A 110208-nucleotide genomic window follows, 5' to 3' on the forward strand; every position below is an offset into this window, starting at 1 on the left:
GGCCGCGGGACGAGCGCCTAGTGGACGCCACGCCGCACGGCCACTGGAAGACCACCACCTTCGTCGCCGGCTTGCGCCGCACGGGCTTCGTCGCACCGCTGGTGCTGGACGGGCCGATGACCGGCGAGGCCTTCCGCGCCTATGTCGAACAGTTCCTCGTGCCCACGCTGGCGCCTGGCGACGTGGTGGTGATGGACAACTTCGCGGCTCACAAGGTGGCCGGCGTACGTGAGGCCATCCAAAGGGCACGTGCCCACGTCATGCTGCTGCCGGCCTACTCCCCCAACCTGAACCCAATCGAGCAGGCCTTTGCCAAGCTCAAGGCCAGCCTACGCAAGGCCGGTGCACGAACGCGCGAAGCGCTGTGGGACATCATCGGCCAACTGCTCGACACCTTCAGCCCCAGCGAGTGCCGAAACTACCTCACCAACTCTGGGTACGCGTTCGACTAAACCTGAAATGCTCTAGTAGAACAGTTTGGCGAGCGCGGCCTGAACAGCGCTGAAGAAGCCAAGGAAATAAACGGAGGCGGCCACGGCCACTAGGATGCCGCGAACATTCTCGCGGGCGACAAGGAATAGGCGAGCCATCGTCGCCTCCGTTGGGTAATCTTCGTCGGATCGTCGGCCGGCGTCCTGGCACGAACCGCTCAGCGCGGCTGCGCGTAGACCAGGGCGGCGTTGTCGCCGCCGCCGACCAGCCATGCCTCGCGGCTGGGGTTGGCGGGCGCCATGGTCAGGTATTCCACTGCCGGCCCGTCGCCGAGGCTGCCTGCAAAGCGCGCGAACAGGGGAGGCTGCGACGGCATGCCGCCACCGCTGCCGGCACCGTAGGTGCTGTAGCTGATGGTCATGTTGTCGCCGCCGCCCTCGATGGTGGCGCCGCCGCCGCCGACAAGGGACCCGCCCGTTGCCGTGTGGCCGGTGCCGTCCACCGGGGCCTGCGCCTGGGCCGCACCGGCGGCCAGGGTGACGGCAATGACGGACGCGAATGCGATGTGCTTCATGATCGTGGCTCCTCTGCTCGCCTCATCGGGCGACGGCAGGAGGATGCCGGGGCGACGTGTGACGGGCCGTGAGTGCGCCCGTGGGAAAACCATGCGGCACCGTGGTATCGGCCGGATGTGAGTCCTGCAGCGCGGCGAGCATGCCACCGCACGAATGTGTTCACAGGTGGAAAGTGCGCCGCGACAAGTAACCGCACGGCGCCTCCGTTGCGATACGGATCGACGGGCCGCGTCCCATGTTGCTAGGCTCGCATCGCCTTCCAAGGCGGCTGATGGGACATCGGATGACGCGGCGGGAGTTCATCGCCCTGCTTGGCACGGCGGCGGCACTGCCTGGTGCCGGACGCGCGCAGCCGCTCGCGCTGCCCGTTGTCGGCTATCTTGGCCCCGAATCGCCCGAGCCCTTCGCCAGCCGCGTGCTTGCCTTCCGCGACGGGCTCGCCAGCACGGGATACGTGGCAGGTCGCAACGTCGTGATCGATTTCCGCTGGGCGGAAGGTCGCTACGACAGGCTGCCGGCGCTCGCGGCCGAGCTCGCCGGCCGGCAGGTCGCCGTCATCGCCGCGCCTGGGGGTGCACCCGCTGCGCTCGCCGCCAAGTCGGCGACGACGACGATCCCGATCGTGTTCGAGATGGGTGGAGATCCCATCGCGCTCGGCGTAGTCGGTAGCCTGAGCAGGCCCGAGGGCAACCTCACCGGCGTGTCGAGCCTCAGTGTCGAGGCGAGCCCCAAGCGGCTGGAGATCCTGCACGAGGTGGTTCGCGCTGGGCACGACGCCGGCGCCGCGCCGCTGCTGCTCGGCGTCGTGGCGAACCCGACCAGCCCGACCGCCTTGTCGCAGGTCGGCAGCCTGCAGACTGCCGCCGAGGCGCTCGGGGTGCGGATCCACGTCCTGCAGGCCAGCGTCGAGGCGCAGTTCGGCCCTGTGTTCGAAACGCTGTCCGGGATCAGCGCGCGCGGCGTCGTCTTCACTTCCGATCCCTTCTTCGCCTTCCGTGGCCAGCAGCTTGCGGCGCTCGCGACCCGGCACGCCATGCCAGCGATCACCCAGACCCGGGATTTCACCATCGCCGGCGGCCTCATGAGCTACGGCGGCGACTTCGTGCAATCCCACCGGCAGGCGGGGATCTATGCCGGGCTCATCCTCAAGGGCGCGAAGCCGGCCGAACTGCCGGTGCAGCGGGTCACGAAGCTCGAGCTGTTCATCAACCTGGACACGGCCAGGCGCTTCGGCCTCACCCTGCCCCTGACGCTGCTCGCACGGGCGGACGAGGTGATCGAATGACCGGGCGTGTCGCGGTGCCGCCGTGGCCTTGAACCTCTCCGGCACGCCAGGGGGCCGGGTGAGGCCGCTGGCCGCAGCCGCCGCGGCGGATCGGGCGCCCCGTCGCAGGCATCCGGTCCTCGGCTGGCTGTCGCGCGCCGCCGCCGCCGCGTTCCTGCCATCCGGCCTGGCGCGCCGCTTCGCCCGCACCCTGATCGGCCTCGTCGTCGTCACGCTCCTCGCCAACGGCGCGGTCAACATGGTACTGTCCTACAACGAGGCCACGGCATCGGCCGTGCACGTGCAGCGGGAGAAGGCGCTCGCGGCGGCTGAGCGCGTGGCGCAGTTCATCGGCGAAATCGAGAACCAGATCGGCTGGACGACCCGGGCCGAATGGGCCCGGTTGGACCCCGACCAGCGCCGCTACGACCTGATCCGCCTGCTGCGCCAGACGCCGGCCATCATGGACGTGCTCTACATCGACGCCGATGGGCGCGAGCAGCTGCGGCTCTCACGGCTCGAGCCGGACGTGGCCGGCGGCGGCGCCGACCTTTCCGCCGACCCGCGCTTCACGCAGGCCGTCGCCAACCGCGTCTGGTATGGCCCGGTCTACTACGAGCGCGGGTCCGAGCCATACATGACGCTGGCCATTGCCCATGCCGGACGCCGGCCGGGCGTCACCGCGGTCAGCGTGAACCTGAAGCTGATCTGGGACGTGATCACCGGGATCCGGGTCGGCGAGGCAGGCTATGCCTATGTTACCGACGCCACCGGCCGGCTCGTCGCGCATCCCGACATGAGCCTCGTCCTGCGCGGGACGGACCTGTCGCACCTGCCGCAGGTCGCCCGCGCGGTGCGAGACGCGCAGGGCGACGACGCCGCGCCCGGGAAGTCGGTCCGCCCGGACTGGGGCATGGTGCTCTCGGCCCATGCTGCCATCCCTCGGCTCGGCTGGCTCGTCTTCGTCGAGCTGCCGCGGCGCGAGGTGCTGGCGCCGGTGCTCGTCACGCTCTACCAGACGCTGGTCCTACTGGGCGTCAGCGTTCTCCTCGCCCTGCTGCTGGGCGGCTGGCTCGCGCGGCGCATGGTCGTCCCCATCCGCCAGCTGCAGGCCGGTGCGCAGCGTCTCGGCGAAGGCGACCTGCGCCAGCGCATTGCGGTCACCTCGGCGGACGAGATCGGCGCGCTGGCGCACCGCTTCAACGTCATGGCGGCGCGGGTGCAGGAGGCGCAGGAGACGCTGGAGGCCAAGGTCGCGCACCGGACCGAGGAGCTGGCGCAATCGCTGGACGACCTGCGTGCGGCGCAGGACCGTCTGATCCAGACCGAGAAGCTCGCCTCGCTTGGTCAACTCACGGCTGGCATCGCGCACGAGATCCGGAACCCTCTGAACTTCGTGAACAACTTCGCCGACCTCTCGGCCGACTTGCTGCAGGAGCTCGAGGAGGCGCTCGCCGTGGCCGGGCCTTCGCTCGATGCAGCGCTGCGCGAGGAGATTGCGGAGCTCGTCGCAATGTTGCAGGACAATCTGGGCCGGGTGGTACAGCACGGAAGGCGCGCCGACAGCATCATCCGGAACATGCTGGCCCATTCCCGCGAGAGCGGCGGAGAGCGGCGCCCGGTGGACCTCAACGCCTTCGTCGAGGAAGCGCTCAACCTGGCCTACCACGGCGCACGGGCGGAGAAGCCGGGCTTCAACATCACGCTCGAGAAGCACCTGGACCCTGCAGTCGGGCAGGTCGAGCTCTACCCGCAGGAGTTCACCCGCGTGCTGCTGAACCTGTTCGGCAACGGCTTCCATGCGGCGCATGCGAAGCGCACCAGGGACGCGACGGCCGGGTTCCAGCCGACGCTTTCCGTCACGACGCGGTCGCTGCCGGGCCAAGTCGAGATCCGCGTGCGCGACAACGGGGCCGGCATTCCGGACGCGGTCAAGGCGCGGATCTTCGAGCCCTTCTTCACCACCAAACCCACCGGGGAAGGCACCGGCCTCGGCCTCTCGCTCTCGCACGACATCGTCGTGAAGCAGCACCGCGGGACGATCGACGTCGTGACGGAGGCGGGCAGCTTCACCGAATTCATCGTCACCCTGCCCTGGACCGGGACGCTGCCGGAAGGAAGGGACACATGAACGCGCTCATTCTCGTCGCCGACGATGAGGCGGATATGGAGCCGCTGTTCCGACAACAATTCCGGCGCGACATCAAGGCCGGTCGCTTCGACTTGGTGTTCACGACCTCGGCCCGGCAGGCGCTGCGGATCATCGGCGACGCAGGGCAGCACGATATCCTCCTGTTACTGTCAGACATCAACATGCCAGAGATGAGCGGGCTCGACCTGCTGGCACGCGCGAAGGCGGCGCGCCCCAACCTTCCGATCATCATGGTCACCGCCTATGGCGACGCCGACACGCGCCGCCGCGCGCTGGCAGGTGGCGCCGATGGCCTGCTGCCGAAGCCCATCGACTTCCCCGCTTTACGGGTCGAGATCAACCGCTGCCTCGCCCAGTGGGGAGCGGGGCCGTGACGACGATCCTCGTGGTCGACGACGAGCCAGACCTCGAGGCGCTGATCCTGCAGCGATTCCGACGGCGGATCCGCGCACGCGAATTGGCGTTCCTCTTCGCCCGCGACGGCATCGAGGCGCTCGACTTCGTCGCGCACCATGCGGATATCGGCCTCGTTCTCGCCGACATCAACATGCCCCGTATGGATGGGCTGACGCTGCTCGGCGAGTTGCAGAAGACGGTGGAGCCGCTCGCCACCGTGGTTATCTCCGCCTATGGCGACATGGGCAACATCCGGACCGCCATGAACCGCGGTGCCTTCGACTTCCTCACCAAGCCGATCGATTTCGCCGACCTTGAGACGACGATCGCCAAGACGCAGCGCCACGTCGCGGCCCTGCGGGAGGCGCGCGCGGCTGCGGCCGAACTCCAGCACCAGCGCGAGGCGCTGTTGCAGGCGGAGAAGATGGCAACCTTCGGCTCCCTCCTCGCCGGCGTCGCGCACGAGTTGAACAACCCGCTCTCCATCGTGCTCGCCGGCGCTCTGATGCTGGAGGAGGAAGCGGCGGAGATCAGCGCGCCAGGCCTTGCCAGGAGCGCGGAGCGGATTCGCGTGGCGGCCGAGCGCTGCGCGCGAATCGTCCGCAGCTTCCTCGCCATGGCGCGCCAGCAGGAGGTCCAGCGGCGCCCGATCGTCGCGGCCGTCCTGGTCGACGGCGCGTTGGAACTGCTCGCCTACGGCCTGCGGAGCGACGGCATCGAGGTGACACGGGACGTTCCAGCCGACCTGCCGCCGCTATTGGGCGACGCGGACCAGCTTCACCAGGTCCTGGCGAACCTCATCACCAACGCCAAGCAGGCGCTGGAGCACCAGCCCGGGCCGCGCCACCTGCGCATCGCGGCGCGGGCGGGCTACGACGCGGTCGAGATCTCGGTCGCCGACAACGGACCCGGCATCGCGGCCGAGTTGCGGGGCCGGATCTTCGACCCGTTCTTCACGACGAAGCCGGTCGGCACGGGGATCGGCCTTGCGGTGTCGCGCCGGATCGCGGACGCGCACGGGGGCTCGCTGACGCTGGCGGAAGGGGATGGCGGCGCACGCTTCATCCTGCGGCTGCCGCGCGCCGGGCTGGATGCGGCCGCGCCAGCCATGGCCGACCCACCTCCGGACGCCGCGCCGCCGGCCGTCCCGCGGACGGCGCTCGTCATCGACGACGAGGCGGAACTCGCCGGCGTGCTCGTGCGCATGCTTGCCGTGCACGGCTTCCGCTGCGACTTCGCGGTGACGGGGCGGGAGGCCCGGGACCTTTTGTCCCGCAGCGAGTACGACGCCATCCTCTGCGACCTGCGCATGCCCGACATGGACGGGCAGGCCCTCTACTGCTGGCTGGAACGGCAGCGGCCGCATCTGTGCCGGCGCACCGCCTTCGTCACCGGCGATGCGCTGAGCCGGGTCGCGGCCGAATTCCTCGCCCGCTCGGGCCGCCCCGTCCTGGAGAAGCCCTTCCTGCCCGAGGAGGTGCGCCGGCTGGTCGCCACCCTGGATGCCGACAGCGGCTAGTCCGCGGGCGCATCCGCCGTGAAGGTCATCAGGAAGCGCCGCGGCTCGCCGCCGACGAGGTGCAGGGCGCGGCCATCGGACAGCACCGGGTTGCAGCCGTCATCCGAGGTGCAGAGCGTGTCGCCATCGATCCACCAGCGCTGCGTCGCGACGCGCCGGTCCGGGTGCGCCGGGTGGAACTGGTACTGGTCGCCATCGGCGCTCCAGAAGGTGGACAGGGTGGCCCGCATGCCCCAGCGGTTCCAGTCCACCCCGGCCAGCCGGCGCCCGGCGAAGGCGGCGCGGATCGCGTCGCCGTCCAGCCTCCGTCCCTCCGGCCTCAGGATGCGCTCGCCGCCGAGAAGCGCCTGCCGCAGCCGTTCGGGCGGCCAGCCCGTGGCGCAGCCATAAGCCGCTTCCAGGCTGCGGCCGCTGGTGATGTGATAGGTTCGCGCGGGCCCGAGTTCGGGCCGGTCGAGGCCCCTGGTCTCGGCCTCGTGCACCCGCAGGCCCTGGCGCCGCGCCGCGGCCGACCACCCGATCCAGGCGGCGTGCGGCACGCTCCGGTCGCGCCGGTCGCCGATGACGAAGATCTCGGCATGCGACCGGGTGGCCGCGACGGAGCGCATGGGGTCGGCCAGATCGCCCTCCCGCAGGGCGAAGTCGTCCGCGACGATGCCGTCGGGCCTGCGGCGAAACTGCGCCAGGTCGAGCGGCGCCGAGGCGATGACGGCGCAGCGGATGTCGCTGCGCCTGGCCAGGAGGTTGGCCACCAGCAACCCGCCCGAGGAGAAGCCCGAAAGCACGACGTCGCGGAAGCCATAGCGGCGCTTCAGCGCGTCCACGGCCCCGTTGACGAGTTCCAGCTCGTCGAGCGTGTGGCGATCCTGTGCGTGGTTGCCGGACGAGCCATGCATGCCGGGCCGCGCGATCAGGAACACCGGCATGCCTTGCATGGTGCTGGCCAGGATCCCGGCAGCGAGGCGCCGTGACCCGGCATCCTGCTCGTAGAACTCGCTGACGCGATCGATCTGCACCCGGCCGGCCGCAGCGCGATAGACGATGCCCGGCGGGTCACCGGGAAGGTGCAGCAACGCGACTGGCGACACTCCGGCCGCGCCGCCGGCGGCGTAGCGCAGGCATTCGCGGCGGCGGTTGGTTTCGACCCAGAATGCATCGGGGAGGGCGCGGCACCCTGCCTCGGTCGCCGTCGCGCCGCTGACCAGCCCCTCGCGGGTGAAAGTGTCGGCGGAGAAGCCAGCCGGCACCGGAGGTGCCTGCGGCCCGGGACCTGCGGCGCATCCCGCAGCGAGCAACGCCGATGCCAGTGCGATGCGGACCGGGAGCAGCTTGGGGCAGAGTGCGATCACGCCGCACCTGTGGATCGGAACCGCTGGCAGATGGGCCCTGCCCGACCGCCGCATAGTGGCCAGTGCGGAAAAAACCGGCTCGGCAGCGCGGACAGGACTCCGAATACCACGCTCCGCATCCGCCTTTCCTCGCCCCCGTAAACGGTGGCTCCCACGCCGCCCCGCCAGGCTGCGCCCGTCATCGACAGACCGAGGAGAAGGCGCAGTGCACACCATCATCGCCAGCGGGCGGCCTCTTCAGTTCGAATTGTGGTGGTCGCCTCTCCGGGCCATCCACCGTTGGTACCGCGAGCAACGCACGGCCGCAATCCTGGGCCGCATGGACGACAGGATGCTCAAGGATATCGGCATCGACCGGTCCACCATCCCGTACGAGGCGCGCCGGCACTCGATCGGGCCGGGCGGCTGCTGACATGGTGCCGCATGCACAGGCCGAGGCGGTGCGCGTCGAGACCGACGCTCGCCGCCGGGCGGAATCCGGCCCGCCCCTCCGCATCCGGCGGCTCGGCGAGGAGGATCTGCCGGCCATCGAACAGCACCTGCTGGAGTTCGGCCGGCTCGACCGCCAGGCCCGCTTCGGCGCGGGCATGAGCGACCCGGCGATCGCCGCCTATGTCCTGCGGATGAACCCGTCCCGCGCGGTCCTCTTCGGCGCCGTCCCAGCCCTCGCGCCGCGCCACATGGAGATGGCGGTCACGGTCCATCCGGACCATCGCTGTTGCGGCCTGGGACGGCGCCTGCTCCGACAGGCACTCTCTGGCGCCGCCGCGCAGGGGCAGGAGGTCGCGGACTCCTTCTCCCCCGAGAACCGACCGATCCTTGCACTGGTCCGAAGCCTCGGCGCGCGCGTCGCCGCCAGCTTCGACCGCGCGGAACTCCGGCTGGGCGCCTTGGGGCCGCCAATGCCGCCATCTTTCCCATCGTTGCTCCGCCAGGCTGTCACGGCAGCGTGAGACGCGTGGCCGCGCATTCGGGGATATGCAAAACTTTGGCCGCGCAATCGGGACGATGCAGCGGTGACGACGGTCCACCAACCTGCACCCAGCCTGGGGATCGGCGAGGCGCGGCGTCGCGCCGTCCCTGACGCGACGCCGGCGCGGATGGTCGGCCTCGCCAGGGCCGTGTCGCCGCCGGCCGAGCCGACCTCATGCACACCATAGCGGCTTCCGCAGCAACGCCTGAACTTCGGACGGACCGAGGCCGACATCGCGCTGCATCCGTCCATCGAGCGCGTCGAGTTCGCGCCGTTCCACCGCACGCCGGTGCGCCAGGCGCACGGCGCGTTGCGCCGCGCCCGTACCCTGCCGCAACGCGATCCAGGCCATGTGCGCAAGATGGCGCAGGTCCTGGCCGCAGATCATGGTCTGGATGGCCGATTGCAACATTATCATGGTCCTCGATGCCTCGGCGGGCCGGAGCGCCGCGCCGCGTCAAGCCTCGTCGGACGGCGTGGCATTCGGCATGGGCATGGGCGTGGAATCGGCCGCGAACTGCGCGGGGGCGGCCATGCTGACCATTCGCATGCTCGGCGCCCTGGCGGTGCTGCGCGACGGCGTGGAGCAGCCGCTGCCGCCCTCGAAGAAGACCCGTGCGCTGCTCGGCTATCTCGTCGCGACGGGGCGGCCGCAGCGGCGGGAACGGCTGTGCACCCTGCTCTGGGATGTTCCTGACGACCCGCGCGGCGCCCTGCGCTGGAGCCTGAGCAAGCTGCGCGGCCTCGTCGACGAACCGAATGGCCCGGCGCGAATCCTCGCCGAGCGCGACACCGTCGGCTATGCGCCCGAGGGGGCGCAGAGTGACCTTTTCGTGCTGCGCCAAGTCTGCGCACAGCCGCTCGCTAGGGCCGCGACTGGGACGCTGACCAACATCGCGGCGAGCATCGGCGGCGAGTTCCTGGCGGGCCTCGACCTGCCGGCGCAGCCGGACTTCCAGGCCTGGTGCCTGGCCGAGCGCGAGGATACCCGCCGGCAGCACGCGGCGGTGCTGGAGGAGCTGGTTAACCGCTTTTCGGCCGCGGCGCCGGAGGAGGCGGTGGGGCATGCCCGCCGCTGGGTGGAGCTGGATGGCTTCGAGGCGAAGTCACGCGCCGCGCTGGTCGGATTGCTGGTGCGGCTCGGCCGGCGCGCGGAGGCCGAGCAGCATTGCGAGACGGGCCTGAGGCTGCTGCAGGAAGGGGGCATGCCGCCCGGCCCCCTGATGGCCGCGGCGCGGGAGCTCCGTCGCCGGCCTTCGCCCGCAGCACCGGTCCAGGCCGTCGCCGGACCGGCGCCGACGGGTACCGCTGCGCCGGCCGGAGGTGCCAGGCGCCTGATCATCGTCGACGATGAACCCGAGATCGGCTGGATGGTGGCGGAGTATCTCGGCCGGCACGGCTTCGCGGTACGCACCGCGACCAACGGGCGGGCACTGCGGCAATTGCTGGCCGAGGAGCCGGCCGATCTGGTGATCCTCGACGTGAACATGCCAGGGGAGGACGGCTTCGCCGTCGCGCGCAGCCTCGGCGTCGGCGCGGATGGCCCGCGCATCCTGTTCCTCACCGCGGCCATCGACGTCGTCGACCGCGTGGTCGGGCTGGAACTCGGGGCCGAGGACTACATCACGAAGCCGTTCGACCTGCGCGAATTGCGCGCGCGGGTCCGCAACGTGCTGCGCCGGGTGGAGGAGGCGGCCGGCGAATCCAAGTCGAGCCCGGCGCCGCACGAACCCGAGGTGGAGCCGACGCCGGTGCTCCGGCAGGAGATCCGCTTTTGCCTCGCCGCGGATCGCGTGCGGATCGCCTATGCGACCAGCGGCGAGGGACCGCCGCTCCTCAAGCCGTCGAACTGGCTGACGCATCTCGAATTCGACTGGGAAAGCCCGGTCTGGCGCCACTGGATGCGCGAGTTGTCGCGTGGCCGGCGTCTGATCCGCTACGATGCTCGCGGTAACGGCCTGTCCGACTGGCAGGTCGAGGACCTCTCGCTGACCGCCTCCAGGCGCGACATGGAGGCGGTGGTCGAGGCCGCAGGCCTCGAGCGCTTCGCGGTGCTCGGCATCTCGCAGGGATGCGCCACCGCTATCGCCTACGCCGCGGAACATCCCGGGCGCGTCAGCCACCTGGTGCTCTATGGCGGCTATGCCCGGGGCTGGGCACAGCGCGACAACCCCGCCGAACTGGCGACCCGGCAAGCGCTGGTCACCCTGATGCGGCATGGCTGGGGTGCCGACAACCCGGCCTTCCGCCAGTCCTTCACCAGCCTCTTCATCCCCGACGGCACCCAGGAGCAGGCGCGCTGGTTCAACGAGTTGCAGCGGATGACGACGTCGCCGGAGAATGCGGTCCGGCTCCAGGAGGTGTTCGGATCCGTGCAGGTCGAGGCGCTGCTGCCGCAGGTCCGCGTTCCTACCCTCGTGCTCCATTGCACAGGCGACGAGGTCGTGCCCTTCGAGGAAGGATGCCGCCTCGCCATGGGCATCCGGAACGCGCGCTTCGTGCCGCTCGAGGGACGAAACCACATCCTGCTTGAGGACGAGCCGGCCTGGACCCGCTTCCTGGCCGAGATGCACGCCTTCCTCGATGGAGCCGACGGCGCCTAGACCTGTGCGAGAAGTCGCCCGTGGCGCATATGAGCGCCTGCAGTGGAAGCCGGCTCCCATGCGGCTCATGGCTATAGCTGCTCGTCCCGAAGGTGCTGCTCATACCTGCTGGTCCAACATCCGATGTTGCTGGGCGAGCGGACGCTGCAGGTCAGCATTCGGGATCGTCGGCTGTGCGCCCATGTCGGCTGTTCAGCGCGTGCTCATGGCCACTCAGAAGCGGACAAGACGGCGGAGGACTGCCTCAACCGATGCAGGCGTAGGATAGAGTTCAAAATCACTCATACCGAATCCTGCTGATCAGAATCCGTACAGCAAAGCGGTTCCGCAGAGGCCAAGGCGGGTTGCGGCGGGGCGCCCCCCCGCCGCTGATAGGTTGGGATCAATGGGACTCGGTATAAGCGCACACGAACCACATCGTACTGTACCGAGCACCAGTGCCTGGCATGGAGATCACGCTCGATCGTACCACCGTCCACATCGCCGCCGCGGTGCATTGCACACCCGACTTACGGAACGCCCCATGCCTCCGGCCGCCTTGATCATCCAATCGGGCCGCCAATAAAGAACATGAGGACCACCGCTGCTGGCCAGCCGGTGTCGACAAAAAACTCCGATAGTGGTCAGTCCAGTTTCCCGGCTGCTGAGAGTGCCACTGGAACCGCCATCAGGTCCTCGCCAAATACCAGCTCACCGTCGAACCACGCGCAGCATCGTCCCGACCCCGGCCGGTGACGTCATGCTTCGGCACGCCCGGTTGATGCTGGGTCAGCTCGACCTGGTGGACCGGCAGGTCGAGGCGGTAGAGCGGGGGTTGGTCGGCGTGAGGCGCCTCGGCCTGCATCCCTAGGCGCATCCGAAGCTCCTACCGCACCTAGTGCAGCGGCTCGCGGACCGTGCGCCGCAGCTGCGCATCGCGGTGGTGGAGGCCGACACGGATGCGCTCATCGGGATGCTCTCGGATGGGCGGGTCGACATGGCCGTGGCCCGGATGTCCACCCGCTTCTCGGCCACCCTGCTACGGCAGATCACGCTGCATGCCGAACAGGGGATGGTGGTGGCGAGCCCTGGCCATGTGCTGGCCCAGAACGCCGCGCTCACCCTGGGGGATTGCCTGCAAGCCGCATGGGCCCTTCCGGCCGAAGGAAGTCCGACCCGAATGGCCATCGACACCATGTTCGCCGCGGCTGGCCTGCCGAACCCTGAGCCGCTGCTGGAGATCATGTCGGTCGGCAGCCTCCTGGCCGCTCTCGATGGTGGCAATCTGCTGACCGTGCTCCCCGAAGTGCTCAGCCGGCGCCTCGCCGCGCACGGGAATGTAGCGCTACTGCCGCTCATCGAGCGCTGCGACCTGCCGCCTGTCTCACTCTATCTCCTGAAGGACGGGTTTCAGGACCCTGCCGCGACGCTGCTGGCAGCCGAGCTTCAGGACCTGGTCCGGATCCTAGGAGGTGCGGGACCCAGTGGACTTGCTCACGTCACCTCTACTTCCCCGGCGAGCGAGCGACTGCCGGACGAAGCCGGCTGAGCTGGCACCGCATCAGCGACGCTCGCGCCGGCCAATGCGCCTTTCCGAATGCATGCTCCCCAGAGCGCCCGGGGGAGCAACAGCCGCATCGCACTCAGCCGAGCGCCATGAGGCTCGCATTGCCGCCGGCCGCTGCTGAACGGGTGCTGGTGCTGCGCTCCAGCAGCAACATGTCAAGGCGATAGATGCCCGGCTCGTCGGGCAGGAGCAGCGGGACGATCGGGCCACGACGCGCCGCCAGCCAGCCGTCTGACTTTCGAGACCGCTTCGACGCGACCGGCGAGGTCGCTGAAAAGCGCCCCGCCGATTTTCCGACGTCCACCCAAGCCGGGAGAATCGAATCTGGACCTCGGCGGCTGCGCTTCCTACATGCCCGGCGTCCCGGTCAACAGATCAGGAGTCGTAAGCGACGCGGAACCCGGTATGCCCGGCCGATGTGTCGGGAGGGTGCCCGACCCGTGCCGCAATGCGGTAGCGATAGCAGTAGGAGCGGTGACACAGGTACGACCCTCCCTTCATCACCCGCTCCCTCCCCTCCGATGCTGTCAGGTTGCGGGTTTTCGCCGTGCGGGAGAGGGAGCGTATCCGAAAGGTGTCGGCACACCACTCCCAGACATTGCCGCACATCTGGTACAGCCCGTAGCCATTGGGCATGAAGCCCCCGACAGGTGCCGTGCCGACGAAGCCATCCGCGCCCGTATTGCAGTGCGGGAAATCGCCCTGCCAGATATTGCAGGGCAGGGTGCCGGTGTCGTCGGGCTCTGCCGTGCCCCAGGGGAATGGCGCGGCTGGCTTGCCGCCGCGGGCGGCATGCTCCCATTCCGCCTCGGTAGGCAGGCGGCCGCCGGCCCAGGCGGCAAAGGTCGCCGCATCTGACCAGGCGATGTGGATGGCGGGATGGTCCAGGCGGTCCGCCACGCTGGACCCCGGCCCCTCCGGTGCCGACCAGCAGGCACCATCGACGCGGCGCCACCAAGGCGTCTGCTCCGGCGCAGGTGTGTCGAGGCCCTGCGGGACGAAGGCATGGAAGACGAAAGACCAGCCGTGGCGTTCCGCCTCGGTACGATAGCCCGTGGCATCGACGAAGGCGGCGAACCGGCCATTGGTCACGGCATGGGCATCGAGTCGATACGGGCGAAGCATGACGCGGCGCGCCGGAGCTTCGCCGTCGGCGGGGAAGACCGGCGCATCCGTGCCGATCGTGGCGGGTCCGCCGGGAATGGGCACGCCCCAGTCGCCTGCCGCGGTCCCCGCCGTGGCCGGGCGGATGTCCGGGGCTCGCGTCACCGCCGTGTCCCGCTGCGGCACGCAGCACCCCTTGACCGGCATCGCATCGGGACGCGTCATGCCCGTACTCCTTCCATATGCCGCGCCACGACTTCCACCTGGCGCATCAGCCGCTCTGCGGTTGGGCTGAGATAGCCCTTGCCACGCCAGATCAGGCCCACGACGCGGTCGAAGCCCTCTTCGGATTCCTCAAGCGCGAGGCGACGATAGCGCCGGCCCTCCGCATTGCCGAGCAGGGAGCGCGCGAGCAGCCGGCAGGCGCCGAGCTCAGCGCTGAGGTCGAGCGACAGCGAGATGTCGCGGAGCGCCAGCAATGTCCTGGGGAGTGCGATACCCCGGTCATAGAATTGCTGGTCGAACCAGGCCCGCGCCTCCGACCCGGTGGGTGGGACCAGCCAAGCCTGTTCGGCAAGCTCGGGCCAGGACACGCGCGGCTTGCGCGCCAGCGGATGTCCCACTGGCGCTGCGACGAGCAGGGGGTCACGGAACAGCGGCTTCCACCTCAGCTGGCCCGCGCCGCCGAAGCCCGAACCCGCGACGGCGAAATCGATCTCGCCGTTCAGCAGCAGCGTAGCGAAGGTCACGGGCGTCCCGCCGATGATCTCTACCGTCACGCCCTGCTGCATCAGAGGCCGGAAGGTCGCCGCCATGAGGGCCTGCGGGATGCCGATGCCCAGGCCGATGCGGACCGCGCCGGCGCGCCCGCCACGCAGGTCTCGCATGGCCGCCGAGGCATCCTCCAGCCGGGCATGGATGTCGCGTGCATGGCCGGCGAAGACGCGGCCACCTTCGGTCAGCGCCATGCCGCTGGCGGTGCGCTCGAACAACCTCGTGCCGAGCGCGCGCTCCAGTCGAGCAATGGACTTGGTCAGGGTCGGCTGGGCGATTCGGAGTTGCTGCGCCGCGGCGCTGAGCGTGCGGCTATCGGCTACTGCAAGGAAATGCTCGATATCCTGCGTGTTCACGGCCCCTCCTTGTCATGCCGGATTGGAATGGGTTCCTCAATTGACGTTATGGCCGGGGCAGCACGTGCTCCGCTAGCGTCTCGGCATGAGAGGAGCCAGACATTGAAACCAACGAACATGCTGGTCATCATGTCGGATGAGCACAACCCGCGCGTGCTCGGCGCAAGCGGCCATCCGATCATCCGCACGCCGAATCTCGATGCGCTGGCGGCCCGGGGGACGCGCTTCAGCGACGCGGCCTGCAACTCGCCGATCTGCGTCCCTTCCCGCGCCAGCTTCGCCACCGGCCGCTATGTCCATCAGATCCGCTTCTGGGACAATGCCATGCCCTATGACGGCTCCGTGCCGAGCTGGGGTCACCGGCTGCAACAGGCCGGGCATGCCGTGACCTCGATCGGCAAGCTGCACTTCCGCAGCGCCGAGGACGACAACGGCTTTGACGAGGAAATCCTGCCGATGCATGTGATCGGCGGCGTCGGCATGTTGCCACACCTGCTGCGGAAGGAGGTCCGTCCGAGCAAGGCGACGCTGAAGCTGGCGGCGGAGGCCGGCCCTGGCCAGTCCTCATACCAGGACTACGACGAGAAGATCACCGATGCGGCGGTCGAATGGATCAAAGCCCGTGCCGGGCAGCGTGGCGGCAAGCCATGGACCCTTTTCGTCTCGCTGGTCTGCCCACATTTCCCACTGATCTCGCGGCCCGAATTCTACAACCTCTACCCTGAAGACCAAGTGCCGCTGCCCATGCTTTATGGCGCGGACGAGCGGCCCAGTCACCCGTTCATCGATGCCATGCGGATCGTGCAGTGCTACGATGAGGGTTTCGACAGCGAGACCAAGATCCGCCGTGCCATTGCCGCGTATTTCGGCATGGTCAGCTTCCTCGACCACAATATCGGCCGGCTGATGCGCGCGCTGGAGGAGGCCGGGCTGATGGACAGCACGCGCGTCCTCTACACCTCCGACCACGGCGACAATCTCGGCTGCCGCGGGCTCTGGGGGAAGTCGAACATGTACCAGGATTCGGTGGCGGTGCCGCTGATCATGGCCGGGCCCGACATCCCGGCCGGCCATGTCTGCCACGAACCCGTGACGCTGGTGGATGCCTTCCCGACCATCCTGCATGCCGTCGGCGCGCCGCAGCACCCGGACGATGCCGACCTGCCGGGCAGTTCGCTCTTCGACGTCATGCGCGGGCTGACCCATCCGCGCGACGTGCTGAGCGAATACCATGCCGTGGGGTCAGTGACCGGCGCCTTCATGCTGCGGCGCGGGTCGCTGAAGTTCATCCACTACGCCGGCATGGAGCCGCAGCTTTTTGATCTCCGCACTGATCCATGGGAAACCCGCAACTTGGCCGCGGATCCGGACTGGGCCGGGCCGCGCCGCGACTGCGAGGCCGCGCTGCGCGCGATTTGCGACCCCGACGTGATGGACGCGCTGGCCTTCGCCGACCAGGCAGCACGCATCGAGGCGGTCGGCGGGCGTGAGGCGATCTTCGCCCAGGCTATGCACGGCTATACGCCGGCGCCAACGGCGGCATGACCATGCGTCGCCGTACCCTCCTCGGGCTTGCCACGACGGTGCTCGCTCATCCTGCCGTGGCAGCGGCCTATCCTGACCGTCCGGTCCGCCTCGTCGTGCCCTTCGCGCCCGGTGGCGGCACGGATCTAATGGCTCGCGCAGTAGCGCAGGCCATGAGCGGCATGCTCGGGCAGCAGATCATAATCGACAACCGCAGCGGCGGTAACGGCACGATTGGCACGCAGCATGTCGCGCAGGCGAAGCCGGATGGCTACACCGGCTTGATTGCGACCGGCAGCGAACTTTCCCTGAAGCCGCTGCTGGAAGCCAATCTGCCCTATGACGTGGACCGCGACTTCGCGCCGGCAGTGCTGCTCGGCATCACGCCCGTGGTGATCGCGGTGCATCCCTCCCTGCCGGTAACCAACATCCAGGGGCTGATCGCCTTCGCCAAGGCGCAGCCTCGCGGCATTGATGTCGCCAACCCTGGCAATGGCGGGGCCATGCATGTCGCCGTTGCCTTGCTAGCCCTGCGCGCCGGCATCACCGTCCAGCACGTGCCCTATCGCGGTGCGGGACCGGCGGTGGCCGACACGGTGGCGGGCAATGTGAAGATCGTTGCCTCCGGCCTGCCGCCAGTCCTGGCGCAGGCGCGGCAGGGACGGCTACGCATGATCGCCGTCACCACGCCTCGGCGTACGCCCGCGGCGCCTGAGGTGCCGACGCTGGAGGAGGCCGGCATTGCCGGCTTCGACATGTCCAATGCTGTTGGCCTGGTGGTGCCGCGCGGCACGCCTGCCGAGGCAGTCGAGCGCCTGAACGCGGCCGCCAATGCCGCAGTCAGGGAAGCCGAGGTTCGGCGCGTCTTTTTGGAAAATGGCGTGGAGCCACTGGGTTCCACTGTGGAAGAGTACGGCACTTATGTGCGCGCAGAGCGCGAGCACTACCGTGAATGGATTCGCCTGACCGGCATCGTGATGGACTGATTCGCTCGAATGGGTGGGCATGCTGGACGGAAAACAAAGCTTCCTGGCGCCAGCAAAGGGATGGCAGACAATTTTTCCTTCGCCGCCACTTCGCTTTTGCTTGAATTTCACAGGAAAAGGGGCTGTCCGGGTCTGATTGGTCCCGGAAGCAAAGCGGCTACAAGGGGAGTGGCGCTTCTGACTTGACCTCCTCCATCACGGCATAGGTACGTGTTTCCCGTACGCCTGGCAGGGCGAGCAGCACCTTGCCCAGGAAGTCCCGGTAGGCAGCCATGTCGCGCACCCGCGTCTTCAGCAGGTAGTCGAATCCGCCAGCCACCATGTGGCACTCCAGCACCTCAGGGGCGCGGCTCACCGCCGCCGCGAAACGGTCAAAGACATCCGGCGTGGTCTTGTCGAGCAGCACCTCCACGAAGACCAGCAGGCCGAGACCGAGCCGGTGGGGATCCAGGCGGGCCCCGAAGCCGGTGATCAACCTGTCCTTGAGCAACCTCCGCATCCGCTCGCTGGTGGCTGCCGGAGACAGCCCGATGCGGTCGGCCAGTTCCAGGTTGGTGATCCGTCCCTCGCGCTGGAGGATGGCCAGGATCATCCGGTCCGTTCGGTCAATCTCCTGCATGATTGCTTCCAAAATCGCCCCAACTCCGAGAAATCTACGGCGCCGATCCAAAGGATCCCATATTGATTCGGCGAAAGGCCGCCTAGAATTCCCGCGTTACCGCCGGGATTGCCGCGACCATGACCACCGCCACCCTGTCCGACGCCGTGCCGTGCCCCTTCGCGGCCGTCATCGAGGACCTGCATCCGCAAGCCCCGCTGCGCGCCGCCGTCACCGCAGCCTATCGCCGGCCGGAGACGGACTGCCTGCCCCCGCTGCTGGCCGCCGCCACGCCGACCCCGGAGGAGGATGCCGCGGCCACCGCCCTCGCCCACCGCCTCGTCACCGCCCTGCGGGCCAAGCGCCGCGGCGGCGGGGTGGAGGCGTTGGTGCAGGAATTCTCCCTCTCCAGCCAGGAGGGCGTGGCGCTGATGTGCCTGGCCGAGGCGCTGCTGCGCATCCCCGACACCGCCACGCGGGATGCCCTGATCCGCGACAAGATCGGCGGCGGCGACTGGCGCGCCCATCTCGGCCATTCGCCCTCGCTCTTCGTCAACGCCGCCACCTGGGGGCTGGTGGTGACCGGCCGGCTCTCCTCGACCAACAGCGAGGCGGGGCTGGGCGCGGCGCTCACCCGCCTCATCGCCCGGGCCGGCGAGCCGGTGATCCGCCGCGGCGTCGATCTCGCCATGCGCATGATGGGCGAGCAATTCGTCACCGGCCAGACGATCGAGGAGGCGCTGGCGCGCAGCCGGGCGATGGAGGCCAAGGGCTTCCGCTACTCCTACGACATGCTCGGCGAGGCCGCGACCACGGCCGCGGATGCCGCGCGCTATCTGCGCGACTACGAGGACGCCATCCACGCCATCGGCCAGGCCTCGGCGGGGCGCGGGATCATCGAGGGGCCAGGCATCTCCATCAAGCTCTCCGCCCTGCATCCCCGCTACGCCCGCGCGCAGCGGGCCCGGGTGATGGGAGAATTGCTGCCGCGCCTGGCGGGGCTCGCCGTCCTGGCGCGCCGCTACGACATCGGCCTCAACATCGACGCGGAGGAGGCGGACCGACTGGAACTCTCGCTCGACCTGCTGGAGGCGCTCTGCGACGACAAGCGCCTGGCCGGTTGGGACGGCGTCGGCTTCGTCATCCAGGCCTACCAGCGCCGCGCGCCTTTCGTGATCGAGGACGTCATCGACCTTGCCCGCCGCACGGGGCGGCGGATGATGGTGCGGCTGGTCAAGGGCGCCTATTGGGACAGCGAGATCAAGCGCGCCCAGCTCGACGGGTTGGAGGACTTCCCGGTCTTCACCCGCAAGATCCACACCGACGTCTCCTACCTTGCCTGCGCGCGTCGGCTGCTGGCGGCGCCGGATGCGGTCTTCCCGCAATTCGCCACCCACAATGCGCGCACCCTCGCGGCCATCCACGCCATGGCAGGCCCCACGTCATGGCGGCCCGGCCAGTATGAGTTCCAGTGCCTGCACGGCATGGGCGAGCCGCTCTACGAGGAGGTGGTCGGGCCGGACAGGCTCAACCGTCCCTGCCGGATCTACGCCCCGGTTGGCACCCATGAGACCCTGCTGGCCTATCTCGTCCGCCGCCTGCTCGAGAACGGCGCCAACTCCTCCTTCGTCAACCGCATCAACGACCCTGGCGTGCCCGTGGCAGCTCTGGTGGCGGATCCGGTGGCGGAGGCGCAGGCCCTCGTGCCGCCTGGGCGCCCGCATGACGGCATCGCCCGGCCGCATGCCCTGTTCGGCGATGCGCGCCGGAACTCGGCGGGGCTGGACCTGACGGACGAGGATCGCCTCGCCGCCCTGGCGTCGACGCTGCGCGGCGGCACCGCCCTCCTGCGCGCCGAGCCGCTGCTGGGCGACGGCCCCGCCCAGGGCGAGGCGCGGGAGGTCCGCAACCCCGCCGACCGCCGCGACCTGGTCGGCCATGTGGTGGAAGCCGGCGATGCCGTCGTGGATGCCGCCCTGGCCCAGGCCGAGGCCGCAGCACCCGGCTGGGCCGCCACGCCACTCGCCGAACGCGCGGCGGTGCTGGAGCGCGCGGCCGATCTGATGGAAGCCCGCCTGGACGCGCTGCTCGGCCCTATCGTGCGGGAAGCCGGCAAGTCCCTGCCCAACGCCGTCGGCGAGGTGCGCGAGGCGGTGGACTTCCTGCGCTACTACGCTGCCCAGGCGCGGGGCTTCGGGCCGGAGCACCGCCCGCTCGGGCCCGTCGCCTGCATCTCGCCCTGGAACTTCCCGCTGGCCATCTTCACCGGCCAGGTGGCGGCCGCGCTGGCGGCGGGCAACCCCGTCCTCGCCAAGCCGGCGGAGGAGGTGCCGCTGATCGCCGCCCTCGCCGTGGCGCTGCTGCGCGAGGCCGGGGCGCCGCCCGCCATCCTCCAGCTCCTGCCGGGCGACGGCCGGGTGGGCGCCCGCCTGGTGGCCGATCCGCGCGTCCAGGGCGTGATGTTCACCGGCTCCACCGCCGTCGCGCGGCTGATCCAGCGCCAGCTGGCCGATCGCCTCGGCCCCGCGGGCGCACCCGTCCCGTTTATCGCCGAGACGGGCGGGCAGAATGCCCTGGTCGTGGACAGCTCCGCCTTGGCGGAGCAGGTGGTGGCGGACGTCATCGCCTCGGCCTTCGACAGCGCCGGCCAGCGCTGCTCCGCCCTCCGCCTGCTCTGCCTGCAGGAAGATGTGGCGGACCGCGTGCTTGCCATGCTGCGGGGCGCGTTGGCGGAACTCGCCATCGGCCGCCCCGACCGTCTCGAGACGGATATCGGCCCAGTCATCACGGAGGACGCCCGGGCGGGCATCCAGGCCCATGTGGAGGCCATGCGCAGGGCCGGCCGGCCGGTGCACGCCCTGCCCCTGCCGGAGGCGTGCCGCCGCGGCAGCTTCGTCGCGCCGACCATCATCGAGATCGCCGGCGTCGCGGAGCTGGAGCGGGAGGTGTTCGGCCCGGTGCTGCACGTCCTGCGCTTCCGGCGCGAGGCGATGGACGCCCTGATGCGCGACATCAACGCCACCGGCTACGGCCTGACCTTCGGCGTGCATTCCCGCATCGACGAGACCATCGCGCGCCTCACCGACGGAGCCGCGGCGGGCAACATCTACGTCAACCGCAACCTTATCGGCGCCGTGGTGGGGGTGCAGCCCTTCGGCGGGCATGGCCTGTCCGGCACCGGGCCAAAGGCGGGCGGGCCGCTCTACCTGCGCCGCCTCCTCGCCGCCGCGCCGGCCGAGCCGCCGCTGCCCGCCACCCGGCCGCTCCCGGCGCTGGAGGCTTTCACCGAATGGCTGCGGGGCCAGGGCAGGACGGAGCTGGCGGAGCGCTGCACGCGGCAGGGCATGGTCGCACGGCCGGGGCTGGAGATGGAGCTGCCCGGCCCGGTCGGCGAACGGAACCTCTACGCCCTGCATCCCCGTGGTACGGTGCTGTGTCGCGCGGCGACGGAAGATGGCGTGATGCTGCAGGTCGCGGCCTGCCTCGCCACAGGCAATCTGGCCCGGGTGGAGGCCCTGCCGGGGAACCTGCCGCCAGCCCTCGCCAGGCGGGTTCTGCCCGCCCAGGGCGATGGGATCGAGGGTTGCCAGGCCGTCCTGTTCGAGGGTGAGGCGGCCGCCTTGCGCCGCCTGGCGCTGGCCGTCGCCGCCGCGGAGGGGCCGATCCGCCCCATCCTCACGCCAGAGGACGGCTTCTATCGCCTGGACATGCTGATGGCGGAGCGCTCCGTCAGCACCAACACCGCGGCCGCCGGGGGAAACGCCAGCCTGATGAGTCTCTGACGCGGCCGATGGCATGGGCCGGGACGAGACCCACAGGCCCACCGGCACCCAGGCCCGCCGGGCCCCGCAGGCTCAGCCGGACCTGACCCGGCCGAGCCGCCGGGACAGGGCCGCCACCTGCCGGCGCCCGGACGAGGCCACCAGCGCGGCGAAGGCCGCCACCGTGCGCGACCTCGGCTGCCAGACCGGGAAGAGCAGGCCGTAGGGCAGGGCGATGGACGGGCGGAACCGCCGCATCGCAAGGCCGGCCGCCCCGCTGGACAAGGCGACGAAAGGGTCGGCCACGGCGAGGCCCAGCCCCATCGCCGCCAGCTGGCAGGCCACGGCCCCGCTGCCGGTCTCCAACCGAACCCGGGGCGTCATCCCCGCATCGCGGAAAAGCTGATCCACCTGCTGGCGGATCAGCGAGCGGGGATGGGTCATCACCAGGTCCTGCCCGGCCAGGTCGGCCAGGGACAGGCTGGCCCGCCGGCTCAGCGGATGCCCTTGCCGCATGACCACCACGGCCTCGGCGCGGCAGAACTCCTCCACCTCCACTGCCGGATGCGCCAGCGGCAACACGGTGAGGCCGAGGTCGAAGGCCTCCTGGCCCAGCCAGCTCTCGATGTCGAGCCGCACCCGGGTCTCGATCGTCGCGGTGAAGCCCGGCATCTCCGCGACCATGCGCGCCAGCGGATCGCCCAGCAGGGCGCCGATGCTCTGCGGCGCGACCAGCACGCGGAGATGGCTGTCCTGCCGCCCGGCGCGGATGTCGCCGGCCAGGCGCTCCAGCCCGGCATGCCCGGCCAGGATCCGCTCCACCTGGGCGTAGAAGCGGGCGCCCTCGGCAGTGAGGGCGAGGCGGCGGTTGCGGCGGTCGAACAGCGGGAAGCCCAGCTCCGCCTCCAGCGCCGCCAGCAACCGGCCGACCTGCGGCTGGGTCCGGCCGAGCCGTGCCGCCGCCTCCGACACTGAGCCGCCCTCGACGAAGGCACGCAGCGCCTCGAGTGACCTTGGATTCAGCAATGCCCGCCTCCGACCTTATGCGGGAACCGCATGAAATGCCGCAGATAAGGCATTTGACGCAGTATGGCGCCCTCCTTCAACTGGACTCGAATTCGTCACGCAAGCCGCGCCAGCCTCCCGGCGCCGGCCGGAGGACCAGGCGCAGCATGTCGGACAGCGATCGGAACAGCCCGGCCTGGCAGGTGACGCCGGGCGACTACCTGGCGCGGCGCGAGGCCGGCTTCGCCCTGCCCGCCGCCCCGCAATCCCGCTACCTGACGATGCGCGACGGCTGCCGCATCGCCGTGGACCTCTGGCTGCCGCACGGGCCGGACGGAGCGCCGGCCGAGGGGCAGGTGCCGACGATCCTGATCCTCACGCCCTATTACCGGCGCTTCCGCCTGCGGCCGGGCGGCACCGGCGACGTCACGCCGAATGCGGGCAAGTTCATCAACCTCTTCGTCCCGCGCGGCTATGCGGTGCTGGTGGTGGATGTGCGCGGCACCGGCGCCAGCTTCGGCACCCGCGACAGCTTCCGCTCGCCGAAGGAGCGGGAGGACAGCCGCGAGATCGCCGACTGGGTCGTCGCCCAGCCCTGGTCGGACGGCCGCATCGGCGCGACCGGCATCTCCTACCCCGGCGCCGCATCGGACTTCCTGGCCGGCACCGGCCACCCTGCCGTGCGGGCCATCGCGCCGCTCTTCGCCGTGTGGGACACCTATGCGGACAACTACTACCCGGGCGGCATCCTGCTGAAGCAGCTGGCCCGGAGCTATGACGAGCTGATGGTCGCCATGGACCATGACCGCCGCGACCTGCTGCGCAACTACGTCTACTACGCCAATCCCGACCTCGCCGGGCCGCATCCGGTGGACGAGGATCCGGACGGGACGCTGCTGCGCGAGGCCCTGCACGAGCACCTGGCGAATTTCCGCCAGCCCGACTTCATGGGCGAGTTCCGCTTCCGCGAGGATCCGCTCCCCTACGACCCGGATTTCAGCTCGGCCTCCTTCAGCCCCTATTCGGTGCGCGACGGCATTCAGCCGGAGGTGGCGGTGCTGGCCGTCTCCGGCTGGATGGACGGCGCGGGCTACGCCAACGGTGCCATCTCCCGCTTCCTGACGCTGCGGGAGAACCCGGTGCACCTGCTCCTCGGTCCCTGGGACCACGGGGCGCGCTGCAACGTCTCGCCCTGGCGCAACCGGGTCGAGCCGGAATTCGCCCTGCTCGGCGAGGTGCTGCGCTTCTTCGACCACTACCTGCTGGGGCAGGACACCGGCCTCGCGGCCGAGGCGCGCATCCACTACTTCAGCATGCATGCCGAGGAATGGCGCTCCGCCGCCGCCTGGCCGCCCGTGGAAGAACGGCACCGGCTCCACCTCGATGCCGGCCATGCGCTCTCGCCCGAGCCGCCTGCCGCCGCGGGCGAGGACAGGGTTCGGGCGGACTTCGCCGCCGGCAGCGGCAGCGGCACGCGCTACGAGCGCATCGCCGGCATCAACAGCACCATCTACTACGCCGACTGGAGCGAGCGGCAGGCGCGGCTTGCCGGCTGGACTTCGACGCCGCTGCCCGAGGCGATGGAGCTGACCGGACACGCCATCGCCGAGCTGTGGCTCGCGGCCAGCGAGCCCGATGCCGCGCTCTTCGCCTATCTTTCGGAAGTCGAGGCAGACGGCACGGTGCGCTACGTGACCGAGGGGCTGCTGCGCGCGCTGCACCGCAAGGAAAGCCCGGCGCCGGAAGCCTGCCGCACCAGCTGGCCGTTCCGCAGCTTCCGCCGGGCGGATGCCGCGCCGCTGGTGCCGGGCCAGGCCGAGCGCATCCGCATCCCGCTGCTGCCGACCTCCTGGGTCTTCGCCGCGGGCAGCCGCATCCGGCTGTCGGTCGCCGGAGCGGATGCCGACCACTGCGTGCAGGTGCCGCATGGCCGGCCGCCGCTGCTCACCCTGCTGCGCGGCGGCGACCGGGCCTCGGCGCTGGATCTGCCGCTGCGGCCGCGGCGATGACCGGGCTGGTGCTCGACCACCTCGCCGCCATGGCCGCCGCGCTCGCCGACCCGCAGCAGCCGTCAGCCAGCTTCGCCGCACTGGACGCCGCGCTCGGCCGGGCCGTGGGCCACCGCTTCCTCACCATGCTGGCCTATCGCTGGGAGGAGGGCGTGGCCGAGCGGCTCTACAGCAGCCGGCCGGACCTCTACCCCGCGCGCGGCCGCAAGGCCTTCGCCGCTGCGCCCACGCAGCGCCGCGTGGCGGAGGGCATGCAGCCCTATATCGGCCGTGACGCCGCCGACATCCGCCGCGACTTCCCGGACCACGAGACGATCTTCGCCCTGGGCTGCGAGAGCATCCTGAACATGCCGGTGGTCTGGCGCGGCCGCGCGCTCGGCCAGGTCAACCTGCTGCACGAGGCCCGGCACTACGTGCCGGACCAGCTGCCGCTGGTCCGCGCGCTGGTGCAGATGGCCATCCCCGCTTTCCTCGCGGCCACCGCGACCGGCCAGGAGGACAATCCATGAGCCCGCACCGCACCGGCCGCCGTCCGCTGCTTGCCGCCGGCCTCGCCCTGCTCTCCGCGCCCCGCCTGCAGGCGGCCGAGACAGGCTGGCCGCGCCAGGGGCCGATCCGCCTCATCGTCCCCTTCGGCACCGGCGGCGCCACCGACATCGTCGCCCGCGTCTTCGCCGAGGCGATGTCCCGCCATCTCGGACAGACGATCGTCGTCGAGAACCGCCCCGGCGCCGGCGCCACTATCGGCACCACCGTCGCGGCGCGCGCCCCGGCGGATGGCTACACCCTGGTCATCTCCACCATCAGCGGCATGGCGGTGGGGCAGACGCTCTACCGTGACCGCATCCATTGGGATGCCGACCGCGACTTCGCCCATATCGGCATGATCCTGCAGACGCCCTGGATCCTCTGCGTGAAGCCGGGCAGCGCCGTCCGCACCCTGGCGGACTGGCTGGCGGCGGCGAAGCGGCAAGGCGGCCTCGCCTTTGGCACCACCGGCGTCGGCTCGGTGGCGCACTTGTTGGGCGTGCAGCTCGCGCGGGCGGCGGGGGTGACGATGGAGCACGTGCCCTATCGCAGCCTGACGCAATCCAGCGCCGACCTGTTGAGCGGAACCATCCCCGGCATCGTCGAGAGCCTGACCGCGACCAGCAGCTTCATCCGCAGCGGCAGCATGTTGCCGCTGGCGAGTTCCGCCTCCGAACGCTCGCCGCTGTTCCCGGACATCCCGAGCTTCCGCGACCTCGGCTTCCCGCAGGTGGTCGCCGATGGTTGGGCCGGGCTCGCGGCGCCGGCGGGCACGCCCGCGCCCGTCCTCGACGCGCTCGCCCTGGCGCTGCGGGCGGCGCAGGCGGAGCCTGGCGTGCGCCAGCGCCTCGCGGAGATGTCCAGCACGCCGGGCCAGGTCTACCGCGAGGAGGCCCAGGCCTTCGTGCGGCAGCAGGTGGCCGCCTGGGCACCGGTGGTGCGCGCCTCCGGCGCCACGCCGGATTGAGCCGCCCCGCACCCTCCCGACCGCCTTCACCCCCTTGGAATGACCGACATGACCCGACCCCTCCTCGGCCGCCGCGCGGCCACCCTGCTGGCGCTGAACCTCGCGGCGCTCGGGGCCGGCCAGGCGCGCGGCGAGAGCGACTTCCCGAACCAGCCGGTCCGGCTGGTGGTGCCGCAATCGGCCGGCTCGGGCGGCGACGTGGTCGCGCGCCTGCTGGTGGAGTCGATGGGCCGGGCGCTCGGCCAGCCGGTGATCGTCGACAATCGGCCCGGCGCCAACGGGGTGACCGCGACCAGCTACCTGAAGCAGCAGCGCGCGGATGGCACCACGCTGATGCTGGCAGGCGTCTCGATGATGAGCTTCAACCCGCACCTCTACCGCAGCCTGCCCTATGACCCGCTGCGCGACTTCACCTATGTCGCGCCGGTGGTGGACACGCCCTTCGTGCTGGTGGCGAGCCGCAAGAGCGGCATCACCAACCTCGGCCAGCTGATCGAGCGGGCCAAGGCGGCGCCCGGCGAGATCACCTTTGCCAGCGCGGGCATCGGCAACTCCACCCATCTGTCGACCGAGATGATGGCAGACCGCGCCGGCATCCGCCTGCTGCATGTGCCCTACAACGGATCCGGCCCCGCGCTGACCAGCGTGGTGTCGGGCGAGACGGAGCTCATGACCAGCGTGCTCGGCCCGGCGCTGCCGCTGATCCGCGACGGCCAGGTGACGGCTCTGGCCGTGGTGCGGCGCCAGCGGACGTCCCAGATACCCGACGTACCGACCTTGCAGGAACTGGGGGTGGATGCGCCCATCATGCCGGGCTGGTTCGCCCTGGTGGGGCCAGCGGCCATGCCGGCGGGCCCGGTGGCGCGCCTTAACGCGGCCGTGCGCTCGGCCCTTGGGGAGGCTGCCGTACAGCGTCGGCTCGCCGAGATGGACCTTGAGGCCATGGAGGGTAGCCCGGACAGCATCCGGCAGAGGGTGGAAAGCGATAGCGCAATCTGGGGCCGCTTTATCCGGGAACACGGTCTGCGTATCGACTGATCGGCGACCTGCAGGGGGGCGCCCGCAGCGGGCGCTCGTACGGCTCATGGCTACAACTGCACAGCCGGAAGCTGCTCCTTATACCCGATGTCCCATGTTGATGGGTGAGCGCCGTCCCGATTACCCGGCTGACCGCGGATCTGGCGAACAACCTCTATTCGGTCGGCAGCGAGCAGCGCGTCCGCGACCTGGAGCTGACATCCTCCGGCGAAATCACGCCCTCGCTCGCGCGCTCTAATTCCATGGCGCCATCGGCGAGAGGCGGCCATGGCGCGGCGACGGATTAGGCAGGAGGACCTCATTGCACGGCCGGAGCCGCAACCGGCATCGTCGCTGGCGGAAATCGCCGGGTTACTCGACTGGGCCGAGATCGACCGCTACCTGGTCGGCGTCTCGGTCGTGGCTCGGAGCCTGTGCGCGGATGACCGGACACATAACAGCCGGTATCTGAATGCCCGTCACAGCCGCCACAGCGTGTGGTTGATTGCGAGTTCGCGCAGGTCTCCTGGTCGTGCCCGGCCGCACGAAGTGCACGACAGCGCACCACCACCGCTTCAAGCAGATTCCGAAGTACAGGATGGGTAAGTCCAGAGGGTGCCGCCACGCTCCACCAGTGCCACAACCGGGCGGTGATCGGCGGGGCCGGTGCGGTTCCTCAGCGCCTTCTTGCGCTCCGGCGGCATCTCAACTTGGTCGTGGTGGGTTTCATCGACCTCAAGCACCTTGCCCTCGCCGCCGAGCGGTGCCGGGTTCTTATCGATCATCGCCTCGCGGATGCGGTGCGCCATGAACCAGGCGGTCTTGTAGGTAACCTTGAGCATGCGATGGAGCTGGTGCGCGCTCATGCCCTTCTTGCTGGAGGCGAGGAGGTGCACCGCCAGCACCCACTTGTGCAGCGGCACATGGCTGCGCTCGAACACGGTCCCGACCGTCACCGAGAACTGCCTGCGGCAGGCGCGGCGCTCAAGGAGGCCGGGGCGGTGCGCCTCGCCGCAGAGCCGCGTCGCGTTATCCACCGTCCCGCACTTCGGGCAGACGGGGCCTTTCGGCCGGCGCTGCGCCTCAAGGTGCGCGCGGGCGGCGGCTTCGTCGTGGTAGATCGCGTCGGTCAGATCGGCAGACATTGGGGCTCGGCTCCTATGCCGAGGATCACAGGCCTTCATTCTCCTTTGCCAAAGGGATAATGAGGAAAATTCGCCTATTGCGTCCCGCCCCAATACCTAGGATGTTATGCCCATGACCTACCCCATATCTGGCGCGGCGCCACGGCCGTGACGCATGAGGAGATCTGGCGCGCGCTGGATGCGCTCGCGGCCGAGAACGGCCTGTCCGCCTCCGGCCTCGCCCGCAAGGCCGGGCTGGACGCCACTGCCTTCAACCCGTCGAAGCGCATCGGCGCCGATGGCCGGGCTCGCTGGCCCTCCACCGAAAGCGTCGCCAAGGTCCTGGCCGCGACCAGCACGGGGATGAGCGAATTCGCCGCCCTCATCACCGGCATGCCTGTCCTGCCCCGCAGCCGCAGTGGCGCCGGCCGCCGCATCCCGCTCATCGGCCTCGCCCAGGCCGGCGGCGAGGGGTATTTCGACGATGGCGGCTACCCCGTCGGCGGCGGCTGGGACGAGATCGCGGTGCCCGAGGTCGGTGACCCCAATGCCTATGCGCTGGAAATCTCCGGCGAGAGCATGGAGCCGGTCTTCCGCGACGGCGACATCATCATCGTCTCACCCGGCGCGCCGATCCGCCGCGGCGACCGCGTGGTGGTCCGCACCCAGAAGGGCGAGGTGATGGCGAAGGAGCTGAAGCGGCAATCGGCGCGGCGGATCGACCTGCGCAGCCTCAACCCGGCGCATCCCGACTATGCCTTCGACCTGGCCGAGATCAATTGGATGCACCGCATCGTCTGGGGCAGCCAGTAACTCCCCACGACACCGCTGCGCGGCGCCGCGGGGGCCCCGGTTTTCACTCAGGACCCAGGATCTCGCACAGCCTTCCGCGGCAAAGCCGCGGAAGGGCACCAAGAAGCCCCTACCCCTCCCGCGGCAGCAGTTCCCGCAGCGTCGCCAGGTCGCGCTCCGCCCGGAGCGCGAGGTAGAGCGGCCCCTCGCCGAGCGAGACGGCGGTCAGGCCGATATCGCCATAGACCCGCAGCAGGTCCGGCCCGACGCGCCAGAAGGCCGGGTCCACCCCCGCCCGCTCGCAAAGGTCGCGGAAGCGCCAGATGGCGGAGATCGCATCCCGCCGGTCCCCCGCCGGATCGCCCAGCGCCAGCCAGACGCCATCCCGCTTGAGGAAGGCGAAGCCGGCCCGCTCCGCCTCGCCCAGCACCGCGCCATCGGCCTCGGCGGGGGCGAGGGCGCCGAGCGAGGCCAGCCGCGCCCGCGTCTCCGCCCCCCAGGCCAGCGGCCGGAAGCGCGCCGGCCGCAGCAGCCTCACCATGGCGAACAGCAGCAGGATGCCGGTGATGCCGACCGTGAAGCGCAGGCTGTCGGGCGCCAGCGGCGAGACCACCACGGTCCACCAGCTCTCATCCGCGACCTTGCCGCCATAGGCGACCAGCGCCAGGGTGATCCCGCAGGCCGCCACCGCCAGCAACGGCACCAGCGCCTGGGGCGAAAGCGGTTCCCGCGCCAGCCGGCTGTCGCGGTAGAAGGCCGTGCGCAGCGCCGCCACCAGCAGGCCGAGCAGCAGGAAGGGCCCCCAGAGCCACCAGGCCTCACCCCGCACCCAGGCGATGCCGGCGCCGTTCACCAGCAGCACCAGCGTCAGCGCCCAGGCCATGGTCAGCCGCCGCAGCAGCCCATAGGCCATGACCAGCAGCAGCGATCCGACGACCGAGGCGGCGAAATGCGAGGCCAGCGCCACGATATGCCCCGCCCATTCCTCCACGATGGTGTCCCGCGTCGGCAGCGCGCCGAGGAAGATCAGCAGCGCCCCCGCCAGCGCGACGAGCGAGGCAATGGCCGGCACCTCCAGCGCATCGGTCCCCTGCCCGAAGGCCGAGAGCCGCTGCAGCACCGCCCGCCTCTGGCCGAGCTCGAAGGAGACGAAGAGCCCGCCGGCGATGAAGAGCGGGACGATGTAGTAGTACAGCCGGAAGACCAGCAGCGCGCCGATCACCTCCGGCGCCGGCATATAGGGCTGGAGCCCGAGCAGGATCGCGCCGTCGAAGACGCCGAGGCCCCCCGGCACGGTGGCCGCGATGCCGACCGCATAGGCCGCGAGGTAGATGCCGACGAAGCGGAGGAAGGTGAGCCCCTCGGCCTCGGGCAGCAGGGCGTAGAAGATCGCCGCCGTCACCGCGACATCGACCGTCGCCAGCATGGTCTGGGCCAGCGCCATGCGCGGGCTGGGCAGGTCGATCTCGTATTTCAGGATGCGCACATGCCGCTTGAAGCGGCTGAGCACGACATAGGTGCCGACGATACCCCAGAGCGGCAGGGCCAGCAATTGCAGCGCCCAATGCGGCAGGTGGCTGCCGAACCAGGGCAGCACCTCCGGCTCCACCACCAGCACCAGCCCGCCGAGCGCCATGCCGCCAAGGCCAAAGGTGAGGCTGGTGAAGCCCACCACCTTGGCGATCTCGAGCGGCGTCAGCCCCCAGGCGGAATAGAGCCGGTAGCGCACCGCCGCACCCGAGACCGCGGCGAAGCCGAGGTTGTGCGCCAGCGAATAGCCGCAGAAGGAGGCGAGCAGGGATTTTGGCCAGGAAACCGGCCGTCCGGCATAGGCCGAGCCGAGCTTGTCATAGACCGCGAGCACCATATAGGCCGCCACGGTGAGCCCGCCCGCCAGCCAGAGTGCCGAGACCGGCAGCGCCGCCATGGCGCGGCGGATATCCGCAACCGAGAGATCGCGGAATTCCCGCTGCACGACATAGAGCGCGCCCACCAGCAGGACGAGGCCGAAGACCGTCGGCCCGTGCCGGCGCAGCGAGGAGACCAAGCCGGGCACTAGGCCGTCGCCTCGCGCGCCAATGCCGATTCGATCAGCCCGATCGTGCCGGGGATGCCGTAGAGCGCGACGAAGCCGCCGAAACGCGGCCCCTCCTGCTGGCCGAGCAGCACCTGGTAGAGGCAGGAGAACCAGTCGCGCAGATTGGCGAATTCATGCCGCTTGCCGACCTCGTAGAGCAGGGTCTGGATCGCCTCGGCATCGCTCTCGGCCGGCAGGGCGCGCAGCGCGGCCAGCAGGTCCTCCAGCGCGCCGCGCTCCACCGCGCTCGGCGCCCGGTGGCGCTTCTGCGGCGCGACGAAGTCCCGGTAATAGGCGACGGCATACCCCGCCAGCCGGGCCAGCATCGGATGGCTCTCGGCGGTGACGCCCGGGGCATATCTGCCGATGAAGCCCCAGAGGATCTCCGGCCCCTCGGCATTCACCACGCTGGCGAGGTTCAGCAGCATGGCGAAGGCGATGGGCGAGCCGGGATCGTTGCTGCTGCCATTATGGATGTGCCAGGCGGGGTTGGTACCCTCCGGTGCCGCCTTCAGCTTTTCCAAATTGGTCAGGTAGTCGTCCACCGCGCGGGGGATGACGTCGAAGAACAGCCGCTTGGCCCGCTGCGGCTGGCCGTACATGAACTGCGCCAGGCTCTCGGGCGGGGCGTAGCGCAGCCATTCATCGATGGTCAGGCCATTGCCCTTGGACTTGCTGATCTTCCCGCCATGCTCGTCGAGGAAGAGCTCATAGGTGAAGCCCGCCGGCGGCTGGCCGCCGAGGATGCGGCAGATCTGGCCGGAGAGGCGGACGCTGTCGATCAGGTCCTTGCCCGACATCTCGTAATCGACGCCGAGCGCGTACCAGCGCAGCGCCCAATCGGCCTTCCATTGCGCCTTGCAATGCCCACCGGTGATGCGCGTGCCGTGGCGCTTGCCGGTATCCGGGTCGGTCCAGACCAGCAGGTCCTCGGCCGGGCGGACCTCCTCCATCGGCACCTGCATGACGATGCCGGTCTCGGGATGGATCGGCAGGAAGGGGGAATAGGTGGCGCGGCGGTCGGGGCCGAGGGTCGGCAGGATCACCCCCCGCACCTCCTCATGCCGCTCCGCCATCCGCAGCAGGGCCGCGTCGAACCGGCCGGACCGGTAGTAGTCGGTCGAGGAGGCGAATTCGTAGTCGAAGCCGAAGGTATCCAGGAAGGCCTGCAGCCGGGCGTTGTTGTGCTCCCCGAAACTGTCATGCGTGCCGAAGGGGTCGGGGATGGCGGTCAGCGGCCGGCCGAGATAGCCCGCCAGCATCTCCCGGTTCGGGACGTTGTCCGGCACCTTCCGGAGCCCGTCCATATCGTCCGAGAAGGCGATGAGCCGGGCGGGCAGGCCCGTCATCCGCTCGAAGGCGCGGCGGACCCAGGTGGTGCGCGCCACCTCCCCGAAGGTGCCGATATGCGGCAGGCCGGAGGGGCCGTAGCCCGTCTCGAACAGCGCCCCGCCCTTGCCGGAGGCCTTCAGGCGGTCCTCGACCTTGGCAGCCTCCTCGAAGGGCCAGGCCTTGACGGTGCGGAGGGATGGATCGGCGTTCATGATAGGGCAGATGGCAGGGGGCAGCGGCGCGGTCAACGCGGGACGCTGCTTCAGATGCATGGCTGCCCGGCGCCATGGGGCTCAAAGGCATTGTGGCAATGCCCGGCCGGCTGGGCTAATGCCCGGATGTTGCACAGGAGAATGGGGTGTCATGCGTGTTGGCGTGATCGGAGCCACGGGCGCGGTCGGCAAGGAACTGGTGGAGGTGCTCGCCAAGCGGCGCTTCCCGGTGACGGAGCTGCGCCTCTTCGCCTCGACCCGGAGCGCCGGCACCAAACAGAAAACCCCCTGGGGCGAGGTCCAGATCGAGGCCTATAGCCTCGAGGCCGCCCGCGGCCTGGATCTCGCCCTGCTCGCCGTCTCGGGCGACTTCGCCAAGGCCCATGCCCGGGCGCTGGCCGCGGCCGGGGTCGCGGTGGTGGACAATTCCTCCGCCCTCCGGCTGGAGGAGGACGTGCCGCTGGTGGTGCCGGAGGTGAATGCCGCGGCGATCGGCCGCAGCCGCCTCATCGCCAATCCCAATTGCACCACCGCCATCCTGGTGGTGGCGCTGGAGCCGCTGCGGCGTGCCTTCGGGTTGAAGCGCGTCATCGTCTCCACCTACCAGGCGGCCAGCGGCGCCGGCGCCGAGGGCATGGCGGAGCTGGAGCGGGAGACGCGCCGGGTGCTGCTGGAAGGCGGCCCGGCCGGGCATGAGGTCTTTGCCCATCCCCTGGCCTTCAACGTCATCCCGCAGATCGACAGCTTCCAGCCCAATGGCTACACGCGGGAGGAGATGAAGGTCGCCTGGGAGAGCCGGAAGATCATGGGCGCGCCCGATCTTCTCATCTCCTGCACCGCCGTCCGCATCCCGACCTTCCGCGTCCATGCCGAGGCGGTGACGATCGAGACCGAGCGGCCGGTGACGCCCGAGGCGGCGCGCGAGGCGCTGGCCGGGGCGCCAGGGGTGAAGCTGGTCGACGACCCGGCCACCCAGCTCTACCCGATGCCGATCACCGCGACCGGCCAGGACGATGTCGAGGCCGGCCGCATCCGGGCCAACCCGGTCTTCGGGGATTGCGGCCTCGACCTCTTCCTCTGCGGCGACCAGCTCCTGAAGGGCGCGGCGCTCAACGCGGTGCAGATCGCGGAGCGGATGCGGCTGCAATAATCAGGTTATAGGCGCACAGTAACTGCGCCTATAATCCTATCCGGTCAGAAACATAGTTTGTTATTAAACTTACGTTAATTTGCGTCCTTTCTACAAAACAGGAGAGGGGAAATTATGCCAATAGACCTTAAAAAGAAAATTAGCACAATCGAAACTCGCTTACGAACCGACCTCGAAGAAGCTCGCGCTTCCCTAGAACATGCTGGAAATAAAGACACTGTACTTGAAAAATCTTTTCGTAAATATCTAAGAGAACATCTTCCTCGAAATTTAGACGTGGGCGAGGGAGAAATTATAGACACGCATGGCCACTGCGTGGGTGAAACAAAAGACCTGGGCCAAATAGATGTAATCATAGTAGATGAAGCGCACCCCGCAATATACTCTCGTGATCAACCTGCTACATTCCTTATTGAAGGTGTTGTTGCAGCAGGTGAAGTAAAAAGTGTGCTCACCTCGAGCGAATTCAAAAATGTGCTAAAAAAATCCCAAGCATTTAAGCGCCTTTTCCCGAAAATTGCCAACGGGACACAGGTTTTTGGAAACGAAAATGACATCCAAAGGTTTGTCGATAAAAGGCCATATTTTCTTTTTGCTTACGAATCCCAGATAACTTTAGAGTATATAACTCAAACCATTCAAGAATACTGCGCAAGCGAGGGCATTGGAAACCGAGAAGTTTTAGATGCGGTGTTTTGTCTAGACCGCGGGTCAATAATTGATTTCGACGATGGCAACGGGGCTTTCCAATTTTTGAGCGCAGATGGGGTCAAATGCAAAGGATGGCAGTGCCCATCCAGCGACAGCATTATGGTTAACATGCTAGGGTGGATTTCATGCGTAATGCCTAAAATACAGCGCTTTGATGCCATTCTGCCTTACTACATAGTTAAGCATAAATAGCTTGCGCTGCTCTTATTTTTAGTAATAAGCGCAGATATCAAAAAAAGGAACGCCCGCCATGAACCTCGCCCGCTTCCCGCGCATCCGTCTCGGCCACATGCCGACGCCGCTGGAGCCGATGGAGCAGCTCTCGCGCCATCTCGGCGGCCCGAATCTCTGGATCAAGCGGGACGACTGCACCGGGCTGTCCACCGGCGGCAACAAGACGCGGAAGCTGGAATTCCTCTGCGCCGACGCGCAGGCCCAGGGCGCCGACATGCTCATCACCCAGGGCGCCACCCAGTCCAACCATGCCCGCCAGACCGCCGCCGCCGCGGCGAAGCTCGGCCTCGACTGCCTGATCCTGCTGGAGGACCGGACCGGCTTCGCCGATGCGGCCTATACCCAGTCCGGCAATGTGCTGATGGACAAGCTGCACGGCGCCCAGGTCTCGCGCCGCCCCGGCGGGGCCGACATGCAGGCCGAGATGGAGACGGTCGCCGCCGATCTCCGCGCCAAGGGGCGCAAGCCCTATGTCATCCCGGGCGGCGGCTCCAACCCGGTCGGCGCGCTCGGTTATGTCAATGCGGCGCTGGAACTGGTGGCGCAGGCCGCCGAGATGGGGCTGCGCATCGACCATCTCGTCCATGCCACCGGCTCGGCCGGCACCCAGGCGGGCCTCGTCGCCGGCCTGGTCGCGCTGAACAGCGGCATCCCGGTGCTGGGCATCGGCGTCCGCGCCCCGAAGCCGAAGCAGGAAGCCAATGTCCTGGCCCTGGCCGAGCGCACCGCCGCGCATCTCGGCCTGCCCGGGATCATCAAGCCGGAGCATGTCGTCGCCAATTGCGACTATGTCGGCCAGGGCTACGGCCTGCCGACCGAGGGCATGGTCGAGGCGGTGAAGCTGGTGGCGCAGAAGGAGGGCATCCTCCTCGACCCCGTCTATTCGGGCAAAGGGATGGCCGGGCTGATCGACCTGATCCAGCGGGGCCAGTTCACCAAAGGTCAGAACGTGGTCTTCCTGCATACCGGCGGCCAGGCCGGCCTGTTCGGCTATCCGGAGGCCTTCGGCCTGCCCGGCGACATCGCCGCCTGATCCATCACGCCGGCGACCGAAACCGGCCCCTGCCCGGTGTCCTTCCGCGGCTTCGCCGCGGAAGGCTGTGCGAAGCCCCAGGCGCTGGGCGACAATCCGGGGCCCCCGCAAAGCCGCGCAGCGGTTTTGTGGGGAGTTCTAAAGACCCGGCGCGGGTTCTGGGGTAAAGCGCGAACATATGCCCCAGCCCCCGCGCCTTCTCCTGCCCGATGCCCCGGCCCTGGTCGCCGGTCTCGGCCGCGCCACGCTCCTCACCCCGGATGGCGAGCTGCTGGCGGTGCCCGCCTCCGGCCTCGCCGAGGCGCTGGGCGGCGCCGCGCCGCTGCTGGTCCATGCCCCCGCCGCCGCCCGCCGCCTCGACCTGCCGCGCTTCGATGCGGCCTTCGACCTGCTGGAGCTGTTCGCCTTCTGCATGCCGGCGCGGCCGGCCGCGCCGACGCCGCGCGGCCTGGCCATGGCGCTCGACCTGGACGTGCCCACGGATGACGCGGCCGCCGCCGCCCTGCTGCCGCAGATGGCGACCATCCTTCTGCGCCACCTCGCCGCCGGCCGCCATCTGCCGCTGAACCGCGACGCCGCCATCCTCGCCGCGCATCTGAAGAAGGTGGCCGACTGGCCCTGGGCGGATTCCGTCCTCGCCGCCCTCGGCGCCGATCGGGAGAAGCCCTCCCTCGACCCCTACAAGGTCTGGCGCCGCCTGCCGGACTGGGAGGATCCGGGGCCGGCCCAGCCCCCCGGCAGCTTCGATGTCTCGCCCGCCGAGGCGCGCACCCGCCTTGCCCATATCCTCGGCGAGGAATCCGAGCAGCGGCCGCAGCAGGCCGACTACGCCTCTGCCGCCAGCGCCGCCTTCGCCCCGCGCGAGGATCGCGGCACCCCGCATCTGGTCCTCGCCGAGGCCGGCACGGGGACCGGCAAGACCCTCGGCTATATCGCCCCGGCCAGCCTCTGGGCCGAGCGCAACGGCGCCCCGGTCTGGATCAGCACCTTCACCCGCAACCTGCAGCGCCAGATCGACCAGGAACTCGCCCGGCTCTACCCTGAGCCGGAGGAGCGCCGCCGCCGCGTCGTCGTGCGCAAGGGGCGGGAGAACTACCTCTGCCTGCTGAACCTCGAGGAGATGGTGGGCCAGGCCGGCCATGCCGACCTCGCCCTGCCGCTGGCCCTCGTCGCCCGCTGGGCCCTGGCGACCCGCGACGGCGACCTGATGGCCGGCGACTTCCCCGGCTGGGTGGCCGAGCTGCACGGCCCGGCCGCCATCTGGCCGCTGGCCGACCGGCGGGGCGAATGCATCCGCTCCGCCTGCCCCCGCTACAAGCAATGCTATGTCGAGCATTCCATCCGCCGCGCCCGCACCGCGACGCTGGTCGTCGCCAACCATGCGCTGGTGATGGTCCAGGCGGCGCAGGGCGGGGCGGAGGATGCCCGGCCGCTGCGCTACGTCTTCGACGAGGGGCATCACCTGTTCGACGCCGCCGATGCCGCCTTCTCCGCGGCATTGTGCGGCGGCGAGACGGCGGAGCTGCGCCGCTGGCTGCTCGGCGCCGAGGGCGGCCGCAGCCGCGCGCGCGGCCTGCGCCGCCGGATCGAGGAGTTGGCCGGCGACCTGCCCGACCTGCTGCCGCCGATGGAGGCTGCCCTCCACGCCGCCCGCGCCCTGCCCGGCCTCGGCTGGGTGACGCGCCTCTCGGAGGAGCCGCGCGAGCCCGCCTCGGAGGCCGCGGCGGAGCGGCAGTCCAACCCGACCGAGATCTTCCTCCGCGCCGTCCGCCGCCAGGTCCTGGCCCGGGCACCGGAGGAGGACGGGCTCTATGACGTGCAATGCGACCTCCACCCGCTCGGCGAGGACCTGCCCGAGGCCGGGGAGGCGCTGGAACGCGCCCTGAAGCGGATCGAGGAGCCGCTGACCCGGCTGCGCGACCGCTTGATGGAGCGGCTGGAAGATGAAGTCGAGGAGCTGGAGACCACCGACCGCATCCGGCTGGAAACCGCCGCCAAGGGGATCGAGCGCCGCGCCCTGATGCCGCTCGCCGCCTGGCAGGGCATGCTCCGCGCCCTGCGGGAGCCGCCGCCCTCCCCTGGTGAGCGCCGCACCTATGTCGATTGGCTGGCGCTCACCCGGCGCGAGGGGCGGGAGGTGGATGCCGGGCTGCACCGCCACTGGCTGGACCCGACCACGCCCTTCGCCCTGACCGTCGCCGCCCCGGCGCATGGGCTGCTCGTCACCTCCGCGACGCTGCGCGATGCCGGTCTCGGCACCGACCAGGAGGCCGACTGGATCGCCGCCGAGGCCCGGACCGGCGCCAGCCACCTGGCGGCGCCGGCCATCCGGGCTGCCTTCCCCTCACCCTTCGACTATGCCGCCCGCACCCGCGCCTTCGTGGTGACGGATGTGGACAAGACCCGCTCGGCCCAGGTCTCGGCGGCGATGGGGGCGCTGTTCCTGGCGGCCGGCGGCGGGGGCCTCGGCCTCTTCACCGCCATCCGCCGGCTGCGCGACGGCTTCCGCCATATGGCGCCCCGGCTGGAGGCGGCGGGCATCCCGCTCTATGCCCAGCACATGGACGCGATGGACAATGCGACGCTGGTCGATGTCTTCCGCGCCGAGGAGAATGCCTGCCTGCTGGGGACGGATGCGATGCGCGATGGCGTCGATGTTCCCGGCCGCAGCCTGCGCCTGCTGGTCTTCGACCGGGTGCCCTGGCCTCGCCCCTCCATCCTGCACCGGGAGAGGCGCATCCATCTCTCGGGCGGCGACCCCAAGGGTTATGACGATGCGCTGGCTCGGCACCGGCTGCGCCAGGCCTTCGGCCGGCTGATCCGCCGGGCGGATGACCGCGGCGTCTTCGTCCTGCTCGACCGCTCCTGCCCCACCCGCCTGCTGGCCGGCCTGCCGGAGGGGGTGCCGCTGCGCCGCGCCGGCCTCGCCACGGTGGTGGCGGAAACCCGGGCTTTCCTGGCAGAAGGATGACGGAGAGGCGAGTTGACGCCGGCGCCCCATCGCGCGACCACCGGGGCGGAAAGCGAGGCCCCATGCCCAATACCCGTTTCAACCCGCAGGAGGCGCTGGTCTGCGCCATGGTGCTGATGGCGGCCTCCGACCGCATGATGTCGGATGCGGAGCTCGCCATGATGTCCCGGCTGGTGCAGACCCTGCCGGCCTTCAGCGACTTCCACCCGAGCGGCATCTCGAGCGTGACCGAGACCTGCCTGACCCTGCTCGACCGGGCCGACGGGCTGGACCGCGCCTGCACCCTGATCCGCGAGGCCCTGCCGCCGCGGCTGCGCGAAACGGCCTATCTGCTGGCCTGCGAGGTGGCGGCGGCCGATGGCGACCTGACGCAGGAGGAGCTGCAATTCCTCCAGGACTTCCGCATCGCCATGGATATCGACCGGCTGGTCGCCGGCGCGATCGAGCGGGCGGCGCGGGCGCGGTACCAGGTGATCTGAAAAAAAAGTCCCCGGCATGCCGCGGCACGCCGGGGTCAGCAGGCAAGCTCAGTCGATTTTCGAGCTGCTGTGCTTCGAGCTCTTGGTCGCGGTGTCATGGGTATGCGCCACATCGCGCTCCCCACCGCCGCCCGAGACGCGGGAGCGGTCGGGATTGGTTGAGGTGCCCGGCTCCCGCGTCGTGTCGCTGTTCGACTTGTCCTGCGACCGTGTGGCGTGGCCGTGCGAGCCGCCCTGATGGCTGCTGCCCGGGCCGCCGCCGGTGTTGTCGTCGTTCTTCTCGGTGGTGCGGGGCTTGCTCATGGTCGCGGCTCCTGTGCTGTCATGCGGGCGCTAGCCGGGTCAGAACGGCCCGGCCGGCGGTGGGTTTGATCCGCTACCGCGACCCCGCCGGCGCCGGCCAGCGCAGCGCGTCGGGCGTGCGGAAATCCGCCGGCACCACGAAGTCGCTCGCCGCGCCACGCATCGCCCCCGGCGGCCTCGGCAGGCCGCTGCGGCGCCGATAGGCGGAGAGCGGCAGCGGCGGCTTCCGCGAGGGCCGCAGCGCCAGCGCACAGGCGAGGTCGAGCGCCGTGACGCCGAGCACTGCCAGCAGCGCCATGCCGGAGCGATCCCGCTCCGGATTGCCGGGCCGCAGCCCGGCCGCCAGCGTGCCGACATCCAGCACATCGCCGCTGACCCGGCCCCAGAGCCAGGGCTGGGGATCGCGCGTCGTCAGCAGCCCGATCCCGGTGGCAATCTCCCGCAGGCCATAGCTGGCGACCAGCCGTTCATGCCCCTCGAGCCCGGTCGCGCGGGTGACGCGGTGCGGCGCCAGCACTTCCACCAGGCCGAGGCCGATGCTGAACCAGCCCAGGCCCTGGGCGAGGCCGCGCGCCTGGCGCGGCTGCAAGGGGCCGCTCATGGCTTCAGCACCACCTTGATGCAGCCATCCAGCTTGTCGCGGAAGGTCTTGTACATGTTCGGCCCCTCCTCCAGCCCGACCTTGTGGGTGATGACGAAGGACGGGTCGATCTGCCCCTGCTCGATCCGCCGCAGCAGGTCGTCGGTCCAGCGGTTCACATGGGTCTGGCCCATGCGGAAGGTCAGGCCCTTGTTCATGGCCATGCCGAAGGGGACCTTGTCGAGCAGCCCGCCATAGACGCCGGGGATGGAGAGAGTGCCGGCGGGGCGGCAGACATACATCATCTCCCGCAGCACATGCGGCCGGTCGGTCTCCAGCATCACCGCCTGTTTGGCGCGGTCATACATGCTGTCGATCGTCGCCGTCGCATGCGCCTCGAGCCCGACGCAGTCGATGCACTTCTCCGGGCCCTTGCCGCGCGTCAGCTCGTTCAGCCGCTCGACCACGCTGTCCTTCGAGAAGTCGATGACGGTGGCGCCACCCGCCTCGGCCATCGCCAGCCGCTCCGGCACGCGGTCGATGGCGATCACCTGCTTCGCGCCCAGCAGCAGGGCGGAGCGGATGGCGAATTGCCCGACCGGCCCGCAGCCCCAGATGGCGACGGTGTCGTCGCGCTGGATGTCGCACTGCACCGCGGCCTGCCAGCCGGTCGGGAAGATGTCGCTGAGGAAGAGCAGCGTCTCGTCCGGGATGCCGCCCGGCACCTTGATATGCGTCTTGTCGGCGAAGGGCACGCGCAGATATTCCGCCTGCCCGCCGGGATAGCCGCCGGTCAGGTGCGTGTAGCCGAACAGCCCCGCCGTGGTGTGGCCGAAGACCTTGTCGGCCACCGACTTGTTGCGGTTGCTCCGCTCGCAGACCGAGAAATTGCCACGCCGGCACTGGTCGCATTCGCCGCAGAAGATGGTGAAGGGGATGACGACGCGGTCACCCTTCTTCAGGTTCGAGACATCGGAGCCGACCTCCTCGACGATGCCCATCGTCTCGTGGCCCATGATATCGCCATTCTCCATGCCCGGCATGAAGCCGTCATAGAGATGCAGGTCGGAACCGCAGATGGCGCAGGACGTGACCTTGATGATCGCGTCGCGCGGATGTTCGATCTTCGGGTCGGGGACGGTGTCGCAGCGGATATCCTGCTTGCCGTGCCAACGGAGTGCGCGCATCGGGTGTCTCTCTCCCAGAGTCGCGGGGAGGAACGCGATGCCACCTCTCCGGGTTGTCGGCCCGGCCGTGGAACGGTGCTAGAGGGTTTCGGCCGGCGCCAGCGCACAGGGATGCGCCGGATCGCCCTGCTCCAATTGCAGCGTCGCATGGCCGATCCCGAAGCGTTCCCGCAGCCCGTGCTGGACGGCACCGAGGAAGCCGTCATCCAGCGCCGCCCCCGGCCGCACCAGATGCGCGGTCAGCGCCGTCTCGGTGGTCGAGAGGGCCCAGATATGCAGGTCATGCACCTCGGCGACGCCGGGCTGCTGCGCCAGCCAGGCCTGCACCGCCTCCGGCTCGATCCCGCGCGGCACCACATCCATGGCGAGATCGACCGATTCCCGCAGCAGCCCCCATGTGCCCACCAGGATGACGCCGGCGATCACCAGCCCGGCCACCGGATCGATCCAGTCCCAGCCAGTGAGCCGGATCAGCAGCCCGCCCACGACCACGCCAGCCGAAACGGCAGCATCCGCCACCATGTGCAGATAGGCGCCGCGTCGGTTGATATCGGACTCCCGCCCGCGGGCGAAGAGCAGCGCAGTCGCGCCGTTCACCAGGATGCCGGCCGCCGCCACCGCCATCATGAAGCCGGTGGCGACCGGCGCCGGCTCCAGCAGCCGCTGCACGGATTCCAGGGCGATGGCGCCGACGGCGACCAGCAGCAGCATGGCATTGCCGAGCGCGGCCAGGATGGTGCCGCGATGCCAGCCATAGGTCCGCCGCCCGCCGGGCAGGCGCCGCGCCAGGCGCACCGCCACCCAGGCCAGCACCAGGCCGAGCACGTCGGACAGGTTGTGCCCCGCATCCGCCAGCAGCGCCATGGAGCCGGCGATCAACCCCGCCACCGTCTCCAGCAGGACGAAGCCGAGATTGAGCGAGATGCCGAGGGCGAAGCCCCGCTCGCCCGGCGCCGGACCATGGGAATGGCCGTGCCCATGGTCATGACCGTGGTCATGGTCGTGCCCATGGTGATGGTGGTGATGATCCCCGTGCGGCATCAGAAGCGCTTCAGCAGCCGGTCGATATAGTCGAGCTCCTCGGTCGGCCGCTCCCGCTCCGCCCCGCGCCGGCGCAGCTCGTCCTGGAGCTTGCGGGTGCGGAGCATCTCCGCCTCCTCCGGCACGCGGGTATCAGCGCCGTTATCGGCATTGCCGTTCACGTCGCGGGACCGGCGGCCGAGCGGGTCCCGCCCTTCGCCCTGGCCCTGCGCCTGGTCCTGGCCCTGGCCGCCGGGCTGGTTCTCGCCGGCCATGTCGCCGGGCTCGTCGCCTTCCTCGCCCTCGCCGGGCTGCTGCTGGCCGAATTGGCGCTGCATGGACTGCGCCATCTGCCGGCCGCCTTCCTGCAAGGCCCGCAAGGCACGCTGCTGGGCGTCCCGCGCATCGCCGCCGCCGCCGAGCGCCTCCTGCGCCTCCCGCATCGCCTGGTCGGCGCGGCCGAGGCCTTCCGGCACCTCGCCGGTCAGGTCGCCGAATTGCTGCATCAGCTCACCCAGCGCCCGGCGCAGTGCCCGCTGGCGGCGGCCATCCTGCTGGCCCGGCTCGGGCTGTGTCTGCGCCCCTTGGGCCTGCGCGCCCTGCTGCGGCTGGGATTGCTGCGGTTGGGACTGCTGCGGCTGGGATTGGCCCGGGCGCTGCGGCCGGCTGCGCTGGGCGCGGTCGCGCTCGGACTGCTCGGCGCGCTGGTGGCTGCGGTCGAGCATCTCGCTCTGCCGCTTCACCATGTCCTGCACCACGCCCATCTGCTGCTGGCCGCGCTCGCGCCGCTGCTGCCGCTCCGGGCTCTCGGCCCGCTGGGCGCGGCCTTCCTCCAGCGCCTTCAGCATCTCCTCCAGCTCGGCCATCTCCCGCCGGGCGTCCTCGGTGCGACCCTCGCGCGCCGCCTGCTCCATGCGGCGGGTGCGGCGGTCCATCTCGCGCTGGTCCATCAGCCGGTTCTGGCTGCCCTCCGGCATCGCCTCGGCATTCTCGCGCTGCAGCCGCTCGGCCAGCGCCTCCAGGTGCTGACGGATGGCGTCGCGCAGCTCCTGGATGCGGCGCTGCAATTCGGCCCGGCGCTCGGCCTGCTCGGCGGCCCGGTCGGGGTTGGGATCGTTCTGCGCCTCGCGCTGCGCCTGCTCGGCCTGGTCCAGGGCCTCCCGCAGCGCCTCGCGCGCCTGTTGCAGGGCCCGGAGCGTCCGGCCGTCGCGGCCTTCCTCCAGCGCCAGGGCGGTCTCCCAGAGCAGGTCCTGCACCTCGCCCACCGCTTCCGGCCGGCGGTCGTTCATCAGCCGGGCCCGGGCGACGCGCAGCGCCAGATAGGTGGCGGTGTCGTGCTCGAAAGCCTCCGGCGCCCGCATCGCCTCCTCCAGCGCCGTCCGTGCCGCCGGGCGCTCCGCCGGGGCCAGCGACAGGCCGCGGCGGATGGCGATGAGCTGCCGTGCCACCGGGTGGTTGAAGCTCCGCTCCGGCAGGACCAGCCGGGCCGGCTCCGAGGCGCCCTCCTGCCCGGCGCCGTCCCGCGCCCGCAGCCGCGCCTCGACCTCGAGCCCCGCCCAGGGATGCGCCGAGAGGTCGGGCTGCGCCGTGCCGCGCGCGGTCTTCGGCGCGCCGCCCGGCAGGGGCAGGTCGAGCACCAGCGGCGGCGCATCCGGCCGCGCCGCCAGCCGCAGCTCCGCCCCGAGCGAGGCGAGGCCCCAGTCATCCTCCGCCCGCCAGGGCAGGCGGGTGCCGAGGCCCCGCTGGGCCCGGCCCGGCGGCTCGGCGAAGGCGACGGCGGGCGGCGCATCGGCCTGGACCGAGAGCGCCCAGCGCGCCAACTCCGTCCCGCCCCGCCGCACCGCCAGCCGCATGCCCGCATCCAGCACCTGCTCGGCAGCGAAGCTCGCGGCATCGAGCGCCCGGAAGGGCGTGGCCGCGCTATCCGTCACCAGCTCGGGCGGCGTCGCGCCGCCGCCGGTGACCGAAACCTGCAACCGGCTGCCCGCCGGCACCGTGGCGGCACCGCCGGCCGGGTCGAGGAAGACCGGCGCCGCCCCGGTATAGGCGGGCGGCGTCACCCAGGCCTCCAGCCGGAGGCCGGGCCCGGCGACCGGGCCGGCGAAGCCGGGGAGCAGGGCGCGGCGCAGCCGCTCCCCCGCCTCCCCGCCCGCGATCACGAGGCCGGCCACCAGAGCCAGGCCGAGCGCCACCCGCAAAGCCCGCGGGTCGCGCGCCGGCAGGCCCGGCCGCGGCGTGCCGACCTTCAGCCGGGCGATCTGCGCCGCGGCGCGTTCCTGATGCACCCGCCAGAGCGCCAGGGCCGCGGGGTCCTCGCCCGCCGGCCGGTCGGCGAGCGCCGCCAGCGGCCGGTGGCGCAGGCCGGATTCACGCTCCAGCCGCCGCTCCGCCGCCGCCCGGTCGGGCGCCCGGAAGTCGCGGAAGGCCCGCCAGGCCACTAGGCCGAGCGCCGCGGCGAAGCCCAGCAGCAGCAGCAAATGCAGCGCCGGCGGCAGCCGCCCCGGCAGGTCGAGCAGCGCCAGCAGCAGGAACAGGCCCACCACGGCCAGCACCGGCCAGAGCCTGGGCCACAATGCCTCCCAGAGCAGCGCCAGCCGCGCCAGCTGCCGCCGGCGGGCGAGTGCCGCGTCCGGGCGGGGGGCGCTCAGGGCTGGGTCCCTTCGGTCAGCCAGCCGGGCAGGCGCTGCCCGGCCAGGATCGCGTCATGGGTCTGGCGGTCGCGCACCACGGCGAAGCGGGCGCCGTCCACCAGCACCTCCGCCGCCAGGGGCCGCATGTTGTAGGTGCTGCTCATCACCGCGCCATAGGCTCCCGCATCGAGGAAGGCGACCAGCGCGCCCGGTTGCAGAGATGGCAACGCACGGCCCCGCGCAAAGGTGTCGCCTGTCTCGCAGACCGGCCCGACCACATCGGCCGGCGCGGTGGCGGCGGCGAAATCCCGCGGCGAGACCGGCAGGATGCCATGCCAGGCGTCATACATGGCAGGCCGCACCAAGTCGTTCATGGCCGCGTCCAGCACGAGGAAGCGCCGCCCCGTCCCCTGCTTCTGCAGCACCACGGAGGCGAGCAGCAGGCCGGGCGGGCCGGCGATCCAGCGCCCCGGCTCCAGCATCACCGGCAGGTTGAGCGGGCCGAGCGTCGCGGCGATGGCGCCGGCCAGCGCCTCCGGCGTCGGCGCCGGCTCGTCGCGGTAGGGGATGCCGAGGCCGCCGCCGCAATCCAGCTGCTCGACCGGCAGGCCCCGCGCGAGCAAAGCCGTGGCGAGTTCGGCCATGCGGGCATAGGCGGCGCGGTAGGCCGCCATGCCGGCGGTGATCTGGCTGCCGATATGCATGGCGATGCCGACCGGCCGCAGCCCCGGCAGCGCCGCCATCCGGGCATAGAGGGCGGGCGCATCCTCGAAGGCCACGCCGAATTTGTTCTCCGACCGGCCGGTGGTGATCTTGGCGTGGGTCTTCGCATCGACGTCCGGGTTCACCCGCAGCCCGATCCGCGCCACCCGCCCGAGCGAGGCGGCGAGGGCCGAGAGCATCTCGACCTCCTCCGCGCTCTCGACATTGATCTGGGCGATATCCTCGCCGAGGGCGAGGCGCAGCTCCCGCTCCGTCTTGCCGACGCCGGAGAAGACGATCTCGGAGGCGGGAATGCCGGCGGCGCGGGCGGCGCGCAGCTCGCCCTCGCTGACGACATCGGCACCCAGGCCCTCCCCGGCCAGGACGCGCAGCACGGCGAGGTTGGTATTGGCCTTCACCGCATAATGCACCGAGCCGCGCAGCCCGGCGGATTTGAGCGCCCCGGTCAGCGCCCGCGCCCGGCGCCGCAGGGCGCCCGCGGAATAGACCCAAGCGGGCGTGCCGACGGCGGCGGCGATGCGCGCCAGCGGCACCTCCTCCACCGTCAGCCCATCGAGGGCATGCATCGAGAGATGCGGGCGGGCAGCAAGAAGATCCCCGAAATCGGGATCGGGCTGGGCGGGGTCGAGGAGAAGCGGGCTGGCCATCGGTCCATTGTGCGGCGCGGGAAGGCCCCGGGACAAGCGGTGACTCCGCCCCCGGCGGGCAGGGCCGCCGCGCCGGTCCCGCCCGTGCTGCCCCTTGGCGATGCCGGCTGGGGCGCGCATGCTCGGCCTGCCTGCGCAGGTCGATAGGCCCAGGAACACCCCGGCACGGGGAGCACACGCCAGAAGCTGACGGCGGGACCGCCGGTTTTCAACCGCCCTGATCATGGGAGAAGCTGATGAAGCGTCGCACCCTTCTCGCGCTGCCGGCGGCCGTCATGGCCGCGCCCTCCGTCCTCCGTGCCCAGGGCACGGCCGGGGCGCGCAGCGTGCTGAAATTCGTGCCGCAATCGGATCTCGCCCTGCTCGATCCGGTGTTCAACACCGCCCTGGTCACGCGAACCCATGCCATGCTGGTCTACGACCAGCTCTATGGCCTGGATGAGTCCTTCACCGCCCAGCCGCAGCTGGTCGAGGGGCATGTCATCGAGGATGACGGCCGCACCTGGCGCATCACCCTGCGCGAGGGCCCGACCTTCCATGACGGCACACCGGTCCTGGCGCGCGACGCCATCGCCAGCATCACCCGCTGGACCCAGGCGGATGTGCTCGGCCAGAACATCCGCGCCATCACCGAGGAGATGGTGGTGGTCTCCGACCGCACTTTCCTCGTCAAGCTGAAGAAGCCCTTCCCGCTGCTGGCGACGGCACTCGCCAAGCCCTCCTCCTTCTGCCCGGTCATGCAGGAGCGCTTCGCGCGCAACCCGCCCTCGACGCAGGTCACCGAGATCGTCGGCAGCGGCCCCTTCCGCTGGGTCGCCAATGAGCGCATGGCCGGATCGCGGGCGGTCTATGAGCGCTATGCCGGCTACAAGCCGCGCCAGGAGGCAGCGAGCTTCCTCGCCGGCGGCAAGGTCGCGCATGTCGACCGCGTCGAGTGGCACACCATCCCCGATGCGGCCACCGCCGCCGCGGCGCTGCAGCAGGGCGAGATGGATTGGTGGGAACAGCCCACCCCCGACCTGCTGCCGCTGCTCCGCCGGTCCCGCGCCCTGAAGGTCGAGGTGAAGGACAAGAGCGGCGCGATGGGGATGATCCGCTTCAACCATCTCCAGCCGCCCTTCGACAACCCGGCCATCCGCCGCGCCTTCCTGCCCGGCATCCGCCAGGCCGACTACATGACCGCGGTCATCGGCGAGGACCGCTCGCTCTGGAATGATCGCTGCGGCTTCTTCCTGCCCGGCAGCCCGCTGGCGACCGAGGCCGGGCTGGAGGCGATGCAGGGCGCGCCCAATTTCGACCAGGTGAAGCGCAACCTCGACGCCGCCGGCTACAAGGGCGAGCGCGTGGTCTTCGTCGTGCCCAGCGACCACCCGGTGATGAATTCCATGAGCGAGATCGCCGGCGACATGTTCCGCCGCGTCGGGATCAATCTCGACTACCAGGCATCGGATTGGGGATCGGTCGCGGCGCGGCTGGCCAATCGCGGCGGCCTCGACAAGGGCGGCTGGAGCGTCTGGTGCAATTTCATCCCCGGCATCATCGCGATCAACCCGGCGACCCAGTCCTATGTCCGCGGCCCCGGCGCGGCCGGGACCTTCGGCTGGCCCGACCTGCCGAAGGTGGAGGCGCTGCGGAGCCAATTCCTCGATGCGCAGACGCTGGAAGAGCAGAAGCGCCTGACGCGGGAGATCCAGCTCCAGGCCTTCGAGGACATCCCCTATCTGCCGACCGGCGCCTATTCCCAGCCGACGGCCTATCGCAACACCCTCACCGGCATGCTCGACGGCTTCCCGATCTTCCACAACATCCGGAAGGGCTGAGCCGCGAAACCCGACTGAGCACAGGACCACTCGATGCCGCTGTACAAGGAACCGCCGGGCGCCGCCGACCGCTCGGTCAATGTCGGCCCGGCCCGCATCTATCCGACGCCGGGCGATCACCAATGGCAGGAGATGCGGCCCTATGAGGCGCCGCGCGGGGATCCGGCCTGGCACGAGATCCATGTCTATACCGACGCCCTCTCCTACGCGCCGGGCGAGACCGTCCAGTTCCATGGCAGCACCAACGCCCCCGACTGGACCATCGAGGTCACGCGGGACGGGGCGCACCCCACGGTCGTCCACCGGGCCGAGGGCCTCCCCGGCCGGTTCACCCCGATGCCCAAGGGTGCCTACGAGACCGGCTGCGGCTGGCCCGTCCTGCATGGCTGGACCATCCCGGAGGACATGCCATCCGGCTTCTACCTGGTGGAATCGAGCGTCGCCCGGGCGCAGGGCGGGCGCTTCGTGCAGCATCATTTCTTCGTCGTCCGCCCCACGGCCCGGACGCGCCGCGGCCGCATCCTGCACATGCTGCCGACCTGCACCTACACCGCCTACAATGACTGGGGCGGCGCCAACCATTATGCCGGCACGCATGGGCCGGAGGGCAACCGCATGTCGCCCCTCCTCAGCCTGCTGCGCCCCTGGACGCGGGGGATGGTGAAGCTGCCGGACAATGCGCCCCGCATCTGCGCCGCCCTCGGCGAGCCGATGGAGACGCCCCGCTACGACTTCAAGGAATGGGCCTACGCGAACGGCTACGGCTATTTCTACGCCGCGACCGGCTGGGCGCAGTACGACCGCCACTTCGCGGTCTGGGCGGAGCGCGAGGGCTATGCGGTGGACAGGATCACCCAGGCCGACCTGCACCGATTTCCGGAGATCCTGGACGACTATGCCTGCGTCGTCGTCGTCGGCCATGACGAATACTGGACGCGCGAGATGCGCCTCGCCATCGAGGCCTTCGTCGAGCGGGGCGGCCGCTTCGCGCGCTTCGGGGCCAATTTCACCTGGCAGGTCCGGCTGGAAGCGGATGGACTCCGCCAGGTCTGCTATAAGAGCAACGCGCCGGAGAGCGACCCGATCCGAGAGACCGGCGATACCGCCCGCCTGACCACCGCCTGGGAGGACCGCCATGTCCGCTGGCCCGGCGCGACGACGGTCGGGGTGAACGGGCTCGGCGGGACCTATGCGAATTGGGGCCGCTTCACGCCGCGCGGCAGCCGGGGCTTCACCGTCTACCGGCCGGAGCATTGGGCCTTCGCCGGCACCGACCTGACCTATGGCGACATCTTCGGCGCCGAGGCCCGCATCTTCGGCTACGAGGTGGACGGCCTCGACTACACCTTCCGCCGCGGCCTGCCCTACCCGACCGGCGAGGACGGCGCCCCGCCCGCGATCGAGATCCTCGCCATGACGCCGGCCGTCATGGGGGAATCGCCGCTCGAGAGCTATGGCTACCGCCCCTATGTCGGCGTGCATGACTGGCACGAGAAGGCGGAGATGATCTACGGCACGGTGAATGAAGAGACGTTGGAGAAGTCCTTCCACGGCTCCGGCATGATGGTCTCGATGCGCCGCGGCCAGGGCGAGGTGCTGACGGCCGCCAGCTGCGAATGGGTCATGGGGCTGACGCGGAACTGCGCCTACACGCAGCGGATCACGCGGAACGTGCTGGATCGCTTCTCCGCGGGGTAGGGACGGCAGGGGCTGCGCCAGCCCCATGCCGTCCTGAGAGCGGTTGCCTTAACCTGCCCCGGTTCGGTGTCCTTCCGCGGCTTTGCCGCGAAGCGGTTTTGTGGGGAGTTTCAGTCCACTCGGGCGCCGGAGGCGCGGATCAGCGGCGCCAGCCTGTCCTTCTGCGCCGTCCGGTAGCTGGCGATCTCCTCGATCCCGGTCCACCAGGGGCTGGCGCCCAGATCCTCATAGGCGCGGATCAGGGCCGGGGTCTCCAGCGCCTGCTTGGTCAGCGCCGACATCCGCTGCACCACCGGCGCCGGCAGCCCGCCCGGGCCGCAGACGCAGGTCCAGGAGACGACATCGAAGCCCGGCAGGTATTCGCTGATCGCCGGCAGCTCCGGCGCCACCGGGCTGCGGTTGAGCGAGGTGACGGCGAGCGGCCGCACCTGCCCCTGCCGCGCCAGCGAGAGCGTGCCCGGGATGTTGTCGAACATCATGGAAATGCGCCCGGCCACGAGGTCGAGCTGCGCCGGCGCGCTGCCGCGATAGGGCACATGCACCATCTCGACGCCCGCCAGCTGCCGGAACATCTCGCCAGCCAGATGCAGCGTCGTTCCCGATCCGGCCGAGCCGAAGCTGTATTTGCCCGGATTCTCCTTCAGCAGCGCGATCAGCTCCGGCACCGTCCGCGCCGGCAGGTCGAGATGCACGGCGAGCAGGTTCGGCAGCTGCCAGAGGCCCGAGACCAGGGTGAAGTCCCGTTCCGGATCGAAGGGCAGGCTGCGATAGAGCGTCGGCGCGATGGCATGGGAGGCGATGCCGCCGAGGCCGATGGTGTAGCCATCCGGCGTGGATTTCGCGATCGCATCCGCCCCGACATTGCCGCCCGAGCCGCTGCGGTTCTCGACCACGAATTGCTGGCCGGTGATCTCCGACATCCGTGCGCAGTAGATCCGCGACAGCGTGTCGGTCGGCCCGCCCGGCGGATAGGGGTTGATGTAGCGCACCGGCCGGTTCGGCCAGGCACCGGATTGCGCCAGGGCCGGCGCGGCAAGGGCGGGCAGCAGGCCGAGGGCGACGCGACGAGTGAAGACCATGGCGCTCAATCCACCTGCGCGCCGGCGGCGCGGATGACGGGGGCGAAGGCCGCTTCGTTCGCGGCGCGGAAGCTGGCCAGCTCCTCAGGCCCCACCGGCCAGGTGGTGGCGCCGTTCTCCTCAAATCGCGCGGCCAGCGCCGGGCTGGCCAGCACCTGCCGGCTGAGTGTGGCGATCCGCTGCGCCATCGCCGGCGGCAGCCCGGCCGGTGCCACCACCGAACCCCAGGAGGTGATCTCGAAGCCGGGCAGGAATTCCGCCATGGCCGGAATCTCCGGCGCCTGCGGGCTGCGCTTCGCCCCGGTGACGGCCAGGGCCCGCACCCGCCCCTCCTTCGCCTCCTGCAAGGCCTGGGGAATATTGTCGAAGATCATGTGTACGCGGCCCGCCAGCAGGTCGACATGCGCCGGCGCCCCGCCGCGATAAGGCACATGGATCAGCTCCAGCCCCGCCATGGCCGCGAACATCGCGCCCGAGAGATGCACCGTGGTGCCCGAGCCGGAGGAGGCATAGGTCAGCTTGCCCGGCTGCGCCTTGGCCAGCGCGATCAGCTCCGGCACCGTCCGCGCCGGCACGTCGTTGTTCACCACCAGCAGGTTCGGCAGCTGCCAAAGCCCGCCGATATAGGTGAAGTCCCGCGTCACATCGAAAGGCAGCCGCTTGTAGAGCGTCGGCCCGATCGCCAGCGGCGCGACGCTGCCGAGGCCGATGGTGCGGCCATCCGGCGTGCTGCGGGCGATCGCCTCGGTGCCGATATTCCCGGCCGAGCCGCTGCGGTTCTCGACCACGAATTGCTCGCCGGTCAGCTCCGCCATGGCCTGGCACCAGAGGCGGGAGAGGATGTCGGTGCCGCCGCCGGGCGGGAAGATGCCGATGAAGCGGATCGGCCCCTGCGGCCATTCCGCCCGCTGCGCGAGCGCCGGCGCCGCCAGCCCCGCTGCCACCAACCCCCATGCCGCACGCCGCGTGATTCGCGCCATACCCGGCCCTCCCTGCCCTATTCGTTGCCAGGAGTGTAGGCGGCAGGGCGCGGCGCCCGCCAGCACCATTCGCGGAACATCCGGGCTCAGCGGGCGTTGCTTCGGGCCAGCAGTGCATGAGGGATAGGCGCATGGCCATCGTCGCGGACAGCAGCCAATGGACGGGCGAATATGACCACACGCCCCAGGCCGGCCCGGTCGTCTGGGGCGAATTTGCGGATCGCAGCACGCTCGACAGCGTGGCGGCCAAGCTCCAGGCCGAACAGTGGTTCCAGGCGGTGCAGGCCCGCGCCGCCGCCCCGCAGGAACAGCGCCCGGCCGACAACGACCAGGTCATCACCCCGGATGAGAATCCGAAGGGCGCGGACAGCCGCAACCTGCGGCAGAATTTCGTCGGCATCGGCACCGCCTCGACCTCGATGCTCGCGGCCGGGATCGTGATCGCCACCGGCGGCGCGGCGCTGCCGGCAGTGGCCGCCGCCGCCGCGGCCGGGGCCGCGACCCTGGCCGCGGGCGAGGTGGCCGGCGCCGCCGCCAGCCCGACCGATACCGGCCGGCGCCCGGAGGAAACGCTGCAGACCGACGGCCCTTCCCTCGGCATCCAGATCCTGACGGATGAGGAGCGGGCCCAGGCCGAGGCCTTCCTGCAAAGCCAGGGCGCCCGGCGCGTCTGGGTGCAGGACCAGCAGGCGGCCTAGGGCTGGGCAGCCGGCTCGGCCCACGCCAGATTGCGCCCCTCATTCCGGCGGAGGGGGCAATGGCGGCATTCATGGGGCGACGGGGCGCGCTGGCCCTCGGCCTGGCGGGGCTGGCATCCGGGGCGCGGGCACAGCCGGCCTGGCCGGACCGCCCGGTCCGGCTGATCGTCCCGACCCTGGGCGGGGCTGGCACCGCCGATACCCTGGCGCGGCTCATGGCCCAGGCGCTGGAGGCGCAGCTCGGGCAGCGGGTGCTGGTGGAGAACCGCGCCGGCGCCAACGGCAATATCGGCGCCACCGCCGCGGCCCGCAGCGCGCCCGACGGCACGACCTTCCTCTGGGGATGGGCCGGGACGCTGGCCACCAACCCGGCGCTCTATCGCGACCTGCCCTTCGACCCGGTGCGGGACTTCGCTCCGGTGGTGCTGGTCGGCAATGTCCCGAACATCCTGGTCGTCAACAAGTCGCTCGGCCCGCATACGCTGGCGGAGTTCACTGCGCTGGCGCAGGCCGAGCCAGGGCGGCTGCATTTCGGCTCGACCGGCAATGGCAGCTCGATGCATCTGGCCGGGGAGCTCTATCGGCAGCAGACCGGCACCGACCTCGTGCATGTGCCCTATAGCGGGCCGGCGCCGGCGGTGACCGACCTGCTCTCGGGCCGCATCCAGCTGATGTTCAACCTGGTCACCGGCGCCATGCCGCAGATCCGCGCCGGGGAGGTGGTGCCGATCGCCATGCTCTCGGATCGCCGCGTGCCGCAGCTGCCGGATGTGCCGACCTCGGCGGAGCTCGGCCTGCCGGGCCTGACCTTCGGGACCTGGTTCGGGATCATGGCGCCGCAGGGCACCCCGCCTGCCATCATCGCGCGCATGAATGCGGCGGCGAATGCGGTGCTGGCCGACGCGGCGGCACGGGCGCGGCTGGAGGAGGCGGGGCTGGAGCTTTATGGCGGACCGCCGGAGCGGCTCGCTGCGCATCTCGCGGAGGAGCTGCGCCGGCATGCGGAGATCGTCCGGCGCAGCGGGGCGAGGCTCGACTGAGCCTCGTCGAATTACGTCAGAGCGGCTTGAGGTTCGCGGCGGCTGCCTTGCCGCGCTCCATCACCACTTCATAGCTGATCTTCTGGTTCTCGTTCAGGCCCTGCAGCCCGGCCTTCTGCACGGCGGTGATGTGCACGAAGACATCCTTGCCGCCGTCCTGCGGAACGATGAAGCCGAAGCCCTTGGTTGCGTTGAACCACTTCACGGTGCCGATCGCCATGCGTCGCACCCCTCCCTTGCATAGGGCACGGGCGCCGATCGCCCGTGCGGTAACCGCCAGGCTTGATCGGCTTGAAGGCTCCGGAGGGCTCCGGGAGGGCACGGCAAGGCGGGCCAAGAACGGCTGGCCCATTCAGTGGGCGCAGATCGCCCAGGCCAAGTCAACGACGGCGCGCGCGCGATTTCGTGAGCATTCCGCACGTGCAAAAGGGGCGGGCCTTGCGGCCCGCCCCCCTGTTCCGATCAACCTTGCGGGCTGGATCAGAAGTCCATGTCGCCCATGCCGCCCATGCCGCCGCCCGGGGGGCCACCGGCCGGAGCCTTGCGCTCCGGACGCTCGGCCACCATGGCTTCGGTGGTGATCAGCAGCGAGGCGACCGAGGCCGCATCCTGCAGCGCCGTGCGCACGACCTTGGTCGGGTCGATGATGCCGGCGGCGACGAGGTCCTTGTACTCGTCCTTCTGGGCGTCGTAGCCGAAGACATAGGTGTCGGTGCGCAGCACCTCACCCGCCACGACCGCGCCGTCCTTGCCGGCATTCTCGGCGATCTGCTTCGCCGGCGCCTGGATGGCGCGACGGACGATCTCGATGCCGACCTGCTCGTCGTTGTTCAGGCCCTTCAGGTGGCCGAGGTTGGTCGAGGCGCGCAGCAGCGCCACGCCGCCACCCGGCACGATGCCTTCCTGGACCGCGGCGCGGGTCGCATGCAGCGCGTCGTCGACGCGGTCCTTGCGCTCCTTCACCTCGACCTCGGTCGAGCCGCCGACGCGGATGACGGCAACGCCACCGGCCAGCTTCGCCAGGCGCTCCTGCAGCTTCTCGCGGTCGTAGTCCGAGGTGGTCTCCTCGATCTGCGCCTTGATCTGCTCGACGCGGCCCTGGATCGCGGACTTCTCGCCGGCGCCGTCGACGATCGTGGTGTTCTCCTTCTCGATCCGCACCGTCTTGGCGCGGCCGAGCTGGGCGAGCGTCACGCTCTCGAGCTTGATGCCGAGATCCTCGGAGATCACCTCACCGCCGGTCAGGATGGCGATGTCCTCGAGCATCGCCTTGCGGCGATCGCCGAAGCCCGGCGCCTTCACGGCCGCGACCTTCAGGCCGCCGCGCAGCTTGTTGACGACCAGGGTGGCCAGCGCCTCGCCCTCGACATCCTCGGCGACGATGATGAGCGGACGGCCGGACTGCACAACCGCCTCGAGCAGCGGCAGCATCGGCTGCAGCTGGCTGAGCTTCTTCTCGAAGATCAGCAGGTAGGGGTTGTCCATCTCGACGACCATCTTCTCCGCATTCGTGATGAAATACGGGGAGACGTAGCCGCGGTCGAACTGCATGCCCTCGACGACGTCGAGCTCGGTCTGGATGCTCTTGGCTTCCTCGACCGTGATGACGCCCTCGTTGCCGACCTTCTCCATCGCCTGCGCGATCATCTCGCCGATCTCGGTCTCGCCATTGGCGGAGATGGAGCCGACCTGAGCGACCTCGGCGGAGGTGGTGATCTTGCGGGTCTTCGCCTCGAGCTCGGACACGACGGAGGAGACGGCCTTGTCGATGCCGCGCTTCAGGTCCATCGGGTTCATGCCGGCGGCCACGGCCTTGGCGCCCTCGCGGATGATCGCCTGGGCGAGCACGGTCGCGGTGGTGGTGCCGTCACCGGCCAGGTCGTTGGTCTTCGAGGCCACTTCGCGCACCATCTGCGCGCCCATGTTCTCGAACTTGTCGGCCAGCTCGATCTCCTTGGCGACGGTCACGCCGTCCTTGGTGATCCGCGGCGCGCCGAAGCTCTTGTCGATGACGACGTTGCGGCCCTTGGGACCGAGCGTCACCTTCACGGCGTCGGCCAGGATGTCCACGCCACGCAGCATGCGGTCGCGCGCATTGGCGCCGAACTTAACGTCCTTCGCAGCCATGTATGTACCTCATTGGTTCGGCGTCCGGCCGCTGCCTGGGCTAGGTGCCCTGGCGCGGTCCCGTCGGCCAGTGTTGACGAGTGTCAGACCTCGGAGCGTTTGCTCAGGCGGCCTTCGCGACGGAAGCGTTGTCGAGGATGCCCATGATGTCGGACTCCTTCATGATGAGGAGCTCCTCACCATCGAGCTTCACCTCGGTGCCCGACCACTTGCCGAACAGGATGCGGTCGCCGGCCTTCACGTCGAGCGCGCGGAGCTCGCCCTTGTCGTTCAGGGTGCCGGAACCGACGGCGATAACCTCGCCTTCCTGCGGCTTCTCCTTGGCGGTGTCGGGGATGATGATGCCGCCGCGGGTCTTCTCCTCGGCCGTCACGCGACGGACGAGAACGCGGTCATGCAGGGGACGGAAGCTCATATGCGGTCCTCTCCTGGCCTATTCTCAAGGAATGGGTCCCCCCACCGGGAGGCGCCAGCGGGACCGCTAGCACTCACCCCGGAGGAGTGCCAGCGATCTAGGGCAGGCTCGCGCGGGCGTCAAGGGATTTGCAGCACTCTCCGAGTGCGAGTGCCAAGCTACTGAAATTCCACAATTGTGTTGCAAGCCACCCGGAAAGACGTGGCAAGCTCGGCGTTGCAGAGGCGGAGGAAATCGCCGGCCGGAACGGCTGGCACCGAGAAGAAGGATCGTGTTGCGTGCTGCACAGCCTCGAACGCTTCGTCCGCATCCCCGACTGGCGGCTCACCACCGCCGAGATCCTCTATCACCTGCCCGACCATCCGGGCGTGCTGCAGACCTTCGTCTGGCAGAAGGTCGATCATGCCCCGGCCTTTCCCGAACTCTCCCGCTTCCTTGAATTCTGGCGCCGCGAGATCGAGGGGCCGCTGCATTCCGTCCGCGTCGCCTCCGCTGCGCTGACGCGCCCGGCCGAGTTGCGCTTCGCCAACGGCCAGTTCGTCCTGCACTGAGCGGTGGCGGGCGCTACTCCTCCAGCGCCCGCCCCGCCCGGTGCCGACGCAACAGGCCGAAGCCGATGAGCACGGAGCCGAGCAGCAGCAGGGCCGAGAGCCCGAGCTGCCAGGCGCCGTCCACCCGCACCCCCTTGCCGAGCAGCGCGAAGACCAGCGTCTGCGGCAGGTAGCCGATGGCCGAGGCGGCGAGGAAGGGCACCAGCGCGATGCCCGCCATCCCGGCCAGCAGGTTCAGCGCCAGGTTGTTGCCGAGCGGCAGCAGCCGCAACGCCAGCGTCGCGCCGAAGGGGCTGGCCGCCAGCGCATCCCGCAGCGGCCGAAGCCGCCGCCCGAAGCGCCCCGCCAGCCGCCGCTCCGCCCAGCCCCGCCCGACCAGCCGGGCCCAGGCGAAGGACAGCGCGCAGCCCAGCAGTTGCGCGACCAGGGACAGCCCCGTCCCGACCACCGCGCCGAAGGCATAGCCGCCGAGGAAGGCGACGCCCTGGCGCGGAATGCCGACCGCCGTCGCCGCCAGGCCGACCAGCAGAAAGATCGCCTCCCCCCACAGCCCCCGGCCGCGAATGGTGCGGTCCACCCATTCCGTCCCGAGCATCGCGCCGAGCGCCCGCAGCAGCAGCCCCGCCGCCACCAGCCCCACCGCCAGCACCAGCAGCTTGGCGACGGCGCGCGCCCGCTCGCTCATGTCTCGGACTGGGCCTCGATCACGGGGCGGGCGCCGCGGCGCTGCAGCCAGGCGACGCCGAACAGGTCGAAGATCGAGACCGCCAGCCGGTCCAGCGTCCCGTAATTGGAACTCCCGCGCACCCGCGGCCGGTGGTTCACCGGCTCGCTCACCACCCGCCCGCCCTGGCGCAGGACGAGGGCCGGCAGGAAGCGGTGCATATGGTCGAAATGCGGCAGGTCGAGGAAGAGCGCGCGGGGGAAGACCTTCAGCCCGCAGCCGGTATCCGGCGTCGCATCGCCCAGCAGCCGGGCGCGGATGCGGTTGGCGATGCGGCTGGATCGCCGCTTCACCCAGCTGTCCCGCCGCATCACCCGGTGGCCTGCGACCAGCACCGGCCCCCCCTTGCCCTGCATCTCGGCTTGCGCCCGCGCCAGCAGCCGGGGGATGTCGGCCGGGTCGTTCTGCCCGTCGCCATCCAGGGTGGCGATCCAGGCGCCGCGCGCCGCCTTCACCCCGGTGACGACGGCGGCCGATTGCCCGCAGCTTGCCCGGTGCCGCAGATGCCGGAGCGGCGCCGCCCGCGCCGCCTCGCGCAGCGCCTCGGGCGTCGCGTCCGAGGAGCCGTCATCCACATAGACGATCTCATGCGGCAGCCCGGCCAGGGCCGCCTCGATCTCGGCCACCAGGGGCGCGATGTTCGGCGCCTCGTTGCGGACCGGGATGACGACCGAAAGCAGGGGTTGCGCCGGGGCCGCCGCGGCTCCGGCCGCGTCGGGGGCGGATGGCATGGCGCCGCCCGGTAGCAGCCGGACCCGCCGAGGGCAAGCATCCGCCATGGAAGGCGTGCCCAGACGGCCGGCTTCGCCTATATGGAACCCATGCCGTTCGATGTTCCCCTTCCGTCGGCCGAGGCGCGTGCCCGGGCCGACCGCCGCTCCGTCGCCCTCTGGCTGCTGGCCGTGGCCGGCATGGTCTGGGTCATGGTCGCCCTCGGCGGCGCCACCCGCCTCACCGGCTCCGGCCTGTCCATCATGGAATGGGCGCCGCTCTCGGGCACGCTGCCCCCGCTGTCGGAAGCGGAGTGGAACCGGCTCTACGATCTCTACCGCACCATCCCGCAATATGCGCTGGTCAATCAGGGCTTCGGGCTGGAGGGGTTCAAGCAGATCTTCTGGCTGGAATGGGCGCACCGGCTCTGGGGCCGGCTGATCGGCCTTGCCTATGCCCTGCCGCTGGCCTGGTTCTGGCTGCGCGGGCGCATCCCGGCGGGATATCGGGGCCGGCTGCTGCTGCTGCTGGTGCTCGGCGGGCTGCAGGGCGCGGTCGGCTGGTTCATGGTGGCCAGCGGGTTCGAGGCGGATCGCACCACCGTCTCGCCCTATCGGCTGGTGATGCATCTCGGCCTGGCGCTCGGCCTCTTCGCCGCACTGCTCTGGACCGGGCTCGGCCTGTTGCGGACCGGGTCCGGCACGGCGCCGGGCGTGGCCAGCCTCCGCCGGCAGGTGAAGGCGGCGGCCTGGCTGGTGGTCGCGGCCATGCTGGCGGGCGGCTTCGTCGCCGGCAACCGCGCCGGCCTCGCCTACAACACCTTCCCGCTGATGGAAGGAAGGCTGGTGCCGGAGGGCTACTGGCAGCTCGCCCCGGCCTGGACCAACCTCACCCTCAACATCGCTGCAGTGCAGTTCAACCATCGCCTGCTGGCGACCCTGGCCGGCCTGGCCGCGCTCGGCGCCGCCGCCCGCGCCTGGGCCCGGCTGCCGCCGGGCTTCGCCCGCACCGCCTGCCTCGCCCTCGGCGCGGCAACCCTCTGGCAGTATGGACTCGGGGTGGCGACGCTACTGGCGGTTGTGCCAGTCTGGCTCGGGACGCTGCACCAGGCCTCCGCGGTCCTGGTGCTCGCCACGGCACTGATCGCGCTGCACGGGCTGCGCGCCCCGGAGAGGTTAGGATGATCGAGGCGCCGCCGAGCCCCACCCAGACAGCGCCGATCGAGGCGGAAACGGGGCCGGCCGGCCTGCTTCAGGTCCTGCTGGACAGTATGCATCACGGGATCGCGCTGTATGACCGGCAGGGCCGGCTGGTCGCGGCGAACCGCCTCGCCGTCCGCTATGCCGGCCTCGGCGAGGAGGCGACCCGTCCCGGCACCACCCTCGCCGAGCATATCGCCGCCCAGGCGGCGGCCGGGGAATACGGCACCGGCGAGACCGCCGCCACGACCTATGCGCTCGCCCTCGCCCATGATCGCAGCCAGCCAAGCCGCTATATCCGCACCCGGCCGGACGGGACCGTGCTGGAGATCACTTCCGACCCGACGCCCGATGGCGGCTTCGTCCTGACCCATACCGACATCACCGGCCGCGCCGCCGCCGAGGCCGAGCTGCGCGAGCAGGCGGCGCTGCTGCGCGCCACGCTCGACGCGCTGCATCACGGCGTCGCCGTCTATGGGCCGGATCGCCGGCTGCGCTTCGCCAATGCGCTGGCGGCCGAACTGACCGGCCTGCCGCCCGGCTCGATCCGCCCCGGCCGGCTCCTGGACGAGGTCATCGCCGAACTGCTGGCGCATGGCGAATTCGGCACCACCGAGGAGCACCGCCTGGCGCTGGACGCGCTGACCTATGACCGCTCCCGCCCCCGCGCCCAGACGCGGGTGAAGCCGGATGGCCGGGTGCTGGATGTCCGATCGGTGCCGATGCCGGATGGCGGCTTCATCATCACCCATATCGACATCACCCGGGTGCTGGCCGCCGAGGGCGAGGCGAAGCGCCGCGCCCAGCTGCTGCAAACCATGCAGGAGACGATGCATCATGGCATCGCCCTGTTCGGCCCGGATAGGCGGCTGGTCATTGCCAATGACCTCGCCATCGAGCTCGCCGGCCTGACGCCGGACGAGATGCATCCGGGCATGAGCATCGGCGAGATCGTCGCCATCCAGTTCAGCCGGGGCGCCTTCGGCGAGGGCGCGGAGGCGCTCGCGGCCTTCCGCGACGCCTCCGGGCATGACCGTTCCACCACACACCGGATGCGCCGCCACCTGCGCGACGGCCGGATCGTCGATTCGCGGTCCGACCCCACGCCGGATGGAGGCTTCGTCAAGACCTGGACCGACGTGACCGCCCTGGTCCGCGCCGAGGCGGCGGCCGAGCATCGGGCCGCCACCTTGCAGGCCATGCTGGAGAACATGCGCAACGGCGTCGCGCTGTTCGACCGCGACCACCGGCTGGTCGCCGCCAACCGGCTGATCGCCGAGCTCGGCGGCATCCCGTCCGAAGCGCTGCGGCCCGGCACCCCGCTCGATGCGATGATCGACGCCCAGTGTGCCGCGAACGCCTCGGGCGACCGGGCGCTGGACGCGCAATTCGCGGCCCAGGCCCGCACCGCCGACCGCAGCCTTCCGCTGCGCTACACCCGCCCCTCCCGCGACGGCCGGATGCTCGACATCGCTTCCGACCCGATGCCGGATGGCGGCTTCGTCATCACCATCGCCGATGTCACCGCCCTCGCCCGGGCCGAGGCCGAGGCCCGCCGGCGCGGGGAGGTGCAGCAGACCATGCTGCAGGCCATGCGCCATGGCATCGCCCTCTATGACGCCAACCACCGCCTCGTTGCGGTCAACCGCGTCACCGATCCGACCGGCCTCGTCCCCGTCCCGAACGACCCGGCGGAGGCGCCGGTGTGGCCGGGCATGTCCTATGAGGAGGTGATCCGCTACCAGGCCTCGATCGGCGGCCTCGGCCCCGATCCGGAGGAGGAGGTGCAGCGCCTGCTCGCCCTCGACCGGAGCCTGCCGCACCGCTACCTGCGCCGCGGCGCCAGCGGCCGCCTGATCGATGTCCATTCAGACCCGACGCCGGATGGCGGCTTCGCCATCACCTTCACCGACGTCACCCTGCTCGCCGCGGCCGAGGAGGCGGCCGAGAGCCGCGCCGCCATGCTGCGCGCCGCCCTCGACCATATGCGGCACGGCATCCTGCTGTTCGGCCCGGACCGCCGGCTGCTCGCCTCCAATGCGCTCGCCATGGAGATCGGCGGACTGGCGCCGGAGGAGCTGGAGCCCGGCACGCTGCTCGACGACCAGCTCCGCAGCCAGCATGCCCGCGGCATGTATGGCGAGGGGCCGAAGGCGGATGAGATCCTCGCCGGGCTGCTCTCGGTGAACCGTGACAAGTCCTGGCTCCGCACCCGCCGCATGCCGGATGACCGGGTGGTGGAGGTGTACAGCGACCCGACGCCGGATGGCGGCTTCGTCGTGACCTTCTCCGACGTGACCGCCCGGGCCCTGGCGGAAACCAATGCGCGGCAGCGGGCCACGCTCCTCCGCACCACGCTCGACAATATGCGGCATGGCATTGCCCTCTATGGGCCGGACCGCCGCCTGGTGCTGGCCAACCGCCTCGCCGCTTCCTTCAACGGCATGCCGGATTTCGACACCCGCATCGGCTCCAGGCTGGAGGAGCTGGTGCGCGAGCAGCAGGAGCGCGGCCAGTTCGGGCCGGAGGCCGAGGCCTCTCGCATCGCCGATGCGGTGATCGCGCAGGACCGCTCGCGCTCCTACCACTACCAGCGGCGCATTCCCGATGGCCGGGTGCTCGATATCGGCTCCGACCCGATGCCGGATGGCGGCTTCGTCATCACCCATACCGACATCACGGAGCTGGAGGCGGCCAAGGCCGAGGCCTCGGACCGCGCCGCCCTGCTCCAGGTCATGCTCGACAACATCCGGCACGGCATCACCTATTTCGGGCCCGACCGCCGGCTGATCGCCTTCAATCACCTGGCCGAGGAGCTGATCGGTCCCAAGGGGGAACCTCTCCGTCCCGGCATGTCGCTCGCGGAGCTTGGCGCCAGCCAGGAGGCCGAAGGCGCGCTCGGCACCCCCGAGGAAACCGCCGCCATCCTCAAGATGCGCGAGCGCGACCGGTCCGAGCCCTTCCGCTACCTCCGGCGGACACCGGAGGGGCGGATCCTGGAAATCTCCTCCAACCCGGTGCCGAAGGGCGGCTTCGTCGCCACCCATACCGATGTGACGGAGCTGATGCAGGCGCAGAGCTCCGCCGCCGACCGCGCCGCGCTGCTCCAGCTCATGCTGGACAGCATGCGGCACGGCATCGCGCTGTTCGATGCCCAGCGATGCGTGGTCGCCGCCAATGCGCTGGCCGACCGGCTGAACGGCCTGCCGACCGGTGCGCACCGGCCCGGCCGACCGATCGAGGAGATCCTGGCCGAGGCAGCCGCCGGCGGCGTGCTGGGGCCGGAGGCGGCGGCGATCCTGCGCAGCCTGGATTTCAGCCAGCCGCAGCAGCGCAGCCTCCGCCGGCCCGATGGCCAGGTGATCGAGCTCATCAGCGACCCGACGCCGCAGGGCGGCTTCGTCGTCACCCTCACCGATGTCACCGCCCTGGCCAGGGCCGAGCAGGAGGCACGGAGCCGCGCCGCCATGCTGCAGGCCATGCTGGACAACAGCCGGCAGGGCATCGTCCTGTTCGATACGGAGGGCCGGGTGCTGGCGGCGAATGGCATCGCCGCCCAGCTCAACGGCCTGCCCGTCGAGATGATCCACTCCGGCATGCCGATCCAGACCCTCATCCGGGTCCAGGCGGAGAACGGCGTCTTCGATCCCGCCGGGCTGGAGGAGGCGCTGGCCCTGGTGCCGACCGACCGCCCCTGGCCGGTGCCCTATTCCCGGCGCCGCACCATGCCCGATGGCAGCACCATGGTCGTCACCACCGACAGCGTCGGTGGCGTCGGCTATATCCGCAGCTACCGCGACATCACCGAGGAGCTGAACAGCCAGCGGGAACTGGAACGGGCGCGCGACGCGGCGGAGGCGGCGAACCGCGCCAAGTCCCGCTTCCTCGCCACCATGAGCCATGAGCTGCGCACGCCGCTCAATTCGGTCATCGGCTTCTCGGAAGCCTATCAGTTCGACAGGGACCCCGCCCGGCGCGACGAATACATCCAGTCGATCCGCGAGGCCGGGCGGCACCTCCTCTCGCTCATCGACGACATCCTCGACGTGACCCGGTCGGAGACCACCGGCTTCACCGTCACCGAGGGCGAGGTCGATGCGGTGGCGACCGGCGAGGGTGCGGTGCAGATGATGCAGGCCACCGCGGCCACGGCCGGCGTGACGGTGCAGGCGGCGCTGCCGCCCCGCCTGCCGCGGGTCCGGGCGGATGCGCTGCGGCTGCGCCAGGTGCTGCTCAACCTGCTGGCGAATGCGGTGAAATTCACCCCCGCCGGCGGCTCCGTCATCCTCGATGCGGCGCTGGAGCCGGGGGGCGACCTGGTGCTGCGCGTCACCGATACCGGCATCGGCATCGCCGCCGCCGACATCCCGCGCGCCTTCGAACCCTTCACCCAGCTCGACTCTTCGCTCTCCCGCCGCTTCCCCGGCTCCGGCCTCGGCCTATATCTGTCCCGTGCCCTGGCCGAGGCGCAGGGGGCGACCCTCACGCTCGAGAGCATCCCGGGCGCCGGCACCACCGCGGTGCTCCGCTTCCCCCCCTCCCGCCTGCTGGCCGACTGAACTTCCGGAGAGCCCTCCCCATGCCGCTCGATACGCCGCTCTCGGTCACCGACCGTCTCTTCTTCACCGAACTCGACCGCGACGGCACCGAGCGCCAGGTGCGGGAGGCGCTGGCCGGCGCCGATGACGGCGAGCTCTTCCTCGAATACCGCGAGAGCGAGGGCATCTCCCTCGATGACGGCCGCATCCGTTCGGCCACCTTCGATGCGACCCGCGGCTTCGGCCTGCGCGCCGTCGCCGGCGAGGCCGCCGCCTATGCCCATTCCGGCGAATTCTCGGAAGCCGCGCTGAAGCGCGCGGCGGAGACGGTCGGCGCGGTGCGGCAGGGCCATTCCGGCACGCTGGACCTCGCCCCGCGCTCGACCAATGCCCGGCTTTATGCCGATGGCAATCCGCTGGCGCTGATGGAGTTCGGCGCCAAGACCGCCCTCCTCGGCGAGATCGACGCCTTCGCCCGCGGCCGCGACCCGCGGGTGAAGCAGGTCATGGCCTCGATCTTCGGCGAATGGCAGGCGGTGCAGATCATCCGCCCCGACGGCACCCGCGTTGCCGATATCCGCCCCCTCGTTCGCCTCAATGTCGCGGTGGTGGTGGAGCAGGACGGGCGGCGGGAGACCGGCAGCCATGGCCTCGGCGGCCGCTTCGACTATGCCCGCATCCTGACTGAGGCGGTCTGGCAGGGCGCGGTCGATGAGGCGCTGCGCCAGGCGCTGGTCAATCTCGACAGCATCCCGGCCCCGGCCGGCGAGATGGAGGTGGTGCTCGGCCCGGGCTGGCCCGGCATCCTGCTGCATGAGGCGATCGGGCACGGGCTGGAGGGCGACTTCAACCGCAAGAAGACCAGCGCCTTCTCGGGCCTGCTCGGCCAGCGCATCGCCGCCCCGGGCGTGACGGTGGTGGATGACGGCACCATGCCGGACCGCCGCGGCAGCCTCACCGTCGATGACGAGGGCACCCCCTCCAACCGCACCGTGCTGATCGAGGACGGCATCCTGACGGGCTTCCTGCAGGACCGGCAGAATGCGCGGCTCATGGGCGTCGCCTCCACCGGCAACGGCCGCCGCCAGAGCTACGCCCATATCCCCATGCCGCGCATGACCAACACCGTGATGCTGGGTGGCGAGCACGCACCGGAGGAGATCCTGCGCAGCATCAAGCGCGGCCTTTACGCGGTGAATTTCGGCGGCGGGCAGGTGGACATCACCAGCGGCAAATTCGTCTTCTCCGCCTCGGAGGCCTATCTGGTCGAGGACGGGAAGATCGGCGCCCCGGTGAAGGGCGCGACGCTGATCGGCAACGGGCCGGACAGCCTGACCAAGGTGGCGATGGTCGGCAACGACATGGCGCTCGACCCGGGCATCGGCACCTGCGGCAAGCAGGGTCAGGGCGTCCCCGTCGGCGTCGGCCAGCCGACGCTGAAGCTCGCCGGTCTCACGGTCGGCGGCACCGCCGTATGACCATCCGCCTGGCCCGCGCCGAGGAAGCGCCGCTGCTCGCGGCGATCGTCGAGCGGGCCTATGGCCCCTGGGTGCCCGTCATCGGCCGCCGCCCGATGCCGATGGAGGACGACTATGCCGCCCGCATCGCCGCCGGCGAGGCCTGGGTGCTGGAGGAAGCCGGGGCGCCCGTCGCCCTGGTGGTGATCGAGCGCCATGCCGACCACCTGCTGCTCGATAACATCGCCGTCGACCCTGCCCGCCAGGGCCGCGGCGAGGGCCGCCTCCTGCTCGATTTCGTGGAGGCCGAGGCGGCGCAGCGCGGCCTGCCGGAGGTGCGGCTCTACACCAATGCGCTGATGGAGCGGAACATCGCCCTCTATGCCCGCCGCGGCTATGCCGAGACGGGGCGCGAGGTGCAGAAGGGATTCAGCCGCGTCTTCATGGCGAAACCCGTCCGCGATTCCGTCGCCACAACTCCTCGCTGAGCAAGGCGGCGAAGCCGATCCAGCCGGCATAGGGCAGCGCCATCCAGGCCGCGGGCGGATCGACGCGCCGCGCCGCATCGACCAGGGCTGCGGCATTCACAACCGTCGCCGTCGCTTCCAGCGTCGCCACGCCGCGCCGCCGCCTGGCGAAGCCGAGCCATAGCCAGAGGGCGTTCAGCCCCTGGGCACCGAACCAGTGCAGCAGCGCCCGGTCCCGCCCCGGCCCGCGCGGCGCATTCCAGAGCCTGAGGCCCGAGAGGGTCAGCAGCGCGTAGAGCGGCCCCCAGATGGCGAAGGCGGAATCGGGCGGGTTGAAGGGCGGCTTCTCCAGCCGGTTGTAGTCGCGCCGGATGCGGCCATGCGCCGGAGAGGGCGAATATCGCGCCGAGACCAGGGCGGAGGCCAGCACCGCTCCGCCGGTCAGCACCAGCCCGAGGCCGAGCCCCCCGGCATTCCCGCCCTGCGGCACCGCCGCCCGCATCAGGGACCCGTCCATTCGCCGCCTCCGACCCTCGCGGAGGGGGAACCCGCAGGGCGGGGTCCCGGTTCCGCTCAGACCTCGGCGAAGGGCAGGGCGCGGGCCGCATCGCCGCCCCAGGCGCGGTCATACAGGTGCAGCAGCCGGTCGGCCTGGGTCAGCCCGCTGGCGACGATCTCGTCGAGCGGCGCCAGATAGACCTCCTCGCCGAGGCCCCGCGCCCGCAGCCCGTCGCGGGCGATGGCCACCATGTCCCGCGCCACGTCGCGCACGCTGCGGCCACGGATGGTGGCGCCCAACGCCTCCCGCGGCACGGCGGCGCGGAGCGCGCGCAGCTCCTCGACCGTCCAGCCGCGGATCAGCGCCGAGGCCGCCTTCTGCGCCGCATCGTTATAGAGCAGCCCGACCCAGAGCGCCGGCTTGGCGACGATCATCGCCGCGCTGCCGGCATCCGAGCCGCGCATCTCGAGGAAGCGCTTCAGCCGCACATCGGTGAAGGCGGTCGTCACATGGTCGGCGAAATCGCCGATCGTCGCCCGCTCGCCGGGCAGGATGTCCAGCCGGCCATCGAGGAAATGGCGGAAGCTGGCCCCGGCCGCATCCAGCCACTTCCCCTCGCGCATGACGAAATACATCGGCACGTCGAGCAGCCAGGCGGCGAAGCGCTCGAAGCCGAAGCCATCCTCGAAGACCACGCCGGGGATGCCGGTGCGGGCCCCGTCGGTATCGGTCCAGACCTGCGCCCGCATGCTGCGGAAGCCGTTCGGCCTACCCTCGGTGAAGGGGGAATTGGCGAACAGCGCGGTCGCCACCGGCTGCAGGGCCAGCGAGATCCGCAGCTTCTCGACCATGTCGGCCTCGTCGCCATAGTCGAGATTGGCCTGCACCGTACAGGTGCGCTGCATCATGTCGAGGCCGAGCGAGCCCACCGTCGGCATGTAGCGTCGCATGATCGCGTAGCGGCCCTTCGGCATCCAGGGCATCTCGGCGCGGCTATGCGTCGGGTGGAAGCCGAGTGGGGCGAAGCCGATCCCCATCGGCGCCGTCACCGCATGCACCTCGCGCAGATGCGCCTCCAGCTCCAGCCGCGTCGCATGCAGATCGGACACGATCGCGCCCGAGAGCTCGAGCTGCCCGGCCGGCTCCAGGCTGATCGAGGCGCCGCCGCGCTTCAGCCCGATCGGGTTGCCGCCATCGAGGATGGGCTCCCACCCGCGGGCCTGCAGCCCTTCCAGGATGGCGCGGATGCCGCCCGTGCGCCCCTCCGCCTCATAGGCAGGGGTCGCATAGTCATCGCGGAAGAAGCCGAATTTCTCGTGCTCGGTGCCGACCCCCCAGTCGCCGCGCGGCTTGCAGCCGGCGGCGAACCAGGCGGCGAGCTGCCGCCGGTCGGTGATGGGCGTCAGATCCGCTTCGCCAGGATTGGACATCCTGCCCTTCCGTCATGTCCCGGCCCGGGCGGAGTTGCCCAATGCCATACGCCAATCGATGTCGGCTAATCCGATCCGTCGCCCGCCAGCGCCTGGAGAAGGGCCAGCCCCGCGACCGCCGCCGTCTCCGCCCGCAGGATGCGGGGGCCGAGGCCAGCGGTCGAAACAAAGGCACGCCGGGCCAGATCGTCAAGCTCCAGCCGATCGAACCCCCCCTCCGGCCCGACAAGCCACGCCCAGGGAGCGTGCAATCCCTGGGCAATCCGGGCCAGCGGGGGCCGATCCCCCCGCTCCGCCCCGACCAGCAGCGGCACCCCGTCCCAGGAATCGAGCAGGGCCGGCAAAGGTTGCGGCGCGCCGATCCGCGGCAGGTCCAGCCGCTCGCATTGCTCCGCCGCCTCCTGCGCGATGGCGGCGAGGCGGGCGGTGTTCACCCGGTCGGCGACGCTGCGGCGGGTGAAGACCGGCTGGATGGTCCCGATGCCGAGCTCGGTCGCCTTCTCCACCACCCATTCCATTGCGTCCCGCTTCAGGGCGGCGACCAGCAGGCGGGTATCGGCCACCGTCGCCTGGGGCCGGGTCTGCCGTTCCGGCAGCAGGGTGCAGCGATCCTTGCGGATGGCCTCGATCCGCGCCTCCCACTCCCCGTCCCGGCCGTTGAAGACCAGCACGGCATCGCCCGGGGCGCGGCGCATGACGCTGCCCAGGTAATGCGCCTGGCCGGGACTGGTCGGCACCGCCGCCCCGGCGGCCAGGGGTTGATCCAGATAGAGCCGCGGGATGGACATGGCGCCCTTTCGCTGGAACAGAGGGCGCGTGCAAGGCTTCACCGATATCGAGACGCGCGGCTGGGTCGCGCATCTGCCCCAGGGCTGGCGGCCCTATGCGCTGCTGGCCCGGCTCGACCGGCCGATCGGCTCCTGGCTGCTGGTGCTGCCGGGCTTCTGGGCCTTCGCCCTGACGGCGCCGGGCTGGGCCGAGGGGCTGCGGCTGGCAGTCCTGTTCGGCATCGGCGCGGTCGCCATGCGCGGCGCCGGCTGCGTGGTGAACGACCTCTGGGACCGCGACATCGACCGCCGCGTGGAACGCACCCGCGGCCGGCCGCTGGCGGCCGGCACCGTCACGCCCCGCCAGGCGCTGGCCTTCCTCGCCGCGCTCTGCGCCATCGGGCTGCTGGTGCTGGTGCAGCTCAACCGCACCGCCATCCTGCTCGGCATCGCCTCGCTGCTGCCGATCCTGCTCTATCCGCTGGCCAAGCGGGTGACCAATTGGCCGCAGGCCATGCTCGGCCTCACCTTCTCCTGGGCGGCGCCGGAGGGGATCGCGGCGACCACCGGCCAGGTGGATGCGCTGGCCCTGATCCTCTGGGCCGCCGCCTTCTGCTGGATCCTCGGCTACGACACGATCTATGCGCATCAGGACCGCGAGGACGACGCCATGGTCGGCATCGGCAGCACGGCGCTGCGCTGGGGGGAGCGGACGCGGCCCTTCCTCGCCGCCTGCTACACGGCGACGCTGCTTCTGCTCGCCGTGGCGGGCTGGGTCGGCGGCCTCGCCTGGACCTATCTGCCAGCCCTGCTGCTGCCGGCGGCGCTGCTGGCGCGGCAGGTCGCGACCATTGATATTCACGACCCGGCGGGGTGCCTGCGGCTCTTCAAGGCGAATCGGGAAGCGGGGCTGGCCGTCGCGCTGGCCTTCCTGGCCGGCCGGCTGTGACGGCGGAGGAATTCCTCCGCGCCCATACCGCCATCGCCGCCCCGGCCCTGGTGCCGGAGATCCGCCTCCATCTGGCGACCGAGATCACGCCCATCTGGCAGGCGACCGAGGCCTGGCTGGCGCAGCAGGGGATCGAGCCGCCCTTCTGGGCCTTCGCCTGGCCCGGCAGCCAAGCCATGGCGCGGCTGATCCTCGACCAGCCAGCGCGGGTCGCCGGCCGCCGGGTGCTGGATTTCGCTGCCGGCTGCGGCCTCGCCGCCATCGCCGCGGCGCGGGCCGGGGCGGCACTGGTCGAGGCCGCCGAGATCGATCCGCTCGCCATCGCCGCGACGCGGCTCAACGCGGCGCTGAACGCCGCCGCGGTCGAGGCGCAGACGGGCGATGTGGTCGGCGCGCCCTGCCGCTGGGACCTGATCCTGGCCGGCGATGTCTGCTACGAGGCGCCGATGACCGCGCATATCCTGCCCTGGCTGCGCGCCATGGCGGCGTCGGGGGCGGAGGTCTGGCTGGCCGATCCCGGCCGCGCCTATCTCCCGCGCGAGGGGCTGCAGGAGCTGGCCCGCTTCACTGTGCCGGTGACGCGGGAGTTGGAGGACCGCGACGCGCGCGAGGTGACGATCGCCCGCTTGCTGCCCTGATCCCGCCACGCGGCGGGGCCAGGCTGCGCGGCATGGGACGCATCCTCTTCCTGCTGCTTCTCCTGGCGACGCCGGCCGCGGCGCAGACCGAGCGCTTCTATGACGCGCAAGGCCGCACGACCGGCCGCGCCGAGACCCAGGGCACGACCACCCGCTTCTACGATGCGCAGGGGCGCAGCACCGGCCGGGCGGAGTCCACCGGCGGCACCAGGCGCTTCTACGACGCCGAGGGCCGCAGCACCGGGCGGGCGGAGAATGGCCGCTTCTATGATGCGCAGGGCCGCATGACCGGCCGCGCCGAGACCGGGGGCACGACCACGCGCTTCTACGACGCGCAGGGCCGCAACACCGGGCGGCGCGAGGCGCAGGGCAGCAGTGCGCGGGATTACGATGCCGCCGGCCGCGCTACCGGGCGGGTGGAGCGGCGGTAGCCACCGCCAGGAAGCGGATCAGCGCCGCCATCTCCTCCGGGTTGCCCACACGCTGCACCGGCATCCGCGTCCCCGGCGTCACCACATCCGGCCCGCGGGTGAAGAGGTCGGCGACCGTCTCCGGCGTCCAGGTGATGTCGCCCTGCGCCAGGCGCAGCGAATAGGCATAGCCCGGCAGGCTGCCCATCCGCCGGCCGAACAGCCCGTGCAGATGCGGCCCGGCCATGGGCGGTCCGCCCTCTGTCAGCGCATGGCAGGCGGCGCAGGCGCGGAAGACCCGGGCGCCCGTCGCATCGGCCTCGGCCGGCGCTGCCGTCTCCACCGGCGCCAGCGGGCCGAGCGGCGTGCCGCTCGCCACATCCCAGCCGCGCACCAGCCGGTCCTGCCCGCCGGTCCAGAGCCGCGCGCCGTCGAAGGCCACCGACCAGACCGGCAGGCCCGGCCCCTCCAGCGTGTGGAGCAGCCGCCCCTCCGGCAGCGACCAGAGCGTGACGCTGCCCCCGAGCGAGGCGGCGGCCAGACGCCCCGGCGCCACGGCCAGCGCCACCACCGGCCGGTTGCCGGCGGCCAATTCCCGCACCGCCCCATCGGCGCCGATCAGCCGCACCGCGCCATCCGCCCCGCCCGCGGCCAGCCCGCCATCCGGCAGCGCCGCCAGCGCATTCTGCGGCAGGCCGAATTCGGCCAGCACCTGCCCACCCTGCACGCCCCAGCGCCGCACCGTCCCGTCATAGCCGGCGCTGGCCCAATGGGCGCCATCCCAGGCGATCCCGTTGACCGGGGCCCCATGGCCTTCCAGCACCCGCGCCGTCCCGTCCGGGTCCCAGAGGCGAAGGGTGCCATCCCAGCCGGCGCTGCCGAGCACGCCATCCGGCCCCAGGGCGAGGGCCGCGACCGGTGCCGCATGCCCCTCCAGCACCCGCGCCGGCGCTTCCGCCCCGCCGGGGGGCCAGAGGGCGATGCGCCCATCCTCCCCGGCGCTGGCCAGGCCGCCATCCGGCAGGGCGAGCAGCGCCTGCACCGCCCCCGCATGCCAGCGCATCACCCGCCGCGCCCGGCCGCCTTCCCACAGGATCACCGCCGCGTCGAAGCCGGCCGAGGCCACCCCCTCGGGCAGCACTGCCAGCGCCCGCACCGGCCCGCCATGCCCGGCCAGTTCCTGCGCCGGCGCATTGCCGGCGAGCAGCAGCAGGAGGGCCAGCCAGCGCCTCACGCCGTGATGCCGCCATCCACATGGATCACCTGGCCGGTGATGTAGCCAGCCGCCGGCGAGGCGAGGAAGGCGACCGCCGCCGCCACATCCTCCGGCGTGCCGAGGCGGCGCAGCGGGATGCGGGCGATCCGCTCCTCGAAGGCCTTGGGGTCCAGCGCCGCATGCGCCCCTGCATCCTTGCGCGTGAAGCCCGGCGCCACCGCATTCACCGTCACCGCCGGCGCCCATTCGATGGCGAGCGCCCGCACCAGCGCCTCCAGCGCCGCCTTGGCCGCGGCCGAGGCGGGGAAAACCGGCTGTTCCAGCCGGAAGACATGGGCGACGAAGGAGGAGACGGCGACCAGCCGCGGCGCCTCCCCCCGCGCCAGATGCGGCCCGGCGGCGCGCGCTAGGCGCAGGAAGGCGAAGGCGATCGCGTCCTGGCTGGCGGCATAGGCGGCATCGGTCAGGCTTGCCACCGGCGTCCGATCGGCGAAGCCGGCATTGGAGACCAATACGTCCAGCCCGCCGAGCGCCCCGACCGCCGCCTCGACCAGCGCCGCCGGCGCCTCCGGCTCGGCGAGGTCGGCGAGATGCACCGCCGCCTCGCCGCCCCGCTCGCGGATCGCCGCGGCGACCCGTTCGGCGCCCTCCCTATTCTTGCGGGTATGGACCAGGATCGCCGCCTCCGGCCCAGCCAGCGCCCGGCAGGCGGCGGCGCCGATGCCGCTCGCCGCCCCGGTGATCAGGTATCGCCGCCTTGCCATGCTCTGCCCCCGCCTCTAACCCGGCGAGGATGCGGTTGCGCCGCCCGGCCGGCAACCGTATCCCCCACTTGCAACCGAACTGGGAAGGAAACCGCGTGACGCTGACGGTGCTCGAGCCCGAGGGGCTGTATCCGGACACGATCCCCGAGCAGGAGATCCTGGGCCCCGGCGTCCGCATCATCCGCGGCAACGCGAAATCCAGCATCGCCGAGTTGCCGGATTCGATGCTGGCCGAGGTCGATGGGTTGATGACACTCCGGATGTGGGTCCCGGCCGAGCAGATCGCCCGCTTCCCGAAGCTGAAGGTCATCGTCCGCATGGGCGTCGGCTATGACCGGGTGGACCGCGCCGCCGCCGCCGCGCGCGGCATCACCGTCTGCAACCTGCCCGACTACGGCACGCAGGAGGTTGCGGAGTTCGCCGTCCTCCTGGCGCTGTCGCTGCGCCGTGGCCTGATCCTCTACCACGACACCCAGCGCGGGCCGGACCCGGCGCCCTGGGCGGTGATGCAATCCCCGCTGCACCGCCGGCAGGAGGTGCAGACCTTCGGCATCCTCGGCCTCGGCCGTATCGGCTCGGCGGCGGCGCTGCGGGCCAAGGCCTTCGGCTACCGCGTCGTCTTCTACGACCCGAACCAGCCGAACGGATGGGACCGCGCGCTCGGCATCCAGCGCGTCCGCAGCATGGACGAGTTGCTGGCCCAGTCCGACGTGCTCTCCATCCACTGCCCGCTGACCCGCGCGACGCGCGGCCTGATCGGCGAGCGGGAGCTGCGCCTGCTGCCGAAGAACGCCGTGGTGGTGAACACCGCCCGCGGCCCCATCCTCGATATCGATGCGGTGGAGCGGTGCCTGCGCGACGGGCACCTTGCCGGCGCCGGCTTGGACGTCATCCCGGAGGAGCCGCCGGTCGAGCCCATCCCCGCCCTGCTCCGCGCCTACCGAGACAGCGAGGACTGGCTGCGCGGCCGCCTGGTCATCACCCCGCACATCGCCTTCCACACGCCGGAGGCCTGGCAGGACATCCGCATCAAGAGCATCGAGACGATGCGCGACGTGCTGGTCGAGGGCCGCCGCACCAACGTCATCCCGCCCGAGAGCGAATAGGGCGGCCCCTAGTTGGTGCAGGTCGGCATCACGTTGCGGCTGCCATAGCGGACGCAATTGGTGCCGACCGGACTCGGCTGGGCGTGTTGGCAGGCGGCCAGCAGGCCGAGCAGGAGGATGGCCAGGCAACGGCGCATCGGACGGGCTCCCTCAAGGGAGGATTCTCATGCCCCGGCCAAGGCTTTCCTGTCGCGTGACGCTTCGGACAGCCGCCGCCAGCGCAGCAGCAGCATCCCCGCCACCAGCGAGACCCCCGCCGCCAGCCCCAGCCAGAGCCCCGCCGGCCCCATCTTCGCCGCCACCGCCAGCCCCACCCCGACCGGCATGCCGATTCCCCAATAGCCGAGCGCCGCCAGCAGCATCGGCACCTTGGTATCCTTCAGCCCGCGCAGCGCGCCGGCCGCAACCGCCTGCACCCCGTCGCCCAACTGGAACAGCCCGGCGATGGTCAGCAGCCCGGCCCCCAGCGCCGCCACCGCCGCCGCACCGTCCTCCCGCGCATCGAGGAAGGCCCAGGCGATCGGCCGCGCCGCCAGCATGAACAGGGTCGCCATCGCCAGCATGAAGCCGGCGCCGAGGCCGATCGCCACCCAGCCGGCTTGCCAAGCCCCCGCCGCATCGCCCCGCCCGGCCATCATCCCGACCCGCGCCGTCGCTGCCTGGCCGATTCCCATCGGCACCATGAAGCTCAGCGCCGCGACCTGCAGCGCGATGGCATGCGCCGCCACCGCGGTGGCGCCGAACCAGCCCATCGCCAGCGCGGCGGCGCTGAAGACGCCGATCTCCATCAGCATCTGCCCGCTGATCGGCAGGCCGATGCGGAAGACCTCGACCAGCCGCGGCCAGTCGATTCGCCAGAACCGCCCGAGCAGCCGGAAGCGCCGGAGCCGCCGGTCCCGCGCGATCAGCACCAGCAGCGCCAGCAGCATCAGCAGGTCGGCGAGCGCACTGGCGAGGCCGGCCCCGGCCACCCCCATCCCCTCCCAGCCGAAGGCGCCGAAGACCAGCAGCCAGCAGAGCGGAGCATTGGCGACGACCGCCGCCCCCGTCACCCAGAGCGCCGGCCCCGGCCGGTCCATGGCGGCCAGGAAGCCGCGCAGCACGATGAAGGCCGAGAAGGGGATCAGCCCCCACATCATCGCCCGCAGGAAGGCCCCGGCATCCCGCGCCAGCGCCGGCTCCTGCCCCATCAGCCGCAGGATCGACTCGCCCTGCCAGAGCACCAGCAGCGAGGGCAGCAGCAGGATCAGCGTGGCGACCAGCGCGCTCCGCGCCCCCCGCCGCAACTCCCGCATCCAGCCGCGCCCGGCCCCGCCGCGGCGCTGCCCCATCCCGCGCGCCTGGGCCATCACCGGCGCCGCGGCGAAGCCGGTGCCGAGGGCCGGCGCCATCATCAGCCAGTAGAGATTGGCCCCGAGCGTCCCCGCCGCCAGCGCCTCGGTCGAGAACCAGCCGAGGATCAGCGCATCGGTCGCCGCCATCGCATGCTGGCTGAGATTGGTCAGGGCCAGCGGCCAGGCGAGGGCGAGCGTCGCCCGGGCCTCGGCCCACCAGCCGAGGCCGCGTGTTTCCATCCCATGCATGGCCGAGGGTGTAGCCCGGCCCGGCGCCGGCCGCATGGGGCATCCCACGCAGGGTGGTGGAAAGCCGCCGCTTCCGCGCTAGGCTGCCGCCAAAGCCACACCAGCGAGGAAGACCCATGCACCGCCGCGCGCTGCTCGCCGCCCCGCCTGCCGCCCTCGCCGCCGCCGCCCTGCTGCCCGCCGCTGCCGAGGCCCAAGGCGCGCCGGTGCAGACCGAGGAATTCATGGTCCCCTCCAAGGATGCGGGGATCGAGCTCTTCCTGCGGAACAAGCACCAGGAGGGCGGGCAGCCGCGGCCGGACCGGACGCTGCTCTTCGTCCATGGCGCCACCTATCCGGCCAGCACCGCCTTCGACCTGCCGCTCGGCGGCCTGTCCTGGATGGACTACATCGCCGGCCGCGGCTTCGATGTCTGGTGCCTCGACCTCCGCGGCTATGGCCGCAGCACCCGCCCCCCGGAGATGGCCCAGCCGCCGGAGGCCGGCCAGCCCCTGGTCCGTGGCGAGACGGCGGTGGCCGATATCGCCGCGGCGGCCGCCTTCATCCGCCAGCGCCGGGGCCTGCCGAAGATCGTCCATATGGGCTGGTCCTGGGGCACCAGCCTGATGGCCCGCTTCACCGCCGACAATCCGGCCCTGGTCGAGCGGCTGGTGCTCTACGCCCCGCAATGGCTGCGCGAGGGCCCGAGCCCCGCCGCGGCCGGTACCGGTGCCGAGCTCGGCGCCTATCGCTACGTGACCCAGGCCCAGGCGCGGGAGCGCTGGCTCAACGGTGTGCCGGAGGCGAAGCGCGCCGCCCTGATCCCACCCGGCTGGTTCGAGCATTGGGCCGGCGTCACCTGGGCCACCGACCCGGAGGGCCAGCGCCGCAGCCCGCCCGCGCTCCGCGCCCCCAATGGCGAGGTGCAGGACAGCCGGGACTTCTGGCAATCCGGCAAGCCCTTCTACGACCCGGCGAAGATCACCGTCCCCACACTGCTGGTGGTCGCCGAATGGGACCGCGACACGCCCCCTGCCATGGCGAACACGCTGTTCCCGCTGCTGACCGCGAGTCCCGGCAAGCGCCTGGTCCAGCTCGCCGAGGGGACCCATAGCATCGTCATGGAGCGCAACCGCGGGGCGCTGTTCCAGGCGGTGCAGGTCTTCCTCGAGGAAGCCATCGCCTGACGGAGCCGCCGCCATGCGCCGCCTGACGCTCACCCTCCTCGCCTGCGCGCTGCCCCTGGTGGCAGCCGCGCAGGAGGCCTCGGTCCGCATCACCAACCGTGGCACGCGCGACATCCAGGAGATCTATGTCGCCTCCGCCGGGGTGAATGCCTGGGGCGACGACCGGCTCGGCAGCAAGACCCTCGGCAGCGGCGCCAGCCACCTGGTGCCCCTGCCGCCCGGGCAATGCGTGAACGACATCCGCATCGTCTTCGACGGCGGCGAGGCGAAAGAGCGCCGGCGGATCAATACCTGCAGCCAGGGCGACCTCGTCTTTCCGTAACGGCACGCATCGTTGACAGGGAAGGTCCGGGGCACGACGTTCACGGCAGCGGGAGTAATCGCCATGGCCAGTTCCGACCAGACCAAGAAGTCCTTCAAACTGCGCAGCCAGCGCTGGTTCGACGACCCGGAGGATCCGGGCATGACCGCGCTCTATGTCGAGCGCTTCCTGAATTTCGGCATGACCCGCGGCGAGCTGCAATCCGGCAAGCCGATCATCGGCATCGCCCAGACCGGCAGCGACATCGCCCCCTGCAACCGCCACCACCTGGCGCTGGCCGAGCGGGTGAAGGCCGGCATCCGCGACGCCGGCGGCATCCCGCTGGAATTTCCGATCCACCCGATCCAGGAGACCGGCAAGCGCCCGACCGCGGCGCTCGACCGCAACCTCGCCTATCTCTCGCTGGTCGAGATCCTGCACGGCTATCCGATGGATGGCGTGGTGCTGACGGCCGGCTGCGACAAGACGACGCCGGCCGTGCTGATGGGCGCGGCGACGGTCAACATCCCCGCTATCGTCCTCTCCGGCGGGCCGATGCTGGACGGCCACTGGAAAGGGCGGCTGACCGGCAGCGGCACCATCGTCTGGGAAGGCCGCAAGCTGCTCGCCGAGGGCAAGATCGACTATGACGGCTTCATGGAGCTGGTCGCCAGCAGCTCCACCAGCGTCGGCCATTGCAACACCATGGGCACGGCGCTGTCGATGAACTCGCTGGCCGAGGCGCTGGGCATGTCCCTCCCCGGCTGCGCCGCCATCCCCGGCCCCTACCGGGAGCGCGGCCAGATCGCGCATGCGACCGGCAAGCGCATCGTCGAGATGGTGCATGAGAATCTGCGCCCCTCCGACATCATGACGCGGGAGGCCTTCGAGAACGCCATCATCGCCGCCTCGGCGCTCGGTGCTTCCACCAACTGCCCGCCGCATATCATCGCCATCGCCCGCCACATGGGCGTCGAGCTGAAGATCGAGGACTGGGACCGCCTCGGCCACGACATCCCGCTGCTGGTCGATTGCCAGCCGGCCGGCCGCTTCCTCGGCGAGGCCTTCCACCGCGCCGGCGGCGTGCCCGCGGTGATGAAGGAGCTGCTGGATGCCGGCAAGTTGCATGGCGGGGTCATGACCGTCACCGGCCGCAGCCTCGCTTCCAATGTGGAGACGCTGGAGGAGCCGGACCGCGAGGTGATCCGCCCCTACAGCACCCCGCTGAAGGAGAAGGCCGGCTTCGCCATCCTCTCGGGCAACATTTTTGATAGTGCGGTCATGAAGATCTCGGTGATCGACAAAGCGTTCCGGAATCGGTTCCTGTCGAACCCGCCGGGCGTCTTCGAGGGCAAGGTCGTCGTCTTCGAAGGGCCGGAGGATTATCACGACCGGATCGAGGACCCCTCGCTCGGCATCGACGAGCACACGGTGCTGGTCATCCGCAATTGCGGCCCGGTCGGCTATCCCGGCAGCGCCGAGGTGGTGAACATGCAGCCCCCCGCGGCCCTGCTGAAGGCCGGCATCGACAGCCTGCCCACCATGGGCGATGGGCGGCAGAGCGGCACCTCGGCCAGCCCCTCCATCCTCAATGTCTCGCCCGAGGCGGTGGTGGGCGGCGGCCTCGCCCTGCTGAAGTCGGGCGACCCGATCCGCATCGACCTCAACACCCGCAAGGTCGACCTGCTGATCCCGGAGGCGGAGCTCGCCGCCCGCCGTGCCGCCTGGCAGCCGCCCAAGCTGGTCAACAAGACCCCCTGGGAGGAGATCCAGCGCAGCATGATCGGCCAGCTCGGCACCGGCGGCTGCCTGGAACCGGCGACCCTCTACCTCGACGTGCTCAACACCCGGGGCGAGAGCCGGCACAACCACTGAGGCCTGTTGGGAAATGCGCCGCAAGGCGCATTCCCCGATGGCTTGCCTATAGGGTTGCGCCATCCATTTCCTGAATGGTGCCCATCCACCGTTTCCTGTTTGCGTTGCTCCGCAACAGGCCTATCTCTCCTCGCAACGGCCGGACCCGATCCGGCCCCCGAGGAGAGACTTCCATGCGCAACTCCATGATGCCGCTCGCCGCGCTGCTGCTCGGCCTGGCCGGCCCGGCCCTGGCGCAGCAGACCCCGACCGAGGATGCCGCCGCCCGCACGCTGGCGCAGAATGCCCGCGTGTCCTTCGGCCGCCCTGTCGCCGCCCCGCCGCCGGCCCCGGTGGCGAATGCCGCCCCCGCCCTGCCGGTCGCCATTCCGCGCATCGCCCAGCCGCCGCGCCGCCTCGCCATGGCCACCAACCCGGCCCGCTGACCCCGGGTTGACGCCAGCCGCCGGGCCGTGATCATGGCCCCCCGATAAGGGGGGTTCGCCATGGCAGGCAGGCTGGCAGGCAAGCGGTGCTTCGTGACGGCGGCAGGCCAGGGCATCGGCCGGGCCACGGCCCTGGCCTATGCCGCCGAGGGCGCCAGCGTCGTCGCAACCGATCTCAGCGCCGAAAAGCTCGCCGGCCTCGGCGAGGCGGGGATCGAAACCCGCGCTCTCAATGTGCTGGACGATGCCGCCGTCGCCGCGGCGATCCAGGCGGCCGGCCCGCTCGACGTGCTGTTCAACTGCGCCGGCTTCGTCCACCAGAACACGATCGAGACCTGCACCGATGAGGAGTGGAATTTCGGCTTCGCGCTGAATGTCCGCTCCATGTGGCAGACGATCCGCGCCGCGCTGCCGGGGATGCTCGGCAAGGGCGGTGGCGCCATCGTCAACATGTCCTCCGCCTGTTCCTCGGTGAAGGGTGCGCCGAACCGCTTCCTCTACGGCACCACCAAGGCCGCGGTGATCGGCCTGACGAAATCCGTCGCCACCGAGTATGTGACGCGAGGCATCCGCTGCAACTGCCTCTGCCCCGGCACGGTCGATACGCCGAGCCTCGGCGAGCGCATCTCGGCCAATGCCGCCGCCGCCGGCAGCGAGGAGGCGGCCCGCGCCGCCTTCGTCTCCCGCCAGGCCATGGGCCGGCTCGCCACCGCCGAGGAGATGGCGGCGCTGGTCGTCTATCTCTCCGCCCCCGAAAGCACCTTCGTCACCGGCCAGTCCATCGTCATCGATGGCGGCTGGACTTTGTAGTTTGCGCGCCGGCGCTCTGAACCCATGAGGAGACTTCGATGAAACTTCTGCGCTACGGCCCCGACGGCCAGGAAAAACCCGGCCTGCTCGATGCTTCGGGCACCATTCGTGACCTTTCGGGCGTCATCCCCGACCTGGCCGGCGAGGCGCTCTCGGCCGCCGGCCTGGCCAAGCTCGCCGCCCTCGATCCGTCCAGCCTGCCGGCCGTCTCCGGCAATCCGCGCCTCGGCCCGCCGGTCACGGGGATGAAGAACCTCATCTGCATCGGTCTCAACTATGCCGACCATGCCGCCGAGACCGGCGCGCCGGTCCCGAAGGAGCCGATCGTCTTTCTGAAGTCCCTCGGCGCACTCAGCGGCCCGAATGACGACGTCATCATCCCGAAGGGCAGCGTGAAGACCGACTGGGAAGTCGAGCTCTGCATCGTCATCGGCTCCAAGGCCAAATGCGTGAGCGAGGACCAGGCCCTCGACCATGTCGCCGGCTATGCCGTCGGCAACGACGTCTCCGAGCGCGAGTGGCAGATCGAGCGCGGCGGCGCCTGGGACAAGGGCAAGGGTTGCGACAGCTTCGGCCCGGTCGGCCCCTGGCTGGTGACGAAGGACGAGGTGCCGGACCCGCAGAACCTCAGCATGTTCTGCGACGTCGACGGCAAGCGCATGCAGGACGGCAGCACGCGCACCATGATCTTCGGGGTGAAGACCATCGTCTCCTACGTCTCGGGCATGATCACCCTGCATCCGGGCGACGTGATCTTCACCGGCACGCCGCCGGGTGTCGGCCTCGGCCAGAAGCCCTCGCCGATATTCCTGAAGGCCGGGCAGACGATGAAGCTCGGCATCCAGGGCCTCGGCGAGCAGACGCAGAAGACCGTCGCCTACGAAGGCTGAGGCAGGCGCCGGCCGCGAGGCCGGCACCCCATCTCAGGCCAGTTCGGGGATGACCCAGAGCGGCCGTTCCCCCCGCGCCACGCGCTGGCAGTTGTCGAAGGCGTTGCGGAAGCGCGCCTGCTGGTTGTCCCAGGTCGGCCCCGCATAATGCGGGGTCAGTACCACATTCTTCAGCCGGAAGAGCGGGTTGTCCGCCGAGGGCGGCTCCTGGTCGAAGACATCGAGGCCGGCGCCGGCGATGGTGCCGGCCTCCAGCGCCGCGGTCAGCGCCACCTCATCCACCACCGGGCCGCGGCAGGTATTGACCAGGTAGGCGGTCGGCTTCATCCGCGCGAGTTCGGCCGCGCCGATCATGTGCTTGCTCGCCGGCGTCAGCGGCACATGCAGCGAGACGATGTCGCTGCCCCGCAGGATCTCGCCCAGCAGCTTGAAGCGGACCGAGAGCGCATCCTCCTCCGCCTCGGAGACGCGGCGGATGTCGTAGTAGTGGACCGTCATGCCGAAGGCATTGGCCAGCCGCGCCACCTTTTTGCCGATGGCCCCGAGCCCCACGATGCCGAGGGTCTTGTCGCGCAGCTCATAGAGCTTCGTGCTGCCCGGGTCGTTGCCGCGCCAGCGGCCGGAGACGACGTTCTCATGCTGCCAGACCAGGCGCCGGCAGGTGGCGAGCATCAGCATCAGCGCATGCTCGGCCACCGCCGTGGAATTGGCGCCGCCATTGTTGCAGACGGGGATGCCCGCCGCCCGCGCCGCCTCGATATCGACCGTGTCGTAGCCCGCCGAGAGCAGCTGGAAGAGCTTCAGCTTCGGCGCCGCCGCATAGAAGCCGGCATCGATCGCCCGGTTGCCGAAGCCGACCAGATACTCCGCCTCCCCGATCGCCGCCTTGAAGGCCTCGCTGCCGAAGGGCGCGATCACCAGCTCCATGCCCGAGGGCGCCAGCTCCCTTGCGATCTCGGCCGCGCTCAAGGCGCTGTCCATCATGACGATCCGTGGCGGCATGGCCTTGTCTCCCCCTAGAATTCGAGGAGATTGTCGCGGAACTGCGCATGCGCATAGGCCCGGCGGGAAAGGCCACGCCGTTGCAGCGCCGGCACCAGCCCATCCGCCACCTCGGCCACGGTGCGGCGGCTGACATCGCCCATGGAGAAGAGGAAGCCGTCGCCACCCACCTCCTCCATCACCTCGCCCATCTGTGCCGCAACCGAGTCCGGCGTGCCGACCAGCTCCACCGAGCCGGAGCTACCGCGATAGTCGAGCATCGCCTGCCGCAGCGAGCGCTTGCCGGCGACGCGCTTGAAGTCATCCAGGCTCTGCTGATGGCCGTTGGTCTGCAGGTCGAGCGTATCGACCGGCGCGTCGAGGTCGTAGCGCGCGAAGTCGATATTGGTGATCTTGCCGAAGAAGGCGAGGAGCTGCGGCACCTGCGCCTCGGCGCGAGACTTGCGCTCGGCCAGCTTCGCCTCCGCCTCGGCCTGGCTGCCGGCGATGACGGGGTTGACGAGGAAGAGGACCTTCACCCGGTCCGGGTCGCGCCCCTGGGCGGCGGCGCGGGCGCGGACATCCTCGCGATAGGCGCGCATCGCCGGCGCGCCCTTGATGCTGGCGACGATGGTATCGGCATGGAAGCTGGCGAATTGCCGCCCGCGCGGGCTGCCCCCCGCCTGGGCGATGACCGGCCGCCCCTGCGGGCAGGGGCCGCTGTTGAGCGGCCCATGGGTGCGGAACCAGCGCCCCTCGAAATCCACCGCATGGACCTTGGTGTGGTCCACCAGCACCCCCGATTCCCCGTCGGCGATGATCGAACCCGGCTCCCAGCTGTCCCAGAGGCCGTTCACGACCTTCATGTATTCATCGGCCATGTCGTAGCGCAGGTCATGGTCCGGCAGCTTGTCGAGGCCGTAATTCCGCGCCGCGACATCCGAGCTGCCGGTGACCATGTTCCAGCCGATGCGCCCGGCCGAGATCTGGTCGAGCGAGGCGATCATCCGTGCCAGCAGGTAGGGCGGGTGGGTGAAGGTGGCGAAGGTGGGGACGATGCCGATCCGGCTGGTGGCGGCGGCCATCAGGGTCGCGGTGATGGCCGGGTCCTGCCGCGGCACCGAAAGCCCGTGCTTCAGGTAGATCTCGCGCGAGCCGCCATAGCTCTCCCCGACATAGGAACTGTCCTCGATCAGCACATAGTCGAAGCAGGCGCGCTCCAGGTGGCGGGCCATGTCGCAGAAGAGCTCCGGCTGCATCCAGTCGCGGCCGATGGCGCCGGTGAAGGGCTCGCCCCAGGCCTGGACCGAGGAACCCTGGAGGAACCAGCCGAGATGGAAGGGACGGGGCATCAGGGGAAACTCCGGGTGATGATCCCGGAGCCATGCAGGCTCCGTGCCGCCTCCGCCGGTGCTCCCATCGGGGCGGTGACGCGGGCGAGCTCAGCCAGCAGGGCGGCGCGCCCGACCGGCTTGGCCAGATGCCCATCCATCCCCGCCGCGAGGCAGGCGGCGCGGTCCCCGGCGGCGCCGGCGGTGATGGCGATGACCGGCAGCCGCGCCGCCGGGCCATCCATCGCGCGGATCATCCGGGTGGCGGCGAGGCCATCGAGCGGCCGCATCTCCACATCCATCAGCACCGCATCGGGCAGCGGGTCGGATTGCAGCGCGGCCAGCGCGCTCATCCCATCCGCCGCCTCCTCGACCCGGTGGCCGGCCGGCTCCAGCAGGGCGCGGGCGAGGTTGCGATCGGGCGAGGCGTCGTCCACCACCAGCAGGCGGAGGCTGCGGCCGGGCTCCGGCGCCTCGGCCGCCGGGGCGGGCAGGAGGAGGGTGAAGCGGTTGCCCTGGCCATCCGGCCCCGGCGCATGGCGCAGCGAGCCACCCATGGCCCCGGCCAGCGCCGCGGCGATGGCGAGGCCGAGGCCGGTCCCCTCCCCCGCCTCGCTCCCGCCCCAGCCGGGGGCGACTTCGCCCGAGGGCTCCTCCGGCAAGGCGGGACCGGTATCGGTAACATAGAGGCGGAGAAGACCCTCCCCCCAGGCCGCGGCCAGCGCCACCCGGCCGCCGGGCGGGCTGGAGCGGATGGCGTGGCCGAGCAGGCTCATCAGGATCTGCCGCAGCCGCTGCGGGTCGCAGGCGACCCGCTCGGGCAGGTCCGGCGCCAGGTCCAGCCGCAACTCCTGCCCCCGGGCGGTGGCGGTGGCTTCCGCCTGGGCCAGGCTGGCGCGCAGCGTCTCGGCCAGGGGGACCGGGCGGAGGGCGAGGTCGAGCTGGCCGGCCTCGACCCGGCCGAGATCCAGCGCGTCGTTGACGATGCCGAGGAGCTGGCCCCCCGCCTCGACCAGGAGGCGGGCCTGCTCGCGCTGGACGGGGCCGAGCGCCGGGTCACGGGCCAGCACCTGGGCCATGCCATAGACGGCATTCAGCGGGGTGCGCAGCTCGTGGCTCATCCGCGCGAGGAAGCGGGACTTGTTGCGGCTGGCGGCATCTGCCCGGTCGCGCGCCGCGGCGAGGCCCGCATTGGATTGCCGTTCCGCGCTTTCCCGGGCGATGGCGACCAGCATCACCGCGACGCCGGCGAAGCAGGCCAGCATGGCCACGGCCAGGGCATCGTTCCAGGACGCGACCGGCAGGGTGCGCATGGTCGTGCCCTCGAAGCCGAACCAGGCGGCGAAGGGGATGCGAGAGAAGCAGAGCGCGCCGAAGATGGCGAAGACGCCGATCAGGGGCGCGTGCGAGGGCAGCGGCGCCACCCGCATCCCGCAGCGGAATTCCCAGGCAATGAGCAGCGCATAGAGGCCGAAGAGGCCGGAGATGAAGGAGACCCGGATCGCCAGCTGGTCCAGCACCAGGGGCAGGAGGGCGAGCCAGAGCAGGGTGCCGCCATAGCGCAGCGCCGCCAGCGGGCGGGCGCCCCGGAAATGCCGCGCGCCGGCCCAGAAGCAGCCGAACCCCAGGAGCAGGAGGGAATTCGGACCGGCGATGCGGAGCCAGTCCGGCATCTCCGGCGCCGCACGGGCCGCGGCGCCGATGGCGATCAGCAGGCAGGCCAGGCTCCATTCCCGGAGCGCGGATTGGCGCCTGTCCTGACGCCAGAGGATGCCCAGGATACAGGCGAAAACGAGCGCCAGCATGAAGGCCATAGCCAGCCGCGTGGCCGGCGGGAAACTCATCCGTTGGTCCCCCGTCTGGGCCGGCAGCCGGGCCGGGGCAGGCTGCGGCGTGACCGCGCAGGATGCAGCCCGGGTTGCGCAGCAGCAGATTGCGTGCCCGCAAGAATAGAGCCACGTCCGCGGCCAAATCAACCACCCGGCAGGGTTTAGTACTCATGCCGGTTCCATCCATTTTGGGATGCGGGCGCGGCCGCCGGCGATGCGGTGCATGGAGCGGAGCAGGCGGAAGAGGCGTGCGGGCGGGAACCAGAGGCGCTTCAGCATGGAGTCGGCGAAGGCCAGATGCACTTCCCGGTAGATTTCGGACAAATCCGGATCGGGGAGGTATTGCGAGGGCGCGGGCAGGGCCGAGAAGAGCTTCAGGCGCCTCGCCAGCACAATGCAGCGCAGGCTGCCCATGACGCGGATGGCACGGCGGAAGGCGCAGCAGAGGCGGTGGGCCAGCGTGGCCAGCGCCTCGCGCTTGAGCGCCAGTTCGACCAGCAGCCGGGCCCAAAGGCCTTGCCTGGCCCAGCGGCGGTAGCTCCGGCTGACCGTGTCGGGCTTGCCGAACTCCTCCGGCAGCAGGCGCCAGGGGGCGCGTCCGCCCCTGTGCTTGGTGGTGGCCCAGCGGAAGATGGCATCCAGGCGCTCGCGTGGGGTGCAGTCGAGCGGCCGGCCGCGGTCGTGCAGGCCGCAGCCCATGCCGGCGAGCACCGGCTCCAGCGCGGCCCATTCGGCATCGGTCATCGGCGCCCAGGGCCGGGGCGGCGTCAGTCCGGTGATCGGGTCGAGGCAGAGCCGGCGCAGCAGGTCGTGCCGCGTCACGAAGTCCTTGGGGATGATGCCGGCGGGGATGGGGTCGGCGCGGCGGCGCTGGCGGCGGCGGAGGAGCATGGGGGCGGGCTCCGGTTGCGGAGCGGGAACATACTAGGAACATAACCCTATTTCAAGCCCGAAACAGCCTGCCCAAACCCTTGGTGTCCAGAGGCCCTCCGGCCTCTGGCGGGGTGGCTTGGAGGGGCAGCGCCCCTCCAGCCTGCGCTACCCCCGCCGCGCCGCATCCGGCCAGAAGCGCGCCCCTTCGCGCGCCAGCCCGCCGCCGACGCCGATGGCGGTGCCATCCGCCCGCCAGCAGGCGGCGCCTTCCAGCATGCCGTCCGGGTGAAAGCGGATGGCGCACATGCCGCCGCCGATATGCGGCAGGGGCAGCACCTCATGCCCCATGGCCGAGAGCGCGGCGCGCGTCGCCTCCGGGATGGCCGGCTCGACCTCCAGCGCCTGGCCCTGGGTCCAGATGCGCGGGGCCTCGACCGCCTCCTGCAGGCTCATGCCGTGGTCGAGGAGGGCGATCAGCGCCTGCATGGCGCTGCCGAAGATGCGCAGCCCCCCGGGCAGGCCGAGGGCCACGATGGGCTTGCCGTCACGAAGGGCGATCAGCGGCGCCTGGCTGGTGGAGATGCGCTTGCCCGGCGCAATGGACAGCGCATGGCCCGGCCGCGGGTCAAACAGGGCCATGTAGTTGTTCGGGATCAGCCCGGTGCCGGGCACCAGGAAGCGGGCGCCGAAGAGGCTGTTGATGGTGTGGGTGGCGCAGAGGATATGGCCCTCGGCATCCGCGACCGTCAGATGGGTGGTGTTGGGCGATTCCCCGGCGGCGACGCCCGCCTGCCAGTCCCGCGCCCGGTTGCGGTCGAGCAGGGCGCGCCGTTCCACCGCATAGGATTTCGACAGCAGGCGCCCGACCGGGACGGTGACGAAATCCGGATCGGCAGTCGCGGCGGCGCGGTCGGCGAAGGCGAGCTTCAGCGCTTCCGCAATCAGATGGCAGGTCTCGGGCGTGCCGAAGCCAAGCGCGCGGAGGTCGAAGCCCTCCAGCACGTTCAGCATCTGCACGACATGGACGCCGCCGGAGGAAGGCGGCGGCGGCCCGACCACCTCGACCCCGCGATAGCTCCCCCGCACGGGTGCACGCTCGATCAGGCGGGCGTCGCGGAGATCGGCCTCGGACAGCAGCCCGCCGAGGCGCTGCACATGGGCGGCGACGGCGGCGCCGATCGGGCCGCCATGCAGCGCGCCCGGCCCCTCGGCGGCGATGCGGCGGAGGGTCCCGGCGGCCTCGGCCTGGACCAGGCGGTCGCCGGGGGCGAGCGGCCTGCCGCCGGGCAGCAGCAGGGCGACCAGGGCCGGGTCGAGGGCGAGGTCGGCCGCCACCTCCCGGATGCATTCGGAGAGGTAGGGGGTGACGCGGAAGCCGCCCTCGGCGAGGCGGATGGCAGGCTGCATGACTTCGGCGAGGGGCAGGCGGCCATGGCGCCGCAGCGCCTCGCACCAGGCGAGCAGGTTGCCGGGCACGGCGACGGCGCGAGGGCCGAGGCTGTTCTCTCGCCCCTCCGTCTCCAGCGCCGCCGGCCAGTCCTGCGAGACGGGGCGATACATGTCCGGCCGGCCGGCGGCGGGCACGGTCGAGAGGCCGTCGAGGACGGTGTGCGTTCCGTCCGGCAGGCGGAGATGCGTCATCCCGCCGCCGAGCAGGCCGACCATCATCGGCTCCACCACCGTGAGCGCGAACAGGGCGGCGACGCCGGCATCGATGGCATTGCCGCCGGCGGCCAGCATCTCGGCCCCCGCGGCGGAGGCGAGCGGGTGGTTGGTCACGACCATGCCGCGGGCGGCGGTGGCGGGGTGCTTCTCGGTCATTCCTGACGGCCTTTCAGGCATTGGGTGCCCTTCCGCGGCTTGGCCGCGGAAGGCGTGCGAGGCCTTGGGCGGGAGGCTTTGATCGGGGCCCCCGCGACGCCGCGCAGCGGTGTCGTGGGCGTAACTAGCGGCCCTTGAAGACGGGCTTGCGCTTCTCGTTGAAGCTGCGGATGCCCTCGATGCGGTCCTCGGTGCCGACCAGGTGGTTGTAGGCCTCGATCTCGAAGCGCAGCGCGGTGCGGATGTCCATCTGCAGGCCGAAATGGATCGACTTCTTGGCCTGGCGGACCGAGAGCGGGGCATTGCCGGCGATGGCCGTCGCCGTCTCCATCACGGCGGGCCAGAGTTCCTCCCGCGTGCAGACGCTGTTGAGGATGCCCCAGTCTGCGGCCTGGGCGGCGGTGAAGGGCTTGCCGGCCAGGATGATCTCCTTGGCGCGGCGCTCGCCGACGACGCGGGGCAGGGTCTGGGTGCCGCCGGCGCCGGGCATGATGCCGATGGTGACCTCGGTCAGGGCGAAGCGGGCGGTGTCCACGCCATAGGCGAAGTCGGAGGCGAGGACCATCTCCAGCCCCCCGGCATAGGCATGGCCGCTGACCGCGGCGATGATCGGGATCGGGCAGTCGAGCTGGGCCCAGAAGGCGCGCTCGAAGATCTCGTGCTGGCGGCGCCAGGCCTCGTCGGTCATGCCGTTCCGCTCCTTCAGGTCGCCGCCGCCGCAGAAGGCGCGGTCGCCGGCCGCGGCGAAGACGACGCAGCGGATATCCCCGGCATCCTGGAACAGGCCGGACCAGACCGAATAGAGGTCGAGGCCCATCTGCGTGTTGAGCGCATTCGAGACGGCAGGGCGGTTGAGCCGCACCACCAGCACATGGGGCGCGGGGGTTTCGAGGCTGAGCGTCTCGAGCGGGTCCAGTTTCACGGGCTTGGTCCTCCAGGGCCGCGAGAGTGGACGGGCCGGCGGCGCTTGTCAGCCCGCCGAGGCGGGAACGGGGATGCCCGTGCGGGCGATCCTGTGACAGATGGATGACAGCCCCGGCCCAAGGATCGCCCATGCTCGCCTGGTTCCGCCGCCTGATGCCGCGGGAGGAGGGGTTCTTCGACCTCTTCACCCGCCATGCCGACACCATCCTGCTCGGCGCGCGGGAGCTGCAGGGGATGCTGGCCGGGGGCCCGGAGGCGCATGCCCATTACGGCGCCGTGCTGGCGGCGGAGGATGCGGCGGATGCGGTGACGCGGGAGGTGGTGCAGGCGGTGCGCCGGACCTTCATCACCCCCTTCGACCGCGAGGACATCCTGACCCTCATCGGCCGGATGGACGATACGCTCGACCAGATGAAGAAGACCGCCAAGGCGCTGGCGCTCTATGGCCTCACGGATTTCGGGGAGGAGGCGCGGAGCCTCGGCACCTCCATCCTCCGTGGCGCGGAGCTGCTGCGCGAGGCGGTGCCGCTGCTGGCCGCGATCGGGCCGAATGCGACGCGGATCAACCTGCTCTGCGAGCAGATCCGCCAGGTGGAGGGCGAGGCGGACGAGGTGCATGACGCGGGCGTCGCGGCGCTCTATCGCCAGGCCCGGCCGGAAGGGGCGCTGGCCTTCATCGCGGCGCGCGAGATCCTCGACCAGCTCGAGAAGGTGGTGGACCGCTTCGACGACGCGGCGAATGCGATCGAGGGCATCGTGGTCGAGCAGGTCTGATGGAGGCGGTGCTCTCCTTCCCGCTGCTGGCGGGCCTCATCGCCGTGGCGCTGGCCTTCGATTTCCTGAACGGGCTGCACGACGCAGCCAATTCCATCGCCACCATCGTCTCGACCCGGGTGCTGAAGCCGCAATACGCCGTGCTCTGGGCCGGCTTCTTCAACTTCATCGCCTTCCTCTTCTTCGGCCTGCATGTGGCGGAGACGGTCGGCACCGGCATCGTCGCGGCGCAGGTGGTGGATGCGCGGGTGATCTTCGGCGCGCTGGTCGGCGCCATCGCCTGGAACGTCATCACCTGGGTGCTCGGCATCCCCTCCTCCTCCTCGCATGCGCTGGTGGGGGGCATCCTCGGCGCCGGGGTGGCGAAGGCGGGGGTCGGGGCGGTGGTCTGGTCGGGGCTCGGCAAGACCATGGCGGCGATCCTGCTCTCGCCGCTGATCGGGCTGGTGCTGGCGCTGGTCCTGGTGCTGGTGGTGTCCTGGGGCTTCGCGCGGACCACGCCCTTCCGGGTGGACCGGCTGTTCCGGCACCTGCAATTCGCCTCGGCCGCCGCCTATTCGCTCGGGCATGGCGGCAATGACGCGCAGAAGACCATGGGCATCATCGCCGTGCTGCTCTTCTCGCAGGGGGTGCTGGAGGGCGGGTTCCATGTGCCGCTCTGGGTGGTGCTGTCCTGCCAGGCGGCGATGGCGCTCGGGACGCTGATGGGCGGCTGGCGGATCGTCCGCACCATGGGGTCGCGCATCACGAGGCTGACGCCGGTGCAGGGCTTCTGCGCCGAGACGGGCGGGGCGCTGACGCTGTTCCTGGCGACGGGTCTCGGCGTGCCGGTCTCGACCACGCATACCATCACCGGGGCGATCGTCGGCGTCGGCGCGGCGCGACGGACGACGGCGGTGCGCTGGGGCGTAGCGAGCAACATCGTGGTCGCCTGGGTGGTGACCCTGCCGGCGGCGGCGGCGATCGGGGCGGCGGTCTATGCGCTGGCGGGGGTGTTCGGATAGTTCGAAGGCCCATTCGGGTCTTTTTCCAAAGCAGTATCCCGACTGTACGGTGCAGCACACCGGGAGCGCTTGCCATCGGTCATTCCGGCATTTGAAACTGACTTAAGGCACCGCAAATCGTTGCGTATTGGATATTTTTGCTATATCTGCGGAACTCAGGGAATTCCGTTGGGCACAGCGGACCATCAGGAACTACACGCGACGCATGGCCGCACATGGTGAGGCAGCACCTTCCCTGGGCCCCGTGAGGCGAGGGACGACGGTCCGGCATTACATGCTGCTGCTGGTGGCGACGGTGCTGGGGCCGGTGCTGCTGCTGGCGGGCGTCCTGGCGCAACGGACCGTCGAGCTGGAGCGCAGCCGCTTCCAGGCTCAGGTCGTGTCCCATGCCGATGCCGCCCTCATCGTCATCCAGCGCGAGCTTCTGGGGTTGATGGAGACACTGCAGGCCCTCACCGTCTCCCGCGCGCTGGACGAGGGCAACTACCAGGCTTTCCACCAGCAGGCCTCCGAGCTGATGCAGGCGGTGGGCATTCCGGTCATCCTGCGGAATACCAGCGGGCAGCAATTGGCCAACACCCTGGTGCCCTGGGGAGGCGCCCTGCCGAACCGCTCCAGCCTCACCGCCTGGGACAGCCGCGTCATCAACAGCCGGCGGCCCGTGATCACCGGCCACTATGTCGGGCTCACCGGCAGGACGCACAGCTTCGCCGTGGTCACCCCGGTCCTGCGGGACGGCAGGGTCATTTACATGCTGCATCTCAGCGTTCCCGTCCGGCGGTTGCAGGGCGTGCTGGAAGGCATGGCGACGCCGGCCGGATGGGCCACGGCCGTCACCGATCAGGACGGCGTCATCCTGGCGCGCTCCCGCCGTCACGATGAGGCCGTCGGCCGGCCTGCAACCCAGGGGGACGCGCTGCCGCCGCTCGGTGGCTCGGCCCAGGGCAATGTGGTGAACCGCGACGAGGAGGAGGCCTTCTTCGCCGCCAGGCGGTTGCTGGATGTTGGCTGGGGCGTGGTGGTCACCGCGCCGATCGAGCAGATGCAGGCGCCGGTGCGCCGGGTGCTGCTGGCCGGCGCGGCCATCGGTTCTGCCTTGCTCGGGATGTCGCTGCTGGCCGCCTGGGTCCTCGGCTCCAGGCTGGCCAGCGCCATCCATGCCCTGGCCGCGGCGGGTGCCTCCTTCTCGGAAGGCGAGGTGGTGCGTCCGGCCAGCACACCCATCCGGGAAGTCAACGAGGTCGGTGAGGCGCTGGCCCGGGCGGCGCTGGAGCGCGCGGCGGCGGATGAGCGCCGGCGGCTGATCCTGCTGGAACTGAATCACCGGGTGAAGAATACCCTGGCGACGGTGCAGGCGATCGCCACCCTCACTGCGCGCGGCGCGACGGATGTCGAGACCTACCGTGAGCAGATCGTCAAGCGGCTCGACGGGCTGGCCCGCACCCAAGACCTGCTGACCAGCACGAACTGGGCGGGCGCCGACATGCGCGACCTGCTGCAGATCGAGCTGTCGATGCATACCGACGCCGGAAGGCAGCGCATCACCCTGGATGGCCCGCCGGTCAACATCCCCGCACAACAGGTGGTCGCGTTGGGGATGGTCGTGCATGAGCTTGCCACCAATGCCGCCAAATACGGCGCCTTATCCGTGCCCGGCGGCAGGCTGGCGGTCAGCTGGCAGGTGCGGACCAGGGATGGAGATCCTGCACCGCAGCTGGACCTGCTCTGGCAGGAAGCCGATGGACCGCCCACGAAGGCCCCGGCGCGGACAGGCTTCGGAACCCAGATGATCCAGCGCGGCCTGGCGCGGCAGCTCGGTGCCACCGTTGCCGCCGACTACCAGCCCTCGGGCCTGCAATTCCGGCTGTCCATGCCGCTGCGGTCCAGGCAGGGGGCCGAAACCATGGTTGCCGGGCCGCGGCCTGGGGTTTGGGCTCACAGCCCGTAGGTGACGGCCGCGGCGAGGTGGATGGCGGCCGTTGCAGAGGGCCGAGATGCAGCAGCCTGGGAATCCCGTTGACGGGCCTGGACCGCAGGCCGAGGCGGCCCTAGGCCTGATCCGTCCGCCGCCGTCGCGGATGCGGCCCCGGCGGCGACTTTCCAGCCTCGATCACGCCGCGCAGCGCGGCGGCGAGGCCGCCGAAATCGGCCGGCTTCAGGAAGCGCACCGTCGGCCCGCCGAGGCCCCGCAGATCCGCCTCCGGCGTCGTGCTGTCATAGCCCGTCACGACCACGACCGGCAGGTGCGGGATGCGCTCGCGCAGGTGGCGGATCACGCGCTTGCCGCCGAGCTCGACATCGAGCGCCAGGTTGACGATGGCGACCGTCAGCCCGTCCGGTACGGCCTGCGTCGCCTCCGCCTCGGTATAGGCGACGACCGTCTCAAACCCCTCCGCCTCCAGCAGGTCCTGCAGCGCGAGCGAGATCAGGGCCTCGTCCTCCACCAGGAGGGCGATCATGCGCGTTCCATCACGGGCAGACATACGACACCGCACCTTGGGTCCGGAGGATGATCCAATGAAAAGTAATGCAACTATTAGGCGACAAGAGTGTCCAATATCTTGACCGGAACGCGACAATTCCGCGTGTTTATCTAACTTCGTATACCTTGCTAAGACGCAATACAAATCACGGCGGTGGCGACAGCCTCCCCCTGTCAGCCGCCGAAATCGAAGCTCGGCTGCGCCGGGTCCGCGGGCCCTTCCTCGGCGGCGGAGACGGTCACGCCCAGCAGGCGCACCGGCTTCGCCAGCGGGAAAAGGCCCCGCACCAGCTCCAGCGCCAGGCCGGCCAGCACCTCGCCGCTCTCGACCGGGGCGGCGCGGGTGCGGCTGCGGGTCAGGGTGCGGAAATCCGTGTAGCGCAGCTTCACCGTCACCGTGCGGCCGAACCAGCGGTTCCGCGCGCACCAGTCCCAGACCTCCTCCGCCAGGGCCCGGATCCCTTCCTCCACCGCCGCCGGCGTGGCGAGGTCGCGCGCATAGGTGGTCTCGCTGCCCGAGGAGCGGCGCGGCCGGTCGGGCTGCACCGGGCGTTCATCGATGCCATGGGCGATGGCGTGGAAATGCGCCCCTGCCTTGCCGAAATGCCGCAGCAGCAGGGCGGGTGGGCAGTCCCGCAGCTCCCGCCCGGTGCGGATGCCCAAGCCCTCGAGCTTCGCCGCCGTCGCCGGGCCGATGCCGTGGAAGCGCGAGACCGGGAGGCCGGCGACGAAATCCGGCCCCGTCTCCGGCGTGATGACGAATTGCCCGTTCGGCTTGCGCTGGTCGGAGGCGAGCTTGGCGAGGAATTTGTTGTAGGACACGCCGGCCGAGGCGGTGAGGCCGGTCTCCTGCAGGATCGCCGCCCGGATCTCGGTGGCGATGCGGCTGGCCCAAGGGATGCCCTTGCGGTTCTCGGTGACGTCGAGATAGGCCTCGTCGAGCGAGAGCGGCTCGACCAGCGGCGTGTACTCCTCGTAGATCGCGCGGATCTGGCGGGAGATGGCGCGGTAGGTGTCGAAGCGGGGCGGCACGAAGACCAGCTCCGGGCAGAGCCGCCGGGCTTGGATGGAGGGCATGGCGGAGCGGACGCCGAAGCGCCGCGCCTCATAGCTCGCCGCCGCGACGACGCCGCGCTCGGCCGAGCCGCCGACCGCGACGGGGCGGCCGCGCAGCGCGGGATCGTCGCGCTGCTCGACGCTGGCATAGAAGGCGTCGAGATCCACATGGCAGATCTTGCGGAGCGGCGAGGTCACGGGGGGAGGATAGCATTGCCGCCGCCGATGTCCCGGGCCGGGGACGTGGCATTGCCACCCGGCCAGGATGCGTGGCCCCCAAGGATGGCCGACCGCGATGCTTGAGGTTGGTGGGCCCAGGCGCCTAGGGTCGCGACAGGCGCCGAGGCCATGATGCGTGCATCTAGGAGGACGTCATGTCGAACATGGAGACTGCGAGAGCCTTCTTCGAAGCCTGTGAGACCGGCCAGGGCTGGGAGGCATGCCGCCCTGCCTGCGCAGAGGGCGCGACCTTCGCGGCGCAGGCCGGCGCGCTGGCGGATGTGACGACACTGCAGCAGTACACCGAGTGGATGAAAGGCATCCTCACCGTCCTGACCGACGGCACCTACGAGCTGAAGGCCTTTGCCGAGGATCCCGAGCGCGGGCAGGTCTGCGCTTTCGCCACCTTCATCGGCACGCACAAGGCGGGCGGCCCGGTCCCGCCGACCGGCAGGACGACGCGCACGGACTATGTCTACGTCATGCGGTTCCAGGACGGGAAGATCACGCACATGACGAAGGTCTGGAACGACGGCTACGCACTCAAGGAACTCGGCTGGGCCTGACGCAGGGGCGGGGCGGCGGCGACCGAGGCGCACCTGCGCAATCACCCAACAGACAGGCTCGAGGCGCCGGCGGCCCATGAGGGGCGCCGGGCGCATTCCGCAAGGGACCATGATAGGTGATTGCGATGCGCAGCTTGCCGGAGGACGGGGATGTCGATGCAGCGAAGAACCATCCTTCTGTGCTCGGTCATTACTCTCCGCGCCAGCCAGGCAAGCGCCCAGGTCGCCATCAGCCAGCTCGAGGGCGCCTTGACCCAGGAGAATTTCGCCCAGTTCGAGGAGTTCATCAGCGACAACCTGGACAAGGTCATCGGCCTCAAGCTTTCGGCCGCGGCCAATACCGGCCGGTCCGGGCTGCAGGTGACCGAGACCAATGGCCAGGTGGCGATCTACCTGCCCCATGACCCGAAGCGGGTCGGGTCGATCGAGGTCGTCGCCAATTCCGGCTATCGCTGGGAGCATGGTGGCTATGTCTTCGACGGATTCTTCCTGGTGAAGAGCGGCGGCATGCATCAGGGGATCATCTCCTATGGTCTCCTCCCCGTCAGCGAAGCCCAGGTGAGGCTCACGCCCGGTCTGTCGATCGCCGTGCATCACCTGCGCTGACCTGGGCTGCGCCGGCCATCCGCGCCCCGGCTTTCCACCCGGCGCGATCGCAGGCTATGCGTCCGGCAGCGCAGCGAAGGGATCCGCGATGCTCTCGCCGGAGGAATGGGAGGCCGTGCGGCTCAGCCTGGCGGTGGCCGGGCGGTCGGTGCTGGTCTCGCTGCTGCCGGCGGTGCTGGTGGCCTGGGCGCTGGCGCGCGGGCGCTTCCCCGGCCGGATGCTGCTGGATGCGCTGGTCCATCTGCCGCTGGTGGTGCCGCCGGTCGTGGTCGGCTGGGGCCTCCTGATGCTGTTCGGGCTGCGCGGCCCGGTCGGCGCGGTGCTGAACGACTGGTTCGGCATCCGCCTCGTCTTCACCACCGGGGGCGCGGCGCTGGCCACCGCGGTGATGTCCTTCCCGCTGATCGTGCGCAGCGTGCGGCTCGGGCTGGAAGGGCTCGATCCAGGGCTGGAGGCGGCGGCGCGGACCCTCGGCGCCGGGCCGCTGGACCGCTTCCTCACCGTGACCCTGCCGCTGATGTCGCCCGGGATCCTCGCCGGCGCCGTCACCGCCTTCGCCGCGGGCCTCGGCGAATTCGGCGCGGTCATCACCTTCGCCTCCAACATCCCCGGCGAGACCCAGACCCTGCCGCTGGCGATCTATGCCGCGACCCAGACCCCGGGGGGCGAGGCGGCGGCGGGGCGGCTGGCCCTGGTCTCCTTCGCGCTCGCCTTGGCCGGGCTGCTGCTGGCGGAACTGGCCGGGCGGCGGCTCGGCCGCTGGATCGGCCGCACCTGATGCTGGAAGTCGCGCTGCGCCACCGCTTCCCCGGCTTCGCGCTGGACGCGGAGTTCGCCTCGCCCGGGCCGGGGGTGACGGCGCTGTTCGGCCCCTCGGGCTGCGGGAAATCCACCATCCTCGCGGCCATTGCCGGGCTGCTGCGGCCGGAAGCGGGGCGCGTCGCGCTGGATGGCGCGGTGCTGCTCGATACCGCGCGCGGGATCGCCCTGCCGCCGGAGCGGCGGCGCTGCGGCGTGGTGTTCCAGGATTCGCGGCTCTTCCCGCATCTCAGCGTCGCCTCCAACCTGCGCTACGGGCTGCGCCGTGCGCCGCGCGATGCGACCGGGCCAAGTGTCGAGGAGGTGGTGGCGCTGCTCGGCCTCGGCGCGCTGCTCGGCCGGCGGCCTCTCGGCCTGTCGGGCGGGGAGAGGCAGCGGGTGGCGCTCGGCCGGGCATTGCTGGCGCGGCCGCGCCTGCTGCTGATGGATGAGCCGCTGGCCTCGCTGGATGCGGCGCGGCGGGCGGAGGTGCTGCCCTTCCTTGCCCGGCTGCGCGACGCCGCCGGGCTGCCGATCCTCTACGTCACCCATGCGCTGGAGGAGGTGGATGCGCTGGCCGACCGGCTGGTGCTGCTGGAGGCGGGGCGGGTGCTGGCGGAGGGGCCGGTGGAGGCGCTGGCGGCGCGGCCCGACCTCCCGGCGCTGGCCCGGCGGCGGGATGCGGGGGCGCTGATCGGCTGCACCGTGCTGGCGCAGGATGCGGCGCGCGGCCTGACCCGGCTCGGCTTCGAAGGCGGCGCGCTGGAGGTGGCGCAGCGGCTGGGCCTCGCGGTCGGGGCGCGGCTGCGGCTGCGGCTGCGCGCCCGCGACGTGGCGGTGGCGCTGGAGGCGCCGCGGGGGGTGTCCATGCACAATATCCTGCCCTGCAGGCTGGAGAGCATCGCCCCGGCCGGCGAGGCGGAGGTGCTGCTGCGCCTGCTGGTCGGGCCGACGCCGCTGCTTGCGCGCATCACCCGCGATAGTCAGGCGCGGCTCGGCCTGGCGCCGGGGATGGCGGTCTTCGCGCTGGTGAAGTCGGTTGCCTTCGACCATGCGGCGGTGGCGGCATGAGCGCGCCGCCGCGGCTCGCCCCGCTGGAGGAGGCGCGGGCATTGCTGCCCACGGCGCCGGTCGCGCCGCGCCGCCTGCCGCTGGACCGGGCGATCGACCATGTGCTGGCGGCGCCGCTGCGGGCGCCGGGGCCGCTGCCGCCCGCCCCGGTCGCGCTGCGCGAGGGCTGGGCGGTGGCCTCGGCCCTGACCGAGGGGGCCGGCCCCTATGCGCCGCTGCCCCTGCCCGGCCTTGCCTGGGTCGTGCCGGGAGAGGCGCTGCCGCCGGGGACGGATGCGGTGCTGCCGCCCTTCGCGCTGGAGGATGGCGCGGTGCTGGAGCCGGTGGCGCCCGGCGAGGGCGTGCGGCTGGCCGGGGAGCTGGCGGCGGCGGGGGCGGAGCTGCGTCCCGCCGGGCATCTCCTGGCCCCGGCGGACCTGCTGCTGGCGGCGGCGGGGATCGCGGCAGTGGAGGTCCGGGTGCCGCGCATCGCGCTGCGCGGGGCGGGGCTGCTGGCGGCGCTGGTCCGGGCCGAGGGGGCGGAGGTGGTGGAGGCCGCGCCCGACCTCGTCCTGGCCGTCGGCGCGACGCCCGACCCGCTGCTGCTTCCCGCCATCGCCACCCGGCCGGGCGAGGGGCTGGCGGTCGGGCGGCTGGACGGCGCCCCTGCCCTGCTGCTGCCGGCCGAGCCGGAGGCGATGCTGGCCGGCTGGTGGCTGCTGGCCCGGCCGGCGCTGCGGGCCCTGGCGGGACGGGCACCGCCGCCACGGCAGCGGATGCGGCTGGCGCGGAAGATCGCCTCGCCGATCGGCTTCACGGAACTGGTGGCGCTCGGTGCCGATGGCGCGCCGGCGCCGCCCCTCGGACTGGTCGCGGCCCTGCTGACCGTGCCGGCGGGGCGGGAGGGCTACGAGGCGGGGACGGAGGTGGAGGTGGAGGCGCCCTGACGTCGCGGCGATGCCCAGAGCACCGGCCGCAGGTCGAGCGGCTGGCCGCGCCCGGCGCGTTCCTCCGGCGGCAGCACATCCTCCGAGGGCCAGATCCCGCCCTCCAGCGCCGCCGCATAACCCTCGGCCAGCCCGGCCGCGCGCATCGCCCGCGCCGCGGCGGCGTGGTCGTAGTCCAGCGCGTGGTGCTCGATGCGCAGGCCGCCGGCCTCGGGCGTGAGAAGGGAGAACCAGACCCGCGGCGTGCCGTCATGCGCCGGCATGCCGATGGCACCGGCATTGTGCCAAAGGGCATCCTGGCAGAGCCGGCCCCCGACCAGCCGCGTGAAGGGGATGCCGCTATGCCCGGCGATCACCCCCTCGGCGCCGGTCGCCGCGATCTCCTCCGCGAGCACCGCATCGGGGGCGGAGGCAAAGAGGAAGCGGTTGATGCTGGCCGCCCCGCCATGGATGGCCATGAGGCGCCGGCCGCCGATCCGCAGTTCGATCCGCCGTGGCAGGGCGCCCATCCAGGCGCGCTGGGCGGGCGTCACCTGGCGCGACGCATGGGCGAACCAGCCGCGGGAGAGCAGGTCGCAGGCGGTCCCCTCCTCGAAGCCGCAGCCGCAATCCTCACCGCCCGCGGCGAGGCTCTCCTCGCAATTGCCCATCACCGTCGGGATGCCGGCCGCGATCATCCGGTCGAGGGTCGCGGCGGGGTCGGCGCAATAGGCGACGACATCGCCGGTGCAGAGCATGCGCGCGGGCGGGATGCCGCGCCGCGCCGCCTCGGCCAGCAGGGCGTCCAGGGCCTGGCGGTTGGAATAGGGCCCGCCGAAGCAGAGCAGCGGCGCCTCGCCCGGATCCATCAGCCTTCCCATACCTGCCCCTCCTCGATCCGCAGCCGCCGGTCGGCGAAGCGCCGCGCCAGTTCCGGCTGGTGCAGGCTGACCAGTATGGCCAGCCCCTCCTCCCGCGCCAGCGCCCGCAGCAGGGCGAGGATCGCCTCGGCATTCTGGGGGTCGAGGCTGGCGACGGGCTCATCGGCCAGCAGGACCTGGGCGCGCTGCAGCAGGGCGCGGGCGATGGCGACGCGCTGGCGCTGGCCGCCCGAGAGATGCGCGGCGCGGCGGGGGCCGAGGCCGGCGAGGCCGACCCGGGCCAGGCAGGCCTCGGCCGCCGCGCGCTCCGCCGCCGGCCAGAGGCCGAGCGCCGGGCGCCAGAAGCCGAGCCGGCCCAGCGCGCCGACCAGCACATTGTCCCGCGCGCTCAGCCGCCCGGCCAGGGCATGCTGCTGGAAGACCAGGGCCGGGCGGCCGCCCCCGGCGCGGATGGTGCCGCGATGCGGCAGCAGGCCGGCGGCGGCGCGCAGCAGGCTGGTCTTGCCGGCACCGGAGGGACCCTCCAGCGCCACCACCTCGCCGGGTGCGACCGCGAGGCCGACCCCGCGCAGCACCGGCCTCCCGCCCAGCGCGAGGTCGAGCCCCGCCACCACCAGGCCCCTTGGCACCAGTCCTCCTGGCATTCAGGCCAGCCTGCGGCGCAGCGCGGCGGAGAGGCGGTCGGCGGCGAGCACCAGGGCGATGATGATCAGAAGGATCGCCAGGACGCGGGCGAAGTCGAGCAGGTCGACCGCATTCTTCAGCTCCTGCCCCAGCCCGCCGGCGCCGACCAGGCCGAGCACGGTGGAGGCGCGGATGTTGAACTCCCAGACATAGAGCAGGGCCGAGAGGATCTGCGGCAGCGTCTCCGGCAGCAGCACCACGGCGGCGGCCTGGGCGCGGCTGCCGCCGGCCGAAAGCGCGGCCTCCAGCGGCGCCGGGTCGGCAGTCTCCAGCGCCTCGGACCAGAGCTTGGCGATGGAGCCGGCGGAATGCAGCGCGACGCCCAGCATGCCGGCAAAGGGGCCGAGGCCGACAGCGGCGACGAAGATCAGGGCGAAGACGAAGCCGTCGATGCCGCGCAGCGCGTCGAGCAGGGCGCGGGCGGGGTGATAGAGCAGCGGCAGGGGCGCGACCGGCCGCGCCGCCAGCAGCGCCAGCGGCAGGGCGAGCAGCGCGGCGAGGCTGGTGCCCAGCGTCGCGATCGCCACCGTCTCGGCGGCGCGGCGCAGCAGGTCGGGCAGGCCGGAGAAATCGGGCGGGAAGGCCCCGGCCAGCCAGCGCGCCAGCCGCGGCAGCCCGGCCCAGAGCCGCGGCAGGTCCGGCTGCACCACCGCGATGCAGGCGGCATAGAGCGCCGCCAGCGCCAGCAAGAGAAGAAGGCGGCGGATCGGCGCCTCAGCCGCCGCCGATGCGGCCGAGGGCGCGGCCCGCGGCCTCGATCATCGCATAGCTGTCCGGCGTGGCGGCGACCCAGCCGGTGTAGTTCGCCGGCATGACCCGCGCCGCCGTCGCCGCATCGAGGCCGAGCGCCGCTTCGCGCAGCGCCGTGCGCAGGCCGGGATCGATCCCGTCGCGCACCGCCAGCGCGTCGTTCGGCAGCGGGTTGGACCGCCAGACGATCCGCACCTGATCCTCCCGCAGCCGCCCGGCGGCGATCATCGCGGCGAGGTTGCGGTCATAGTCGGTGGCGAGATCGACCTGCCCGGTGGCGACAGCCAGGTCGTTGGCGGGGTGGGAGGCGCCGTCGCGGTAGCGGAAGTAGCTGCGCGGATCGATGCCCTGGGTCCTGAACCAGTAATGCGGGATCAGCCAGCCGCTGGTCGAGCCGGCATCGGCGAAGGAGATCGACATCCCCTTCGCATCCTCCGGGAAGCGGGCGATCGGCAGTTCCGGCCGGGCGATGATGATCGCCTGGTAGGTCGGCCGGCCCTGGTACTGCACCACGGCCAGCGCCTCGGCCCGGGCGCGGTCCTTGGCGAGGATGAAGCCCCAGGGCCCCATCCAGGCGAGGTCCACCTGGGCATTGGCGAGGGCGACGGCGATGCCGGCCCAGTCGGTGGTGACGGTCAGCTCGAAGGGCCGGCCGATCGTCCGGGCGAGATGGGCGAAGAAGGGCTCATAGGCGCGGCGGGTATCGCCGGCGGTCGGCTGGAAGGGGCCGACGGCGCAGCGCAGCGGGGCGCCCTGGGCAAGGGCCGAGGGGGCCAGGGCCGGGGCGGCAAGCAGCCCGGCCGAGGCCAGGATCAGGCGGCGGGTGGGGGTCATCCTACTCCTTTTCGATCCCGGCCATCCGCACCACCTCGCCCCAGCGGGCGCGTTCGGCGGCGAGCAGGGCGTCCATCGCCTCGGGCGGGCCGCCGACCGGCTCGGCGCCCCAGCTCGCCAAACGCTCGCGCACCTCGGGCAGCAGCAGGATGCGGTCGATTTCGGCCGCGAGGCGGGCGCGGATGGCGGGCGGGGTGCCGGCGGGGGCGGCATAGCCGAGCCAGGCCGCGGCCTCATAGCCCGCGAGGCCGGATTCCTGCAGCGTCGGCACATCGGGCAGCAGGGCGAAGCGCTTCGCCCCGCCGACCGCCAGCGGCCGCAGCGTGCCGGCGCGGAAATCCTCGAGGAAGGAGGGCGCCTGCTCGATGACAAGCTGGATGCGGCCCGCCAGCAGGTCGGTCCGCGCCGGGGCGCCGCCGCGATACTGCACCATCTCCATCGGCACGCCGCCCGCCAGCGCGCGGAACATCTCGACCGTGAGGCGGGAGGCCATGCCGGAGGTGGCGAAATTGATCGTCCCCGGCCGCGACCGGGCGAGCGCCAGGAATTCCTGCACCGAGCCGACGCCGAGCGAGGCGGGGACGATCATCACATAGGGGATGGTCGCCACCATGGAGACGCCGCAGAGATCCCGCACCGGATCATAGGGCAGGGTCTTGTAGACGAAAGGATTGACCGCCATCGGCCCCGGGCTGCCGGCGAGCAGCGTGTAGCCATCGGCCGGCGCCTTCGCCACCGCATCGGCGCCGAGGATGCCGAAGGCCCCGGCCCGGTTCTCCACCGCCACCTGCTGGCCGAGCGGGCCGGCCAGCCTCTCGGCGACCAGCCGGGCGATGAGGTCGGTGGCGCCGCCGGGCGCGAAGGGGACGACGACGCGGATCGTGCGGCTGGGCCAGGTCTCGGCCCGCGCGACGGCGGGCAGGGCGAGGGCGCCGAGCAGGGCGCGGCGGCGGATCATGCGGCGCCTCCCGGGGCGAAGAAGCGGTTGGCCGGGCGCGGCAGGCCGAGATTGTCGCGCAGCGTCCGCCCCTCATACTCGTGGCGGAACAGGCCGCGGCGGCGAAGTTCCGGCACCACCAGGCGGATGAAGCGCTCGAGCCCCGTGGGCACCACGGGGGCGGCGATCATGAAGCCGTCGCAGGCCTGGGTGCGGTACCATTCCTCCATCTGGTCGGCGACCTGCAGGGCGCTGCCCTTGAACAGGTTGCCGGCCATCTGCGGCAGGATGCGCTTGTAGGTCTGGCGCACCGTCAGCCCTTCGGCCCGCGCCACGCCGAGGATCGCCTTGCCGATCCCGGTGGGGCCGACATGCTCGTCCTCCAGATCGGGCATCGGACCGTCCAGCGGGTAGCCCGCCATGCGGTGGCCGATCATCTTCGAGAGGTAGTCGAGCCCGACCGCGGGGGAGACGAGGTCCTCCAGCTCCTGGAACAGCGCATCCGCCTCCGCCGCCGTCTCGGCGGCGAAGATGGTGACGCCGCTGAGGATCTTGAGGCTGTCCGCCGTGCGGCCATGGCGCGGCAGCCGGCCCTTGAGATCGGCATAGAGGGCGCGGGCGCGCTCGATCGTGCCCTCGATGGCGAAGACGCAATCGGCATGCTGCGCCGAGAGCTCCTTCCCCATCTCCGACTGGCCGGCGGAGAAGATCACCGGATGGCCCTGCACCGGGCGCGGCGCGTTGAGCGGGCCGGCCACCGCAAAATGCGCGCCCTTGTGGTTCAGCGCATGCACGCGCGAGGGATCGAGGAAGCGGCCGCTGGCCTTGTCCTGCGGGAAGGCGTCATCGGCCCAGGAATCCCAGAGCCCCTTGACGATCTCGGCGAATTCCCCGGCGCGGGCATAGCGGTCCTCGCGCGGCGCATGCGCCTCCTTGCTGAAATTCAGCGCGTCGCCGGGGTTGGAGGTGGTGACGAGGTTCCAGCCCGCCCGCCCGCCGCTGATATGGTCGAGCGAGGCGAAGCGCCGCGCCACCGCGAAGGGCTCGTCATAGGTCGTGGTGGTGGTGGCGACGAGGCCGATATGCTCCGTCACCATGGCCAGCGCCGAGAGCAGCGTCACCGGCTCGAACACCGCCGGGCGGTCGGAGGGGCTGGTGGCGGCGAAGAGGTCCGGCTTGTCGAGGTTGCGGACGCCGTTGCCGTCGGCGAGGAAGAGCAGGTCGAACTTCCCTTCCTCGGCGATCCGGGCGAGGCGGATGGCGTTCTGGAGGTTGCTGGCCGGGCGGTCCCAGGCATCCCGGTGGCGCCATTCGCCGACATGGGAGCCCTGGGCATTCGCATTGGCGGCGAGGATCATCGGAATGGCGGCGGCTCCCTCGAAGGATGCAGGGGGAGTGCAGCCGGTTCGGGCGGGTTTGGCAACGGGGATGCGCCAGCCGGGTGTCGCGGCATTATCGTATACGATCATGTTCACGCACCGCGCCGCAGCCGGTAGGGTGGCCGGAGACCACAGGCGGGGAGATGCCATGCGCTTCGTATGCGACGCCGCGGACGGGCAAAGCTGGTTCCAGATCGAGACGGAGGCCGAAGCCGCGGAGGAATCCCGGCTGATGGGCCATGCGGTGGAGAAGCACTACCGGCGGGCGCAGGATGCGGCCGCGCATTCCTTCAGCCCGGACGGCATCCCCTTCATCGAACAGGAGATCCGCCGGGCGACCCATGTCCGGCGGGCGATGCCGCGCTTCCTGACCCTGCGCGACAATGAGGGCACGCCGCTGGTGACCGCCATGCTGCCGCCCCTGCAGCCGAGCGACCTGGTCTTCCGCCCGATCGTGGTCGGGCAGGACAATCGCGACCCCTATCCGGCGCATGGCGATTCGATCGGCATCCTCGCCCGGCACGTCAGGACCACGCTCGACCGGGCGAGCTGCTACCCGTATCGGCGGGCTTAGTAGTGCAGCGCATCTCCGCTTAAAAGTGGCCCGAAGGTCTATCCTGTAAATAGGATAAACCCACAGCCTCAATGCATACGAGCCTTTCTGGCCATGCAGGCGAGCTATTTAGGTCGCCTGTCCTCCTTGTCCCCTGAGCCTAAAGGTTCGGGTTAATTGCAGCGTTTCAGGGTTAGCGATCCGCCAGGCGGTTGAAAGCATGCTGAACCTTGGGTCATCATTGGGACACAACTGGCTGCTGCTCAGCAGATGCGACCTGTAGCGAAGCTGGTGCTTTAGAACGCGAACCAAGCCATGAGTATCTTCGGCTGAAGAATGGCACAACGCCGCGCGCGCACAGAAACGCTATAATCCATAACGCACCCATGACAATGATCAGGGAAGGCTTCTTTTCGCCGCCCCATGCATAGGAGACCAGAACCGTCGCAAAGATCACGGCTCGAATGAGCGTTTGCGTCCAACTTTCGCTACGCAGAAGCCATTCGGACCATCCTATGGCAGCAGCGCCGTTGACTATCAGAAAGCCGTAAGAAACCGCCACTCCCCAGTATGGGAGCCCAAATGGCCAGCGAACATGGGAAAACGTCTTATCCCAATTTTCAGGCCAGCAGTCAGCAATCAGGTGTAGTGACAGCCCAAACACGAAGCACGCCAGGAAGAAAGATAAAAGCGGATTAAAAACACCGTCGGTCCGACTATTGTTGCCGCTATGAAAAAATAATACTACAGCAATAGCAGGAAGAATAAGGCTATGCGTGATGAATGATCGATGGCCCAGCAACCAGAAAGGCAAGCGCTGGTCGATATCCGAAAAATACAATCCAATGCCAATGAAAAACGGAGATAAACTGTAAGTTATGGCTTTTGTGAGAAGATTTTGACTATCTGGCATTTTTTCCTCGTTGTGCACCGGCTGATTTATTTTCAATTTCCTCAGCCTTTGATCCCGGTTTCGGTTTTATTTAGTTGTTTACCACCCACCTGAGAGTTTGCTGCGAGCCTTAGAATATCCACGCCAAGGGTCCATTGCAATTCTGCAATACAATCTTCTGCCGTTCTTGGTCGAGCCCTAAACCGGTTTCCGTTCGGGCTAGTCGCGGAAACGGCCTGACCTTCTGTACTGCTAGCCAGAACATGCCAATCGGTGCTCCCGCTCGATTAACGGTTGCTCTAACCCAGTTTAGCGCGCCGCCGTCGCTGCCCCGGTATCCTTGAAACCGCGCCAGCAGCCGCACCGGCCCGAGCGCGAACGGGGAGGTGCCTGGGATGGAGGACATGGATCCGATCCGGCAGGCGCAGCGGGCCCTGGCCCGGGCCAAGATCGCCGCCGCCCGCTGCCGCGAGGCGCTGGAGCAGGCCAGGGATACCCTGGTCCAGAGCCGGACCAATGCCGAGCGCCTTCGCGCCGCGACAGTGGAGCGTACCGAGCGTTGCCAGGCCCTGATGGCTGCGGCCGAGGCCCGCGAGGTCGCGCATCGGCGCCGGGATCGCCACCTTCCGTCGCACCGGTGAGGCAGGCCCGCGGAGCCTTCCCCAGCCGACCCCTTGGCCGGCTTCCCCTGGCCATGGCACCAATGCCGGGCCCGGACGTTGCCTGTATCGAATGCCCACCGCGAGGGCCGGGCGGCAGGAAGACAGGAAGCGCATGGGCAACCCTGGATCGCACGGATGGAGCAGTTCCGGCGCTTTCCGGAGGAAGACCGGCGGCTGCTGGAGAGCCTCACAGAAAGGCGGCAACGCCATTATGAGGCGCGCGAGGACGTCATCCGCGAGGGCGAGCACTCGCCCGAGATCCATATCGTCCTCTCGGGCCTCGCCTGCCGCTACAAGCTGCTGGAGAACGGCACCCGCCAGATCATGGCCTTCCTGGTGCCCGGCGATCCCTGCGATGCCGAGGTCTTCATCCTGAAGCAGATGGACCACAGCATCGGCACCCTGTCGCCGAGCCTGGTCGCCGCGATCCCGGGCGAGGTGGTGACGGACCTTCTCCTCAACCGGCCATCGGTCGCCCTGGCGCTGTGGTGGAGCGCCCTGCAGGACGAGGGCATATTGCGCGAGCGCATCATCGATGCGGGCCGGCGCGATGCCTATTCGCGCCTCGCCTTCCTCATCTACGAAGTCTTCCTCCGCCTGCGCGCGGTCGGGCTGGCGGAGGATGGGCGCTTCGACTTCCCCGTCACCCAATCCGACCTGGCGGATGCCACGGGGCTGACCCCGGTGCATATCAACCGCATGCTGCAGCGGCTGCGGGAGGAAGGGCTGATCCTGGCCGAGGGCCGGCGCTGGACGATCCGCGACGCCGCGGGGCTGCGGCAGGCCGCGCATTTCACGGCGAACCACCTCCATTACGACCGCGCCCATGACGAGCCGGACAGCGAGGCGGGACGGCGGCTGAAGGGGCTGATCTGAGCCGTGGCGCAGCGGCTCGTCAACCTGACCGCGGCCGCCGAGCGGCTTCCCTGGTCCGAGGTGCGGGAGGCGCTGCGGATCCGCCTGCCGGTCGGCGATGCCGTGCTGGAGATCGGCGCGGCGGAGGGCGCGGAGGCCGATGGCCCGGGCATGGCGGCCGCCGGCACCCTCTACCTGGTCGTCTCGGGCTTCGGCCTGCTCCGCCAGGGCGAGGCGGCGCAGGAATGCACGGCGGGCGACCTGGTCTTCGTGCCCGGCGGCGAGGCGCATCGGTTCGAGCGGCTGGACGGCGAGCTGCGCCTCTGGCGCATCTCGGTCGGGCCAGCCGCCGCGATGGGTGAGCGGGACAGCTCCGGCAGCGGCGGCAACCCCGCCTGACCCTCCTCTCCCGGCTCAGGCCCGCTGCTTGTCGAAATCCGGCAGGTTGCTCGAGGATGCGGCGAGCATCTGCGACTTCGTCACCTTCAGCGCCTCGGCGGCGGCGGCATTCTCGGTGATCTTGGCCATCACCGCGTCGCGGGCGCGGTCGAAATACTCGCGGTTGGCGGCCACGAATTCGCGCGACCGCCGCAGGCCGGCGAGATAGCCGTTGATCTCCGGCACCACGTAGCGCGCCACCATGTCCCAGCTGCGGAAGGTGTTCTCGGGGTTGGCCCAGTCATGCACGAAGCCGACCACGGTGCCGAAGCCGCCGCTCAGCGCCAGCACATCCTTGATGCGGGCGATGAGGTCGTCCGGCGTGCCGATGGTGGCGACGGCGCCGGGGCCATAGGCGGTCTTCTCCACCGCCTCGTCCGGGTCCGTGAAGGGCTTGGCGCCGGGGCGTTGCAGGGTGCCGGTGATGTATTCGTTGTGGTGCCGCAGCAGCCCGTCCCGCGCCTCGGCCCGCGCCTTCTCCCGGGTCTCGGCGATGTGCCAGCTCAGCAGCACGCGCCAATTCTTGCGGTCAACCGTGGTGCCGTGCTTGGCGGCGGCGGCTTCGGCGAAGCCCCATTGCGTCGGCAGCGCGTTCAGCCCCTCGGTCGAGAGCGAGCCGATGGAGATGATGCCGATGCCGTGCTTGCCGGCCAGCGTCATGCCCGATGGGCTGATCTGCGAGGCGACGGCGAAGGGCATCTCCTCCTGCAACGGCAGGAGTTGCAGCGCGGCGTCGTTCAGGTTGAACCAGTCGCCCTGATAGGTGATGCGCTCGCCCTGGAAGAGCCGGCGGATGATGCCGATCGCCTCATCCTGCCGGTCGCGCAGCAGCATCGGATCGATGCCAAGCGTATGCGCATCCGAGGCCAGCGCGCCGGGGCCGGAGCCGAAGATCACCCGCCCGCCGGTCATGTAGTCGAGCTGCACCATGCGCTGCGCAACATTGAACGGATGGTGGTAGGGCAGCGAGACGACGCCGGTGGCGAGCTTGATGCGCTTGGTGCGCTCGCCGGCCGCGGCGAGGAACATCTCCGGCGAGGCGATCATCTCCCAGCCGCTGGAATGATGCTCGCCGCACCAGAATTCGTCGTAGCCGAGCTTGTCCAGATGCTCGACCAGGTCGAGGTCGCGGCGGAATTGCAGCATGGGATGCTCGCCGACCGGGTGATGCGGGGCGAGGAAGGCACCGAAGCCGAGCCGGGGCATAAGGGGACGTCTCCTGGATTTGGGAAGCAGGCTAGGCGTCCCCTGCCGCACCCGGCAAGGGCGGAGGCCAACTAGACAAAGCATTCTAAAATGCCCATTCTAATTGGCATGGTCAGGACGGCGCGCTTCACCGAGGACGACTTCATCGAGGCGACGATGGCGCTGGTCGCCGAGGGCGGCCCCGCCGCCGCCACGATGCAGGCTATTGCCCGGCAGGTCGGGGCGCCCACGGGTTCGATCTATCACCGCTTCGAATCCCGCGCGGCCGTGCTCGGCGCCGCCTGGAACGCGGCCTATGCCTCCTTCGTCGGGGCGCTGGCGCCGCTGCTGCATTCGGGCCGCCCGCGGGAGGCGGCGCTGGCGATCCTGCCCTGGTCACGGGAGAATGCGCGCCGCGCCCGCTTCCTGCTGCTGAACGAGCCGGTCACCCTGTTCGAGGACACGCCGCCCCCGGCGCCGCTGCGGCAGGCGCTGGAGCGGCTGGAGGATGAGTTCGATGCCGCCTTCCGCGCCTGCGTCGGCGCCTGCGGGGAGGGAGACCTGCGCGAGGAGGCGCTGGCGCGGGCGAAATTCCTGATCTTCGACGCGCCCATCGCCATCCTTCGTCCCCATCTGATGAAGGGCGGCACGCTGCCGCCCTTCGCGGAGCGGATGATCGCCGAACTCCATGCCGGCATGCCCCTCGCCTAATCCCGGTCCCCTCTTCCCCTGGATCCCCCATGAACGACCTTGCCCCGCGCCGACGCATCAAGCTGCACTCCGCCGAGGATTTCGCCGGGATGCGGGCCGCGGGGCGGCTCGTCGCCGCCGCCCTCGACATGATCACCGCCCATGTGCGGGAGGGCATCACGACGGAGGAGCTCGACCGCATCTGCCATGAATTCGTGCTGGACCACGGGGCCCTGCCGGCCTCGCTCGGCTATCAGGGCTATGCTCATGCGACCTGCATCTCGCTCAATCATGTCGTCTGCCACGGCATCCCCGGCGAGCGGCGGCTGGCGGAGGGCGATATCCTCAATATCGACCTCGCGGTGATCCTCGATGGCTGGCATGGCGACAGCAGCCGCATGTACGCTGTCGGCAAGGTCGGCACCCGGGCCCAGCGCCTGATGGACGTGACGCATGAGGCGATGATGCGCGGCATCCAGGCCATCCGCCCCGGCGCGACGGTCGGGGATATCGGCCATGCCATCCAGCGCCATGTGGAGGCGGAGCGGCTCAGCGTGGTGCGCGACTTCTGCGGCCATGGGTTGGGGCGCGTCTATCACGACGCGCCGAACATCCTGAATTACGGCCGGCGGGGCGAAGGGCCGGCGCTGCGGCCGGGGATGTTCCTGACGGTCGAGCCGATGGTGAATGCGGGCCGGCCGGAGGTGAAGATCCTCAATGACGGCTGGACGGCGGTGACGCGCGACCGGAGCCTCTCCGCCCAGTTCGAGCACAGCGTCGGCGTGACGGAGACGGGCTACGAGATCTTCACCCTCTCGCCCGCGGGGCTCAGCAAGCCGCCCTACCCGCCCTAGTTGAAGGCCATCCCGCCCGACAGCGCCACGGTCTGGCCGGTCATATAGGCATTGCCGATCAGCATCATCGTCACCTGCGCCACCTCCTCGGCGGTGCCGAAGCGGCCGAGCGGGATGCGCGCGGGCGTGCTGGCGATGCCGGACCGCACCATGTCGGTCTCGATCAGGGACGGGGCGACGGCGTTGACCGTGATGCCCTCCTTGACCAGCCGGGCGGCATAGCCGCGCGTCAGCCCCTCCAGCCCCGCCTTGGAGGCGTTGTAGTGCAGCCCGACCGCGCCGGCCCCGCGCGCCGCGCCGGAGGAGATGTTGACGATGCGCCCCCAGCGCCGGGCCCGCATCCCCGGCAGCACCGCCTGGGTGCAGAGGAAGGCGGATTTCAGGTTCACCGCGATGGT

General features: G+C 70.8%; 104 protein-coding genes and 3 pseudogenes (1 of these 107 only partly in view). 56 read left to right on the top strand and 51 right to left on the bottom strand.

The features are described from left to right. Nucleotides 1–452: IS630 family transposase (locus JMJ55_RS23080; protein ID WP_202827973.1), on the top strand; the 452-nt coding region annotated here is incomplete at its 5' end. A 12-nt stretch (nt 453–464) separates the two neighbouring features. On the opposite strand, the gene JMJ55_RS31705 is transcribed toward JMJ55_RS23080, so the two are convergent. Next, entirely contained in the window at nt 465–590 is a 126-nt protein-coding gene (locus JMJ55_RS31705; RefSeq protein ID WP_268885389.1) for a hypothetical protein, read from the bottom strand. A 59-nt stretch (nt 591–649) separates the two neighbouring features. Then, on the bottom strand, nt 650–1006 hold the full coding sequence (locus JMJ55_RS23085; RefSeq protein ID WP_202827974.1) for a hypothetical protein: 357 nt from the start codon (nt 1004–1006) through the stop codon (nt 650–652). Nucleotides 1007–1290: 284 nt separating this feature from the next. Here JMJ55_RS23085 and JMJ55_RS23090 point away from each other — a divergent pair, with 284 nt between their 5' ends. From JMJ55_RS23090 to JMJ55_RS23105, 4 genes are read left to right on the top strand one after another with little or no spacing between them, the layout of a single operon-like run. Further along, nucleotides 1291–2292 carry an ABC transporter substrate-binding protein gene (locus JMJ55_RS23090; RefSeq protein ID WP_202827975.1) on the top strand — a complete coding sequence of 334 codons (1002 nt, stop codon included), beginning with the start codon at nt 1291–1293 and terminating at the stop codon, nt 2290–2292. A gap of 22 nt (nt 2293–2314) precedes the next feature. Then, nucleotides 2315–4402: a sensor histidine kinase gene (locus JMJ55_RS31970; protein WP_202827976.1), complete on the top strand. Its 2088-nt coding sequence runs from the start codon at nt 2315–2317 to the stop codon at nt 4400–4402. Then, a complete protein-coding gene (locus tag JMJ55_RS23100; RefSeq protein WP_202827977.1) occupies nt 4399–4797 on the top strand; it encodes a response regulator in 399 nt (132 codons plus the stop codon). Before JMJ55_RS31970 ends, JMJ55_RS23100 begins: the two co-directional genes overlap by 4 nt. After that, nucleotides 4794–6338 (top strand): hybrid sensor histidine kinase/response regulator, encoded by a 1545-nt coding sequence (locus JMJ55_RS23105; RefSeq protein ID WP_202827978.1) that lies wholly within the window; start codon nt 4794–4796, stop codon nt 6336–6338. The genes JMJ55_RS23100 and JMJ55_RS23105 overlap by 4 nt, the downstream gene beginning before the upstream one ends. Here JMJ55_RS23105 and JMJ55_RS23110 read toward each other — a convergent pair. After that, nucleotides 6335–7585, bottom strand: coding sequence for an alpha/beta fold hydrolase (locus JMJ55_RS23110; protein WP_202827979.1), 1251 nt, complete (start codon nt 7583–7585; stop codon nt 6335–6337). The two genes, JMJ55_RS23105 and JMJ55_RS23110, sit on opposite strands and share 4 nt — an antisense overlap. Nucleotides 7586–7892: 307 nt before the next feature. On the opposite strand from JMJ55_RS23110, the gene JMJ55_RS31975 reads away from it, so the two are divergent. Then, nucleotides 7893–8099 carry a DUF1127 domain-containing protein gene (locus JMJ55_RS31975; protein ID WP_202827980.1) on the top strand — a complete coding sequence of 69 codons (207 nt, stop codon included), beginning with the start codon at nt 7893–7895 and terminating at the stop codon, nt 8097–8099. Between the two features lies 1 nt (nt 8100). Next, a complete protein-coding gene (locus tag JMJ55_RS23120) occupies nt 8101–8640 on the top strand; it encodes a GNAT family N-acetyltransferase (protein WP_202827981.1) in 540 nt (179 codons plus the stop codon). A gap of 192 nt (nt 8641–8832) precedes the next feature. Here JMJ55_RS23120 and JMJ55_RS23125 read toward each other — a convergent pair whose 3' ends face one another. Further along, nucleotides 8833–9072 (bottom strand): DUF1127 domain-containing protein, encoded by a 240-nt coding sequence (locus tag JMJ55_RS23125; RefSeq protein WP_202827982.1) that lies wholly within the window; start codon nt 9070–9072, stop codon nt 8833–8835. 121 nt (nt 9073–9193) lie between these two features. Here JMJ55_RS23125 and JMJ55_RS31980 point away from each other — a divergent pair, with 121 nt between their 5' ends. After that, nucleotides 9194–11263, top strand: a complete 2070-nt coding sequence (locus JMJ55_RS31980) for an alpha/beta fold hydrolase (protein ID WP_202827983.1) — start codon at nt 9194–9196, stop codon at nt 11261–11263. Nucleotides 11264–11930: 667 nt separating this feature from the next. Here JMJ55_RS31980 and JMJ55_RS31160 read toward each other — a convergent pair. Next, the gene (locus JMJ55_RS31160) at nt 11931–12119 is read right to left on the bottom strand and encodes a hypothetical protein (protein WP_236033968.1); all 189 of its coding nucleotides are present in this window, start codon (nt 12117–12119) and stop codon (nt 11931–11933) included. A 15-nt stretch (nt 12120–12134) separates the two neighbouring features. On the opposite strand from JMJ55_RS31160, the pseudogene JMJ55_RS23135 reads away from it, so the two are divergent. Beyond that, nucleotides 12135–12791, top strand: a pseudogene (locus JMJ55_RS23135) (LysR substrate-binding domain-containing protein); the annotation flags it as partial. Nucleotides 12792–12885: 94 nt separating this feature from the next. Here JMJ55_RS23135 and JMJ55_RS23140 read toward each other — a convergent pair. From JMJ55_RS23140 to JMJ55_RS23150, 3 genes are all read right to left on the bottom strand, one after another. Continuing rightward, a complete protein-coding gene (locus JMJ55_RS23140; protein WP_202827985.1) occupies nt 12886–13113 on the bottom strand; it encodes a hypothetical protein in 228 nt (75 codons plus the stop codon). Nucleotides 13114–13184: 71 nt separating this feature from the next. Next, nucleotides 13185–14138: a formylglycine-generating enzyme family protein gene (locus JMJ55_RS23145; protein ID WP_202827986.1), complete on the bottom strand. Its 954-nt coding sequence runs from the start codon at nt 14136–14138 to the stop codon at nt 13185–13187. Then, nucleotides 14135–15043: a LysR family transcriptional regulator gene (locus JMJ55_RS23150; protein ID WP_202827987.1), complete on the bottom strand. Its 909-nt coding sequence runs from the start codon at nt 15041–15043 to the stop codon at nt 14135–14137. The genes JMJ55_RS23145 and JMJ55_RS23150 overlap by 4 nt, the downstream gene beginning before the upstream one ends. Nucleotides 15044–15145: 102 nt before the next feature. On the opposite strand from JMJ55_RS23150, the gene JMJ55_RS23155 reads away from it, so the two are divergent. Next, the gene (locus JMJ55_RS23155; protein ID WP_202827988.1) at nt 15146–16588 is read left to right on the top strand and encodes a sulfatase-like hydrolase/transferase; all 1443 of its coding nucleotides are present in this window, start codon (nt 15146–15148) and stop codon (nt 16586–16588) included. Next, nucleotides 16585–17553: a Bug family tripartite tricarboxylate transporter substrate binding protein gene (locus JMJ55_RS23160; RefSeq protein WP_202827989.1), complete on the top strand. Its 969-nt coding sequence runs from the start codon at nt 16585–16587 to the stop codon at nt 17551–17553. Before JMJ55_RS23155 ends, JMJ55_RS23160 begins: the two co-directional genes overlap by 4 nt. 157 nt (nt 17554–17710) lie before the next feature. Here the strand turns inward: JMJ55_RS23160 and JMJ55_RS23165 are convergent, their stop codons facing one another. Further along, the gene (locus JMJ55_RS23165; RefSeq protein ID WP_202827990.1) at nt 17711–18172 is read right to left on the bottom strand and encodes an Lrp/AsnC ligand binding domain-containing protein; all 462 of its coding nucleotides are present in this window, start codon (nt 18170–18172) and stop codon (nt 17711–17713) included. 119 nt (nt 18173–18291) lie between these two features. Between JMJ55_RS23165 and putA the strand changes: the two genes are divergently transcribed. Beyond that, nucleotides 18292–21933, top strand: coding sequence for a trifunctional transcriptional regulator/proline dehydrogenase/L-glutamate gamma-semialdehyde dehydrogenase (gene putA / locus JMJ55_RS23170; RefSeq protein WP_202827991.1), 3642 nt, complete (start codon nt 18292–18294; stop codon nt 21931–21933). A gap of 72 nt (nt 21934–22005) precedes the next feature. Here the strand turns inward: putA and JMJ55_RS23175 are convergent, their stop codons facing one another. Further along, nucleotides 22006–22938, bottom strand: coding sequence for a LysR family transcriptional regulator (locus tag JMJ55_RS23175; protein WP_202827992.1), 933 nt, complete (start codon nt 22936–22938; stop codon nt 22006–22008). Between the two features lie 146 nt (nt 22939–23084). Between JMJ55_RS23175 and JMJ55_RS23180 the strand changes: the two genes are divergently transcribed. The 5 genes from JMJ55_RS23180 (at nt 23085) to JMJ55_RS23200 (ending at nt 27746) form a co-directional block, all read left to right on the top strand. Further along, nucleotides 23085–24926 (top strand): CocE/NonD family hydrolase, encoded by a 1842-nt coding sequence (locus tag JMJ55_RS23180; protein ID WP_202827993.1) that lies wholly within the window; start codon nt 23085–23087, stop codon nt 24924–24926. Continuing rightward, a complete protein-coding gene (locus tag JMJ55_RS23185; RefSeq protein WP_202827994.1) occupies nt 24923–25435 on the top strand; it encodes a GAF domain-containing protein in 513 nt (170 codons plus the stop codon). Before JMJ55_RS23180 ends, JMJ55_RS23185 begins: the two co-directional genes overlap by 4 nt. Then, a complete protein-coding gene (locus JMJ55_RS23190; protein ID WP_202827995.1) occupies nt 25432–26421 on the top strand; it encodes a Bug family tripartite tricarboxylate transporter substrate binding protein in 990 nt (329 codons plus the stop codon). The genes JMJ55_RS23185 and JMJ55_RS23190 overlap by 4 nt, the downstream gene beginning before the upstream one ends. 48 nt (nt 26422–26469) lie before the next feature. Continuing rightward, nucleotides 26470–27459, top strand: coding sequence for a Bug family tripartite tricarboxylate transporter substrate binding protein (locus JMJ55_RS23195; RefSeq protein WP_202827996.1), 990 nt, complete (start codon nt 26470–26472; stop codon nt 27457–27459). A 104-nt stretch (nt 27460–27563) separates the two neighbouring features. Beyond that, nucleotides 27564–27746: a hypothetical protein gene (locus JMJ55_RS23200; RefSeq protein WP_202827997.1), complete on the top strand. Its 183-nt coding sequence runs from the start codon at nt 27564–27566 to the stop codon at nt 27744–27746. Nucleotides 27747–28055: 309 nt separating this feature from the next. Here JMJ55_RS23200 and JMJ55_RS23205 read toward each other — a convergent pair. Next, nucleotides 28056–28583: pseudogene (locus tag JMJ55_RS23205) on the bottom strand (IS1595 family transposase); the annotation flags it as partial. A 147-nt stretch (nt 28584–28730) separates the two neighbouring features. Between JMJ55_RS23205 and JMJ55_RS23210 the strand changes: the two are divergent. Then, complete coding sequence (locus JMJ55_RS23210) at nt 28731–29375, top strand: S24 family peptidase (protein WP_202827999.1); 645 nt, start codon at nt 28731–28733, stop codon at nt 29373–29375. 109 nt (nt 29376–29484) lie between these two features. Here the strand turns inward: JMJ55_RS23210 and JMJ55_RS32105 are convergent, their stop codons facing one another. The 3 genes and pseudogenes from JMJ55_RS32105 to JMJ55_RS23220 all read right to left on the bottom strand — a co-directional run bounded on the left by JMJ55_RS32105 (nt 29485) and on the right by JMJ55_RS23220 (nt 32975). Next, a complete protein-coding gene (locus JMJ55_RS32105) occupies nt 29485–30267 on the bottom strand; it encodes a phosphatidylglycerol lysyltransferase domain-containing protein (RefSeq protein WP_407927555.1) in 783 nt (260 codons plus the stop codon). A 264-nt stretch (nt 30268–30531) separates the two neighbouring features. Continuing rightward, nucleotides 30532–31410, bottom strand: a pseudogene (locus JMJ55_RS32110) (lysylphosphatidylglycerol synthase domain-containing protein); the annotation flags it as partial. Further along, nucleotides 31410–32975 carry a lysine--tRNA ligase gene (locus JMJ55_RS23220; protein WP_202828001.1) on the bottom strand — a complete coding sequence of 522 codons (1566 nt, stop codon included), beginning with the start codon at nt 32973–32975 and terminating at the stop codon, nt 31410–31412. The gene JMJ55_RS23220 and the pseudogene JMJ55_RS32110, both read right to left, overlap by 1 nt. Nucleotides 32976–33126: 151 nt before the next feature. On the opposite strand from JMJ55_RS23220, the gene JMJ55_RS23225 reads away from it, so the two are divergent. The 5 genes from JMJ55_RS23225 (at nt 33127) to JMJ55_RS23245 (ending at nt 39553) form a co-directional block, all read left to right on the top strand. Next, entirely contained in the window at nt 33127–34125 is a 999-nt protein-coding gene (locus tag JMJ55_RS23225) for an aspartate-semialdehyde dehydrogenase (protein ID WP_202828002.1), read from the top strand. 114 nt (nt 34126–34239) lie between these two features. Next, a complete protein-coding gene (locus JMJ55_RS23230; protein ID WP_202828003.1) occupies nt 34240–35028 on the top strand; it encodes a DUF6602 domain-containing protein in 789 nt (262 codons plus the stop codon). Between the two features lie 58 nt (nt 35029–35086). Beyond that, nucleotides 35087–36103: a D-cysteate sulfo-lyase gene (gene cuyA, locus JMJ55_RS23235; RefSeq protein WP_202828004.1), complete on the top strand. Its 1017-nt coding sequence runs from the start codon at nt 35087–35089 to the stop codon at nt 36101–36103. A 178-nt stretch (nt 36104–36281) separates the two neighbouring features. Continuing rightward, entirely contained in the window at nt 36282–39074 is a 2793-nt protein-coding gene (locus tag JMJ55_RS23240) for an ATP-dependent DNA helicase (protein WP_202828005.1), read from the top strand. A 62-nt stretch (nt 39075–39136) separates the two neighbouring features. Beyond that, on the top strand, nt 39137–39553 hold the full coding sequence (locus tag JMJ55_RS23245) for a tellurite resistance TerB family protein (protein WP_236033969.1): 417 nt from the start codon (nt 39137–39139) through the stop codon (nt 39551–39553). Between the two features lie 48 nt (nt 39554–39601). Here JMJ55_RS23245 and JMJ55_RS23250 read toward each other — a convergent pair whose 3' ends face one another. From JMJ55_RS23250 to lysA, 6 genes are all read right to left on the bottom strand, one after another. Next, nucleotides 39602–39856: a hypothetical protein gene (locus JMJ55_RS23250; RefSeq protein ID WP_202828007.1), complete on the bottom strand. Its 255-nt coding sequence runs from the start codon at nt 39854–39856 to the stop codon at nt 39602–39604. A 73-nt stretch (nt 39857–39929) separates the two neighbouring features. Then, nucleotides 39930–40457 carry a cyclase dehydrase gene (locus tag JMJ55_RS23255; RefSeq protein ID WP_202828008.1) on the bottom strand — a complete coding sequence of 176 codons (528 nt, stop codon included), beginning with the start codon at nt 40455–40457 and terminating at the stop codon, nt 39930–39932. Beyond that, on the bottom strand, nt 40454–41623 hold the full coding sequence (locus tag JMJ55_RS23260) for a zinc-dependent alcohol dehydrogenase (RefSeq protein WP_202828009.1): 1170 nt from the start codon (nt 41621–41623) through the stop codon (nt 40454–40456). Before JMJ55_RS23260 ends, JMJ55_RS23255 begins: the two co-directional genes overlap by 4 nt. A gap of 78 nt (nt 41624–41701) precedes the next feature. Continuing rightward, nucleotides 41702–42664 (bottom strand): cation diffusion facilitator family transporter, encoded by a 963-nt coding sequence (locus JMJ55_RS23265; protein WP_202828010.1) that lies wholly within the window; start codon nt 42662–42664, stop codon nt 41702–41704. Next, on the bottom strand, nt 42664–45216 hold the full coding sequence (locus JMJ55_RS23270; RefSeq protein WP_236033970.1) for a DUF4175 domain-containing protein: 2553 nt from the start codon (nt 45214–45216) through the stop codon (nt 42664–42666). Before JMJ55_RS23270 ends, JMJ55_RS23265 begins: the two co-directional genes overlap by 1 nt. Before the next feature lie 71 nt (nt 45217–45287). After that, nucleotides 45288–46643, bottom strand: a complete 1356-nt coding sequence (gene lysA, locus JMJ55_RS23275; RefSeq protein ID WP_202828012.1) for a diaminopimelate decarboxylase — start codon at nt 46641–46643, stop codon at nt 45288–45290. 236 nt (nt 46644–46879) lie between these two features. On the opposite strand from lysA, the gene JMJ55_RS23280 reads away from it, so the two are divergent. Continuing rightward, a complete protein-coding gene (locus JMJ55_RS23280) occupies nt 46880–48463 on the top strand; it encodes an ABC transporter substrate-binding protein (protein ID WP_202828013.1) in 1584 nt (527 codons plus the stop codon). 33 nt (nt 48464–48496) lie between these two features. Then, complete coding sequence (locus JMJ55_RS23285; protein ID WP_202828014.1) at nt 48497–50161, top strand: N,N-dimethylformamidase beta subunit family domain-containing protein; 1665 nt, start codon at nt 48497–48499, stop codon at nt 50159–50161. Nucleotides 50162–50271: 110 nt separating this feature from the next. On the opposite strand, the gene JMJ55_RS23290 is transcribed toward JMJ55_RS23285, so the two are convergent. Both JMJ55_RS23290 and JMJ55_RS23295 read right to left on the bottom strand, forming a co-directional pair. Continuing rightward, nucleotides 50272–51240 (bottom strand): Bug family tripartite tricarboxylate transporter substrate binding protein, encoded by a 969-nt coding sequence (locus JMJ55_RS23290; RefSeq protein WP_202828015.1) that lies wholly within the window; start codon nt 51238–51240, stop codon nt 50272–50274. 5 nt (nt 51241–51245) lie between these two features. Next, nucleotides 51246–52220, bottom strand: a complete 975-nt coding sequence (locus JMJ55_RS23295) for a Bug family tripartite tricarboxylate transporter substrate binding protein (protein ID WP_202828016.1) — start codon at nt 52218–52220, stop codon at nt 51246–51248. A 131-nt stretch (nt 52221–52351) separates the two neighbouring features. Between JMJ55_RS23295 and JMJ55_RS23300 the strand changes: the two genes are divergently transcribed. Further along, nucleotides 52352–52918, top strand: a complete 567-nt coding sequence (locus JMJ55_RS23300) for a hypothetical protein (protein WP_202828017.1) — start codon at nt 52352–52354, stop codon at nt 52916–52918. Nucleotides 52919–52977: 59 nt separating this feature from the next. After that, nucleotides 52978–53958: a Bug family tripartite tricarboxylate transporter substrate binding protein gene (locus JMJ55_RS23305; protein ID WP_236033971.1), complete on the top strand. Its 981-nt coding sequence runs from the start codon at nt 52978–52980 to the stop codon at nt 53956–53958. A gap of 16 nt (nt 53959–53974) precedes the next feature. Here the strand turns inward: JMJ55_RS23305 and JMJ55_RS23310 are convergent, their stop codons facing one another. From JMJ55_RS23310 to groES, 3 genes are all read right to left on the bottom strand, one after another. Then, nucleotides 53975–54178 carry a cold-shock protein gene (locus JMJ55_RS23310; RefSeq protein ID WP_043337601.1) on the bottom strand — a complete coding sequence of 68 codons (204 nt, stop codon included), beginning with the start codon at nt 54176–54178 and terminating at the stop codon, nt 53975–53977. Between the two features lie 260 nt (nt 54179–54438). Continuing rightward, complete coding sequence (gene groL / locus JMJ55_RS23315) at nt 54439–56085, bottom strand: chaperonin GroEL (protein ID WP_043358938.1); 1647 nt, start codon at nt 56083–56085, stop codon at nt 54439–54441. Between the two features lie 103 nt (nt 56086–56188). Then, nucleotides 56189–56500, bottom strand: coding sequence for a co-chaperone GroES (gene groES, locus JMJ55_RS23320; protein ID WP_202828018.1), 312 nt, complete (start codon nt 56498–56500; stop codon nt 56189–56191). Between the two features lie 278 nt (nt 56501–56778). Between groES and JMJ55_RS23325 the strand changes: the two genes are divergently transcribed. Then, the gene (locus JMJ55_RS23325; RefSeq protein ID WP_202828019.1) at nt 56779–57051 is read left to right on the top strand and encodes an usg protein; all 273 of its coding nucleotides are present in this window, start codon (nt 56779–56781) and stop codon (nt 57049–57051) included. A 13-nt stretch (nt 57052–57064) separates the two neighbouring features. Here the strand turns inward: JMJ55_RS23325 and JMJ55_RS23330 are convergent, their stop codons facing one another. Then, nucleotides 57065–57736, bottom strand: a complete 672-nt coding sequence (locus tag JMJ55_RS23330; protein WP_202828020.1) for a TVP38/TMEM64 family protein — start codon at nt 57734–57736, stop codon at nt 57065–57067. Further along, nucleotides 57733–58506 (bottom strand): glycosyltransferase family 2 protein, encoded by a 774-nt coding sequence (locus JMJ55_RS23335; protein WP_202828021.1) that lies wholly within the window; start codon nt 58504–58506, stop codon nt 57733–57735. Before JMJ55_RS23335 ends, JMJ55_RS23330 begins: the two co-directional genes overlap by 4 nt. 90 nt (nt 58507–58596) lie before the next feature. On the opposite strand from JMJ55_RS23335, the gene JMJ55_RS23340 reads away from it, so the two are divergent. Genes JMJ55_RS23340 through JMJ55_RS23355 form a run of 4 tightly spaced genes read left to right on the top strand, consistent with a single transcriptional unit; the run spans nt 58597 to nt 66168 of the window. Next, the gene (locus JMJ55_RS23340; RefSeq protein WP_202828022.1) at nt 58597–59670 is read left to right on the top strand and encodes a COX15/CtaA family protein; all 1074 of its coding nucleotides are present in this window, start codon (nt 58597–58599) and stop codon (nt 59668–59670) included. Next, nucleotides 59667–64244, top strand: coding sequence for a PAS-domain containing protein (locus JMJ55_RS23345; RefSeq protein WP_202828023.1), 4578 nt, complete (start codon nt 59667–59669; stop codon nt 64242–64244). The genes JMJ55_RS23340 and JMJ55_RS23345 overlap by 4 nt, the downstream gene beginning before the upstream one ends. Before the next feature lie 20 nt (nt 64245–64264). Then, nucleotides 64265–65701 (top strand): metalloprotease TldD, encoded by a 1437-nt coding sequence (gene tldD / locus JMJ55_RS23350; RefSeq protein ID WP_202828024.1) that lies wholly within the window; start codon nt 64265–64267, stop codon nt 65699–65701. Then, complete coding sequence (locus JMJ55_RS23355) at nt 65698–66168, top strand: GNAT family N-acetyltransferase (RefSeq protein WP_202828025.1); 471 nt, start codon at nt 65698–65700, stop codon at nt 66166–66168. Before tldD ends, JMJ55_RS23355 begins: the two co-directional genes overlap by 4 nt. Here the strand turns inward: JMJ55_RS23355 and JMJ55_RS23360 are convergent. The 3 genes from JMJ55_RS23360 to JMJ55_RS23370 all read right to left on the bottom strand — a co-directional run bounded on the left by JMJ55_RS23360 (nt 66122) and on the right by JMJ55_RS23370 (nt 68864). Next, nucleotides 66122–66664, bottom strand: a complete 543-nt coding sequence (locus JMJ55_RS23360; protein ID WP_202828026.1) for a TspO/MBR family protein — start codon at nt 66662–66664, stop codon at nt 66122–66124. The genes JMJ55_RS23355 and JMJ55_RS23360 overlap by 47 nt on opposite strands. Before the next feature lie 56 nt (nt 66665–66720). Next, on the bottom strand, nt 66721–68076 hold the full coding sequence (locus JMJ55_RS23365; protein WP_202828027.1) for a glutamate--cysteine ligase: 1356 nt from the start codon (nt 68074–68076) through the stop codon (nt 66721–66723). A 65-nt stretch (nt 68077–68141) separates the two neighbouring features. Beyond that, on the bottom strand, nt 68142–68864 hold the full coding sequence (locus JMJ55_RS23370; RefSeq protein WP_202828028.1) for a 16S rRNA (uracil(1498)-N(3))-methyltransferase: 723 nt from the start codon (nt 68862–68864) through the stop codon (nt 68142–68144). Here JMJ55_RS23370 and ubiA point away from each other — a divergent pair. The 3 genes from ubiA to JMJ55_RS23385 are packed head-to-tail and all read left to right on the top strand — an operon-like array spanning nt 68857 to nt 70861. Further along, the gene (gene ubiA, locus JMJ55_RS23375; protein ID WP_202828029.1) at nt 68857–69792 is read left to right on the top strand and encodes a 4-hydroxybenzoate octaprenyltransferase; all 936 of its coding nucleotides are present in this window, start codon (nt 68857–68859) and stop codon (nt 69790–69792) included. The two genes, JMJ55_RS23370 and ubiA, sit on opposite strands and share 8 nt — an antisense overlap. After that, nucleotides 69789–70430, top strand: coding sequence for a class I SAM-dependent methyltransferase (locus JMJ55_RS23380; RefSeq protein ID WP_202828030.1), 642 nt, complete (start codon nt 69789–69791; stop codon nt 70428–70430). Before ubiA ends, JMJ55_RS23380 begins: the two co-directional genes overlap by 4 nt. 32 nt (nt 70431–70462) lie before the next feature. After that, complete coding sequence (locus JMJ55_RS23385) at nt 70463–70861, top strand: type IV secretion protein Rhs (RefSeq protein WP_202828031.1); 399 nt, start codon at nt 70463–70465, stop codon at nt 70859–70861. Here JMJ55_RS23385 and JMJ55_RS23390 read toward each other — a convergent pair. After that, nucleotides 70836–72074 (bottom strand): c-type cytochrome, encoded by a 1239-nt coding sequence (locus JMJ55_RS23390; RefSeq protein ID WP_202828032.1) that lies wholly within the window; start codon nt 72072–72074, stop codon nt 70836–70838. The two genes, JMJ55_RS23385 and JMJ55_RS23390, sit on opposite strands and share 26 nt — an antisense overlap. Beyond that, nucleotides 72071–72820, bottom strand: a complete 750-nt coding sequence (locus tag JMJ55_RS23395; RefSeq protein WP_202828033.1) for an SDR family NAD(P)-dependent oxidoreductase — start codon at nt 72818–72820, stop codon at nt 72071–72073. Before JMJ55_RS23395 ends, JMJ55_RS23390 begins: the two co-directional genes overlap by 4 nt. Nucleotides 72821–72915: 95 nt before the next feature. Here JMJ55_RS23395 and JMJ55_RS23400 point away from each other — a divergent pair, with 95 nt between their 5' ends. Continuing rightward, on the top strand, nt 72916–73926 hold the full coding sequence (locus JMJ55_RS23400) for a C-terminal binding protein (protein ID WP_328702763.1): 1011 nt from the start codon (nt 72916–72918) through the stop codon (nt 73924–73926). A gap of 8 nt (nt 73927–73934) precedes the next feature. Here the strand turns inward: JMJ55_RS23400 and JMJ55_RS31715 are convergent, their stop codons facing one another. Beyond that, entirely contained in the window at nt 73935–74063 is a 129-nt protein-coding gene (locus JMJ55_RS31715) for a hypothetical protein (protein ID WP_268885390.1), read from the bottom strand. A 27-nt stretch (nt 74064–74090) separates the two neighbouring features. Next, on the bottom strand, nt 74091–75545 hold the full coding sequence (locus tag JMJ55_RS23405; RefSeq protein WP_236033972.1) for an MATE family efflux transporter: 1455 nt from the start codon (nt 75543–75545) through the stop codon (nt 74091–74093). Between the two features lie 80 nt (nt 75546–75625). Here JMJ55_RS23405 and JMJ55_RS23410 point away from each other — a divergent pair, with 80 nt between their 5' ends. The 6 genes from JMJ55_RS23410 to JMJ55_RS23435 all read left to right on the top strand — a co-directional run bounded on the left by JMJ55_RS23410 (nt 75626) and on the right by JMJ55_RS23435 (nt 80976). Further along, nucleotides 75626–76675, top strand: coding sequence for an alpha/beta hydrolase (locus tag JMJ55_RS23410; RefSeq protein ID WP_202828035.1), 1050 nt, complete (start codon nt 75626–75628; stop codon nt 76673–76675). Between the two features lie 13 nt (nt 76676–76688). After that, nucleotides 76689–76997 (top strand): hypothetical protein, encoded by a 309-nt coding sequence (locus JMJ55_RS23415; RefSeq protein ID WP_202828036.1) that lies wholly within the window; start codon nt 76689–76691, stop codon nt 76995–76997. A gap of 63 nt (nt 76998–77060) precedes the next feature. Then, nucleotides 77061–78851: an IlvD/Edd family dehydratase gene (locus JMJ55_RS23420; protein ID WP_202828037.1), complete on the top strand. Its 1791-nt coding sequence runs from the start codon at nt 77061–77063 to the stop codon at nt 78849–78851. 173 nt (nt 78852–79024) lie between these two features. Continuing rightward, nucleotides 79025–79276, top strand: coding sequence for a hypothetical protein (locus JMJ55_RS23425; protein WP_202828038.1), 252 nt, complete (start codon nt 79025–79027; stop codon nt 79274–79276). Nucleotides 79277–79336: 60 nt separating this feature from the next. Next, nucleotides 79337–80086 (top strand): SDR family oxidoreductase, encoded by a 750-nt coding sequence (locus JMJ55_RS23430; protein WP_202828039.1) that lies wholly within the window; start codon nt 79337–79339, stop codon nt 80084–80086. Between the two features lie 38 nt (nt 80087–80124). Next, nucleotides 80125–80976, top strand: a complete 852-nt coding sequence (locus JMJ55_RS23435) for a fumarylacetoacetate hydrolase family protein (RefSeq protein WP_202828040.1) — start codon at nt 80125–80127, stop codon at nt 80974–80976. Between the two features lie 33 nt (nt 80977–81009). Here JMJ55_RS23435 and JMJ55_RS23440 read toward each other — a convergent pair whose 3' ends face one another. The 6 genes from JMJ55_RS23440 to JMJ55_RS23465 all read right to left on the bottom strand — a co-directional run bounded on the left by JMJ55_RS23440 (nt 81010) and on the right by JMJ55_RS23465 (nt 88733). Then, nucleotides 81010–81978: a 2-hydroxyacid dehydrogenase gene (locus JMJ55_RS23440; protein WP_202828041.1), complete on the bottom strand. Its 969-nt coding sequence runs from the start codon at nt 81976–81978 to the stop codon at nt 81010–81012. A gap of 14 nt (nt 81979–81992) precedes the next feature. Then, nucleotides 81993–83309: an NtaA/DmoA family FMN-dependent monooxygenase gene (locus JMJ55_RS23445; RefSeq protein WP_236033973.1), complete on the bottom strand. Its 1317-nt coding sequence runs from the start codon at nt 83307–83309 to the stop codon at nt 81993–81995. Next, entirely contained in the window at nt 83309–85132 is a 1824-nt protein-coding gene (locus tag JMJ55_RS23450; protein ID WP_202828042.1) for a response regulator, read from the bottom strand. The genes JMJ55_RS23445 and JMJ55_RS23450 overlap by 1 nt, the downstream gene beginning before the upstream one ends. A 153-nt stretch (nt 85133–85285) precedes the next feature. Next, nucleotides 85286–86008, bottom strand: coding sequence for a transposase (locus tag JMJ55_RS23455; RefSeq protein ID WP_202828043.1), 723 nt, complete (start codon nt 86006–86008; stop codon nt 85286–85288). Nucleotides 86009–86155: 147 nt separating this feature from the next. After that, entirely contained in the window at nt 86156–87811 is a 1656-nt protein-coding gene (gene ggt / locus JMJ55_RS23460) for a gamma-glutamyltransferase (RefSeq protein WP_236033974.1), read from the bottom strand. A 124-nt stretch (nt 87812–87935) separates the two neighbouring features. Then, nucleotides 87936–88733, bottom strand: a complete 798-nt coding sequence (locus tag JMJ55_RS23465; protein ID WP_202828044.1) for an enoyl-CoA hydratase-related protein — start codon at nt 88731–88733, stop codon at nt 87936–87938. A gap of 131 nt (nt 88734–88864) precedes the next feature. Here JMJ55_RS23465 and JMJ55_RS23470 point away from each other — a divergent pair, with 131 nt between their 5' ends. From JMJ55_RS23470 to JMJ55_RS23480, 3 genes are all read left to right on the top strand, one after another. Beyond that, complete coding sequence (locus JMJ55_RS23470) at nt 88865–89509, top strand: DUF47 domain-containing protein (RefSeq protein ID WP_202828045.1); 645 nt, start codon at nt 88865–88867, stop codon at nt 89507–89509. Further along, nucleotides 89509–90513, top strand: a complete 1005-nt coding sequence (locus JMJ55_RS23475) for an inorganic phosphate transporter (RefSeq protein ID WP_202828046.1) — start codon at nt 89509–89511, stop codon at nt 90511–90513. Before JMJ55_RS23470 ends, JMJ55_RS23475 begins: the two co-directional genes overlap by 1 nt. 205 nt (nt 90514–90718) lie before the next feature. Next, entirely contained in the window at nt 90719–92461 is a 1743-nt protein-coding gene (locus JMJ55_RS23480) for a sensor histidine kinase (RefSeq protein ID WP_202828047.1), read from the top strand. 100 nt (nt 92462–92561) lie between these two features. Here the strand turns inward: JMJ55_RS23480 and JMJ55_RS23485 are convergent, their stop codons facing one another. Both JMJ55_RS23485 and dinB read right to left on the bottom strand, forming a co-directional pair. After that, nucleotides 92562–92972, bottom strand: coding sequence for a response regulator (locus JMJ55_RS23485; protein WP_202828048.1), 411 nt, complete (start codon nt 92970–92972; stop codon nt 92562–92564). A 197-nt stretch (nt 92973–93169) separates the two neighbouring features. Continuing rightward, nucleotides 93170–94249, bottom strand: coding sequence for a DNA polymerase IV (dinB, locus tag JMJ55_RS23490; protein ID WP_202828049.1), 1080 nt, complete (start codon nt 94247–94249; stop codon nt 93170–93172). 176 nt (nt 94250–94425) lie between these two features. Between dinB and JMJ55_RS23495 the strand changes: the two genes are divergently transcribed. The 5 genes from JMJ55_RS23495 (at nt 94426) to JMJ55_RS23515 (ending at nt 98237) form a co-directional block, all read left to right on the top strand. Next, the gene (locus JMJ55_RS23495) at nt 94426–94836 is read left to right on the top strand and encodes an ester cyclase (protein WP_202828050.1); all 411 of its coding nucleotides are present in this window, start codon (nt 94426–94428) and stop codon (nt 94834–94836) included. 156 nt (nt 94837–94992) lie between these two features. Next, nucleotides 94993–95442, top strand: coding sequence for a hypothetical protein (locus JMJ55_RS23500; protein WP_202828051.1), 450 nt, complete (start codon nt 94993–94995; stop codon nt 95440–95442). 88 nt (nt 95443–95530) lie between these two features. Continuing rightward, nucleotides 95531–96220 (top strand): molybdate ABC transporter permease subunit, encoded by a 690-nt coding sequence (modB, locus tag JMJ55_RS23505; protein ID WP_202828052.1) that lies wholly within the window; start codon nt 95531–95533, stop codon nt 96218–96220. Beyond that, entirely contained in the window at nt 96220–97311 is a 1092-nt protein-coding gene (modC, locus tag JMJ55_RS23510; protein WP_202828053.1) for a molybdenum ABC transporter ATP-binding protein, read from the top strand. The genes modB and modC overlap by 1 nt, the downstream gene beginning before the upstream one ends. Next, nucleotides 97308–98237: a MoeA family protein gene (locus JMJ55_RS23515; protein WP_202828054.1), complete on the top strand. Its 930-nt coding sequence runs from the start codon at nt 97308–97310 to the stop codon at nt 98235–98237. The genes modC and JMJ55_RS23515 overlap by 4 nt, the downstream gene beginning before the upstream one ends. On the opposite strand, the gene JMJ55_RS23520 is transcribed toward JMJ55_RS23515, so the two are convergent. The 6 genes from JMJ55_RS23520 to JMJ55_RS23545 are packed head-to-tail and all read right to left on the bottom strand — an operon-like array spanning nt 98198 to nt 103771. Next, the gene (locus JMJ55_RS23520; protein WP_202828055.1) at nt 98198–99097 is read right to left on the bottom strand and encodes a metallophosphoesterase family protein; all 900 of its coding nucleotides are present in this window, start codon (nt 99095–99097) and stop codon (nt 98198–98200) included. The genes JMJ55_RS23515 and JMJ55_RS23520 overlap by 40 nt on opposite strands. After that, entirely contained in the window at nt 99085–99726 is a 642-nt protein-coding gene (locus tag JMJ55_RS23525) for an ATP-binding cassette domain-containing protein (protein WP_202828056.1), read from the bottom strand. The genes JMJ55_RS23520 and JMJ55_RS23525 overlap by 13 nt, the downstream gene beginning before the upstream one ends. Nucleotides 99727–99741: 15 nt before the next feature. Continuing rightward, nucleotides 99742–100488, bottom strand: a complete 747-nt coding sequence (gene phnE, locus JMJ55_RS23530) for a phosphonate ABC transporter, permease protein PhnE (RefSeq protein WP_328702766.1) — start codon at nt 100486–100488, stop codon at nt 99742–99744. A 7-nt stretch (nt 100489–100495) separates the two neighbouring features. Continuing rightward, nucleotides 100496–101365, bottom strand: a complete 870-nt coding sequence (locus tag JMJ55_RS23535) for a phosphate/phosphite/phosphonate ABC transporter substrate-binding protein (protein ID WP_202828058.1) — start codon at nt 101363–101365, stop codon at nt 100496–100498. Nucleotide 101366: 1 nt separating this feature from the next. After that, on the bottom strand, nt 101367–102323 hold the full coding sequence (locus JMJ55_RS23540; RefSeq protein WP_202828059.1) for a Bug family tripartite tricarboxylate transporter substrate binding protein: 957 nt from the start codon (nt 102321–102323) through the stop codon (nt 101367–101369). After that, a complete protein-coding gene (locus tag JMJ55_RS23545; RefSeq protein WP_202828060.1) occupies nt 102320–103771 on the bottom strand; it encodes an LLM class flavin-dependent oxidoreductase in 1452 nt (483 codons plus the stop codon). Before JMJ55_RS23545 ends, JMJ55_RS23540 begins: the two co-directional genes overlap by 4 nt. A 58-nt stretch (nt 103772–103829) precedes the next feature. Here JMJ55_RS23545 and JMJ55_RS23550 point away from each other — a divergent pair, with 58 nt between their 5' ends. Beyond that, nucleotides 103830–104255 carry a hypothetical protein gene (locus JMJ55_RS23550; RefSeq protein WP_202828061.1) on the top strand — a complete coding sequence of 142 codons (426 nt, stop codon included), beginning with the start codon at nt 103830–103832 and terminating at the stop codon, nt 104253–104255. Nucleotides 104256–104472: 217 nt separating this feature from the next. On the opposite strand, the gene JMJ55_RS23555 is transcribed toward JMJ55_RS23550, so the two are convergent. Beyond that, a complete protein-coding gene (locus JMJ55_RS23555; protein WP_202828062.1) occupies nt 104473–105165 on the bottom strand; it encodes a hypothetical protein in 693 nt (230 codons plus the stop codon). A gap of 365 nt (nt 105166–105530) precedes the next feature. On the opposite strand from JMJ55_RS23555, the gene JMJ55_RS23560 reads away from it, so the two are divergent. From JMJ55_RS23560 to JMJ55_RS23570, 3 genes are all read left to right on the top strand, one after another. Continuing rightward, on the top strand, nt 105531–105767 hold the full coding sequence (locus JMJ55_RS23560) for a hypothetical protein (protein ID WP_202828063.1): 237 nt from the start codon (nt 105531–105533) through the stop codon (nt 105765–105767). A gap of 156 nt (nt 105768–105923) precedes the next feature. Then, nucleotides 105924–106664, top strand: coding sequence for a Crp/Fnr family transcriptional regulator (locus tag JMJ55_RS23565; protein ID WP_202828064.1), 741 nt, complete (start codon nt 105924–105926; stop codon nt 106662–106664). A gap of 3 nt (nt 106665–106667) precedes the next feature. After that, complete coding sequence (locus JMJ55_RS23570) at nt 106668–107042, top strand: cupin domain-containing protein (protein ID WP_202828065.1); 375 nt, start codon at nt 106668–106670, stop codon at nt 107040–107042. A gap of 15 nt (nt 107043–107057) precedes the next feature. Here JMJ55_RS23570 and JMJ55_RS23575 read toward each other — a convergent pair whose 3' ends face one another. Beyond that, nucleotides 107058–108287 (bottom strand): LLM class flavin-dependent oxidoreductase, encoded by a 1230-nt coding sequence (locus tag JMJ55_RS23575; RefSeq protein ID WP_202828066.1) that lies wholly within the window; start codon nt 108285–108287, stop codon nt 107058–107060. Between the two features lie 90 nt (nt 108288–108377). Here JMJ55_RS23575 and JMJ55_RS23580 point away from each other — a divergent pair, with 90 nt between their 5' ends. Together JMJ55_RS23580 and map are read left to right on the top strand one after the other, a co-directional pair. Then, nucleotides 108378–108977: a TetR/AcrR family transcriptional regulator gene (locus tag JMJ55_RS23580; RefSeq protein WP_202828067.1), complete on the top strand. Its 600-nt coding sequence runs from the start codon at nt 108378–108380 to the stop codon at nt 108975–108977. A 29-nt stretch (nt 108978–109006) separates the two neighbouring features. Then, nucleotides 109007–109810: a type I methionyl aminopeptidase gene (gene map, locus JMJ55_RS23585; RefSeq protein ID WP_202828068.1), complete on the top strand. Its 804-nt coding sequence runs from the start codon at nt 109007–109009 to the stop codon at nt 109808–109810. Here the strand turns inward: map and JMJ55_RS23590 are convergent. Beyond that, nucleotides 109807–110208, bottom strand: the 3' portion of a protein-coding gene (locus JMJ55_RS23590; protein WP_202828069.1) for an SDR family NAD(P)-dependent oxidoreductase. The gene runs 333 nt beyond the window's last position; 402 of the gene's 735 nt are visible here — the last part of the coding sequence; the start codon falls outside the window, past its right edge; it ends in the stop codon at nt 109807–109809. The two genes, map and JMJ55_RS23590, sit on opposite strands and share 4 nt — an antisense overlap.

Source organism: Belnapia mucosa (assembly GCF_016775475.1).
Taxonomy (GTDB): Bacteria; Pseudomonadota; Alphaproteobacteria; order Acetobacterales; family Acetobacteraceae; genus Belnapia; species Belnapia mucosa.

What these genes read in the sequence shown, in the direction of transcription:
- JMJ55_RS31705 (WP_268885389.1), bottom strand. Translation starts at nt 590, where the DNA reads ATGGCTCGCCTATTCCTTGTCGCCCGCGAGAATGTTCGCGGCATCCTA.
- JMJ55_RS23085 (WP_202827974.1), bottom strand. Translation starts at nt 1,006, where the DNA reads ATGAAGCACATCGCATTCGCGTCCGTCATTGCCGTCACCCTGGCCGCC.
- JMJ55_RS23090 (WP_202827975.1), top strand. Translation starts at nt 1,291, where the DNA reads ATGACGCGGCGGGAGTTCATCGCCCTGCTTGGCACGGCGGCGGCACTG.
- JMJ55_RS23100 (WP_202827977.1), top strand. Translation starts at nt 4,399, where the DNA reads ATGAACGCGCTCATTCTCGTCGCCGACGATGAGGCGGATATGGAGCCG.
- JMJ55_RS23120 (WP_202827981.1), top strand. Translation starts at nt 8,101, where the DNA reads ATGGTGCCGCATGCACAGGCCGAGGCGGTGCGCGTCGAGACCGACGCT.
- JMJ55_RS23125 (WP_202827982.1), bottom strand. Translation starts at nt 9,072, where the DNA reads ATGTTGCAATCGGCCATCCAGACCATGATCTGCGGCCAGGACCTGCGC.
- JMJ55_RS31980 (WP_202827983.1), top strand. Translation starts at nt 9,194, where the DNA reads ATGCTGACCATTCGCATGCTCGGCGCCCTGGCGGTGCTGCGCGACGGC.
- JMJ55_RS31160 (WP_236033968.1), bottom strand. Translation starts at nt 12,119, where the DNA reads ATGCGCCTAGGGATGCAGGCCGAGGCGCCTCACGCCGACCAACCCCCG.
- JMJ55_RS23145 (WP_202827986.1), bottom strand. Translation starts at nt 14,138, where the DNA reads ATGACGCGTCCCGATGCGATGCCGGTCAAGGGGTGCTGCGTGCCGCAG.
- JMJ55_RS23160 (WP_202827989.1), top strand. Translation starts at nt 16,585, where the DNA reads ATGACCATGCGTCGCCGTACCCTCCTCGGGCTTGCCACGACGGTGCTC.
- JMJ55_RS23165 (WP_202827990.1), bottom strand. Translation starts at nt 18,172, where the DNA reads ATGCAGGAGATTGACCGAACGGACCGGATGATCCTGGCCATCCTCCAG.
- putA (WP_202827991.1), top strand. Translation starts at nt 18,292, where the DNA reads ATGACCACCGCCACCCTGTCCGACGCCGTGCCGTGCCCCTTCGCGGCC.
- JMJ55_RS23180 (WP_202827993.1), top strand. Translation starts at nt 23,085, where the DNA reads ATGTCGGACAGCGATCGGAACAGCCCGGCCTGGCAGGTGACGCCGGGC.
- JMJ55_RS23185 (WP_202827994.1), top strand. Translation starts at nt 24,923, where the DNA reads ATGACCGGGCTGGTGCTCGACCACCTCGCCGCCATGGCCGCCGCGCTC.
- JMJ55_RS23190 (WP_202827995.1), top strand. Translation starts at nt 25,432, where the DNA reads ATGAGCCCGCACCGCACCGGCCGCCGTCCGCTGCTTGCCGCCGGCCTC.
- JMJ55_RS23195 (WP_202827996.1), top strand. Translation starts at nt 26,470, where the DNA reads ATGACCCGACCCCTCCTCGGCCGCCGCGCGGCCACCCTGCTGGCGCTG.
- JMJ55_RS32105 (WP_407927555.1), bottom strand. Translation starts at nt 30,267, where the DNA reads ATGGCCTATGGGCTGCTGCGGCGGCTGACCATGGCCTGGGCGCTGACG.
- JMJ55_RS23220 (WP_202828001.1), bottom strand. Translation starts at nt 32,975, where the DNA reads ATGAACGCCGATCCATCCCTCCGCACCGTCAAGGCCTGGCCCTTCGAG.
- JMJ55_RS23225 (WP_202828002.1), top strand. Translation starts at nt 33,127, where the DNA reads ATGCGTGTTGGCGTGATCGGAGCCACGGGCGCGGTCGGCAAGGAACTG.
- JMJ55_RS23230 (WP_202828003.1), top strand. Translation starts at nt 34,240, where the DNA reads ATGCCAATAGACCTTAAAAAGAAAATTAGCACAATCGAAACTCGCTTA.
- cuyA (WP_202828004.1), top strand. Translation starts at nt 35,087, where the DNA reads ATGAACCTCGCCCGCTTCCCGCGCATCCGTCTCGGCCACATGCCGACG.
- JMJ55_RS23240 (WP_202828005.1), top strand. Translation starts at nt 36,282, where the DNA reads ATGCCCCAGCCCCCGCGCCTTCTCCTGCCCGATGCCCCGGCCCTGGTC.
- JMJ55_RS23245 (WP_236033969.1), top strand. Translation starts at nt 39,137, where the DNA reads ATGCCCAATACCCGTTTCAACCCGCAGGAGGCGCTGGTCTGCGCCATG.
- JMJ55_RS23250 (WP_202828007.1), bottom strand. Translation starts at nt 39,856, where the DNA reads ATGAGCAAGCCCCGCACCACCGAGAAGAACGACGACAACACCGGCGGC.
- JMJ55_RS23255 (WP_202828008.1), bottom strand. Translation starts at nt 40,457, where the DNA reads ATGAGCGGCCCCTTGCAGCCGCGCCAGGCGCGCGGCCTCGCCCAGGGC.
- JMJ55_RS23260 (WP_202828009.1), bottom strand. Translation starts at nt 41,623, where the DNA reads ATGCGCGCACTCCGTTGGCACGGCAAGCAGGATATCCGCTGCGACACC.
- JMJ55_RS23265 (WP_202828010.1), bottom strand. Translation starts at nt 42,664, where the DNA reads ATGCCGCACGGGGATCATCACCACCATCACCATGGGCACGACCATGAC.
- lysA (WP_202828012.1), bottom strand. Translation starts at nt 46,643, where the DNA reads ATGGCCAGCCCGCTTCTCCTCGACCCCGCCCAGCCCGATCCCGATTTC.
- JMJ55_RS23280 (WP_202828013.1), top strand. Translation starts at nt 46,880, where the DNA reads ATGAAGCGTCGCACCCTTCTCGCGCTGCCGGCGGCCGTCATGGCCGCG.
- JMJ55_RS23285 (WP_202828014.1), top strand. Translation starts at nt 48,497, where the DNA reads ATGCCGCTGTACAAGGAACCGCCGGGCGCCGCCGACCGCTCGGTCAAT.
- JMJ55_RS23290 (WP_202828015.1), bottom strand. Translation starts at nt 51,240, where the DNA reads ATGGTCTTCACTCGTCGCGTCGCCCTCGGCCTGCTGCCCGCCCTTGCC.
- JMJ55_RS23295 (WP_202828016.1), bottom strand. Translation starts at nt 52,220, where the DNA reads ATGGCGCGAATCACGCGGCGTGCGGCATGGGGGTTGGTGGCAGCGGGG.
- JMJ55_RS23300 (WP_202828017.1), top strand. Translation starts at nt 52,352, where the DNA reads ATGGCCATCGTCGCGGACAGCAGCCAATGGACGGGCGAATATGACCAC.
- JMJ55_RS23305 (WP_236033971.1), top strand. Translation starts at nt 52,978, where the DNA reads ATGGCGGCATTCATGGGGCGACGGGGCGCGCTGGCCCTCGGCCTGGCG.
- JMJ55_RS23310 (WP_043337601.1), bottom strand. Translation starts at nt 54,178, where the DNA reads ATGGCGATCGGCACCGTGAAGTGGTTCAACGCAACCAAGGGCTTCGGC.
- groL (WP_043358938.1), bottom strand. Translation starts at nt 56,085, where the DNA reads ATGGCTGCGAAGGACGTTAAGTTCGGCGCCAATGCGCGCGACCGCATG.
- groES (WP_202828018.1), bottom strand. Translation starts at nt 56,500, where the DNA reads ATGAGCTTCCGTCCCCTGCATGACCGCGTTCTCGTCCGTCGCGTGACG.
- JMJ55_RS23330 (WP_202828020.1), bottom strand. Translation starts at nt 57,736, where the DNA reads ATGAGCGAGCGGGCGCGCGCCGTCGCCAAGCTGCTGGTGCTGGCGGTG.
- JMJ55_RS23335 (WP_202828021.1), bottom strand. Translation starts at nt 58,506, where the DNA reads ATGCCATCCGCCCCCGACGCGGCCGGAGCCGCGGCGGCCCCGGCGCAA.
- JMJ55_RS23340 (WP_202828022.1), top strand. Translation starts at nt 58,597, where the DNA reads ATGCCGTTCGATGTTCCCCTTCCGTCGGCCGAGGCGCGTGCCCGGGCC.
- JMJ55_RS23345 (WP_202828023.1), top strand. Translation starts at nt 59,667, where the DNA reads ATGATCGAGGCGCCGCCGAGCCCCACCCAGACAGCGCCGATCGAGGCG.
- tldD (WP_202828024.1), top strand. Translation starts at nt 64,265, where the DNA reads ATGCCGCTCGATACGCCGCTCTCGGTCACCGACCGTCTCTTCTTCACC.
- JMJ55_RS23355 (WP_202828025.1), top strand. Translation starts at nt 65,698, where the DNA reads ATGACCATCCGCCTGGCCCGCGCCGAGGAAGCGCCGCTGCTCGCGGCG.
- JMJ55_RS23360 (WP_202828026.1), bottom strand. Translation starts at nt 66,664, where the DNA reads ATGGACGGGTCCCTGATGCGGGCGGCGGTGCCGCAGGGCGGGAATGCC.
- JMJ55_RS23365 (WP_202828027.1), bottom strand. Translation starts at nt 68,076, where the DNA reads ATGTCCAATCCTGGCGAAGCGGATCTGACGCCCATCACCGACCGGCGG.
- ubiA (WP_202828029.1), top strand. Translation starts at nt 68,857, where the DNA reads ATGGACATGGCGCCCTTTCGCTGGAACAGAGGGCGCGTGCAAGGCTTC.
- JMJ55_RS23370 (WP_202828028.1), bottom strand. Translation starts at nt 68,864, where the DNA reads ATGTCCATCCCGCGGCTCTATCTGGATCAACCCCTGGCCGCCGGGGCG.
- JMJ55_RS23385 (WP_202828031.1), top strand. Translation starts at nt 70,463, where the DNA reads ATGGGACGCATCCTCTTCCTGCTGCTTCTCCTGGCGACGCCGGCCGCG.
- JMJ55_RS23395 (WP_202828033.1), bottom strand. Translation starts at nt 72,820, where the DNA reads ATGGCAAGGCGGCGATACCTGATCACCGGGGCGGCGAGCGGCATCGGC.
- JMJ55_RS31715 (WP_268885390.1), bottom strand. Translation starts at nt 74,063, where the DNA reads ATGCGCCGTTGCCTGGCCATCCTCCTGCTCGGCCTGCTGGCCGCCTGC.
- JMJ55_RS23405 (WP_236033972.1), bottom strand. Translation starts at nt 75,545, where the DNA reads ATGCGGCCGGCGCCGGGCCGGGCTACACCCTCGGCCATGCATGGGATG.
- JMJ55_RS23410 (WP_202828035.1), top strand. Translation starts at nt 75,626, where the DNA reads ATGCACCGCCGCGCGCTGCTCGCCGCCCCGCCTGCCGCCCTCGCCGCC.
- JMJ55_RS23415 (WP_202828036.1), top strand. Translation starts at nt 76,689, where the DNA reads ATGCGCCGCCTGACGCTCACCCTCCTCGCCTGCGCGCTGCCCCTGGTG.
- JMJ55_RS23420 (WP_202828037.1), top strand. Translation starts at nt 77,061, where the DNA reads ATGGCCAGTTCCGACCAGACCAAGAAGTCCTTCAAACTGCGCAGCCAG.
- JMJ55_RS23425 (WP_202828038.1), top strand. Translation starts at nt 79,025, where the DNA reads ATGCGCAACTCCATGATGCCGCTCGCCGCGCTGCTGCTCGGCCTGGCC.
- JMJ55_RS23430 (WP_202828039.1), top strand. Translation starts at nt 79,337, where the DNA reads ATGGCAGGCAGGCTGGCAGGCAAGCGGTGCTTCGTGACGGCGGCAGGC.
- JMJ55_RS23435 (WP_202828040.1), top strand. Translation starts at nt 80,125, where the DNA reads ATGAAACTTCTGCGCTACGGCCCCGACGGCCAGGAAAAACCCGGCCTG.
- JMJ55_RS23440 (WP_202828041.1), bottom strand. Translation starts at nt 81,978, where the DNA reads ATGCCGCCACGGATCGTCATGATGGACAGCGCCTTGAGCGCGGCCGAG.
- JMJ55_RS23445 (WP_236033973.1), bottom strand. Translation starts at nt 83,309, where the DNA reads ATGCCCCGTCCCTTCCATCTCGGCTGGTTCCTCCAGGGTTCCTCGGTC.
- JMJ55_RS23450 (WP_202828042.1), bottom strand. Translation starts at nt 85,132, where the DNA reads ATGAGTTTCCCGCCGGCCACGCGGCTGGCTATGGCCTTCATGCTGGCG.
- JMJ55_RS23455 (WP_202828043.1), bottom strand. Translation starts at nt 86,008, where the DNA reads ATGCTCCTCCGCCGCCGCCAGCGCCGCCGCGCCGACCCCATCCCCGCC.
- ggt (WP_236033974.1), bottom strand. Translation starts at nt 87,811, where the DNA reads ATGACCGAGAAGCACCCCGCCACCGCCGCCCGCGGCATGGTCGTGACC.
- JMJ55_RS23470 (WP_202828045.1), top strand. Translation starts at nt 88,865, where the DNA reads ATGCTCGCCTGGTTCCGCCGCCTGATGCCGCGGGAGGAGGGGTTCTTC.
- JMJ55_RS23475 (WP_202828046.1), top strand. Translation starts at nt 89,509, where the DNA reads ATGGAGGCGGTGCTCTCCTTCCCGCTGCTGGCGGGCCTCATCGCCGTG.
- JMJ55_RS23480 (WP_202828047.1), top strand. Translation starts at nt 90,719, where the DNA reads ATGGCCGCACATGGTGAGGCAGCACCTTCCCTGGGCCCCGTGAGGCGA.
- JMJ55_RS23485 (WP_202828048.1), bottom strand. Translation starts at nt 92,972, where the DNA reads ATGATCGCCCTCCTGGTGGAGGACGAGGCCCTGATCTCGCTCGCGCTG.
- JMJ55_RS23495 (WP_202828050.1), top strand. Translation starts at nt 94,426, where the DNA reads ATGTCGAACATGGAGACTGCGAGAGCCTTCTTCGAAGCCTGTGAGACC.
- JMJ55_RS23500 (WP_202828051.1), top strand. Translation starts at nt 94,993, where the DNA reads ATGCAGCGAAGAACCATCCTTCTGTGCTCGGTCATTACTCTCCGCGCC.
- modB (WP_202828052.1), top strand. Translation starts at nt 95,531, where the DNA reads ATGCTCTCGCCGGAGGAATGGGAGGCCGTGCGGCTCAGCCTGGCGGTG.
- modC (WP_202828053.1), top strand. Translation starts at nt 96,220, where the DNA reads ATGCTGGAAGTCGCGCTGCGCCACCGCTTCCCCGGCTTCGCGCTGGAC.
- JMJ55_RS23515 (WP_202828054.1), top strand. Translation starts at nt 97,308, where the DNA reads ATGAGCGCGCCGCCGCGGCTCGCCCCGCTGGAGGAGGCGCGGGCATTG.
- JMJ55_RS23520 (WP_202828055.1), bottom strand. Translation starts at nt 99,097, where the DNA reads ATGGGAAGGCTGATGGATCCGGGCGAGGCGCCGCTGCTCTGCTTCGGC.
- JMJ55_RS23535 (WP_202828058.1), bottom strand. Translation starts at nt 101,365, where the DNA reads ATGACCCCCACCCGCCGCCTGATCCTGGCCTCGGCCGGGCTGCTTGCC.
- JMJ55_RS23540 (WP_202828059.1), bottom strand. Translation starts at nt 102,323, where the DNA reads ATGATCCGCCGCCGCGCCCTGCTCGGCGCCCTCGCCCTGCCCGCCGTC.
- JMJ55_RS23545 (WP_202828060.1), bottom strand. Translation starts at nt 103,771, where the DNA reads ATGATCGTATACGATAATGCCGCGACACCCGGCTGGCGCATCCCCGTT.
- JMJ55_RS23550 (WP_202828061.1), top strand. Translation starts at nt 103,830, where the DNA reads ATGCGCTTCGTATGCGACGCCGCGGACGGGCAAAGCTGGTTCCAGATC.
- JMJ55_RS23560 (WP_202828063.1), top strand. Translation starts at nt 105,531, where the DNA reads ATGGATCCGATCCGGCAGGCGCAGCGGGCCCTGGCCCGGGCCAAGATC.
- JMJ55_RS23565 (WP_202828064.1), top strand. Translation starts at nt 105,924, where the DNA reads ATGGAGCAGTTCCGGCGCTTTCCGGAGGAAGACCGGCGGCTGCTGGAG.
- JMJ55_RS23575 (WP_202828066.1), bottom strand. Translation starts at nt 108,287, where the DNA reads ATGCCCCGGCTCGGCTTCGGTGCCTTCCTCGCCCCGCATCACCCGGTC.
- JMJ55_RS23580 (WP_202828067.1), top strand. Translation starts at nt 108,378, where the DNA reads ATGCCCATTCTAATTGGCATGGTCAGGACGGCGCGCTTCACCGAGGAC.
- map (WP_202828068.1), top strand. Translation starts at nt 109,007, where the DNA reads ATGAACGACCTTGCCCCGCGCCGACGCATCAAGCTGCACTCCGCCGAG.